The following is a 115,343-nucleotide window of genomic DNA, read 5'->3' as shown; positions in this document are numbered from 1 at the left end:
CGGGCCCGATTACTTGATCATGTAGATCGTGGCGAAGAGGCCGATCCAGACCACATCGACGAAGTGCCAGTAGTAGGACACGACGATGGCGGCGGTCGCCTGCTCGTGAGTGAACCTCTTGGCCGCGTAGGTGCGGCCGAGGACCAGCAGGAAGGCGATGAGTCCGCCCGTCACGTGCAGGCCGTGGAAGCCGGTGGTCAGGTAGAACACCGAGCCGTACGGGTCGGAGGAGAGCGAGAGCCCGTCCTTCTTGACCAGTTCGGTGTACTCGAAGATCTGACCACCGATGAAGATCGCACCCATCACGAACGTGACGGTGAACCACATCCGGAGCTTCTTCACGTCCCCGCGCTCGGCGGCGAACACGCCGAGCTGGCAGGTCAGGGAGGAGAGCACCAGGATCGTGGTGTTCGTCGCGGAGAACGGGAAGTTGAGATGGCCCGCCATCTCCTTCCAGTGATCCGGTCCGGTCACCGATCGCAGGGTGAAGTACATCGCGAAGAGGGCCGCGAAGAACATCAGCTCGGAACTCAGCCAGATGATGGTTCCGACGCTGGTGAGGTTCGGTCGATTGACCGACGGGTGCGCGTGCCCGGTTTCTACTGTCGTTGCTGTCGCCACGACCGACATTATGTCGGTCGCTTATCCCGCCCTCACCCCGGGGGGTGCCGTTCGGGGTGTCTGTGGGGTGTGTCCAGCCCGTATGGCCCATCGAAGCCCTGTCCGAACCGGTGTTGACGAGGTGTGTGAAGGAGTAGCATCCGCGCCATCGGTACCAGGAGTTGCCGACCAATGCGGTGCTTCTCAGATGCGTGGAGGAACAATGCAGCCGACCGCCACGGTGCTGGTCTACAGTGACGACTCCAACACCCGGGGGCAGGTGCGGCTGGCGACAGGCCGCAGACCGGCCTCCGACGTTCCCCAGGTCGAGTTCATCGAGTGCGCGACGCCCGCCGCGGTCCTGAAGGAGCTGGACAGGGGCGGCATCGACGTCTGTGTGCTGGACGGTGAGGCCGTTCCGATGGGCGGCATGGGAGTCTGCCGGCAGATCAAGGACGAGGTCTTCAACTGCCCGCCCGTCCTGGTGCTCATCGGGCGCCCCCAGGACGCCTGGCTCGCCACCTGGAGCCGCGCGGACGCCGCGGTGACGCTGCCGGTCGACCCGGTGGAGTTCGCCGCCTCGCTGGCCTCTCTCCTGCGCCGCAAGGCCCTGCTCGGCGCCTGAGCGCGCGGCGGGCGGTCCGCGGCGGCCGCGGGCCGTCCGGGGCCCGGCACGCCGTCTCCCGCGCCCCCGCGGGGGCGCGGGGCCGCGGCGCCGTCTCACACGGACTCGGGACGCAGGCGCGCCTTCTCGGCCACCGGCGGGCCGTCGGGGGTGCCGCCCATCAGGGCGCTGCCGTTGCGCCAGCTCGCCCAGGAGACGTTCCAGTCGCCGAACCCGTTGTCGAACGCCGCCATCTGGGCGCCGTTGGAGTTGACGACCTTCACGATGTCGCCCACCCGCACGTGGTTGAAGAACCACGCCGCGTTGCTGGTGCTCATGCCGGTGCAGCCGTGACTGACGTTGGCGTATCCCTGGGAGCCCACGGACCAGGGCGCCGCGTGGACGTACTCGCCGCTCCAGGTGACCCGGGTCGCGTAGTACACGGGCAGGTCGTAGGAGTCGGCGGAACCCTCGGCGATGCCGACGGTGGTACCGCGCATCCGTACGAGGTACTCCTTGCTGAGCACCACCTTGACGCCGTTGCGCGTCTCGAAGCCGGGCTTGCCGGTGGTGATGGGGATCTTGTTGATCACCGCGCCGTTCTTGTACACCGTCATGACGTGGGTGCCGGCGTCCGTGAGGGCGACGAACTGGTCGCCGATGGTGAGGGTCAGGGGCTTCGCGTCGCCGCCCCAGAGCCCGGCGCCGACCTTGACGCCCTTGAGGTTGCTGTGCGCCTGGATGGTGGCGTGGGCGGGCCAGTACTCCTTGGGGCGGAAGTGCAGGGTCTTGTCGTCCACCCAGTGCCAGCCGCCTTCCACGGCGGGCGTCGAGTCCACCCGCAGGGCCCGCTCGACGATCGTACGGGCGGCCTTGTCCTTGACGGGGGCGCTGAGTTGGGCGGTGACGGGCTGTCCGACGCCGTACTCGCCCGCGTCGGGCCCGAAGGTGACGCCGAGGGTCTTCTTGGCCTTGGGCGTGGTGGTGTCGAAGCCGATGGACTTGCGGCCCTGGGCGCCGTCCTCGTCCTCGGTGCTCACCTGCACCGTGTAGTGGGCGCCCGCGGCCAGCGCCGAGGTGCTGTGCCAGCGGGTGCCGTCGGCGGCCAGCTCGCCCGACACGTACCGGCCCGTCGCGTCCGTGGCCGTCACATCGGTGATGCGCTCGTCGTCATCCTTGACGGTGATTTCGAGCGGCTTGTCCGGGTCCACCTTGCTGCTGTCGCCTTCGACCGGACCGTTGAAGGAGATCAGGCCCGCCGCGTCGTACGGCTTGGCCGCCAGCGGATGACTGTTTGAGCCGCAGGCGGTCGTGGCCGCGCCGAAGGCAACCACCAGCGTGGCGCAGCTGACGACCGTGCGGATTCGCGGTGAGTGGTTCATGGCTTCACGCTATGAACGGCCGGCCGTGACGGCACGGCGGGTGGGCCGACCGGGGGACATCGGACGCGACACGCAGAGAACCCGGACCCTCCTGACGGAGTGTCCGGGTTCTCTGGTGTAAAGGGTGTCCCGCGTGTGGCGCGGGCCGCCGTGTCCTACTGGGTGCGGTTCGCGCCGTGGTAGAACTCGAAGACCCAGCCCCACAGGCCGATCAGGAGCAGCGGGGCCGAGAAGTACAGCAGCCACCAGCCGAAGATGACGCCCATGAACCCGAGCGCGCCACCGATACCGAGCGCGAGCGGCTGCCAGCTGTGCGGGGCGAAGAACCCCACCTCACCGGCCTCGTCCGCGACGTCGGCCTCCTTGTTGTCCTGCGCCAGCTGGTCGACCCGCCGGGCCGTGAAGGCCAGGTAGTAGCCGATCATGACGCTCAGGCCGAAGCCCAGGAAGAGCGCCGTGGTGCCGGCCGGCTCCTTCGACCACAGGCCGTACACGATGGCCATGATCAGGATGAAGAGCGCCAGCCAGAGGAACATCTTGCCTTGGACCTTCACTTGCCGGCCTCCTTGCCGCCGGCCAGCGCCGCCGAACCGTGACCGGCGTTCTCGAGCTGGTCGAGAGCGGCGATCTCCGGGTGGTGCAGGTCGAACGCCGGGGATTCACTGCGGATCCGCGGCAGGGTGAGGAAGTTGTGGCGCGGCGGCGGGCAGGAGGTCGCCCACTCGAGCGAACGGCCGTAACCCCACGGGTCGTCCACCTCGACCTTCTTGCCGTACTTGGCGGTCTTCCACACGTTGTAGAGGAACGGCAGGATCGACAGTCCGAGCAGGAACGAACAGATCGTCGAGAACGTGTTGAGGGCGGTGAAGCCGTCGGCCGCGAGGTAGTCGGCGTAACGACGCGGCATGCCCTCGGCACCCAGCCAGTGCTGGACGAGGAACGTGCCGTGGAAGCCCACGAACAGCGTCCAGAAGGTGATCTTGCCGAGCCGCTCGTCGAGCATCTTGCCCGTCATCTTCGGCCACCAGAAGTGGAAGCCGGAGAACATCGCGAACACCACGGTGCCGAACACGACGTAGTGGAAGTGCGCCACCACGAAGTACGAGTCGGAGACGTGGAAGTCCATCGGCGGCGAGGCCAGGATGACGCCCGTCAGACCGCCGAAGGTGAACGTGATGAGGAAGCCGGTGGCCCAGAGCATCGGTGTCTCGAAGGAGAGCGAGCCCTTCCACATCGTTCCGATCCAGTTGAAGAACTTCACGCCCGTCGGTACGGCGATGAGGAACGTCATGAAGGAGAAGAACGGGAGCAGTACGCCACCGGTGACGTACATGTGGTGCGCCCACACGGTCACGGACAGGCCGGCGATCGCGATGGTCGCGCCGATCAGGCCCATGTAACCGAACATCGGCTTGCGCGAGAACACCGGGATGACTTCGGAGATGATTCCGAAGAACGGCAGGGCGATGATGTACACCTCTGGATGGCCGAAGAACCAGAAGAGGTGTTGCCAGAGCAACGCTCCGCCATTTGCCGCATCGAATACGTGTGCCCCGAATTTTCGATCCGCCTCCAGGGCGAACAGGGCCGCCGCCAGGACGGGGAACGCGAGCAGCACCAGAACCGCGGTGAGCAGCACGTTCCACACGAAGATGGGCATCCGGAACATCGTCATGCCGGGAGCGCGCATGCAGATGATGGTGGTGATGAAGTTGACCGCGCCGAGGATCGTGCCGAAGCCGGAGAAGGCCAGACCCATGATCCACATGTCGGCGCCGACGCCGGGCGAGCGGACCGCGTCCGAGAGCGGCGAGTAGGCGAACCAGCCGAAGTCGGCCGCACCCTGCGGGGTGAGGAAGCCGCCCACGGCGATCATCGAGCCGAAGAGGTACAGCCAGTACGCGAACATGTTCAGCCGCGGGAACGCCACGTCGGGCGCGCCGATCTGAAGCGGCATGATCCAGTTCGTGAAGCCGGCGAACAGCGGCGTCGCGAACATCAGCAGCATGATCGTGCCGTGCATCGTGAACGCCTGGTTGAACTGCTCGTTCGACATGATCTGCAGACCGGGCCGCGCCAGCTCGGCGCGCATGAGCAGCGCCATGACGCCGCCGATGCAGAAGAACGCGAACGACGTGACCAGATACAGCGTGCCGATCGTCTTGTGGTCAGTGGTGGTGAGCCACTTGATCACGACGTTGCCCGGCTGCTTGCGCCGCACCGGCAGCTCGTTCTCGTACGAGTCGTCGGCGTCCGCGGCACCCTGGGGTTCGTTGAGGATGCTCACAGGTTGTTCGTCTCCCGGTTCTTCTCGTGGCCCGTCTGCTCAATGCCGGCCGGGACGTAACCGGTCTGTCCCTCTGCCGCGAGCTGCTTGAGGTGGGCCTCGTAGCGCTCGGGCGAGACGACCTTCACGTTGAAGAGCATCCGGGAGTGGTCGACGCCGCACAGTTCGGCGCACTTGCCCAGGAAGGTGCCCTCCTTGTTGGGGGTCACCTGGAAGGAGTTGGTGTGGCCCGGGATGACGTCCTGCTTCATGAGGAACGGCACCACCCAGAAGGAGTGGATGACGTCACGCGAAGTGAGGACGAAGCGGACCGTCTTGCCCTTGGGGAGCCAGAGGGTCGGACCGGGGTTGTTCGTCTGCGGGTTCCGCTCACCCGGGGTGCCGGTGTCGTAGACACCGCCGGCGTTCACCGGGAAGGCCTTCTTGAACCGGTCCGGAATGGCGTCCAGGTTCTTGTCGGTCTTCGCGTCACCGGTGACACCAGGGACGTTCTCGATGTAGTTGAAGCCCCAGCTCCACTGGTAGCCGACCACGTTGACCGTGAGGTCGGGCTTCTTGTCGAGGCTGAGGAGCTTCGTCTCGTCGCGGGCGGTGAAGTAGAACAGCACCGAGACGATGATGAGCGGGACCACCGTGTACAACGCCTCGATCGGCATGTTGTACCGGGTCTGCGGGGGAACTTCGACCTTGGTGCGGCTGCGCCGATGGAAGACGACGCTCCACAGGATCAGACCCCAGACCAGCACGCCCGTGGCGAGCGCGGCCGCCCACGAGCCCTGCCAGAGGGAGAGGATCCGCGGAGCCTCCTCCGTGACCGGGGTGGGCATACCAAGGCGGGGAAAGTCCTTGTATGTGCAACCGGTGGCGGTCGCCAGGACCAGGCCCGCAGTCATTGCCTGCAGCAGCTTCCGCCGCATCGGGCGCCGCGGCGAGCGGTCGGAGCCGTTGGGACTCACGTAGCGCCTTCCCGAGAGTCTCGCCCGCGCTGGTTGGCTACGGCCCTTCTCGCTGGTCGCTCGCCGCCCTGGCACACGGGCAGGGGTTTGGATGTTTATGCGGACCAAACCCTACTGGACGCTATTTGAGGTCGCGCGGGGAGGGTGCCCAACGCGCCGCCCGACTCCCCGAAGGAGTGTCGTTTCGTCTGACGGGTGCCTCCGAACCCCCCGGAATGCCCGACTCCGCCCGCCTTCTGACACCCCCTCCGGAGCGCGCGTTAGCGTGGTGGCGTGTCCTACTTCGACGCCGCGTCCGCGGCTCCGCTGCATCCCGTCGCCCGACAGGCCCTGCAGGCCTCGCTCGACGAGGGCTGGGCCGACCCGGCCCGGCTCTACCGCGAGGGACGGCGGGCCCGGCTCCTGCTCGACGCGGCCCGCGAGGCGGCCGCCGACGCGGTGGGCTGCCGCCCGGACGAACTGGTCTTCACCAGCTCCGGCACCCGGGCGGTGCACTCCGGCATCGAGGGCGCGCTGGCAGGCCGTCGGCGCGTCGGACGCCACCTGATCGTGTCAGCTGTCGAACATTCGGCCGTACTCCATTCGGCTGAGGTGCATGAGACGGCGGGCGGTACGACGACCCATGTCCCGGTCGACCGGGCGGGCGCGGTGTCCCCTTCCACGTACGCCGGCGCCCTGCGCCCCGACACCGCGCTCGCCTGTCTGCAGTCCGCCAACCACGAGGTGGGTACCGAACAGCCGGTGGCGGCGGTCGCGCAGGCGTGCCGGGCGGCGGGGGTGCCGCTGCTGGTGGACGCGGCGCAGTCGCTGGGCTGGGGACGGGTCGAGGGCGACTGGTCACTCCTGACGGCGAGTGCCCACAAGTGGGGCGGCCCTTCGGGGGTCGGACTTCTCGTCGTACGCAAGGGAGTGCGGTTCGCCCCCCAAGGGCCGCTGGACGAGCGGGAGTCGGGACGGGCGGCCGGCTTCGAGAACATCCCGGCCGTGGTGGCCGCGGCGGCCGCGCTGCGTGCCGTGCGCGCGCAGGCGGCCGTGGAGGCGGCGCGGCTGCGGGAACTGACGGACCGGATCCGGACGCGGGTCCCGGAGCTGGTGACGGACGTGGAGGTGGTCGGCGACCCGGCACGCCGGCTGCCGGGGATCGTCACCTTCTCCTGTCTCTACGTCGACGGGGAGTCGCTCCTGCACGAACTGGACCGGGCCGGCTTCTCGGTCTCCTCCGGTTCGTCGTGCACGAGCAGCACACTCACCCCCAGCCATGTCCTGAAGGCGATGGGCGTGCTGAGTGAGGGCAACGTCCGGGTGTCGCTGCCGCCGGGCACACCGTCGGAGGACGTCGACCGGTTCCTGTCGGTCCTTCCGGCCGCGGTCTCCGCGGTGCGCGAGAAGCTCGGCGCCCCGACCGCCCCCCGCACGGCGTCCGCCCCCTCGGGTGCGCTCGTCCTGGACGCCCTCGGCAAGCTCTGCCCGATCCCGGTCATCGAACTGGCCGGGGTCATCGGTGGCGTGCCGGTCGGCGGGACCGTCCGCGTCCTCGCGGACGACGAGGCGGCCCGCCTGGACATCCCGGCGTGGTGCGAGATGCGGGGTCAGGAGTACGTCGGGGAGGAACCGGCGGACCGGGGCGCGGTGTACGTGGTCCGCCGGGTGTCCTGACCCGACGCGGATCGGCGGGCCGGTCCTAGACCAGGTGGGCCCTGACCTCCATGGCCGCGTCGTCGCCGTACGCCTTGGTGAACCGGTCCATGAAGTGGGCGCGGCGCAGCTGGTACTCCTGGGTGCCGACCGTCTCGATCACCAGGGTGGCGAGCATGCAGCCGACCTGCGCGGCGCGCTCCAGGGAGACGCCCCAGGCGAGCCCGGACAGGAAGCCCGCGCGGAACGCGTCGCCGACACCCGTCGGGTCGGCCTTGCGCTCCTCGTCGGGGCAGCCGACCTCGACCGGGTCCTCGCCAACGCGCTCGATGCGCACACCGCGCGCGCCGAGGGTGGTGACCCGGTGACCGACCTTGGCGAGGATCTCGGCGTCGCTCCAGCCGGTCTTGGACTCGATGAGCCCCTTCTCGTACTCGTTCGAGAAGAGGTAGGTCGCCCCGTCCAGCAGTATCCGGATCTCGTCGCCGTTCATCCGGGCGATCTGCTGCGAGAAGTCGGCGGCGAAGGGGATCGCGCGGGACTTGCACTCCTCGGTGTGCCGCAGCATCGCCTCGGGGTCGTCCGCGCCGATGAGGACGAGGTCGAGTCCGTCGACCCGGTCCGCGACCGCCTTCAGCTCGATCAGCCGGGCCTCGCTCATCGCGCCCGTGTAGAAGGAGCCGATCTGGTTGTGGTCGGCGTCCGTGGTGCACACGAAGCGCGCGGTGTGCAGCACCTCGGAGATCCGTACGGAGCCGGTGTCGACGCCGTGGCGGTCGAGCCAGGCGCGGTATTCGTCGAAGTCGGAGCCCGCGGCCCCGACCAGGATCGGCCTGGTGCCCAGCTGACCCATACCGAAGGCGATGTTCGCGCCGACGCCGCCCCTGCGCACGTCGAGGTTGTCGACCAGGAAGGAGAGGGAGACCGTGTGCAACTGGTCCGCGACCAGCTGGTCGGCGAAACGGCCGGGGAAGGTCATGAGGTGGTCGGTGGCGATGGAGCCGGTGACTGCGATACGCACGGCGAGGACACGCTCCTGCGAAGGGAGAGGGTTGACAGTTCACGCTACCCGGTCGGCACCTGACCTCTGAAGCGGTCAAAACTACCCGATAGTAGGTCTTTCTTCGTAACGCTCCCGGTGCATACGGTTCCGTTATGACGAACCTCAAGGTCCACGGCTCCGCTCCGCTCGACCTCGAAGGCGACCTGGCGTCGTTGCGCGACGACTGTGCCAGGACCGCCCGGCACTGGGCGACGCCGGCCCCGGTCACCGTCCCGAGCGTGTCCCCGTCCCGCATCCACGGGGTACGCGTGCCTCCCGCCTCTGCCCGCCTGCTGGACGCCATGTCCGACTACGGCGACTGATCCCACGTCCCGCACGGCGCCCGCGTGCGCCGTGAGCGGGCGGCCGGACGGCGCCCGCAGGGAACCGTGCGCTCCCCCGCTGCGTCCCATCGCCGTCCCCCGTAAAGGGGACGCGGTGTACGACCCTTCAGCGCCCGCTCCGGGAGTTCCCCGACCGGGCCGGGCCGTCGCGGACAGCAGTGGAGCCGAAGGAGCGATGCGGTGAGCACCGAGCGACCCGACCACGAAGCGACCGACCCCGCCGAGGACGGTGCCGGGACGGCGAAGCCACGCCGTCGGCGTACCCCGGTGGCCGTCGCCTCGGTCGCGGCCGCCGTCCTGCTCGTCGGGGGCGGCGGGGCGTACATGGCCACGACCGCCTTCGACGGCGGCGGACACAGCGGCTCCGGGTCCCCCGGCGGTGACGGTACTCCCCCGCCGCTCGCCCTGGACGGTACGGCCGGGAGCGGCGGCACCGGTGGTGTCGCGCCGGGCGAACCCAACCCCTACGGGACGGTCTACCGCGCGGACGGCAAGCTGCCCGACGGCCCGGACTCCGCGCCCGTGTACGCGGCGAACGGCACGGTCACCGCCGCCGAGGTGACCCGCCTCGCGAAGGCACTGGGGCTCACCGGCACCCCGCGGCTGACCGGCGACACCTGGCAGGCGGGTCAGGGCGGGGACGGCTCCGGCCCGAGCCTCCAGGTGAGCCAACGGGCCCCCGGCACCTGGACGTTCAGCCGCTACGCGCCCGGCACCGACAACTGCAAGGGTGTCGTGTGCACCAGCGACCCCGGCTCGCCGAGCAGCCACGCGGTGGGTGAGGCCGCCGCGAAGAAGGCCGCCGCCCCGGTGCTGAAGGCGCTCGGCGAGGACGACGCGAAGCTCGACGCGAGCACGCTCATGGGCGCCGTACGGGTGGTTAACGCGGACCCCGTGATCGGCGGCCTGCCCACCCACGGCTGGACCACCGGCGTCCAGGTCGACAAGGAGGGCCGGGTGGTGGGCGGCAACGGCCTGCTGAAGGCGCCGGAGCGCGGAGACACGTACCCCGTCCTCAGCGCGCGCCGCACGCTGGACCTGATGAACGCCGCGGGGTCCGCCGCGGAGCCGGGCGGCGGGCGCAACGGGCCCGGCGGCTGCGCGAGCGCCGTGCCGCTGAAGGACCGGGACGAGACGCCGTGCGCCGCGTCGACCGCGCTGCCGCGGCAGGAGTCGGTGAACGTCGAGAAGGCCGCCTTCGGGCTGGCGTCGCACTTCGTGGACGGGCACCAGACGCTGGTGCCGTCCTGGCTGTTCGAGGTACGGCCGAAGGGGGCGACCGCCCGCGTCACCGTGACGCATCCGGCCGTCGACCCGAAGTACCTGGCCGCGCCGGAGACCCCGGGGGCGCCGAGCCCGCGGCCGACCGGTGAGCCGGCGTCCCGTGACGCCAGGGTGCAGGGGTACACCGCCGACGGCAGGGATCTGACGGTGAGCTTCACCGGCGGGGTGTGCGCCGACTACTCCGTCTCGGCACGCGAGAGCGGCGAGAAGGTGACGGTCGAGGTCACCGAGACCCCGTGGCAGGGCAAGGTCTGCATCATGATCGCCAGGGTCTACGAGAAGACGGTGCGTCTGGACGAGCCGCTCGGCGACCGGAAGGTCGTGGGGGCGGACGGCCGGGAGATCCGCGAGGGGAAGACACCGGGCGCCTCGACGGAGACACCGACGCGACCGAAGACGCCGAAGATACCGGCCACTCCGGCCACGCCCGGGTCGCCGCACACCCCGAATCCGCTGCTGCGGTAGGGAGGGCGGCCCGTGCGGGTGCGGGCACGGACACACGAAGGCGGCGTCCCCGTCACGGGGGACGCCGCCTTCGTACGTGTCCAGCAGCAGGCCGGGGTCCGGCGAAGGAGCCGGGGCCTAGCTGAAGGAGTCGCCGCAGGCGCAGGAGCCCGTCGCGTTCGGGTTGTCGATCGTGAAGCCCTGCTTCTCGATGGTGTCCACGAAGTCGATCGAGGCGCCGCCCAGGTACGGGGCGCTCATGCGGTCGGTGACGACCTTGACGCCGCCGAAGTCCTTGACGACATCGCCGTCGAGGGAGCGCTCGTCGAAGAAGAGCTGGTAGCGCAGGCCGGAGCAGCCGCCGGGCTGAACGGCGACACGCAGTGCCAGATCGTCGCGGCCTTCCTGGTCGAGCAGGGCCTTGACCTTGCCCGCGGCGGCGTCGGACAGCATGATGCCGTCGCTCACGGTGGTGGTCTCGTCCGATACGGACATCTGCTTCTCTCCCGGGTTGTTCGGAGACTGCTTGCCGACGATTGCAACCGCCGGGGCCGCGGATTCATTCCGGGCCGAGAGTCTGTCTGTGGGCTCTCTCCGTCTTCCCTCTCATGCTCGCACACGCACAACAACGCGCACAGCGGCCTGTGGACAACCTCAGGGATTCACATCACATGGACCCGGCGGGCATCGTCAACATGACGTGAAGCGGTTATGATAGATAGCGTCATTTAGACGAAAAGGCTTGTCCCGCATGCCCCGCCGAGTCGTTCGTGACCCGGCGAGCCGCAGAACAGAAAGGGTGCGTGTCGTGACCACCGCCCAGACCCAGGAGCTCGACGTACAGCCGACGCCCCTCGCCCTGCTGTTGCTCGGCCGTGAGGCCGACCCGAGGAGCGAGCGCGGCGTCGAGTGCCCCGGCGACCTGCCCTCGCCGTCCGACCCGGACCTGGTGGAACGCGCGCGGGCGGCGAAGGAGAAGCTCGGGGACAAGGTCTTCGTACTCGGCCACCACTACCAGCGCGACGAGGTCATCCAGTTCGCGGACGTGACCGGCGACTCCTTCAAGCTCGCCCGTGACGCGGCCGCGCGTCCCGGGGCCGAGTACATCGTCTTCTGCGGTGTGCACTTCATGGCGGAGTCCGCGGACATCCTCACCACCGACGACCAGAAGGTGGTCCTGCCCGACCTCGCCGCCGGCTGCTCCATGGCCGACATGGCCACGGCCGAGCAGGTCGCCGAGTGCTGGGACGTGCTGACCGAGGCCGGGGTGGCCGGACAGGTCGTACCCGTCTCGTACATGAACTCCTCCGCCGACATCAAGGCGTTCACCGGCAGACATGGCGGCACGATCTGCACGTCGTCCAACGCCCAGCGGGCCCTGGAGTGGGCCTTCGAGCAGGGCGAGAAGGTCCTCTTCCTCCCCGACCAGCACCTCGGCCGCAACACCGCCGTCCGTGACCTGGGGATGTCGCTGGAGGACTGTGTCCTCTACAACCCCCACAAGCCGAACGGCGGCCTGACCGCCGAGCAGCTGCGCGACGCGAAGATGATCCTGTGGCGCGGCCACTGCTCGGTGCACGGCCGCTTCAGCGTGGACTCGGTGAACGACGTGCGGGAGCGCATCCCGGGCGTCAACGTCCTCGTGCACCCCGAGTGCAAGCACGAGGTCGTCGCGGCCGCGGACTACGTCGGTTCCACGGAGTACATCATCAAGGCCCTGGAGGCGGCCCCGGCCGGCTCGAAGTGGGCGATCGGCACGGAGCTGAATCTCGTACGACGGCTCGCGAACCGATTCGCCCCCGAGGGCAAGGAGATCGTCTTCCTCGACAAGACGGTCTGCTTCTGCTCGACCATGAACCGCATCGACCTGCCCCACCTGGTGTGGACCCTGGAGTCGCTGGCCGAGGGCAACCTGGTCAACCGCATCGAGGTGGACCGGGAGACGGAACGGTACGCGAAGCTGGCGCTGGAGCGGATGCTGGCGCTGCCGTAACCGCGCCCACCCGGCCGCCCTTACGGCTCGGCGAAACGGCTCGGGCCCGTCCGACACCGTGGGTGTCGGACGGGCCCGAGCCGTTTCCGTGTCCCGGAGCCCCGGGCCGAGAGGCGCCGGCCCCTCGGCCCGTCAGGCACTCAGACCTGCGCCGGTTCCGGCTCCTCGTCCGCGACGGACGGCGCCTGCGGCGGGTTTCCGGCCTTCTTCGCCCGCTTCTGCGCCTTCTTCCCCGCCCGCCGCTCCTTGCGGAGTTCGAGCGTCGCGTAGAGCGTCGGGACCAGCAGGAGCGTCAGCAGGGTCGAGCTGATCAGGCCGCCGATGACGACCACCGCCAGCGGCTGGGCGATGAAGCCGCCCTCACCCGTGACACCGAGCGCCATGGGGAGCAGCGCGAAGATCGTCGCCAGCGCCGTCATCAGGATCGGGCGGAGACGGTGACGGCCGCCCTCCACCACGGCCTCGACCACTCCGTACCCCTGTCGGCGGTACTGGTTGATCAGGTCGATCAGCACGATCGCGTTCGTCACCACGATGCCGATGAGCATCAGCATGCCGATCATCGCCGGGACACCCATCGGGGTACCCGTGACGACCAGCAGGCCGATCGCGCCCGTCGCCGCGAACGGGATCGAGACGAGCAGGATCAGCGGCTGGACCAGGGAGCGGAAGGTCGCGACCAGCAGCATGAAGACGATCGCGATCGCCGCCAGCATCGCCAGGCCGAGGTTCTTGAACGCGTCGTCCTGGTTCTGCGAGACCCCGCCGATCTCGGCGGTCGCCCCGGCCGGCAGTTTCAGCGCGTTCAGCTTCGTGGTGAGGGCCGAGCTGACCGCGCCCGTGTTGTCCCCGGTCGGCTTCGCCGTGATCGTGGCGGCCCGCCGGCCGTCGATCCGGGTCATCGAGACCGGGCCGTCCACCAGCTTCACGTCCGCGATGTCACCGAGCTTCACCGCGCCGAGACGCAGGTCCCTGAGCCCGGCCAGCGACTCGGCCGGCTTCGCCGACCTGATGACGACGTCCCGCTCACTGCCGTCCAGGATCGCCTTGCCGCTGGTGGTGCCGCGCACCGCCTCGGTGACGGCGGCACCGAGCGTGGCGTCGTCGAACCCGGCGGCCGCCGCCTTGGAGTTGGCCTTGACCGAGATGCGCGGAACGCTCTGCGCCAGGTCGCTGGTCACGTCCGTGACGTCGTCGAGCTTCGCGACCTCGGCGCGCACCTGCTCCGCCGCCTCGCGCAGGGTGCCCGCGTCGGCCGCCTTCACGACCACGCTGAGGTCCTGGTTGCCGAACCCGTCGCCGGCCGCGACCGTCGTCGTACCGATGCCGGAGAGCTTGCCGAGTCCGTCCTCGATACGGTTCTGGACGTCGCCGGCGGACGCCGAGTCCTCCAGCATGACCTGGTACGAGGCCTGGTTGGTGTCCGTGCCGCCACCGAACGCGGCCAGGAAACCGGACGAGCCGACCGTGACCTGGTAGTCCTTGACGCCCTTGACGCCGTCGAGCATCCGCTCGACCTTCTTCGCCTGCGCGTCGGTCGCCGCCAGGCTGGCGCCCGGCTTCAGTTCCTGCTTGAGGGTGAGCACCTTCTGCTCGCCCTGGTCGAAGAAGTTCGTCTTCAGCAGCGGTGCCATGCCGAAGGTGCCGACCAGGACGACCGCCGCGATCGCCACGCTGGTCAGACGGCGGCGGGTGGCGAAGCGCAGGACGGGGACGTAGACGCGCTGCAGACGGCTGCGCGCCTCCTTCTCCTCGGCCGTGCGGCGTGCCTCCTCGGCGTCCGCCGGCATGTCCTTGGGGGGACGCAGGAACCAGTACGACAGAACCGGGACGACCGTCAGGGAGACGATCAGGGACGCCAGCAGCGCCGCCGTGACCGTCAGGCTGAAGGAGCCGAACAGCTCGCCCACCATGCCGCCGGTGAGACCGATGGGCAGGAAGACGGCGACCGTGGTGAGGGTCGAGGACGTGACCGCGCCCGCCACCTCGCGCACCGCCTTGAGGATGGCCTCCTCACGCTCCTCGCCGTACCCGAGGTGCCGCTTGATGTTCTCCAGGACGACGATCGAGTCGTCGACGACCCGGCCGATCGCGATGGTCAGCGCGCCGAGCGTGAGCATGTTGAGCGACAGGTCACGGGTCCAGAGCACGATCAGCGCCAGCACCACCGACAGCGGGATGGACACCGCGGTGACGAGCGTCGAGCGGACCGACGCGAGGAAGACCAGGATGACCAGGACCGCGAAGAGCAGGCCCAGCCCGCCCTCGGTGGTCAGACCCTTGATCGACTTGGACACGGCCGGGCCCTGGTCGCTGACGACGGTGATCGTCGACCCGGTGCCCAGGTCCTTGCGCATGCCGGGGAGCTTGTCCTTGACGGCGTCGGAGATGGCGACCGCGCTGCCGTCGTGGTCCATGGTGACGTTCACGGCGAGGCTCGGCCGGCCGTCCGTGCGGGTGAGGGAGTCGGCCTTCGACGGCTCCTGCTCGACCGTCGCGACGGAGGACAGCCGCACCGGCTTCTTGCCCTGGCCGCCGGTGACCATCAGGTCCTGGACCTGCCGCAGCGAGGTGAAGCCGCCGCCCACCTGCACGGTCCGGTTGTTGCCGCCCTCGTCGAAGGAGCCGGCCGGGACGGTCGCTCCGCCCGCCTGCAGTGCCTGCCCCAGAGCGGCCGGGGTGAGCCCGGCGGCCGCCATTTTGTCTTCGTCCGGCACCACGGTGACCTGGAGGTCCCGTACGCCGTCCACCGTCACCTGGCCGACGCCGTCGATGCTCCTGAGCACCGGCACGACCGTGCGGTCGAGCTGGTCGGACAGCGCCTGCTGGTCCTTGTCGGACGTGACGGCGAGCACCACGGTCGGGATGTCGTCCGTCGAACCCGCGACGACCTGCGGGTCGACGGCGTCCGGAAGCCGGACGCGGGCGCGGTTGACGGCCTGCTGGACGTCGGCGACGAGCTGCTTGGTGTTGTTGCCGTAGTCGAAGGACGCCCTGATCACGGCGTTGCCCTCGCTGGCGGTGGAGGTGACACCGGTGATGCCGTCGACGCCTTCGAGGGTGTCCTCGATGGGCTCGACGACCTGCTTCTCGACCACATCGGGAGACGCACCCTGGTACGGCGCGAGCACGGACACCATGGGCAGTTCGATGGTGGGCAGCAGCTGCTGCTTGAGCTGGGGGATCGCGATCGCTCCGAACGCGAGCGCGACGATCGACATCAGCCCGATGAGGGCCCGTTGCGCGAGGCTGAATCTGGACAGCCAGGACATGGGTGGGGGATCTCTTTTCCGTGGCGGGGGTGTGGGGCGTGGTCGGCTTCGACGGCAGGGGGACGGCGCGGGGTGGTGACGGCGGGCCGCCGGGACAGCGCGTACGTGCCCCGGCGGTCCGGCCGGTCCGGCCGGTGCGGCGGGGCACGCCGCACAGGTGAGCGCTCTCCTGCCACCCTGAGCCATCGGGCGGCGTCGATCCGTCGCCCCTGGGTCTATTTCCTTATGGGGAACCTACTGCGGGCGCAGTACGGCCCGGTGAAGTTCACTCCACCCTTGGACGTACCAGTCCCGACTCGTACGCGATGACGACGAGCTGTGCCCGGTCGCGGGCGCCGAGTTTGGCCATGGCCCGGTTGACATGCGTCTTCACCGTCAGCGGGCTGACCTCCAGCCGCTCGGCGATCTCGTCGTTGGAGTGGCCGCCCGCGACCTGGACGAGCACCTCGCGCTCACGCCCGGTGAGCGCGTTCAGGCGCTCCGCGCGGCCGGGGTCCCGCTCGTCGTCCGCGCCGTCGCCCTGGGCGAGGAACTTGGCGATCAGTCCCTTGGTGGCCGCCGGGGACAGCAGTGCCTCACCGCCCGCCGCGATCCGGATGGCGTTCAGCAGCTCGTCCGGCTCGGCGCCCTTGCCGAGGAACCCGGAGGCTCCGGCCCGCAGCGACTGGACCACGTACTCGTCGACCTCGAAGGTCGTCAGCATGACCACCCGTACCTGTGCGAGTCCTGGATCCGCGCTGATCAGCCGGGTGGCGGCGAGCCCGTCGGTCCCCGGCATCCGGATGTCCATGAGCACCACGTCGGCGCGCGCCTCCCGGGCGAGCCGTACCGCCTCGGCGCCGTCGGACGCCTCCCCCACGACCTCCATGTCGGGCTCCGAGTCGACGAGGACGCGGAACGCGCTGCGCAGCAGCGCCTGGTCGTCGGCGAGCAGGACACGGATGGTCATGCGGGGTCCCCCAGGGCAGGCGTGCGGGTCTTGACCGGAAGGATCGCATGGACGCGGAAGCCGCCTCCGTACCGGGGACCGGCCGAGCAGGTACCGCCGAGCGCGCCGACCCGCTCGCGCATGCCGAGCAGCCCGTGGCCGCCGCCCTCCTGCGGGCCGTCGCCTTGCCCGGGACCGTTGTCGAGGACGGTCACTTCCACGTTCGGGCCCACACGTACGACGCTGACCTCGGCCTTCGCGCCGGGGCCCGCGTGCTTCTGGACATTGGTGAGGGCTTCCTGGATGACTCGGTAGGCGGCGAGGTCGACCGCCGCGGGGAGGGTGGTGCCCTGGTCGGCGCGGGCCACTTCGACGGGGAGCCCCGCGTTGCGGAAGGTGTCGGCGAGTTCGTCGAGGCGGGCGAGACCGGGGGCGGGCTCGGTGGGGGCCTCGGGGTCGCCGGACTGGCGCAGCAGGCCCACGGTGGCGCGCAGCTCGTTGAGGGCGGAGCGGCTGGCCTCCCGTACGTGGGCCAGCGCCTCCTTGGCCTGGTCCGGGCGTTTGTCCATCACGTGGGCGGCGACTCCGGCCTGCACGTTGACGAGGGCGATGTGGTGGGCGACGACGTCGTGCAGATCACGGGCGATGCGCAGCCGTTCCTCGGCGACCCGGCGCCGGGCCTCCTCCTCGCGGGTGCGTTCCGCGCGTTCGGCGCGTTCACGGATGGCGTGCACGAAGGCACGGCGGCTGCGGACGGCGTCGCCCGCGGCGGCGGCCATGCCGGTCCAGGCGAAGATGCCGAGGTTCTCCTGCGCGTACCACGGCAGGGTGCCGGCGAGCATCGCGCAGGCGGTGAGCACGGTCATCGTGAGCAGCCCGACGCGCCAGGTGGTGGGGCGGTCCGTGGCCGACGCGACGGTGTACAGGGCGACGACGGCGGACATCACCACCGGGGCACGGGGGTCGCTCGCGACCAGTTCCACGACGGAGAGGGCGCCGGTCGCGGCGAGGACCGGGAGGGGCGCGCGGCGGCGGAACACCAGGGCCGCCGCGCCGAGCACCATCAGGGTGAGGCTGAGGACACTGGGGGTGCGGGCGCCCCAGCTCGCTCCGTGGCCGCCGTGCGGGTCCACGAAGGAGCCGGCCATCATGGTCACGAGTACGCCGGTCGCCAGGGCGGCGTCGAGGGCCATCGGGTGCGCGCGGAGTCTGCACTTCGTGCGCTCTAGGGTGCTCACTCCGTTCACGGTACGGGGACCTTGCAGGGGGCGGAACGGTTGCCCACGTACCCCGGGTTCTTCGGCTTCGTCGTGGCTGTCCGCCTTGGATCTCCGCCCCAGACCCCCGTCAAGGGGCCGCGCCCCCTGGACCCCCGCTCGCCCGAAGGGCTCGTCCTCACAGGCCGGACGGGCTGAAATACCCGCCCTGGGCGTCGGCTTTTCAGCACAGGCCCGCACCATCACCCCGTCCGGCGATTGAGGGCAAGGCCCGTAAGGCCGACCGGGGTTCTGGGGGCGGAGCCCGGGACGGATGGGTCGGGTAGGGGCGGCGGGGGCGAAGGAACCCTCAGCCGGGGATCAGACCGTCCCCGTCGAGCATGTCGCGGACCTCCGCGAGCGTGGCGTCCGGGGACGGGAGGATCAGCCCCGAGGGTTCCAGCGCGTCGTCGGGAAGCGGAGCGCCCAGACGGTGGACCGCGTCGAGAAGCGCGGCGAGGGTGCGCCGGAAGCCGGCCTCGTCACCGCCCTCCACCTCGGCGAGAAGCTCGTCGTCCAGCTTGTTCAGCTCGGTGAGGTGGCCGTCGTCCAGCCTCACCTGCCCCTCCCCCATGATCCGTACGATCATGTCGCCCTCCTAAGGCGTGGGACCCGGTCGGTCGCCGCTGCTGCTACTGCTTGTCGAAGCGCGGGGTGTCCTGCGGCTGGGACCCGGTCTGGCCCTGTCCCGTGCCGCCCTCGATCGCCTGCTGCGAGGAGCCGCCGGCCAGCTCGGCCTTCATGCGCTGCAGCTCCAGTTCCACATCCGTACCACCGGAGAGCCGGTCCAGCTCGCTCTGGATGTCGTCCTTGGCGAGCCCGGACTGGTCGTCGAGGGCGCCGGAGGCGAGCAGCTCGTCGATGGCACCCGCGCGGGCCTGCAGCTGCGCGGTCTTGTCCTCGGCGCGCTGGATGGCCATCCCGACGTCGCCCATCTCCTCGGAGATGCCGGAGAAGGCCTCGCCGATCCGGGTCTGCGCCTGGGCCGCGGTGTACGTGGCCTTGATGGTCTCCTTCTTGGTGCGGAAGGCGTCGACCTTGGCCTGCAGACGCTGGGCCGCGAGGGTGAGCTTCTCCTCCTCGCCCTGGAGGGTCTGGTGCTGCGTCTCCAGGTCCGTCACCTGCTGCTGGAGCGCGGCGCGGCGGGAGAGCGCCTCGCGGGCCAGGTCCTCCCGGCCGAGCGCGAGCGCCTTGCGGCCCTGGTCCTCCAGCTTGGTGGACTGGCCCTGGAGCTGGTTGAGCTGCAGTTCCAGCCGCTTGCGGGAGGTCGCGACGTCGGCGACGCCGCGGCGCACCTTCTGGAGCAGCTCCAGCTGCTTCTGGTACGAGTAATCGAGGGTTTCGCGCGGGTCCTCGGCCCGGTCAAGGGCCTTGTTCGCCTTCGCGCGGAAGATCATCCCCATACGCTTCATGACACCGCTCATGGGCTTCGCGCGCCCCCTTCTGACGGACTCCGGCTCCAGGTACTGCAACAGAACCCACAGTACGGGCCCTGCATCCATTACCGCACTGTTCGGGGACGGATGCGCTCATCCCCAAGGACGACTGCGTACGGTGCCGCTCCGGCGTAGGGAGTAGGTGGAACCCGGGGTGACCCCCTTGTCCCCTTCGCGTCCCCCCGCGAACAACGTCCCCTGTGTCCCCCTACAGACGCACGGCGTTGCCGGATCGTTCCCCACTCCGACGACGTCCATGCCGCCGCACCCCGTACCCTTGGGTTTTGTGTTCCGTAGCCGTGCCAAGGATGAGAAGGCCCCCGCCGACAAGGCGCAGGTGACCGACTCCAAGCAGACCCGTGACCCGCAGGCCCCCAAGGGCCGCCCCACGCCCAAGCGCAGTGAGGCCCAGACCCAGCGTCGCAGCGTCGCCCAGACGCCGTCGACGCGCAAGGAGGCCGCCAAGCGCCAGCGTGACGATCGCCGTGTCCAGCTGGAGAAGCAGCGCCAGGCCCTGGCCAGCGGCGACGAGCGCTATCTGCCCGCCCGTGACAAGGGGCAGGTGCGGAAGTTCGCGCGCGACTTCGTGGACTCGCGTTTCTGCATCGCAGAGTTCTTCCTGCCGATGGCCGTGGTCATTCTCGTCCTGAGCATGGTGCGGGTGGGCTCGCTGCAGAACATCGCGCTGCTGCTGTGGCTGGTCGTGATCGTCATGATCGTGGTCGACTCGATCGGCATCGCGATCCGGCTGAAGAAGCAGCTCACCACGCGCTTCCCGGACCTGCCCAAGAAGGGCGCGGTTCCCTACGCGCTGATGCGTACCCTCCAGATGCGTCGACTCCGGCTGCCGAAGCCGCAGGTCAAGCGCGGAGAGCGGCCCTGAGCGCGACATCCTTCTCCGGAGACGCGGCGGACGCCTGGCTGAGCAAGCTGGGCGCGCTGCGTGATGTCGTACGGCAGGAGCTGGTGGCCCGGCAGCTCGACGAGCAGATAGCCGCGCGGTTCCCGGTCGGGCAGCGGCTGCGGGTGCTCGACGTCGGGATGGGCCAGGGCACGCAGGCGCTGCGGCTGGCCCGCGCCGGGCATCAGGTGACCGGCCTGGAGCAGGACGGGCGGATGCTCTCCGTGGCCCGGCAGGCGCTGGCCGCCGAACCCGAGGGCATCCAGGGCCGGGTGCGCCTCATCGAGGGCGACGGCCGGGACACCGGGGTCCACTTCCTGCCCGGCAGTTTCGACGTGGTGCTGTGCCACGGCGTACTGATGTACGTCGAGGAGCCGGACCCGCTGGTCGCGGGCCTGGCGCGGATGCTGGCCCCGGGCGGACTGCTCTCGCTGCTGGTGCGCAACGCCGACGCGCTGGCCCTGCGGCCGGGGCTGGCCGGGGACTGGACGTCGGCACTGGCCGCGTTCGAGTCCGACGCGTACGTCAACCGGCTCGGGCTCGCCGTCCGCGCCGACCGGCTCGCCACGCTGACGTCGACGCTGGCGGGGATCGGGGCGCCGTTGCACGCGTGGTATGGCGTGCGGGTGTTCACGGACGGCGCGCCGGACGGGGCACCCGTCCCCGACGACGTGGAGAGTCTGCTGGCCGCGGAGGAGCGGGCCGGGCGGACCGACCCCTACCGTCAGGTGGCGGCGCTGCTGCACCTGTGCGGCGTACGGGGCTGAGGGCACGTACGGGGCTGAGGGCACGGACGGGCCGCCGGAGCCTTCCGGTGGCCCCGGCGACCTCTACCGGCCTACTCCGGCTCGGCGTGCAGGCTCATCGGCCCGTAGATCTGCGTGCTGTCCTCGAAGAGGAACACCTGGTCGGCGCCGCCCGCCAGGAGGTCCTTCCACACCTCGCCGATCCAGGACTCCGCGTCCCCCTGCGTGGTGAACTCCTCGGGCTCCACCGCGGGTTGGACCTCTGTCCCGTCGGACTTCTCGAACCGCCACGTCCATGCCGCCATGTACGCCTCCCAGGTATGAGCACACTGCACAGCGGGAGCCCGACAAGATCCGGCTCCCGTCCGAAGCCTAGCCGGGCGCGCAAGACCTGCGGGGACACGGAAAAATCATCCCCGTGGAACTGACTCTGCTCGGCACCGGCGCCCCTGAGGGCCTGCCCCGCCCCGCCTGCCCCTGCTCGTCCTGCGCGACCGCGCTCGGCGAGGACGCGCGGGCGGCCACCGCGCTGCTCGTGGACGGCACGCTGCTGCTCGATCTGACGCCCGGCGCGGCGTTCGCGGCCGCGCGCGCCGGGCACACGCTCGGCGGCGTACGGCAGGTGCTGCTCTCGCATCCGCACGACGGGCCCGCCGTCGAGGTGCCGGCGGGGCTGCCGCAGCCCGTGCGGGTTCCGGACGGCAGCGAGTTGACCCTGCTGACCGGGCACCGGGTGCGGGCGGTGCCGATGGACGCGCCGGGCACCGGGTACGCCGTGACCGGTCCGGACGGGCAGCGGCTGCTCTATCTGCCGCCGGGCGCGGCCCCCGCCGGACTCGACGACGACGGCGGCTCGTACGCCATGGTGGCCGCCGACGTGGTGGGGCGGCCGGACGCGCTGGCGAGGCTGCGGGCGGTGGGCGCCGTCGGGCCCACGACGGACGTGATCGCGGTGCACCTCGACCACGAGGTGCCGCCGGGCCCCGAGCTGCGGCGACGGCTCGCGGCGGCGGGCGCCCGCGCGGTGCCGGACGGGACGACGCTGGACGTCGGCGTGTACGAGGACGTACCGGACGTGCCGCGGCGCACCCTGGTGCTCGGCGGCGCGCGCTCCGGCAAGTCCGTCGAGGCCGAACGCCGGCTGGAGTCCTTCCCGAACGTGCTGTACGTGGCGACGGGCGGCACCCGGAGCGGGGACAACGAGTGGGCGTCCCGGGTGAGCGCGCACCGCGAGCGGCGCCCGGGCTCGTGGCGCACCACCGAGACCTGCGACCTGGTGCCGCTGCTGGCGGAGGAGGGGCCGCCGCTCCTCGTCGACTGCCTCTCGCTGTGGCTGACGGACGCGATGGACTCCGTGAACGCCTGGGACGACGCGGAGTGGGCCGGCGGCGGCGAACGCGCGCTGCGCGCCCGGGTCGAGGAGCTCACGGCCGCCGTCCGCGCCACCCGCCGCACGCTGGTCGCCGTCTCCAACGAGGTCGGGTCCGGAATCGTCCCGGCCACCGCTTCCGGGCGCCGCTACCGCGACGAACTCGGGCGTCTGAACGCGGGGTTCGGCGCGGAGTGCGAGCATCTGCTGCTGGTGGTGGCGGGGCAGGCGCTGTCCCTGCGGGGCTGATCGCGGTGCCGGCCCCGGCTCACGCCCGGCTGCGGGCGATGATCCGGTACGCGTTCGAGAAGCGGGTGCGCCGCAGGAGGGGCGCGAAGGCGTGGTCGAGGGCGGAGGCGGAGGCGAGCAGCGGGGCCGCCGCCGCGGTCAGGACGGTGTGCAGCCGGCGCCGCGTCGAGGTCGGCGGCGCCGGGCGCCAGGGGGCGTCGAGATCGGGCAGGACCCGCCCGAGGGCGAGCGCGAGGGCACCCGCGAGGTCGTACGGGATGTGCGGTTCGCGGCGGTCCGTCGTGACGATCTCGCAGCCCAGCGACTCCAGTTCGCCGAGCAGGTTGGGCAGCGGCATGAGGTGCAGGTGGCGCGGCTGCCCGTAGGACACCCACCACTTGCCCAGCAGCGCGCCGAACGCGCAGTCGGGGTCGGGGACTTCGACGAGGAGGTGTCCGCCGGGGCGCAGGGCCACCAGCGCGGCGCGCAGTTCCTCGCGCGGGTCGGGGGTGTGCTCCAGATGGTGGAACATGCTGACGACGTCGTAGCGGGCACGCAGCCGGGCGGTGATCCGGGGGTCGCCGAGCCGGCCGCGATGGGCCTCCTCGACCCGCCCGGCCGCCCTCGCCTTCTCGACGCGCCGGGTGGCGTCGAGCCCGTCGAAGGAGGTGTAGGGGTGGACCTCCTTGGCGGCGGCCGGGAAATATCCGTGCCCGGTGCCGACGTCGAGCCAGCTCTCCGGTTCGGCGTACGGCAGCAGCGCGCGGGCGGCGGCGCGGTGCCGGCCGCTGCTGCCGCGGGCGCCGAGCAGCCGGTCGGTGACGCTGTCGAGCGTCTCGTGGAAGTCCCGCTGGTAGAAGGCCAGGCCCTCCGCGGTGAGCCGCGGGTTCTGGAAGGCGTGGGCGCAGTCCCCGCACTCGTCGACGACGAACGTGCCGGGCTTGCGCTGGACGAGGTCCGGCGTACGCAGCCGGGTGCGCAGCCGGTTCGAGCCGCACCAGGGGCAGTCCTCCCGGCGCGGCTCGTGGAACCGGTCGGTGCCCCGGGCGAGTTCGGCCGCGTACGCGGCGCGGTGGTCGTCGGTCGGGGGCGGCGTGGGGGGCATGGGCGCTCCTGGGAGGGGCGGCGGGGCGACTGACCGGGCATACGACAATCCAATACAAAAGGTACGTAGCGGATGGCGTTCCGGGGCGCAGCGACGTGGCGCGGACGTGTTCGATCGCTGCCGGTACTGTTCGGCGAATGAGCTCGCTTAATCTCGACGACTTCACCGATCTGATCGAGCGCCCCGACGGAGGGGTGCGCCGCGACGCCGAGGCGCGCCGGGAGCGCCAGATCGTGCCGCCCGGGGCGCTGGGCCGCCTCGACGATCTCGGTGAGTGGCTGGCCGCGGCACAGGGCGCGGTGCCCGTGCGGCCGATCGAGCGTCCGCGCGTGGTGCTGTTCGCGGGGGATCACGGGATCGCCGGGCTCGGTGTGTCCGCGCGGCCCGCGGGTACCGCCGACCGGTTGGTGCGGGCGGTTCTGGAGGGCGCGAGCCCGGCCGCGGTGCTGGCACGCCGGCTCGGTGTCCCCGTCCGCGTGGTCGACATGGCGCTGGACTGCGACCCCGCCGAGCTGCCCGCCGAGGTCGTACGGCACCGGGTGCGGCGCGGCTCGGGGCGCATCGACGTCGAGGACGCGCTGACCGCGGAGGAGGCCGAGGCCGCGTTCCGCGCGGGTGTCGCCGTCGCCGACGAGGAGGCGGACTCCGGTACGGATCTGGTGGTGCTCGGCGATGTGAGCGTCGGCGGGACCACCGCGGCGGCCGTGCTGGTCGCGGCGCTGTGCGGGACCGACGCGTCCGTGGTCACCGGGCGGGGCGGGCAGGCCATCGACGACCTCGCGTGGATGCGCAAGTGCGCCGCCGTGCGGGACGCGCTGCGGCGGGCGCGGCCCGTGCTCGGGGATCAGCTGCAGCTGCTCGCGGTGGTCGGCGGGGCGGATCTCGCCGCGATGACCGGGTTCCTGCTGCAGAGCGCGGTGCGGAAGATGCCGGTCGTCCTCGACGGGATGGTCGCGGCCGCGTGCGCCCTCGTCGGCCAGCGGGTCGCCTTCCGGGCGCCGGACTGGTGGCTGGCCGGGCAGAAGAGCGGGGAGCCGGCCCAGGCGAAGGCACTGGACCGGATGGCGCTCGAACCGCTGCTCGACCACGGCGTCACGGTCGGCGAGGGCGCGGGCGCGCTGCTGGCCCTCCCCCTCGTCCAGGCCGCGGCCGCGCTGGCCGCGGAGATTCCGGTACGGCCCGAGCCCACCCCCGAGCCCGAGCTGGACCCCGAGCCCGAGCCCGAGCCCGTCGGCGAGGAGTGACCCTCAAGGGGCCCACAGGCCCCTCGACCGCCCACCCCTGAGGGGCACGGCGAACCACGCCGACAGCCCCGCCAGACCGTCGACCGAGCCAGGTCGCCCCACTGCTCCGCTCCACCCACAGGCACGGCGGGCCACGCCGACGACACCGTCGACCGGACAACTCCGCCCACCGGCAGCCCCCTCCAGGTGTACGGCGGGCCACGCCGACGGCCCCCACCGGCCGTCGGCCGAACGACCTCGCCCACCGACAGCCCACCCTCCAGGGGCACGGGGAACCGCGCGACCAGACCCCACGGCCACCAGCCGAACCACCCATCCCCCAGGCGAACGGCGGGCCACGCCGACGGCCCCCACCGGCCGTCGGCCGAACGACCTCGCCCACCGACAGCCCACCCTCCAGGGGCACGGGGAACCGCGCGACCAGACCCCACGGCCACCAGCCGAACCACCCATCCCCCAGGCGAACGGCGGGCCACGCCGACGGCCCCCACCGGCCGTCGGCCGAACCATCCCGCCGAACCACCCCACCCACCCCGCGACAACCCCCCGTACCGCCCTTCCCCCGCGCGGAGCACACCGCCCCATATCATCGCGCATTATGGGAGATGCCCGAATTGCCGCCGAGCGGGAGCGGACCCCGGCCCGTCAGGGCGAAGGGGACCGCGGGTCCACCGGGGCCTCGCGCAGAGCCGCCGGCTTCACCGTCTGGTACCTGCGAGCGGTCACGTTCATCAACTTCCTGAGCGCCGCGTGGGTGACGCTCGGCCAGGACGTGCGGCGCCACAACACCGAGAACCTCTTCACCCCGTACCTGCTGACGGCAGGATTCGCCTCGGGCGTGTTCACGATGTTCCTCGCCATCACCACACGCCGGCGCAAGCGGGCCGCGTGGATCCTCAACTTCGTACTCAGCGGCCTCTTCCTGCTGCTGTTCGCCGTCGCGATGGCGTTCCCGGAGATCCGCCGGTACACCCAGAACTGGATCTCGCTCGCGCTGACCGCGGCGTTCGTCGCGTCGCTCGTCGTGGGCCGCCGCGAGTTCTACGCGAAGGGCGACCGCTCGAACCCGAAGCTCGCCGCGGCCGTCGCCACCGGCGGTCTGCTTGTCTGCTCGCTGCTCGCCGCGCTGCTGGTGACGGTCACCAACAGCGCGCACGACGCGTCCCGTTCCACCTTCCCGGAACGCTGGCGCTACGGCACCCTGCGGCTCGTCTCGGTCGCCGCCAACGACTCCCGCTTCCACGGACTGCGGATCGCCAACTGGGTCAACGTCACCATCAACGTCCTCAGCACCCTGCTGGTCCTCGCCGTCTTCTACGCGGCCTTCCGTTCCCGCCGCGCCGTCGACCCGCTCACCGAGGACGACGAGAAGCGGCTGCGGGTCCTGCTCGACAAGAACGGCGACCGGGACTCGCTGGGCTACTTCGCGCTGCGCCGGGAGAAGAGCGTGGTCTGGTCGCCGACCGGCAAGGCCGCGGTGGCGTACCGGGTCGTCGGCGGGGTCTCACTGGCCTCCGGCGACCCCCTGGGCGATCCGGAGGCGTGGCCCGGCGCCATCGAGCCCTGGCTCGCCGAGGCCCGCGCGCACGGCTGGATCCCGGCGGTGATGGGCGCGAGCGAGGAGGCCGGGACCATCTACTCCCGGCACGGCCTCGACGCCCTGGAACTGGGCGACGAAGCCATCGTGGAGACCGCCGAGTTCACCCTCGAGGGACGCGCCATGCGCACCGTCCGGCAGGCCTACAACCGTGTCAGGCGAGCCGGGTACCGGGTGCGCATCCGCCGCCACGACGACATCCCGGCCGACGAGATGGCGTACCTCCTGGAGCGCGCCGACGACTGGCGGGACGGGGCCACCGAACGCGGATTCAGCATGGCCCTCGGACGGCTCGGCGACCCCGACGACGGACAGTGCGTGATGCTCGAATGCACGGACGGAAAAGGCGAGTTGAGGGCACTGCTGTCCTTCGTGCCCTGGGGCCCGCAGGGGCTCTCCCTCGACCTCATGCGGCGCGACCGCGACTCGGAGAACGGGCTGATGGAGTTCATGGTGATCGAACTCCTGCGCCGCGCCCGGGACATCGGCATCACCCAGGTCTCGCTCAACTTCGCCATGTTCCGTTCCGTCTTCGAGCGTGGCGCGCGACTGGGCGCGGGCCCGGTGCTGCGCCTGTGGCGCTCCCTGCTGAGTTTCTTCTCCCGCTGGTGGCAGATCGAGTCGCTCTACCGCGCCAACGCCAAGTACCGGCCGATCTGGGAGCCCCGGTTCCTGCTCTTCGAGAAGAGCGCGGACCTGCTGCGCATCGGTGTCGCGTCCGCCCGCGCGGAAGGGTTCCTGGAGGCTCCGGGGCTGCCGAAGTGGCTGCACCGCAAGCACCTCGAGTCGCATAGATGAACACACTCGCCCGCCTGGCCCGCGCGGAATGGGGACCGCTGTTCGTCACCGTGCGCAGGGCCCTGGAGGCAAGGCGCCTGCGCGCGATCCCCGTGACGCTCGGGGCCGTCCTCCTGACGGCTCTCCTCCAGTTCGCGCAGAACAGGTCCTGGGGCTACCGGCCCGTCCAGGACCTCGGCTCCGTCCGGGCCGACGTACCGCTCGGGCTCGCTCTGCTGCGCACTCCGCTGTCGCTCTTCGTACCGGCCCTCGACCTGCCGGTGTGGGGCGCGCTGATCCAGATCCTCGTGGTGTTCGGGATCGCCGAGATCTGCCTGGGCTGGTGGCGGATGCTCGTCATCGCGTACGCCGCCACCCTGGCCGGCACGCTCTACGCGCGTATCGCGGTCGCGCTCGGCCCGGACCACCCGCTGGGGCTGCCCGCGACGGACGCGCGGATCGTGGACACCGGGCCCTCCGCGGCCGTGGTCGGCCTCGCCGTCTTCGTGGCCTGGCGCTATCGCGCCTACGGGACGGCGGCGGTGGTGATCGCGGCGATGGCCGTCGAGGTGACGCTCAAGGGGAACCTGGCGGGCCGCGAGCACATCGCCGCGCTCGCCGCCGCCCTCGTGCTCTGCGGGATCTCCGCGCTGCGCCACCGCCGCCGTCGTCGCCGCCGGCGTCACCGGCGTCCGGGCGGCAGCCGCGCCGGAAGGGGATCCGGTTTCCCGCCGATCATGTCCTGAAGTCTGCGGCGCGGGCCCGCCCAGCGACGGTCGTGGTGGTAGGCGCGCAGCATCGACCTGGCCCGCGCACGCGGCCGCCGGCGGTAGAAGCGCCGGGCCCACGGCGAGGCGGGCCGGGCCAGCCGGACCGCTCCGATCAGGGCGAGGAACGGGACGATCACGCCGAAGATCGCCATCCGGGCCTTGCCCTTGCCGAGGGCGAGCAGGGCGAAGAGGAAGTTCACTGCGACGCTGAGGATGACGCCGCCGCGGTCCTGCACTTCCTCCTGGCTCAGGTCGTTGACGCCGAACGGCAGGAACCCCCCGAGCACGAGCCCGACCAGGGCCGCCGTGATCAGCACGACCTCGACACTCTTGCGGCCCTCCTCCGTCCAGTACACGTCGTCCAGGTGCAGGATCAGCGCGAACTCGTCCAGTACGAGCCCCGCGCCCATCCCGAACACCACGGCGAACACGGAGGCGCCGAAGCCCGGCCGGACGCTGGCCACCGCGCCGAAGCCGCCGATCACCGTCAGGACGACACCGGGGACCACGTGATGGATGTGCAGTCCGCCCGCCCTCACGTTGCCGAACGGCCCCTTGCCCGCGCGGATGAGCCGGACGACGACACGGGTGATCACAAAGGTCAGCACGAAGGAGCCGAGCGCCAGCAACAGCGGTAGTTTCCCCGGCTCGATGATGTTCCGGTGCAACCAATGACCCATATCCGGCACTTTATCCACGCGCTTTGTCCTCAGCCGCCGTACCCGCCCGCCGCCCTCCCGGGTAACCTGCGCCGATGTCCGCGACCCCTGTCTCCCACGGCCTGCGCTTCGCCTTCGGCACCCTGACCGTGCTCCCCGTCGGGGTGACCCGCTGGGACCGCGAGGCGGCGCGCGCCGGAATGCTGTGCGCCCCCGTGGCCGGAGTGGTCGTCGGGGCGGGCGCGGCCCTGGTGGGCGTGGCACTGCTCGCGATGGGCGCGGGTCCGCTGCTCGCCGCCGTCGCCACCGCCGCCGTACCGGCGGCGCTCACCCGAGGTCTCCACCTCGACGGGCTCGCCGACACGGCGGACGGCCTCGGCAGCGGCAGACCCGCGCCGGACGCACTGCGGATCATGAAGCAGTCCGACATCGGGCCGTTCGGCGTGATCACGCTGCTCCTCGTGCTGCTCGCCCAGGTGGCCGCGCTCTTCCAGGCCTACGAGTCCTCGTGGCAGCGGGGCGTACTCGCGGCCGTCGTCTCGGCGACGGCGGCCCGGCTCGCCCTCACCCTGGCCGCGCGGACCGGGGTGCCCCCGGCCCGCCCCGAAGGACTCGGCGCGGCGGTCGCGGGCACGGTACCGGTGCGCGGCGCCCTGCTGGTCGCCCTCGCGGTGACCGCAGCGGCGGCCGGCGCGGGCGCGCTGCTGGGGACGTACGACCTGGTCCGCGCCGCGGTCGCGGTGGTGGCCGCCTGCGCGGCGGCCGAACTGCTGCTGCGCCACTGCACGCGCCGCTTCGGCGGTGTCACGGGCGACGTCTTCGGCGGCCTCGCCGAGACGGCGGCGACCACGGCCCTGGTCGTCCTCTGCCTCGGCTGACCGGCGGTCACGGTGCCGCTCCCGGCGGGTCTTCACCGGTCACGGAGCCGAAGTCCCCGGCCGGCCCGGGGACTTGACCGAGGTCGTCGCGTGCCGCTCGCGGGGGCGGGAGCGGACAGGGGGCGCGTTTCGCCCGGCGGGCTCCAGGACGCGTGGGAACGCGCCCGTGGACGATCCCCCGCCTCCCCCGGCGCGGACGTCCGTCGCCGGCTCGCGGGGCCCGTCCGCCCCGGACGTGCCCGTCGCCGGCCGGTGGACGACCGGTGGGGCCGGTGCGGAGCCGCACGCGACGCACCGGCCGAAAGCCGCCACCCACGCACCGGATGACGGGGGCGCGGCAGCGTCGGGCGGCCACCGCGCCACGCAAGGGTGAACACCCCACGACGCGGGGGCGGTCTCCCCCGCGTAGGCTCTTGTCCATTGCCCTCCCGGCCCCACCGCAGGCACCTCTCCGCTGCCAGATCAAGGATCGATGCCGGGCCCGGTCGACCCACCCAGATCGGCCAATGAAACTCAATGGAAGCGAGAATTCACCACCGTGACTGCTCTGACTCTCAGCACCGCCGCAGCGTCCGGCCTGCGGGCCGACGCGATCGTCGTCGGTGTAGCCAAGGGCGCCAAGGGCCCGGTCCTCGCACCGGGCGCCGAGGCCGTGGACAAGGGGTATGACGGCGCGCTCGCCGGCATCCTGGAGACCCTCGGCGCGTCCGGCGGCGAGGGCGAGGTGACGAAGCTGCCCGCGCCGTCCGGCTTCAAGGCACCCGTCGTCGTGGCCGTCGGCCTGGGAGCGGTCCCCGACAAGGACGAGGCGTACGGCGCCGAGGCGCTGCGCCGCGCCGCCGGTGTCGCCGCCCGCGCGCTCGCCGGTGCCAAGAAGGCCGTCCTCGCCCTGCCGATCACGGACGCCGCCGACGTGGGCGCCCTCGCGGAGGGCGCGATGCTCGGCGCGTACGCCTTCGACGCGTACAAGGAGACCGGCAGGGCCGGCAGCGCCGCCAAGAACGGCAAGGCCCCGCTCGTCGAGGTCGCGCTGCTGGGCGGCAAGCCCCGCGACGCGGCGCACAAGGCGGCGCTCGCGCGCGCCACCGCCGTGGCCGAGGAGCTCAACCGCGCCCGCGACCTCATCAACACCCCGCCGAACGACCTCACCCCCGAGGCCTTCGCCGCCGTCGCCACCGCCGCCGGCAAGGAGCACGGCATCAAGGTGCAGGTGCTCGACGAGAAGGCGCTCGAAAAGGGCGGCTACGGCGGCATCCTGGGCGTCGGCGCGGGCTCGGCCGCCGCTCCCCGCCTGGTGAAGCTCTCGTACACCAGTTCCAAGGCGGCCAAGCACCTCGCCTTCGTCGGCAAGGGCATCACCTACGACTCGGGCGGCATCTCCCTCAAGCCCGCCGGGCACAACGAGACGATGAAGTGCGACATGAGCGGCGCGGCGGCGGTCTTCGCCGCCGTGGTCGCCGCCGCGCGTCTCGGCCTGGAGGTCAACGTCACCGGCTGGCTGGCCCTCGCCGAGAACATGCCGTCCGGTTCCGCCACCCGCCCCGGTGACGTGCTGCGCATGTACAGCGGCAAGACCGTCGAGGTCCTCAACACGGACGCCGAGGGCCGCCTCGTCCTCGCCGACGCGCTGTGGAAGGCGTCCGAGGAGAAGCCGGACGCGATCATCGACGTGGCCACGCTGACCGGCGCGATGGTGCTGGCCCTCGGCAGCCGCACCTTCGGCGTCATGGCCAACGACGACGCGTTCCGCGCCTCGATCGTGGAGGCCGCCGAGGAGGTCGGCGAGGAGTCCTGGCCGATGCCGCTGCCCGAGCACCTGCGCAAGGGCATGGACTCCCCCACCGCCGACATCGCGAACATGGGCGAGCGGATGGGCGGCGGCCTGGTCGCCGGTCTGTTCCTGAAGGAGTTCGTCGGCGAGGGCATCACGTGGGCGCACCTGGACATCGCCGGGCCCGCGTTCAACGAGTCCGGGCCGTTCGGCTACACGCCGAAGGGCGGTACGGGGTCGGCGGTGCGGACGCTGGTGCGTCTCGCCGAGCTGACCTCCGCGGGCGACCTCGGCTAGATCCGCTCCGCGGCCACGGGTGATCCGTGGCCGCTCGCGCAGGGCCCGCGCCCCTGCCGGGTGCTCCACGGCCCCGGGCGACGTGTCGCCCGGGGCCGTTTTGTCCGAAGGAAACAGGACAGTGGGACGTCTCACACACCGGCCCGGCGTCTCGAACGCCCCCGACAAGTGCGAAGATGGGTTCTCGGCAGGACAGGGCCCCCACCACAGGGCCGAAGAAGAGCGGCCGGACACCAGCCGCCGACCGGTCACTGGAGACCGGCGTGGCGCACATGCATGGAGGACGTGACGTGGCGAACGACGCCAGCACCGTTTTCGACCTAGTGATCCTCGGCGGTGGTAGCGGTGGTTACGCCGCGGCCCTGCGCGGAGCGCAGCTGGGCCTGGACGTCGCCCTGATCGAGAAGGACAAGGTCGGCGGTACCTGCCTGCACCGGGGGTGCATCCCCACCAAGGCCCTGCTGCACGCGGGCGAGATCGCCGACCAGGCCCGCGAGAGCGAGCAGTTCGGCGTGAAGGCCACCTTCGAGGGCATCGACGTCCCGGCCGTCCACAAGTACAAGGACGAGGTCATCACGGGCCTGTACAAGGGCCTGCAGGGACTCATCGCCTCCCGCAAGGTGACGTACATCGAGGGAGAGGGCCGCCTGTCCTCCCCCACCTCCGTCGACGTGGGCGGCCGACGTGTACAGGGCCGTCACGTCCTGCTGGCGACCGGCTCCGTGCCGAAGTCGCTGCCGGGCCTGGAGATCGACGGCAACCGCATCATCTCGTCCGACCACGCGCTGGTCCTGGACCGCGTCCCGCAGTCCGCGATCGTGCTCGGCGGCGGCGTCATCGGCGTCGAGTTCGCCTCCGCGTGGAAGTCCTTCGGTACGGACATCACGATCATCGAGGGCCTCAAGCACCTCGCCCCTCTCGAGGACGAGAACTCCTCCAAGCTTCTTGAGCGCGCGTTCCGCAAGCGTGGCATCAAGTTCAACCTGGGCACCTTCTTCTCGAAGGCCGAGTACACCCAGAACGGTGTCAAGGTCACCCTCGCCGACGGCAAGGAGTTCGAGGCCGAGGTCCTGCTCGTCGCCGTGGGCCGCGGCCCGGTCTCGGCCGGTCTCGGTTACGAGGAGCAGGGCGTCGCCATGGACCGCGGCTACGTCCTGGTCGACGAGTTCATGCGCACGAACGTGCCCACCATCTCCGCCGTCGGCGACCTGGTCCCGACGCTCCAGCTCGCGCACGTCGGCTTCGCCGAGGGCATCCTCGTCGCGGAGCGGCTCGCGGGTCTCAAGACCGTCCCGATCGACTACGACGGTGTGCCGCGGGTGACGTACTGCCACCCCGAGGTCGCCTCCGTGGGCATCACCGAGGCCAAGGCCAAGGAGATCTACGGCGCGGACAAGGTCGTCGCCCTGAAGTACAACCTCGCGGGCAACGGCAAGAGCAAGATCCTCAAGACCGCGGGCGAGATCAAGCTCGTCCAGGTCAAGGACGGTGCCGTGGTCGGCGTCCACATGGTCGGCGACCGCATGGGCGAGCAGGTCGGCGAAGCCCAGCTGATCTACAACTGGGAAGCGCTGCCCGCCGAGGTCGCCCAGCTCATCCACGCCCACCCGACGCAGAACGAGGCGCTCGGCGAGGCCCACCTGGCCCTCGCGGGCAAGCCGCTGCACTCGCACGACTGATACCGCCCCGGCTGTTTTCAGTCACCGCGTCGCCCTGGGCGCGACGACCACAGACTTCCGCACCTTCCCCAAGCTCTCGACTCCGCTCGAAGCAGGGGAGATCCCATCGTAAGGAGCAACAGAAACCATGCCGGTTTCCGTAACCCTTCCGGCGCTCGGTGAGAGCGTCACCGAGGGCACTGTCACCCGCTGGCTGAAGGCCGAGGGCGAGCGCGTCGAGGCCGACGAGCCGCTGCTGGAGGTGTCGACGGACAAGGTCGACACCGAGATCCCCTCTCCCGTCGCCGGCATCCTGGCGTCCATCAAGGTCGCCGAGGACGAGACCGTCGAGGTCGGCGCCGAGCTGGCCGTCATCGACGACGGCACGGGCGCGCCCGCCGCCGCCCCCGCTCCGGCCGCCGAGCCCGAGGCCGCCCCGGCCCCGGCCCCGGCCGCGCCGGCCCCCGCCGCCGAGGCCCCCGCGGCTCCGGCTCCCGCCGCCGCTGCCGCCCCCGCCGCTCCGGCCGGTGGCGCCTCCGGTACCGACGTCGTGCTGCCCGCGCTGGGCGAGTCGGTCACCGAGGGCACCGTCACCCGCTGGCTGAAGGAGGTCGGCGAGGAGGTCGCGGAGGACGAGCCGCTGCTCGAGGTCTCCACGGACAAGGTCGACACCGAGATCCCCGCGCCGGTCGCCGGCGTCCTGCTGGAGATCGTGGTCGGCGAGGACGAGACCGCCGAGGTCGGCGCCAAGCTCGCCGTCATCGGCGCCCGGGGCGCGGCTCCGGCCGCCGCTCCGGCCCCCGCGGCTCCCGCCGCTGCCGCTCCGGCCCCGGCCCCGGCCGCCCCCGCGGCTCCGGCTCCGGCCCCCGCGGCTCCGGCCCCGGCCGCGCCCGCCCCGGCCGCTCCGGCTCCGGCTCCGGCTCCGGCTCCGGTCCAGGCCGCCGCCCCGGTCGCGCCCGCCGCGCCCGCTCCGGCTCCCGCGCCGGCCGCGCCCGCCCCCGTCACCCCGGCCCCGGCACCCGCCGCGACCTCCGGTGACGACGGCGCCTACGTGACCCCGCTGGTGCGCAAGCTCGCCGCCGAGAACGGTGTCGACCTGGCCGCCGTCAAGGGCACCGGCGTCGGTGGCCGCATCCGCAAGCAGGACGTCGTCGCCGCCGCGGAGGCCGCCAAGGCCGCCGCCGCTGCCCCGGCGCCCGCCGCGGCCGCCGCCCCTGCCCCCGCCGCCAAGAAGGCCCCGGTCCTGGAGGTCTCCCCGCTCCGCGGCCAGACCGTCAAGATGCCCCGCATCCGCAAGGTCATCGGCGACAACATGGTGAAGGCCCTGCACGAGCAGGCCCAGCTGTCCTCGGTCGTCGAGGTCGACATCACCCGTCTGATGAAGCTCCGCGCGCAGGCGAAGGACTCCTTCGCGGCCCGCGAGGGCGTCAAGCTCTCCCCGATGCCGTTCTTCGTGAAGGCGGCGGCCCAGGCGCTGAAGGCCCACCCGGTCATCAACGCCCGGATCAACGAGGCAGACGGCACGATCACCTACTTCGACTCCGAGAACATCGGTATCGCGGTGGACTCGGAGAAGGGCCTGATGACCCCGGTCATCAAGGGTGCGGGCGACCTGAACATCGCCGGTATCTCGAAGGCGACCGCCGACCTGGCGGGCAAGGTCCGTGCCAACAAGATCACCCCGGACGAGCTGTCCGGCGCGACCTTCACCATCTCCAACACCGGCTCGCGCGGCGCGCTCTTCGACACGATCATCGTGCCGCCGAACCAGGTCGCGATCCTCGGCATCGGTGCCACGGTCAAGCGTCCGGCCGTCATCGAGACGGAGGAGGGCACGGTCATCGGCGTCCGTGACATGACGTACCTGACGCTCTCCTACGACCACCGTCTGGTGGACGGCGCCGACGCGGCCCGTTACCTGACCGCGGTCAAGGCGATCCTGGAGGCGGGCGAGTTCGAGGTCGAGCTCGGCCTGTAGTCCTACCCCGGCGCACGCGACGCCCCCGTCCGGAACCTTCCGGGCGGGGGCGTCGCGTGTGCGCCCACCGGGAGCCGCCGGAGACGGGCGCGCAGCCGCTGACAGCGTGTAAGTCTCGTCTCACCTGCGCGAAAGCGCCCCCGCGCGCCTCTCTCCGGCAGCGGTGCGGCCTTATTGTCTAAACGTCAAACGCCCTTGGGTCCCGCTCGTCGCCCGGTCACCACCCCTCAACGAGGCCCTTCGGGCCGCAGTATTGGATCCAGAGCCCACGCCGAAGGAGCCCTCATGACCGCGCCCGTCGTCCACTCGCTGCGCGAACAGATCCGCGAGCACATCGTGGAGGGGATCGTGAGCGGGCGCTGGAAGCCGGGCGAGCGGATCGTGGAGCGGCGGATCGCGACCGAGCTGGAGGTCAGCCAGACCCCGGTCCGGGAGGCGCTGCGGGAGCTGGAGTCCCTGCGGCTGATCGAGTCGGCGCCCAACAAGGGCGTGCGGGTGCGCAACCTGACGGCCGCCGACCTGGAGGAGAGCTACCCCGTACGGGCCGGTCTGGAGGCCATCGCGGCCGAGCTGGCGGCGGAGCGGCTCGCCCAGGACTGCTCGGCGCTGGAGCCGCACGTCACCGCGCTGTACGAGGCCGACCGGCTGTCGGACGGGACCGGCCAGGTCCGCCACACCGTCGCCTTCCACCGCGAGCTGGTGCGGGCCGCCGGGAACTCCGTCCTCCTGCACACCTGGGAGGGCCTGGGCATCGAGGTCTTCACGGCGCTGTCGATCCGCTGGCTGGGGACGGTCCAGCAGTCGTACGCGGAGGAGCACGAGGCCCTCGTGGCCGCTTTCCGGCGCCGGGACCCACTGATCGCGGAGCTGGTGAAGGCGCACGTCCTCGGCTGCGCGCCGCGGCCTTGACACAGCGGAGCGCGTCCATGCTCACCTGCGAGAATCCCGCGAATCCAAGGCACCCGGTGCCTGCCGCCAAGGCACCCCGTGCCGACTTTTCCCCGAGTAAGCGGTTTTCGGCCCGATTCCTTTGATCGATCATCGATCAGGGAGTTACAGTCATCAACGGGCTCACACCAGAGCCCTCGAGCCCTGTCCTGCCAAAGACCAAGGGCTACCCCGAACCCTTACCGACGAGGGACCCCCTTCGACTCCGGAAGGCGGCGCAATGACCGACCCCACCGCAATCCAGCCGAGCGAGCTCGACCAGCTCCCGGACCGCGACCCCGAGGAGACCGCCGAATGGCAGGCCTCACTGGACGCCGTCACCAAGGCGGCCGGGCCGCACCGTGCCGCGTACCTGATGCGCCGCACGCTGGAGCGCGCCGAGGGCAACGGCCTCGCGCTGCCCAAGCTGCTTGAGACCGACTACGTCAACACCATCCCCACCTCCGCCGAGCCCACCGTGGACGGCGACGAGGCGATGGAACGCCGGATCACCGCCTGGAACCGCTGGAACGCGGCCGCGATGGTGAGCAGGGGCGCGAAGCACGGCGTGGGCGGTCACATCGCCACCTTCGCCTCCGCGGCCTGGCTCTACGAGACCGGCTTCAACCACTTCTTCAAGGGCAAGGAGGCCGACGGGTCCGGCGACCAGCTCTACATCCAGGGCCACGCCTCCCCCGGCATCTACGCCCGCGCCTTCCTCGACGGCCGTCTCACCGAGACGCAGCTCGACAACTTCCGCCAGGAGGCGGGGGGCAACGGTCTGCCGTCCTACCCGCACCCGCGCCGGCTGCCCTGGCTCTGGGAGTTCCCGACGGTCTCGATGGGCCTCGGCCCGCTGTCGGCGATCTACCAGGCGCGCTTCAACCGCTATCTCACCAGCCGCGGCATCAAGGACGTCTCGCAGTCCCACGTGTGGGCGTTCCTCGGCGACGGCGAGATGGACGAGCCGGAGTCGACGGCCGCACTCGCCCTGGCCGCGCGTGAGGGCCTGGACAACCTGACCTTCGTCATCAACTGCAACCTGCAGCGCCTCGACGGCCCGGTCCGCGCGAACTTCAAGATCGTGCAGGAGCTGGAGGCCCAGTTCCGCGGCGCCGGCTGGAACGTCGTGAAGTCCCTGTGGGGCAACGCCTGGGACGAGCTGTTCCGGCTCGACACCACCGGCGCGCTGGTACGCCGGCTGCGCGAGGTACCCGACGCCCAGGTGCAGACGTACCAGACCCGCGACGCCGCCTACATCCGCCAGGACTTCTTCGGCGCCGACCCGGCGCTCGTCGAGATGGCGAAGCTGCTGAGCGACGACAAGATCACCGAGTGCTTCCACCTCTCCCGCGGTGGCCACGAGTCGCGCAAGGTGTACGCCGCCTACCGCGCCGCGCTGGCCCACAAGGGCGGGCCGACCGTGATCCTGGCCCAGACGGTCAAGGGCTTCACGCTCGGCACGGGCTTCGCGTCCAAGAACGCCAACCACCAGATGAAGAAGCTGTCCACGGACGAGTTCAAGCAGATGCGTGACCTGCTCGAACTGCCCATCTCCGACAGCCAGTTCGTCGACGGCGTGGTCCCCTACGGCCACCCGGGCGCCGACGCTCCCGAGGTCCGTTACCTCCAGGAGCGCCGCGCGGCCCTCGGCGGCCCGGCCCCCGCCCGCCGTACGCACCCGCTCGCCCCGCTGCCCGCCCCCGCCGACAAGGCCTTCGCGTCCTTCGACAAGGGCTCCGGCACGCAGAACGTGGCGACGACGATGGCCTTCGTCCGGCTGGTCAAGGACCTCGTCCGCGACAAGCAGAGCGGGAAGCGCTGGGTGCCGATCGTCCCCGACGAGGCGCGCACCTTCGGCATGGAGAGCCTCTTCCCCTCCCTCGGCATCTACTCGCCCAAGGGCCAGACGTACGAGCCGGTCGACCGCGACCAGCTCATGTACTACAAGGAGGCCAAGGACGGCCAGATCCTCAACGAGGGGATCACCGAGGCCGGCTCCATGGCGGACTTCATCGCCGCGTCCACCGCGTACGCCACGCACGGCGAGGCGATGATCCCCTTCTACATCTTCTACTCGATGTTCGGCTGGCAGCGCACCGCCGACCAGATGTGGCAGCTCGGCGACCAGCTCGGCCGCGGCTTCCTGGTCGGCGCCACCGCGGGCCGTACGACGCTGACGGGCGAGGGCCTCCAGCACGCCGACGGCCACTCCCCGGTCATCGCGGCGACGAACCCCGCGGCGCTCAGCTACGACCCGGCGTTCGCGTACGAGGTGGCGGCGATCGTCAAGGACGGTCTGCGCCGCATGTACGGCGAGAGCGCGCCGGGCGAGGACCCGAACGTCTTCTACTACCTGACGGTCTACAACGAGCCGATCCCGCAGCCCGCGAAGCCTGCCGGGCCCGGCGTCGACGAGGGCATCGTCAAGGGCCTGTACCGCTTCAACACGGCCGAGTCGGCGGGCCTGTCCCCGGCCGCCAACGCCGCGCGCGTCCAGCTGCTGGCCTCCGGCACGGCGATCCACTGGACCCTGGAGGCGCAGCGGCTGCTCGCCGAGGAGTGGGGTGTCGCCGCGGACGTGTGGTCCGCGACGTCCTGGACCGAGCTGCGGCGCGACGCGCTGGAGGCCGACGCGGCGCTGCTGCGCGGCGAGGAGCGGGTGCCGTTCGTCCGCCAGGCGCTGCACGGCGCCGAGGGCCCGGTGCTCGCGGTCTCCGACTACATGCGCCAGGTCCCGGACCAGATCGCGCAGTGGGTCGAGCAGGACTGGTCCTCGCTCGGTGCCGACGGCTTCGGCCTCTCGGACACCCGTGCGGCGGCCCGCCGCCACTTCGGCGTCGACGCGCAGTCGATCGTCGTCGCGGCGTTGGCACAGCTCGCCCGGCGCGGTGAGGTCAAGGCGTCCGCGGTGAAGGAAGCCCGGGAGCGTTACGGCCTGTAGGACCTGTGGTTCGTCCCGGCGAGGGGGGCACGGCGAGAGCCGTGTCCCCCTCGCCGTCGTCTTCGCCCGGCTCGCTGTCGGTGGCGCCCGGCATGATGAACGCATGCGTGCTGCCCGCCTGATCAAGATGGTGCTGCTCCTCCAGTCGCGGGCGTCGATGACCGCCGCCGAGCTGGCGCGGGAGCTGGAGGTGTCGGAGCGGACCGTCGCGCGGGACGCCCAGGCGCTCTCGGAGGCGGGGGTCCCGGTGTACGCGGACCGCGGCCGGGCCGGCGGCTACCGGCTGATCGGCGGCTACCGCACGCGGCTCACCGGCCTGGCGCGCGGCGAGGCGGAGGCGCTCTTCCTGAGCGGGGTGCCCGGGGCACTGCGCGAGATGGGTCTGGAGGACACGGCGTCCGCGGCCCGGCTGAAGGTCTCCGCGGCCCTGCTGCCCTCCCTGCGGGACGCCTCGCGGACGGCGGCGCAGCGCTTCCATCTGGACGCGCCCGCCTGGTTCAGCGAGCCCGCCGCGCCCGAGCTGCTGCCCACGGTCGCGGACGCGGTCTGGGACGACCGGCCGGTCGTCGCGCGTTACGGACGGGGCGGGGCGGAGGTGGAGCGGACGCTGGAGCCGTACGGACTCGTGCTGAAGGCGGGCGTCTGGTACCTGTGCGCGCGGGTCCCGGACGCGGGGACCTTCCGGGTGTACCGCATCGACCGGTTCACCGCGATCGGTCTCGGCGAGGAGCGGTTCCGGCGGGACGAGGGTTTCGACCTGCCCGGGTTCTGGGAGGAGCGGGCCGGGCAGTTCGCGCGGTCCATCCTGCGGGCCGAGGCCGTCGTACGGCTCTCCCCGGACGGCGTACGGCGGCTGCCGCACGCCGTCGGTCCCCCGGCGGCGAGCGCGGCCCTGGACGCGTGCGGTGCCCCCGACGACCGGGGGTGGGTGACCGCCACGCTCCCCGTCGAGTCCGAGGAGGTCGCCCATACGCAGCTCACCGGGCTCGGGTCCGAGGTGGAGGTGCTCTCCCCCGCGGCCCTGCGCGAACGCTTCGCCGCGGACGCGGCGCGACTGGCGGCGCTCTACGCCTGACGGGCACGCGAAAGCGGCCCGTACCTGCCGGTTCTACCGTCGGCATGTGCGCGCATAACAATCTGCGGCACTCCGCGTGCGTCACTCCCGTTGAGGCCCGATGCTTGACCCGTGATGGACGAGACGGAGTTCTGGGAGCTGGTGGACACGACCCGCGAGGCCGTCGAGGGCGACCCCGAGGACCACGCCGACCTGCTCGTCGAACGGCTCGTCCAGCGGGACCCGGACGTCGTGCTCGACTTCGCCCGTCACTTCGAGGCCCGCTACAACCGCGCGTACCGCTGGGATCTGTGGGGCGCGGCGTGGGTGCTGCTCGACGGGGCGAGCGACGACGCCTTCGACTTCTTCCGGTGCTGGCTGATCGGCCAGGGGCGGGAGGTCTTCGAGGGCGCGATGCACGACCCGGACGCCCTCGCCGAGCTGCTGGACGACTTCGACGAGGATCTCGACGGGGACGGCGAGGAGCTGGGGTACGCGGCGGACGAGGCGTACGAGCAGCTCACCGGGGTCGTCGCGCCGGACCTCGGGATTCCGCCCGCGTCGTCGGAGCCGGAGGGTACGCCGCTCGACTTCGAGAACGAAGGGGTGCTCGCCGAGCGGTATCCCAGGCTGTGGGAGCGGTTCAGGGGGTGAGGTGTGCGGGTGCTCCGGCCGCTCCGTACCCGCAGGCTCCGCCGCCGGACCCCCTTACCGGCCTGAACGGCCTCGTCCTCGAACGCGGGGCGGGCGGGAGACGGCGGGCGGGAACTTGTTCCCGGGGGCGGGGGGTACTGCGCGACCGCCCCCCGTCCAGCCGTACCCGAACCTCCCACCCGAACCACGCGCCCGATCCACGACGGCCCACGCCGGTGTTCAGCGCCGGCCCTGCAGGAGCGCGGCCCTGGCACGGATGGCCGGAAGGCGGGCGGTCAGCGCGGCGCCGGGACACGTGGTCATGAACCCGGCGTTGTGACCGGCCAGGGTGGGCAGCACCGCGGCGCTGCCCGCGGCATACCGGCTGAGGCTGTTGCTGGACACCAGCCGCACGGTGCCCCGCGGATCCACGTCCGCCAGCCCCAGTTTCCACGCGGCGAGCGCCGCGATCGACTCGGTCATCGCCGGTGGCACCACCGCCCCCGCCGTGAACGTGCCGATGGCCGCGATCCCCGCGGTCCGGTGGTTGAAGCCCTGGGTGTGGGCACCGGTGACGGCCCGGTCGACGCCGCCGGCGCGCCCCTCGTAGATCGTCCCGCACCGGTCGACGAGGAAGTTGTAGCCGATGTCGTCCCAGTTCCGGACGCCGGTCTGCCCCGCGTAGAGGTACCTGATGATGCGGGGCACGTCGGCGCAGTCGTAGGCGTTCGGCGAGTCGGTGTGGTGGACGAAGACCGCGACGACCCGGTCGTCGTAGCGCGGCGGGGGCTGGCTGTGCGCGGTCCGGGCTTCCAGCCAGCGCGATCGCGGCACGATGGCCGGCCGCACGGCCGTGTGGACGGCGGGCCGCACGGCGGCCGGAGGCGCGGCGGTACGGGAGCGGCCCACCACGCGCTCCACTCCCAGGGCGCACAGGACGAGCCCGAGCACGGCGAGCAGCCCGGAGACGCACCCGAGCACGATCAGCGTGGGGCGCGTCGCCCAACGGCCCGGTGCCGGCGGCCACACCGCCCGTAGCCCCCACCCGGACCGGCGCACCACCCACCACTCCCGCACCGTCCGGCGCGCCACCCACCACTCCCGCACCGTCCGGCGCACCGTGCACCAGCCCCGCACCGTCCGGCGCGCCACCCATCGACCCCACACGCGTCGGCGCGCCGCCCACCGGTCCCCCGCCGATCGACACACCGCCCACCGTTCCCCCGCCGGACGGCGCGTCGCCCACCGGTCCCGCAGCGGACGCCACACCACCCACAGGCCCCATACCGGGCGTCGCGGCAACCACCAGCGCAGCCACAGCCGAAGCCAGCCCAGCGCACGGCGAAGTCGCTCCTCGACCGGTTCGCGCGATGCCCCTCGCGTCCTCCACACGACACGCATGCCCTCACCCTCGCCCGGATCCCTCCGCGGCGCGATGTGCGCTGTGCCACCCGGTGGAACCATCCCCCTGGTCCGGAACGTTTTCACAGTTCCACGCACGCGTGGCCCTCTCCCGGGACCGCGCGCGCGTGGCTGATCACTGAGCCCGCCCCGCGCGTACTAAGGGGCCCGAGAGAAAGGCGGCTCCGTGGACCTGCTCGACATCCTGCTGATGCTGGTGATCCTGGCCTACGCGGCGTCCGGCTACCGGCGCGGCCTGGTCGCCGGCTGTGTCTCGCTGGCCGGGTTCGTGGGCGGCGCGGTCATCGGCGTGTGGGTGCTGCCCCGGGTGATGGACCTGGTGGCGGCGGGGACGTCCGCGGCTACGGTGACGGCGGTGCTGACGGTGCTGGTACCGGCCGTGGTGGGCCACGAGCTGGCGGGCCGGCTGGCGCTGAAGCTCCGCCGCGAGCTGGACCGGGGCCCGCTGAGGGTGGCGGACGGGATCGGCGGGGCCGCGGCGAACACGCTGGCCGTGCTGCTGGTGGCCTGGGTGGCGGCGAGCGTCCTGGGAGCCTCCTCGTCCACCCTGATCACCCAGTCGATCCGCGGTTCGGCCCTGCTCGGCGCGGTGCAGAACGCGATGCCGGACACCACGCCCACCTGGTTCTCACGGGCGACCTCGGCGCTCACGGAGGCGGGCTTCCCGCAGGTGTTCAACCCGTTCGAGAACGAGCCGACGGCGGGCGTCGCCAAGCCCTCCGGGGACAGCGTGACCGAGTCCGCGTCGACCGCCGCCAAGCTGAGCACGGTGAAGATCGAGGGCGCCGCGGGCAACCAGGGCCGGGAGGGCAGCGGGTTCGCGTACGCGGCGCAGCACGTGATGACCAACGCCCATGTGGTGGCGGGCATCGACAGCCCGACGGTGCGGGTGGGCGGCGTGGGCCGGGTGTACTCGGCCCGTGTGGTGCTGTTCGACCCGCACAAGGACGTCGCGGTCCTGTACGTACCCGGTCTCCGTGCACCGGTCCTCCGCTTCGACACCAGCGCCGCGCGCGGCGATTCGGCGGTCGTCGCGGGCTATCCGCAGGACGGCGGTCTCGACCTGCAGGCGGCGACGGTCGCGAACCAGATCAACGCGCGGGGCCAGAACATCTACAACACGGACAACGTCACCCGCGAGATCTACTCGATCCGTTCCACCGTCCGCCCCGGCAACTCCGGCGGGCCGCTCCTCACCACCGAGGGCAGGGTGTACGGGGTCGTCTTCGCCCGTTCGACCTCGGACGACGAGACGGGTTACGTCCTGACGGCGGACGAGGTCGGCGGCGACGCTCGGCGGGCGGCGCGTGCGACGGCGCCGGTGGACACGGGTGACCTGGTCACCTCGTAAGGGCCCAAGGCGGGCGAGCCGGGCAAGGCGGACAAGGTGGACCCGGCGGGCCGGGTCAGAGGGCGCGGCCCATGAACACGTCGTCGACATACCCGCCGTCGAGGAGGAACTCCTCGGGCAGGACGCCCTCCACCACGAACCCCTCCGACTCGTACAGCTTCCGCGCCGGGGTGTTGTGCCCGAGGACCCGCAGCGAGATCCGCCGGGCGCCCTGCCGCCGCGCCTCGTCCTGCACGGCCCGAAGCAGCGCCCGCCCGACGCCGGTGCCGCGGGCCGCTTCGGAGACGGCGAGTCCCTGGATCTGCCGGACGTGGGAGTTGCAGGCGAGAGAGGTCGGGTGACCGAGCCGGACGTAGCCGACCAGGACGCCGTCGAGTTCGGCGACCAGATGGTCGCGCGGCCCGAACCGTTCGTTGTAGAAGGGCTCGTACGGCGGCCGGGGGCGGGGCGTGACCGCGTGCAGCGTCGACCAGGTGGCGCGGTCGAGACGGCCGAGGTCGTCCTCGTCGTCCGGCGTGGCGAAGCGTATGTGCGGTACCGGCATGAGGATCACTGTACGGCGGCGTCACGGGGTTCCCGCCCGTCTTCTCACGCGTCACGGGGCAGGATGGGCGCATGAACGACTCATCGTCCGCTCCGGGTTCCCGCGTGGTGATCGCCGGCGCGTCCGGCCTGATCGGTTCGGCGCTGACGCGCTCCCTGACCGCCGACGGTCACGAGGTGGTCCGCCTGGTGCGGCGGGCCCCCCGTACCCGGGACGAGGTGCGGTGGGACCCCGAGGGGCGCGGGGTCGACGCGGGGGCGCTCGCCGGGTGCGCGGCGGTGGTGAACCTCGCGGGGGCGGGCGTCGCCTCGCGACGGTGGACGGAGTCGTACAAGCGGACGATCCGGGAGAGCCGGGTGCGCGGGACCACGGTGCTCGCCGAGGCGGTGGCGTCCCTCGACGAGCGGCCGTCCGTGTTCGTCAACGGGAGCGCCATCGGGTTCTACGGCGACACGGGCGAACGGGCGGTCGACGAGTCGGCGGAGGCCGGGGAGGGGTTCCTGCCCTCCGTGTGCGTGGCGTGGGAGGGGGCGACCGCTCCGGCCAGTGGGGCGGGGGTCCGTACCGTGCTCGCCCGTACGGGGCTGGTGGTGGCGCGGGAGGGCGGGGCGTGGGAGAGGCTGTTCCCCCTCTTCAAGGCCGGGCTCGGCGGGCGGATGGGGGACGGCCGTCAGTACTGGAGCTTCATCTCCGTGCACGACGAGGTGGCCGCCATCAGGCATCTCATCGACACGCCGTCGCTGTCCGGGCCGGTCAATCTGACCGCGCCTCAGCCGCTGACCAACCGTGAGATCACGGAGGCGATGGGGCGGGTGCTGCGGCGGCCCACGGTGCTGGCCGCTCCCGCGGGGGTGCTGCGGGTGGCCCTCGGGGGCATGTCCGGGGACATCCTGGGCAGTCAGCGGGTTCTGCCCACGCGCCTTCTCGAATCCGGCTTCCGGTTCACGTACCCGTCGATCGAGGAGACGCTCCGAGCGGCGCTGAGCTGACGGCCTTTTCTCGCCCCCGCCGCCCCTACCCGACCCATCCCGTACCTGGGGGCTGCCACCCCCAGAGCCCCGCATCGGCCTGAACGGCCTCGTCCTCGAACGCCGGACCGGCTGGAGGTGCCGGCCTGCGCCGGGCATGTGGGCCTCGGCGGGAGTTCTCGGGTGTGTGGCTGATGGTTCCGGCCGGGCGCATGTCTTTCATCCCGTCCGGCGTTCGAGGACGAGCCCTTCGGGCGATGGCGGGTGTCCAGGGGGCGGCAGCCCCTTGGCGGGGGTCCGGGGGCGGAGCCCCCACGGGGTGCACGGGCGGAGCTCCCAGGGGGTGCACGGGCGGAGCCCCCAGGGGGTACGGGGGCGCAGCGCCCGGGCGGGGTCCGGGGCGCAGCGCCCGGGGGCGGGACGGGTAGGGGCGGCGGGGGTGGAGGAAGCCGCCGAGCAGCGATCCGTATGCACCCCCATGCGACCGTGCACACCCGACGCGCGACTCCCCCACGCCGTCCACCCCCCTACTCTCGACCCGAACTCGGGTATTCCCAGGGCATGTTGGGGGCATGACGTCCCCACCGGCCGCGCAACCTCGAGGAGGGGCATGTGCTAGAGCCCGTATGTCAAGCGGACGTGGACGTCGTCATCGTCGGGGCCGGAGCCGCGGGGCTCGCGGCCGCGCAACACCTGACCAGGGCGGGGCTCACCACCGTGGTCCTGGAGGCCGCCCCCACCGTGGGCGGCCGCATGTCGACGGAGAAGGTGGACGGATTCCGGCTCGATCGCATCGGCCGGCTGCTGTCCACGTCGTACCCGGAACTGCGCCGCACCCCCGGCCTGGACGGCCTGACCCTGCGCTCGTTCTCCCCGGGCGTCCTGCTGCACAGCGACGGCCGCCACCACCGCGCCGGCGCCCTCACCCCCCGGAGCGCGAGGGGCGCATTCACCGCAGCGCGCGCCCTCGCAAGCGCCCCCCGGCTCCCCCGGTCCGGCACCCGGAACGCCTCCCGTCCCTCACGGAGCCAGAGCGGGGTCCCCCGGCCCGGCCCGCTGGGCGGTCCTCTCGACCAGACCCGCCTCACCGCCGCCCTCGCCCGCCTCGCGGCCACCCCGCCGGAGCGTCTCCTGACCCGCCCGGAGCTTCCCGCCGCGCGGGCGCTCGCCGCCCGGGGACTGCCGCCCCGTACGGTCGACGGCTTCCTGCGCCCCCTGCTGGCCGCGCTCCTGTGCGATCCGGGTCTCATCGCCTCCAGCCGCGCCGCCGACCTGGCCCTGCACTCGTTCGCGTCGGGCCGGCTCTGTCTGCCGGAGGGCGGCGCGGACACCCTGCCGGAGCTGCTCGCGGCCTCGCTCCCCCCGGGCACCGTCCGCACCGGCGTCCAGGTCACCGCGGTCTCCACGACCACCGTGACGACGCGCGACCACGGCCGGCTCACCTGCCGCGCCATCCTGCTGGCCACCGGGGCCCGCGACGCCGCCCGGCTGCTGCCCGGCCTGCGCGTCCCGGTCTTCCACCCGGTGACGGTCCTGCACCACACCACGGACGAACCGCCGCTCGCCGAGCCCGCCCTGCTCCTGGACGCCGACCGCGGCGGCCCGGTGGCGCACACGGCGGTGGTGAGCCAGGTCGACCCGAGCCGCGCCCCGGCCGGGCGCGTCCTGATCTCCTCGACGGTGCTGGGCGTCCCGCCGTCCGCCGCCCAGCTGGACGCGGCGGTCCGCGCCCAGCTGGCCCGCCTGTACGGGACGCCGACGAGCCGCTGGGAACTCCTCGCGGTCCATCACACCCCCGACGCCGTCCCGGCGATGCCCCCGCCGCACGACCTGCGCCGCCCGGTACGCCTCCTGGCGGGCCTGTACGTGTGCGGGGACCACCGCGACACCGGCACGCTCCAGGGCGCCCTCCACTCGGGCCGCAGGGCCGCCCAGGCCCTGCTCGCGGACCTGGGCGCCCGTCCGGCCGCGGCCGAGGAGCCACTGGAGGCGGCGGCCTGACCTCCGGTCACCCGAGCGCGGCCACCCGGTCCCGGTAGCCGCGCACGGGAGCGGCGTCCCGGTACGGTTCGAGCCGGCGCTCGAAGTCCCGTACGTACTCCACGGCCCGTACCGACCGCATCTCCGCCGCCTGCCCCGCCGCCTCCGCGCCCAGCAGGCAGGCCTGGTCGAGCTCCCCGAGCCCGAGCCGCGCGGTGGCGAGCACCACCCGGCAGAAGAGCCGGCTGCGCGCGTACCCCGGCGCCCGCAGCTGCAGCGAGCGCTCGGCGTGCTGCGCCGCGGCCCGGTACTGCTGCAGATCGCGGTGGCAGTGCCCGAACTCGTCGGCGAGCTGGGCCTCGTCGAAGAACCGCGCCCAGTGCGGCGCGTCGTCCCCGGGCCGGGCGGTCTCCAGCGCCCGCTCGGCGCGCACCAGGGACGCCGTGCAGGCCCGCACCTCCCCGAGCACCCCGTGCCCGCGCGCCTCGACGGAGTGCAGCAGGGCCTGCACGACGGGCGGCGCGGACGAGCCGACGCCCTGCTGGGCGACCCGGGCGAGCTGCACGGCCTCGCGCCCGTGGCCGAGGTAGACCGCCTGCCGGCTCATGGTCACCAGCACGTAGGAGCCGTACGCCCGGTCCCCGGCCGCCTGCGACAGCCGCAGCGCCTGCACGAAGTAGCGCTGCGCGAGCCCGTGCGCGGCGATGTCGTACGAGGTCCAGCCGGCCAGCCGGGTGAGGTCGGCCGCGGCGGCGAACAGGCGCCGCCCGGTCTGCTCGCCGTAGACGCCGCGCAGCATCGGCTCGGCCTCGTGCTCCAGATAGCGCACCAGCGCCTGCCGGGCGTGGCCGCCGCCGTAGGCGTGGTCGAGGGCGCGGAACAGCTCGCCGACCGAGCGCAGCGCGGCGATGTCTCCGCCGGTGACCCGCTGGCCGGGGCCGCGCTCGGTCTGGTTGCGCCGGCGGGCCGGTGGCTCCCCCGCTTCGAGCGGCGCCGGGAACCTGGGGGCGGCGGGGCGTACCTGGGCGGGGATCCGCGCGCCGATCTGGTCGCCGCGGCCGACCCGGTCGTCGGCCCGGCCGATCAGCCAGTCCCGGCTGGGGACGACGAGTCCCGCCGGGGTGAAGGCGATCTTGCGCAGCTCCGCGTGGCTGCCGGAGTCCTTGCGCCACAGCCCGCTGACGATGTCGACGGCCTCCTCGGGGCTCGCGGCGAACTCCAGGCCCGCGTAGACGGGGGCGCAGGCGTCGAGCCCCAGGTCCTGCGCCGTGAGCCGTCGTCCGAGGCGGCGGGTGAACACCTCGGCGATGAGCGCGGGGGTCGTGCCCCTGGGCTGCTGCCCGCGCAGCCACCGGGTCACCGATGTCTTGTCATATCTGAGATCAAGTCCGTGTTCGAGGCCGAGCTGGTCCACGCGACGGGCGAGACCGGCGTTGGAGAACCCCGCTTCTGCGATGAGCGCGGCGAGCTGGCGGTTGGGAGTGCGCTGCGCGGGTCGTTCCGTCATCTGCGGTGCGGTCTCCTGCCTTTCGGGCGCCGTTGTGCGCCCGGATTGCCTGTGAGCAGCCCTTATGGCCTCCTGAACGGCGCGAATGTAGCTGAGCGTGAGCACCCGATCACACCTTTCGGCATATATTCATCCGATCGTGTGAGGATTGGCCTCCCGGCTGACGTGCGCGGCGCGGACGTACAGTGGCGTGGGCGCGTTACGTACCTGACGAAAGGTTCTTTCGCGTACCGGACAACGGTTCCGCGGATGGGCCGGACCGTGGTCGTGGACTTCTAGGGAGGCGCTTGCCGTGAGTGAGCTGCGGTTCGTCCGCATGGGATTCGGTACCGGGGCCGTGGAGTACCAGGAGGCGTGGGACGAGCAGCGCCGGGTGCACGCCGCCCGCTTCCTGGACGAGATCCCCGACACCTGTCTGCTCCTGGAGCACCCGCCGGTCTACACGGCGGGCCGGCGCACGGCCGACAACGAGCGCCCGCTCGACGGCACCCCCGTCGTCGACGTGGACCGCGGCGGCAAGATCACCTGGCACGGCCCGGGGCAGCTCGTGGGCTACCCCATCCAGAAGCTTCCCCGCCCCGTGGACGTGGTGGCGCACCTGCGGCGCCTGGAGGAGGCGATGATCCGGGTCTGCGCGGAGTTCGGCGTCGAGACCAGCCGGGTGGAGGGCCGGGCGGGCGTCTGGGTCCTCGGCGACCCGGTCGACGGGCGACCCACCGGCGGCCTCTCCCTCGACTTCGACCCGCGCCTCGCGGACGAGGAGTTCGACCCGCGGCTGAACGGACCGCAGTACGCGCCCTCCAACGCCGGCCAGCGGCGCGAGGACCGCAAGATCTGCGCCATGGGCATCAGGGTCGCCAAGGGCGTCACCATGCACGGGTTCGCCCTGAACGTGAATCCCGACACCTCGTCCTTCGACAAGATCATCCCGTGTGGCATCCGGGACGCGGGCGTGACGTCGCTGGCGTACGAACTGGGCCGCGAGCTCACCATCGACGAGGTGCTGCCCGTCGTGGAGAAGCACCTGGGGGACGTGCTCGGGAACGCGGACCTCAGGCCGCGCGAGGTGGAGCGGGCGTCCGCCTGACGCCTCCCTGCGGGGAGCACTCCGGGAAACACCCCGGGGAGCGAACCGGAGAACACCGCAGGGCACGGGAACGCTCCGGAGCGCGGGGAACACCGCGACCGGCCCCGGGAATGCACCCCCGCTCCCCAAGGTTGCCCACCCCGGGGAGCAAGCACCGCACGGGCGTACCCTGGTGTACGCCGAAGAATCGAAGCTACAGGGAGCCGATGTGTCCGCAGTCGCACCCGACGGACGCAAGATGCTGCGCCTGGAGGTCCGGAACGCCCAGACCCCCATCGAGCGCAAGCCCGAGTGGATCAAGACCCGGGCGAAAATGGGCCCCGAGTACACGAAGATGCAGAGCCTCGTGAAGAGCGAGGGGCTGCACACGGTCTGCCAGGAGGCGGGCTGCCCCAACATCTACGAATGCTGGGAGGACCGGGAGGCCACGTTCCTGATCGGTGGGGACCAGTGCACCCGGCGCTGCGACTTCTGCCAGATCGACACGGGCAAGCCGGAGGCCCTCGACCGTGACGAGCCCCGCCGCGTGGGCGAGTCCGTGGTCACCATGGACCTGAACTACGCCACCATCACCGGCGTCGCCCGCGACGACCTGGAGGACGGCGGCGCGTGGCTGTACGCGGAGACCGTCCGCCAGATCCACGCCCAGACCGCCGACCGCGCGGAGGGCCGCACCAAGGTCGAGCTGCTCGCCCCCGACTTCAACGCGGAGCCCGCCCAGCTCGCCGAGGTCTTCTCCTCGCGGCCGGAGGTCTTCGCCCACAACGTGGAGACGGTCCCCCGGATCTTCAAGCGCATCCGCCCGGGCTTCCGCTACGAGCGCTCGCTGAAGGTCATCACGGAGGCCCGGGACTACGGTCTGGTCACGAAATCGAACCTGATCCTCGGCATGGGCGAGACCCGCGAGGAGGTCGGTGAGGCGCTGCGGCAGCTGCACGAGGCGGGCTGCGAGCTGGTGACCATCACCCAGTACCTGCGGCCGTCCGTGCGCCACCACCCCGTGGAGCGCTGGGTCAAGCCGCACGAGTTCGTGGAACTGAAGGAGGAGGCGGAGCAGATCGGCTTCTCCGGCGTCATGTCGGGCCCCCTGGTCCGCTCCTCGTACCGCGCCGGCCGGCTGTACCGGATGGCCGTCGAGAAGCGCGGCGCCTACGTCGCCTCGCAGGCCGTCTGACCGACGCGCGGGACCCCCGGACGGAGCAGTCGGGGGAAACCGGTTCGACCCGAGCGGTGGCACTCAGTGCCACCGCTCGCGTGTGAGTCGGCGCACAAGCAACTACCGCCCGGTAGTGGCCTATTCGGCACCCTTGCGTCCGTCCCCGCAGTTGGGGACCCCCGTCAGGACCGCGTCAGGCTCGAGACCTGCTGCATCAAGGCTTCATTGGTGTTTGACCGGTCGGTCACGCCCTGGTAACACCAATCAGAGACCCTGGTCTTACGCCACGTACCGCCCCGTCCCTGAAGCCACCACCCCGAGGGGGGACCTCCCATCATGCAGGCCGCGCCCGTACGCGCCACCGCGATCCCGTCGTTCACCGATGCACTCCGTGCCGTCGAGTCGCTGCTCATGAGCAGTGGCCAGCGCACCGCCCGCCGCAATGCCTGGACCTCCGTCCTGGAGGACCGCCGTCGCGCCAAGGACCGGGTCGAGGCGCAGCGCGTGCTGGAGTCCGTGGCGGGACGTCCGTAGCCACCGCACGCCCCGCCGTGCGCCCCGCCACGGGCGCCGCCGCCGTCCGCCCGGACACTGCCGTCGTCGGGCCTTGCCGGGCCACGTAGACTTCGTGGCATGGCGAGGAAGGAACCTGCAGCGGACGCTGCGAACCCCGGGCGACTCAAGCAGATCGTCCTGACCTACAAGATGACTCGCAAGGCCGACTCCAAGATCGGTCTTGTACTCGCGGCAGTCGGAATCGTCACCCTCGGTGTCTTCCTCGCGATCGGCTTCCTGATCGGCCACCCGGTCTATCTGGGCATTCTCGGCCTCCTGCTCGCCTTCCTCGCGTCGGCGATCGTCTTCGGGCGCAGGGCCGAGCGGGCCGCGTTCGGACAGATGGAGGGCCAGCCGGGCGCAGCCGCGGCCGTACTGGACAACATCGGGCGGGGCTGGACCACCACCCCGGCGGTGGCGATGAACCGCAGCCAGGACGTGGTGCACCGCGCGGTCGGCAAGGCCGGCATCGTGCTGGTGGCCGAGGGCAACCCGAACCGGGTGAAGAGCCTGCTGGCGGCCGAGAAGAAGAAGATGGCGCGGATCGTCGCGGACGTACCGGTGCACGACGTGCTGGTGGGTACCGGCGAGGGCCAGGTGGGGCTCAAGAAGCTCCGCACCACGATGCTGAAGTTCCCCCGCGTGCTGACCGGCCCGCAGGTGACCGCCACCAACGACCGGCTGCGGGCGATGGGCGACCTGATGAGCAACATGCCGCTGCCGAAGGGTCCGATGCCCAAGGGCATGCGGATGCCGCGCGGCGGTCCGAAGACCCGCTGACACCCCTCCTACGTGCGTACGGCGAAGGGGGCGACCGGAGAGATCCGGTCGCCCCCTTCGCCGCGTCCGGACGGAGGCCGCGCGCGGGTCCGCCGGTCACGTCGGCCCGTCGCACGGGAGTCCCTCGCGACAGGGGCGCGTCATAGCGGAGTCCGTCGTACCGGGGCCCGCCGTACCGAAGTCCGTCGTACCAGGGGCCGCCGTACCAGGGCCCGCCGTGCCGGAGTCCGTCGTACCAGGGCCCGCCGTACCGAAGTCCGTCGTGCCGGGGCGCCGAGCCCCCAGCCCCCCTCGCGTCGGGATGCCGTACCGAGGTCCGTCATGGCGCAGTCCGTCACAGCGGGGCCTTTGCCGTCCGGGGACGCCGAGCCCCGTGCTCCTCGTGTCGGGACCCCGCGTCGGGACCCCGTGCCGGGGTCCGTCGTACCGGCACGCCGTGCCTCGGCAAGGGCGTCGCGGCACGGCGCGAGGCGGGTGCCGAGGTGCTAGACGCGGACCTCGACGGTCCGTGCGAGGCGGTCGTGCAGACCCCGGCCGTCGCGGTCCCAGATCAGGGCGGGGACGGCGACGCACAGCAGAGCGGTGCGCAGCAGGGCGCGCAGCGGGTTCAGCCGCCCGCCGCCCTCGGGCACGATCCGCAGGCCGAACAGCCGCTTGCCCGGGGTGGAGCCGACGGTGCCGACCGTCAGGACGCCGAGGGCGAAGAAGACGAGCAGCGCCCAGTTCCCGGTCGCCTGGCCGTAGCCGTCGGTGAGCAGCCCGTATGCGATCAACATGCACAGGGCCCAGTCGACGACGAGTGCGCCGAGCCGGCGTCCCGGACGGGCGATGGAGCCGGGCCCGTGCTCCGGCAGACCGAGCTGCTCGCCCCGGAATCCGAGTGCGGCGCCGGAGTCCTCCATGGCCGCCCGGGGTCCGGAGAGCCACGATCCGATTGCTTGCCTGTTGTCCACCCGTCCAAGGTACTGCGCCCGTTTTGCCATGCGGACACGAGGGGCCCGGGCAGCCCCGGTCGGTTAACTTGGGCGAAACAAATGGGTCACGCTGGAGAAATCCCCCGTCCCTATGGTCGGCCCCAGCGTGTGCCACCGCACTGGCCGCACGAACGAACTACCACCCCGGTCCACAGTGGGCGGGAGTAGGAGGAGCTGGATGTTCCAGAACGCCGACGAGGCCAAGAAGTTCATCGCGGACGAGGACGTCAAGTTCGTCGACGTACGGTTCTGCGACCTGCCGGGTGTGATGCAGCACTTCACGATCCCGGCCGAGGCCTTCGACCCGGCCGAGGAGCTCGCGTTCGACGGCTCCTCGATCCGCGGCTTCCAGGCCATCCACGAGTCCGACATGGCGCTCCGCGCCGACCTGTCCACCGCGCGCGTCGACCCCTTCCGCCGCGACAAGACGGTCAACATCAACTTCTTCATCCACGACCCGATCACGGGTGAGCAGTACTCCCGTGACCCGCGCAACGTGGCGAAGAAGGCCGAGGCCTACCTCGCCTCGACCGGCATCGCCGACACCGCGTACTTCGGCCCCGAGGCCGAGTTCTACGTCTTCGACAGCGTGCGCTTCGACACCAAGTCGAACGAGGCGTTCTACCACATCGACTCCGAGGCCGGCGCCTGGAACACCGGTGCGGCGGAGAACAACCGCGGCTACAAGGTCCGCTACAAGGGCGGTTACTTCCCCACCCCGCCGGTCGACCACTTCGCCGACCTGCGTGCCGAGATCTCCCTGGAGCTGGCCAAGTCCGGCCTCCAGGTCGAGCGCCAGCACCACGAGGTGGGCACCGCCGGCCAGGCCGAGATCAACTACAAGTTCAACACGCTGCTCGCCGCCGCCGACGACCTCCAGCTCTTCAAGTACATCGTGAAGAACGTCGCCTGGCGCAACGGCAAGACCGCGACCTTCATGCCGAAGCCGATCTTCGGTGACAACGGTTCGGGCATGCACGTGCACCAGTCGCTGTGGGCCGGCGGCGACCCGCTGTTCTACGACGAGGCGGGCTACGCGGGCCTCTCGGACACCGCCCGCTACTACATCGGCGGCATCCTCAAGCACGCCCCCTCCCTGCTCGCCTTCACCAACCCGACGGTGAACTCGTACCACCGCCTGGTCCCCGGCTTCGAGGCCCCGGTCAACCTGGTCTACTCGCAGCGCAACCGCTCCGCGGCCATGCGCATCCCGATCACGGGCTCGAACCCGAAGGCCAAGCGCGTCGAGTTCCGCGCGCCCGACTCCTCCGGCAACCCGTACCTCGCCTTCTCGGCGCTGCTGCTCGCGGGCCTCGACGGCATCAAGAACAAGGTCGAGCCGGCCGAGCCGATCGACAAGGACCTGTACGAGCTGGCCCCCGAGGAGCACGCGGGTGTCGCCCAGGTCCCGACCTCGCTCCCGGCCGTCCTCGACCGTCTCGAGGCCGACCACGAGTTCCTGCTCGCGGGTGACGTCTTCACGTCCGACCTGATCGAGACGTGGATCGACTACAAGCGCACGAACGAGATCGCGCCCCTGCAGCTGCGTCCGCACCCGCACGAGTTCGAGCTGTACTACGACGTGTGAGCCGACCCGGTTTCCGTACGGAGCCCCGTCACCGCCCTCGGGTGGTGACGGGGCTCCGTCGTGGTGCGCGGCGCGGGAGTCGTGGTGCCCGGCGCGTGGACCGTGGCGCACGGCGCATGTCGTCGTGTGCGGGGCATGTCGTCGTGTGCGGGGCATGTCGTCGTGTGCGGGGCATGTCGTTGTGTGCGGGGCATAAGGAGGTGACGTCCGGCAGGGCTGTTCTTTGCCTCCCGCGGGGCCGTTCGGCACCGGTTCTTGGGCGGGCACGGGCGCACAATGGAAAGCGGGACGAGTGCCGGAGTGCGTGAGTGCCCGCAGTGCCTGAGTTCGGGGTGATGCAGAATGCAGAGCCGGTTCCGGAGCGATCGGCGCCTGACCGTGCGGATGACGGTCACGCTGTTCCTGCTCGGATTGCTGTACGTGGCCTTCGTCGCCGCGTTGATCGTGTTGCTGAAGTCCTGGGTGCTGGTCGTGGTCGTCGCCGCCGCACTGCTCGGCGCCCAGTACTGGTTCTCGGACCGCATCGCCCTGTACGCGATGCACGGACGGATCGTGGAGCCGCAGGAGCATCCCCGCCTGCACGGGGTCGTGGACCGGCTGTGCGCCGTCGCCGACATGCCGAAGCCGCTCGTCGCCGTCTCCGACCTGGAGATGCCGAACGCCTTCGCGACCGGGCGGAACGCCGACCACGCGGTGCTGTGCGTGACCACCGGGCTGCTGCGCCGGCTGGAGCCCGACGAGCTGGAGGGCGTCCTCGCGCACGAGCTGTCGCACGTCGCCCACAAGGATGTCGCCGTGATCACCGTGGCCTCGTTCCTCGGGGTGATCGCCGGGCTGATCGTACGGTTCGCCTTCTACTCGCAGCTCTTCGGCGGGCGCGGGCGCAAGGACCAGAACACCGTGGCGATCTTCATGGCCGTGATGGCCGTCTCCGCGGCCGTGTACGCGATCAGCTTCCTGCTCATCCGAGCCCTGTCCCGGTACCGCGAGCTGGCCGCCGACCGCTCCGCCGCGCTGCTCACCGGCCGCCCCTCGGCGCTCGCGTCGGCGCTGACGAAGGTCTCCGGGGACATCGCGCGGATCCCGACGAAGGACCTGCGGACGGCGCAGGCCTTCAACGCCTTCTACTTCACGCCCGCCCTCGGCGCCGGGCCCGGCCTCGCCAAGCTCTTCTCGACCCACCCGAGCCTCGAACAGCGCCTCGAACAACTGGGCCGTATCTCGACCGAGTTGGGCGAGGCGGCGACCCCCGACAACGCCACCTGACCCGTCCCTCGAAAGGCAGCCGTCCGCATGGGGTTCCTGGACATCCTGCTCGGGCGAACCAAAGCCGTCGCACCCGATCTCGACCGGCTCTTCGGGCTGCCGTCGGCCGCCGTGACCCTCCAGGCCGCCGCCGGGTTCACCCCGACCGGCACGGGCGCGGTGTGCTTCGCGTCCGTCGAGGGCGCGGCCTTCGCCGACGCCCACCGCGAGGTGCGGGAACTACTGGAGGCGGATACGGACCGAGCGGAGTCCTCCTCGTCCGGTGAGCCCGGCGCGGGGCCACCGGTGGAGGTGACGCGGGACGAGTACGGGTACTCGTGGCTGGTCTCGCGGCGCGCGCCGGACGACCTGCCCGCGCTGGTGAGTGATCTGCACGCGGTCAACAGCACGCTGGAGGGCAGCGGTTTCGGGCCTCAACTGCTGTGCTCGGTGGTGGCTTTCGAGGAGACCGGGGAGCCCGGGCCGGCCAGGCGGCGGCTCGGGCTCGTCTATCTGTACAAGCGCGGCACCTTCTACCCGTTCGCGCCGTCGGCCGATGGCGGCGGGCGACGCGACAACGCGCTCGAACTGCGGATCAAGGCCGCGCTCGCCGACGACCTGCGCGTCGAACAGGACCTCGGCCGGTGGTTCCCCGTCTGGGGCGCCCCGGGTCTGTGACGCCCTCCCGGGGCCGTCCGCGGCCTCAGATTCCGGGTGCCGCCCTGACCACCCCGGCCGCCACCGCCGAGTCCAGCGCCGCGTGGTCCCGCGCGTTCTGGTCCGCGTAGCGCAGGGCGAAGTCGGCGACGGCATGCTCGAAGGTCTCCGCGCCGCCCAGGTACGCGGCGATGGCGACCCGGTCGCCGGAGCGCGCGTGCGCGCGGGCCAGCGCGGTGCCGCACAACCGGGCGTAGGCCACCAGTTCGTCCGGGGTCATGCCGGCGACGTTCGCGGAGCCCTTCATGTCACGCAGCTGTCGCCAGTAGAAGGCGCGGCCCTGCGGTCCGGTCATCCAGCCGAGGAAGATGTCGCTCGCCGACTGCAGCAGCCGCTGCCCGGCGACGACCCGGTGCCCGGGATGGACGTAGGGACCGCCGGGCAGATGCTCCTCCAGTACGGATCTGGTGGCTTCCTTGATCTGCAGGAACAGCGGGTCGTCCGTGTCCCGTCCGGTGAGCAGCACGATGAAGCAGCGGGTGCCGACACTGCCGACGCCGACGACCTTGCGAGCCGCGTCGGCGAAGCGGTAGCGGTCCAGCAGGAGGCGGCGCTCCTCGGCGAGGGTGGAGCGGTAGTCGCTGAAGATCTTGCGCAGGGCCGCCATGTCGGAGGCGCCGGCGGGTTCCAGCAGCGGCGGGTCGCGCACGATGCGCCGGCGTCCGTCGACGGTCTCGGTGAGTTTGCCCAGGGCGTGCAGGCTGGTGCGGCGGCGGGCGCGGGTGAGGCTCGACTCGGCGCGTCGTCGCCGGCCGGCGGAGCGGACGAGCGGGATCAGCCGGTCGGCGTCGATGCGCTCGTACCAGACGGCCAGTTCGCCCCGGTCCGCGAGCCGTCGTATCCCCTTGCGGTACCCGGCCGCGGCGGCCTCGGCCGCGCGGCGCACGCGGGTCTCGGCGTACCCGTTCTCACGGCCGGCCACCGCGACGCTGGCCGCGAGCCGTTTGACGTCCCACTCGAAGGGGCCCGGATGGGTCTCGTCGAAGTCGTTCAGGTCGAAGTGCAGGGCGCGTTCCGGTGAGGCGAACAGGCCGAAGTTGAGGAGGTGGGCGTCACCGCACAGCTGGACCGTGAGCCCGGTGTGGGGCTGGGAGGCGAGGTCGGCGGCCATCACGGCGGCGGCCCCGCGCAGGAACGCGAACGGCGAGGCGGTCATCCGCCCGTATCTGATCGGCAGGAGTTCCTGCAGCCGGTCCCTGCCCTGCCGTTCCAGGACGGCGACGGGGTCGGAGCGGTCGACGCCGGGGATCCAGGCGGCGTGCGAGGAGCGGGGGGCACGCTTGCGGGCCGCGCGACCGTGGGCGGCACGGGCCGCGGGGGTGGCCGTGGCGCCGGTCGGGGCCACGGCCGTCAGGTCCGCACGGCGCGGGCGACGTCGCCGCTGACGGCTCCGGAGAGGGTACGGGTGCTGCGGGCCGTGGCGTCCGTCGAGCCGCCCGCCGGAACGTCCTTCACCATGACGGCGACCGTGTCGAGGACCTTGCCGCCCTCGTCGCGGAAGTCGACCTGGACGATGTACGTCCGGGTCGTGGAGGTGGGATTGAACGCGGTGATCTCGACGGTGGACCGGCCGTCGGATCCGGTGCGCACCTGGCCGCCGGTGCGCACCTCGCTCTTGGCGTTCAGGCCGTCCCTGAACTCGTCGAACCGCCGGCCCGCCTCGGCGGTGGCGGAGGCGAGGGAGTTGCCGGTGCCGGAGGTGCCGGAGCCCAGGACATCGCTCGCCACCGACGCGAGGGAGGCGGCCGCGGAGGCGGCCTGGGAGGCGGTGGTCACGGGATTGCCCTCGCCCGTGCACCCGGTGAGGCAGAACGCGCCCAGCAGCACGACACCGGCCGACCCCAGCACCGCCCCACGGACACCGAGCCCTCGGCCGGCGAGCCCTCCGCCGGCGGCGGCTCGTACGGCGGTCCCGCGTACGGCGGCTTCACGTACGGCGGTCCCGCGTACGGCGGCTTCACGTACCGCGGCTTCACGTACCGCGGCTTCACGTACCGCGGCTTCACGTACCGCGGCTTCACGTACGGCGGTCCCGCGTACGGCGGCTTCACGTACGGCGGTTCGTCGCTCCCGCAGCGCCGGCAGCCCCCGTGCCACTCGTGCCCCCCGCATCCCCCACGTCCCGCATGTCCCGTGCGCCCCCCGCGTCCCGCGTACCCCCAGTGCCCCGCGCGCCCCCCGTACTCGTTGTGTCCGAAGCCCTCGTATCCCGTTCCTCGCCATCTCGTCTCCCGGCGTTCCGCTGCGGATTCCCTGCCTCGCGTTCCCCACAGTCAAGGTCCTGAACAGGGCCTACGCATGCCGGATGCGGCAGTCGGGTGAGACGCGAGAGGATGCGGGACCGACGGCTACGAGGTGGAGGCGGCGTGGGCGAGCAGGGGCGGCACATCGGGGTGGCGGAGCGGCGGGCCAGGCTCGCGCTGCGGCACCGGCTCGCGGGGCCGCAGCGCGCGGCGGACGCCGAGGAGGTCGCCGGGTCGCTGGTCGCGCTGCACGGGACCGATCCGGCGACGGTGTACATGGCGGTGGGCGCGCGCCTCGCGGAGGCCGGGCGGACGGTGGAGGAGCTCGACCGGGCGCTGTACGGGGAGCGGACCCTGGTGCGGATGCACGGCATGCGGCACACCGTGTTCGTGTTCCCCACCGAACTGGCCGCCGTGGTGCACGCCTCGACCGGCCTGACGATCGCGGCCAAGGCGCGGGCCGGACTGGTCAAGGAAATGACCACCGGCAGTGACGGGCGGCTGACCGGGGAGTGGCTCATGGAGGTCGAGGCTTCCGTGCTCGCCGCGCTGGCCCGGCGCGGACAGGCCACCGTGAACGAACTCACGGGCGACGAACCGCGGTTGAAGGAACAGTTCATCTACGGCGCGGGCCGGAGCTACGAGAGCGCGCAATCCGTGTCCTCGCGGCTGATGCGGGTGCTCGGCGTCGAGGGACGGGTCGTGCGGGGGCGTCCGCTCGGCTCCTGGACCTCGACGCAGTTCCGCTGGGCCGTCGCCCCGCCGTACCCCGAACTGCCGGCCGGTGAGGCCCAGCGCGAGCTGCTGCGCCGCTGGCTCACGGTCTGCGGGCCCGCTTCGGAGGCGGACCTCAAGTGGTGGACGGGCTGGAAGGTGACGGACGTACGGCGGGCGCTGGGGGCGATCGGGGCGGAGGCCGTGTCGCTCGACGGCGGGGTGACCGGGTACGTCGTCGCCGGCGACGCCGGTCCGGTCGGCGAGCCCGGCGCTCCGTGGGCCGCGCTGCTGCCCGGACTCGACCCGACGGCCATGGGATGGCAGGAGCGGGACTGGTATCTGGCGCCCTCGCTGCGGCCCGCGCTGTTCGACCGCAGCGGGAATGTCGGGCCGACCGTGTGGTGGGACGGGCGGGTGGTCGGCGGCTGGGCCCAGCGGGCTGACGGTGAGGTGGTGTGGCGGGTGCTGAAGCCGGAGGGGGTGGGGCGGGAGGGGATCGCGGCGATCGAGGCGGAGGCGGAGCGTCTACGGGACTGGGTGGGGCCGGCCCGCGTCACCCCGCGCTTCCGCACCCCGCTGGAACGCGAACTCGCCACTCCGTGAACGCCGGCGGGTTCTCCCGCCGCCCCTACCCTCCCCAAGCTCTCGGCTTCGCTCGAGCAGGGGGACCCCCATCATCCGTACCTGGGGGCTCGGCCCCCAGACCCCCGTCCGGCGCTTGAGGGCCTTGTCCTCAAGCGCCGGACGGGCTGATGGCGCGGGCCCGCACCTCCAGCCCGTCCGGCGTTCGAGGACGAGCCCTTCGGGCGATAGCGGGGTCCAGGCGGCGCAGCCTCTCCGCGGGGGTCCGGAGGCGGAGCCCCCGGCAGACGGCGGAGCGAGGGACGTCGGTGCCGGGCACGACGGACCCGGCACCGGACATCCCCCCGCGCTCAGCGCGCGTACCGCATCAGCGCCCGCACCATGTGACACGTCGTGTCCGACGGAGGATGCACCCCGATGGTCACGGCAGTGCTGCGTATCTTCTCGTTGCGGGCCTGGTTCGGGACGTACACACCGGAGTCGAGCAGAGCGATCGCGAGACGCATCGCCTTGAGCCGACGGTTGTGCGTGACGTACCACTCGCGGGGACGCCCCGGCGGCAGCGGGCGCTTCTCCACGGGCTCGTACGGCAGGTCCATCAGGACCGCCCTCTTCGACGTGGACTGGGTGGGCAGCGGCTTCAGTGCGGCAGCGGGCACAGGCATCCTCCTGTCGCGGTCGGGACGCCGCCGGACCTCCCGGCGACCCCCTCGAACACTGCTCCCAGTTTACCGCCCGCCACTGACATCAGGCGAGAGCGGATCGTCCGGCGAATGCCCAGGTGGAGACCAGAATTGACGTCGCGTCACACTAGTTTCCAACGGTGCGCATGTGACGGCAGAAAATCGAACAGAGTCATCGATGTACCGTGTGCTTCATGGAGATCTGGATCAACCCGGCCTGTTCGAAATGCCGCGGCGCCATCGCTCTGCTCGACGAGGAGGGCGCGGACTACACCGTCCGCCGCTACCTGGAGGACGTACCGACACGGGAGGAGATCCGGTCCGTACTGGAGCGGCTCGGCCTCGAACCGTGGGACATCACCCGCACGCAGGAGGACGTCGCCAAGGAGCTCGGTGTGAAGTCGTGGGCCCGGGACGACGGTTCACGGGAACGGTGGATCACGGCGCTGTCCGAACACCCGAAGCTGATCCAGCGGCCGATCATCACCGCGGACGACGGCGCCGCCGTCGTGGCCCGCACCGACGAGGCGGTACGCGAGGCCCTGTCCCGCCGGCCGCCACCCCGCCCCGCCGACGGCCGCCCGGCCCCGCCCTCCTCAACTCCTGCGTGACACAGGTCACTTCAGTCTCTTGCGTGACCTGTTGAGCGGTCCCGTTCGGTATCTCGTACATAGCGGCATACGGATCGCATCCGGCCGCCCGTGGCGGCGGCCGGGGACAGGAGGCGCTCATGTCGCGCAGGAGAACTCTCAGTCCCAAGAAGAAGCTCGCACTGCTGGTCAGTGCCGCGGCCGTGGCGGGAGGCGGCGCCTTCGTCATGGCGACCACCTCCAACGCGGCCCCGGTGCAGAACGCGTCGAACTCGACGGTCTGCCAGGGGCTGGCCACCGCGCTGGGCAACAACCAGACGTTCATCGACGGGCAGCGGGCCAACCCCGACGCCCAGTCGCAGGCCCGGATCGCCAACCGCGACGCGGTCATCGCCCAGATCAAGGTCCAGCAGGCGGCGTCGAACTGCAAGGTCGGGGAGTCGGCTCAGGGCCCCCAGGCCGCACAGCCGGCGAAGCCCGCGAAGCCCGCGCCGGCCCAGCAGCAGACGACCGCGCCCGCGCAGCAGACCACCCCACCCGCGCAGGGAGCGGGTGGCGGCGCGGCCACCGGCCGTCAGGTCTGTGCCGGCTCGACCGTCACCCTCTCCGGCGAGGGCGGCGCACCGGCCGCGTCCAGCAACCAGTTCCCCGCCGGGACGAAGCTCAAGGTCACGAACCTGGACAACAACAAGTCCACCACCGTGCAGGTCACGTCGGTCTCCGGCAGCTGCGCGCTGCTGAACAACGCCGCGTTCGAACAGGTCCGCGAGCCGGGCAAGTTCCTGATCCGCCGGGCCCTGATCGAGAAGGTGGGGTGAGGACCGACGCCTGACGACCGGGGAACTCCGCGCGCCGGGAGGTGATTTCGGCCGGCGCGGGCCATGAGTCCTGCTGTTCGCGGCCACGAGCAGCAGGACCGGCACCGCCGGGAGCGCCCCGCGCCCCGGCGTCCCCACGCGGGTCCGTGGCCTCCCCACGCGGGTCCGTGACCCCGCGACGAGCGTCCGTGACCGGGGAGCCGTCCGCGGGCCGCGGCTCCGGCGCACGGGCCGTACGCGCGCAAACCCATCGCATACGAGCCGCCGCGGCCGCCCCGGGCGGATCACGCCGGGCGGAGCACAGGTCTCCCGGCCCTCGCGAACGGGCCCCTGGCAGCGGTCGCGCATCGCTCTCGGCGAGTGAACCGCAGCACAGAGACACCAGGTAACACGGGGTTCACGCTCGGGCAATGATCGGGAAATCGCCTGTTGACAGGCTGTCGGACATACGCGGCGTTCCGGTGCCGCAGCGCCGCAGCACCCGCAGTGCGCCTAGAGACCCACCCGAAGGATGTGGCCCGTGACCTTCAAGGCTGAGTACATCTGGATCGACGGCACCGAGCCGACGGCCAAGCTCCGTTCGAAGACGAAGATACTGGCCGACGACGCCAAGGGTGCCGAGCTGCCGATCTGGGGCTTCGACGGGTCGTCCACGAACCAGGCTCAGGGTCACGCCTCGGACCGTGTACTCCAGCCGGTCGCCAGCTACCCGGACCCGATCCGCGGCGGGGACCACGTCCTCGTCATGTGCGAGGTCCTGAACATCGACATGACGCCGCACGAGTCCAACACCCGTGCCGCGCTGGCCGAGGTCGCGGAGCGGTTCGCCGCGCAGGAGCCGGTCTTCGGCATCGAGCAGGAGTACACCTTCTTCGACGGGGAGCGCCCGCTCGGCTTCCCCGCCGGCGGCTTCCCGGCTCCGCAGGGCGGCTACTACTGCGGTGTCGGCGCCGACGAGATCTTCGGCCGTGACATCGTCGAGGCGCACCTGGAGAACTGTCTGCGGGCGGGTCTGGGGATCTCCGGCATCAACGCCGAGGTCATGCCCGGCCAGTGGGAGTTCCAGGTCGGCCCGCTCGCCCCGCTGGAGGTCTCCGACCAGCTGTGGGTGGCCCGCTGGCTGCTCTACCGCACCGCCGAGGACTTCGCCGTCTCCGCCACCCTCGACCCCAAGCCGGTCAAGGGCGACTGGAACGGAGCGGGCGCGCACACCAACTTCTCCACCAAGGCGATGCGCGAGGGTTACGACGCGATCATCACCGCGTGCGAGTCGCTGGGCGAGGGTTCGAAGCCGCTCGACCACGTCAAGAACTACGGCGCCGGCATCGACGACCGCCTGACCGGTCTGCACGAGACCGCTCCGTGGAACGAGTACTCGTACGGCGTCTCCGACCGCGGCGCCTCGGTCCGTATCCCGTGGCAGGTCGAGAAGGACGGCAAGGGGTACATCGAGGACCGCCGTCCGAACGCCAACGTCGACCCGTACGTCGTGACGCGCCTGATCGTCGACACCTGCTGCGCCGCCCTGGACAAGGCCGGCCAGGTCTGATCCACCGCTTTCCCGCGAAGGGGCGCCCACCGTGTCGGTGGGCGCCCCTTCGGCGTGCCGCGCCCCCTCAGCGGCGCGGTGCGGGGGCGGCGGGAAGCCGGCGGCGGCCTGGCGCGCGGACCGGGGGCGACGGGCCCGCACCCGGCTTCGCGCGGACGGCTCGTCCGGCCTTTGAACCAGGACTCCTGCCGGGCCCCGGCTTCTGCTTCAATGGAGACATGGCCAGCCACCAGAAGTACGCCGCGACGGGTCGCCACGACCTGGAGCCCTTCTGGCCTTCCCGTCAGCATCACGACTTCGACCGGGTGTGTTGCCGCGCGACGAACGCGCCGGCCCTCTAAAGCCGTACACCCCGGCCTTCGGCCAGCGCGCACGACGTACGTCCTCGACGGCCCCGACCACGAACTCGCGGTCGTCGACCCTCCCGACGAACTCCTCGCGCGAAAGAGCTGACCTCTCATGGCGAACACACGTTCCTTCACCTCCGTCGCGACCTCCCCGTCCCCGGCCCCGCCCGCGACCGGCGCGGGACGGCACCGGCTGCGTGCCGTCGACCGGGACGATGTGGTGAACGTCGCGGACTTCCTGCCGCCCGGCGCCACCTGGCTGCCCGCGCCCCCGCACACGCTGCCGGTGCTGCCGGGCCGGCCGCCGATGGTCGGCTACCTGGTCCTCGTACCGGCCGACCAGCAGCCCCTGCTGCCGCTCGCCGTCGCCCCGGACGGGGCCGCGGCGGCCGTCTCCGCCGGGGACGACCCGCTCGTCCGTATCGACTCCGTGCGGCGCACCGCCGAGGTCGACGGGCGGACACTCGACCTCACCTACCTGGAGTTCGAGCTGCTCGCGCACCTCGTCGCGCACCCGCACCGGGTGCACACCCGGGACCAGTTGGTCACCACCGTCTGGGGCTACGGGCACGTGGGCGACGGGCGGACCGTCGACGTGCACGTGGCGCGGCTGCGGCGCAAGCTCGGGGCGCAGCACCGGCAGACGATCCAGACGGTGCGCCGGGTCGGCTACAAGTACGCGCCCCCGACCGGCCGCTGATCAGCCGCTGATCAGCCCCTCCGGCGGGCGCGGTGCCCCCGCGCGGATCTTCTGTCAGCAGATTCCCGTGCCGTCCGGCGGTCCGTCCGTGCAGAGTCGTCCGCATGAGACTTCTGGTGCTGGGTGGTACGGAGTTCGCGGGGCGGGCCGTGGCGGAGGCGGCGGTGCGACGTGGCTGGGAGGTGACCGTCCTCCACCGGGGACGGCACGAACCTCTGGCCGGGGTGCGGTCGTTGCTGGGTGACCGCACCGCTCCCGACGGGCTCGCCGCGCTCACCGGCGCCGCCGCCGAAGGTGACTGGGACGTCGTCGTCGACACCTGGTCGGCGGCGCCGCGGGCCGTCCTCGACGCGGCGCGGCTGCTGGCGGACCGGGCCGCGCGCCATGTGTACGTGTCGAGCTGCTCGGTCTACGCGTGGGCTCCGCCCGCCGGGTACACCGAGGACGCGCCGCTCGTGACCGGGGCCTCCGAGGACGCCGATGGGACGGACTACGCGCGGGACAAGCTGGGCGGTGAGCTGGCCGCCGTCTCCGCGTTCGGCGCGCGGCGTTCGCTGCTCGTGCGGTCCGGGCTGATCCTCGGGCCGCACGAGAACATCGGCCGCCTGCCGTGGTGGCTGAACCGGATCGCGCGGGGCGGGCCGGTGCCGGCGCCCGGACCCCGGGACCTTCCCCTCCAGTACGTCGATGTCCGTGACCTCGCCGAGTGGATCCTCGGGGCGGTGGAGCGGGGAGCGAGCGGGCCCCACAACCTGACGAGTCCCCGGGGTCACGCGACGATGGGCGAGCTGCTCGACGCGTGTGTCCGGGTCACGGGGAGCGGGGCGGAACTGCGGTGGATCGACCCGGAGGTGATTCTGGACGCCGGGGTCGAGCCGTGGACGCAGCTGCCGGTGTGGGTACCGCCGGGCAGTGACATGCACGATGCGCTGCACGGCGCGGATGTCTCACGGGCGGTGGCGGCCGGGCTCCGGTGCCGGGACGTCTCGGAGACGGTCGCCGACACGTGGGCGTGGCTGCGGACGCTCGGCGGTACCGCGCCGCGGCGCCCGGGCCGGCCGCCGGTCGGGCTGCCCCCGGAGGCGGAGGCCGGACTGCTCTCGCGGTGATCCGGCTGCCGTGCCGGCGCACCGTGAACGAACCTCCAGACAGCCCTCTGAATATTGTTCAAACATAATTTCGGAGATCAACTCACGGAAAATCGTGGGCTTCTGAGGTCATTGTGCCGGAAATGGCCTCACCAACTTCTAAGATTTTCAAGGGTTTCTGAACGCCTCACGCGTCACCTGCGTATGAATGGGAGCCGCTTCACTCCTGTCGGGCGCCTCGCTGCCCCGCAAGGAAGTCAGAGGAGTTCCATGGGACGCAACACACGAAAACGACGTTCGCCGCTGGCTGTTCGCGCGGTGGCCGCATCGGCGGCTCTCGCGATCGGTGGGGGCGGATTGATCTGGGCGAATTTCTACGCCTCGGCGCACGAGACCAACTCGAGCCCGAACACCACGAAGGCCGCCGCCACCCAGGTGGCCACGATCACCTGTCCTGACGTCGGTCAGAAACTGACCGCCGTGCCGAACGCCGCGCGTTCCGCCGTCGCCACCGAGCTGGCGACGCTCGACAAGCAGATCACCGAGGCGTACGCCCGTCTGGCCTCGACCCGCCAGGCCCAGGCCAAGGACGCGAACTTCGTCCAGAACGCGATCCTCGGACCGCTCAAGGAGAAGCGCGGCGCCGTCATCAGCCGGATCAAGATCGACTTCAAGCGGGCGGGCGCCACCGCCCCCGGCATGCTGGACGGTCTCGCCACCTGCACCGCGACCACCGCGGACCAGGCCCAGACCACGGCCGGCGGCCAGAACAACGGCCAGGGCCAGAACAACAACGGCGGTCAGGCCACCGCGGCCCCGAGCCCCTCGGCATCCGCCTCCGCCCCCGCGGGCAACGGCGGTCAGGCCGGCAACGGCGGTCAGGCCGGCAACGGACCCCTCGCCGCCGACTTCGTGGACATCACGAAGGTCAAGCCGAACGTCGCCGCGAAGGCGCGGACCCGGGCCGGCGGTTCGACGGGCACGTTCACCACGTCCTGCGGCGTGAACGCGAACAAGAAGTTCAACACCGACAACGTCATCGTGGCACCCGGTGTCACCAACGGCGCGCACCACCTGCACGACTACGTCGGCAACCAGTCGAACGACGCGTTCGCCAACAACGACACGTTCGCCGCGGCCAAGACCACCTGCGCCAACCAGGGCGACAAGTCGACGTACTACTGGCCGGTCGTGCGTATCCAGAACGGTACGCAGGACTTCGACCAGAACAACGACGGCGGTGGCAAGGAAGGGAACGTCGGCCAGATCCAGCAGGTCAGGCAGGCGCAGATCAAGTTCGTCGGCAACGCGAAGAGCCAGGTCGTCGCGATGCCGAAGTTCCTGCGCATCATCACGGGTGACGCGAAGACCACGACCAACGGTCTCGCGAACGCCAACGCCCACTGGTCCTGCACCGGTTTCGAGAACAAGGTGCAGCTCACGCAGCAGTACCCGATCTGCCCGCGCGGCAGCACCGTGGTACGCACCTTCGCTTTCCAGAGCTGCTGGGACGGGGTGAACATCGACAGCGCGAACCACCGCACGCACGTGGCCTTCGCGGACGCCCAGGGCAACTGCGCCAATGGCTTCAAGGCCATTCCGCAGCTGACGATGCGCCTCGTCTACGGCTTCCGGGCACCGACCCTGCAGAACGGGCAGATCAAGAATGCCTTCGCGGTGGACGGATTCCCCGAGCAGCTGCACAAGGCGGCCACCGACCACGACGACTTCATCAACGTCTTCGACGACAACCTGATGAACAAGATGGTCAACTGCATCAACAAGGGCCAGCGTTGTAAGTGACCCCCATGAGGAAGCCGGTGACGGGATTCTCCCGTCACCGGCTTTCTTGTGTCCTCACGTCCCCGGCCCGACGGGCCCGGGAAGGCTTCGCGCGGTCAGCCGCTCTGCTCGTGACCGGCGTGCGCGCCGTGCGAGGTCCCCTCCTCCAGTGTCCCGCCGAGACGGCCGCGCAGGGACGTGACCGTCTTCTGGTCGCCGACGGCCACCCACTTGGCGCCCACGAGGTACGAACCTCCGTAGTCCTTCGCACCGTTGAGCCACTCGCGCTGACCCCGGTCGGTGGCGAAGGTCGCCAGGATGAACTTGCCGGCGTCGACCTTGCAGACCCCCTGGCGGATCTCGTCCGCGTCGGTCTGGATGTCCGGACGGCACCTCACCTCGGCCGCCAGATCCTCCAGGCTGCCGGTCGCCGTGGCCGGCACCCGCTCCGCCGTGCCGCCCTTGGTCCCGCCGTCGCCCGACCCGCCGCAGCCGGTCAGCGCCAACAGCGCCACGGCGGCTCCCGCGGCGAGTTTCTCCCGTGTCAACCTCATACGTTCCTCCGGTACCGTCGGCGCCCGCGCCATGGAGAGCCCCGGCGAGGGCCCTGGTCTTCGATACGGCTCCGAGGCGCTCAGCACTCAATCGGCCACCGCGGGGTGCGGGGAAGCCGATGCCGCCGCCAGCACACGTATGCGAAAGTGTGCCGCGTGAACGAAGACTGGGAAGAGCGTACGGCGGCGGCCTGGGCCACTTTCGACGACTACGGGGAAGAGGACGCGGCGGACTTCCGGGCGGTGATCGACGCGCTCGTCGCCGAGCTGCCGGCGGACAGTCCCGTCGGCCCCTTCGAGCGGGCCTGCGCGTGGGACTCGACGGGCCACTCGGACCGGGCCGTGCCGCTGTACCGGGAGGCACTGTCCCGCGGACTCGACGGCTACCGGGGACGCCGCACCCGGATCCAACTCGCCAGCTCCCTGCGGAACATCGGGCAGGCCGAGGAGGGCGTCAAGCTCCTCACGCCCGAACTCGTCGCTCCGTCGGACGAGTTGGACGACGCCGTACGCGCGTGCCTCGCGCTGTGCCTGGCCGACCTGGGCCGCGAACGCGAGGGCCTGGCGCTGGTGATCGGCGCCCTCGCGCCCCATCTGCCCCGCTACCAGCGGTCGATGGCCAACTACGCGCGACTGCTCGTCGAGCCCGAGGGCTGAGTCCGCCGGGCGGAGGTGACCATCCACCGATTCGCTCGTTCTGCTGAACGTGCAGTCACAGGATGTAGCCCCGCGCCCCACAGCCTCCGCCGGACCGGTCGTCGACGTCGCCCAGGCCGAGGCCGCGCTCGTCGAGCACTACCCGCGGCTCGTCCGGCTCGCCTATCTGGTGCTGCCGCCGAGCCTCGGCCGCAACCGGCGGGTGCTGACCGCGCACGCCCTGACCCAGCGAGCGCTGCCCCGGCGCCGCACGCCGTCGTCCGTGATCCCGGCCCAGGCCACCGGCCGCGACGGCGACCCGGGCTACGCCTTCGTACGGCTCACGGTCGTGCGCACGGCACTGGAGGCCGGCCTGCCGCTGCGGCGCGCCGCGTGGCCCAAGCGGTCCCAGCTGCCGCCACTGCTGCCCCAGGTGTGGGGCCTGCGGCTCTTCCCGCGCTCGGGCGGCGCCGACGAACTCGCCCTGGACCAGAGGCTGTCCGCGCTGTCCGCGGCGGCCCGCGCCGCCTATGTGCTGCGCGGGCTGGAGAAGCTGGCCGACGCCGATGTGCGCAGGGTGCTCAAGGCGGCGGGAGTCGGTGATCCGCGTGCGGCCCTCGCGGAGGCCGACAGGGTAGAGGCCCGGGACCCGCTGCTCCACTCCCCCGAGTTCGACCCCTGCGCGCTGCACGCCCGGCCCACCGACCTGATGCGCCGCAGGCAGCACATGAAGGCCGCGCTCGCCGCCGCGGCGGCGGTGGCGGTCTGCGGTGCGCTGCTCGCCCTGCCCGGCGACGGCTGGGGACCCGAGGGCCCCGCGGCCCCCTCGTACGCGCAGAACCCGGCCGCCGTGGCCGCGCTGGACCCCGGCAGGGTGACCCGGGTCTCCCCGGCGGCCTGGCGGACGTCCGCGCGCACGGACCTCTCCGTGTGGCCCGCGCGCGGAAACCTCGCCGGGGACAGCGCGCTGCTGCGCCGCGCCCTCGCCGTCTGGGCCCGCCCCGGCGGATCCGTGCAGGTCTCGGCGACCCCCGGCACACCGGCGGGCGCCCCGCCGGGACCGCCCCAGCTGCTGTACGCCGGTGACGTCGACCAGGCCCGCGTGGTGCTGTTCTACGACGGGCTGCGCATCGCCCGGTACGCCGAGCCGCGCGACGGCACCGGCGGGGCGGCCCTCGACTTCGCGCGGGTCGACGGGGCGCGGGGGGCCGAGGCGAGCGCCGTCGTCCTGGACCGCGCCGACGGCAACGTCCGCTATCTGACCGCTCCCTGGGTGACCGGGGCCGCCCAGCGCGACCTGATGAAGCCGGCCGCGACCCCGACCGCCCTCACCCTGTCGGCCGACGGAGCCACCTCCCCGCTGGCGGGTCCCGCCCGGACGGGCGCGTGCGCGTCGTGGAACGCGCTGCAGCTGACCGACGCCGGCGGCAGCCGCCTGATGACCGACCTCGGCGAGCTGACCCCGGCCCATCTGACCTCCGGAGCGCCCTCGGCGCCGCACGAGGCCACCGGCGCCGCGGCGCTGGCGAACTGGGCGCCGTTCGCCTGCTCGCTGACCGCCATGCGCTCCGAGGGCGTGCGGTCCGTGAACGCCTGGCAGTACGCGCGCCAGCCGCTGCCGGACGCGAGCGGGGAAGCGGCGTGGGTGTGCACGCGGGCCGACACCTGGCGGGGCGACGGCACCCGCGTCCTGGCCCAGTTCCACACCCCGGGAGGTACGTACGGGGCGGTCGCCGCGAAGGCCGAGAACTCGCCCGCGTGCGGCGCGCGCGACTCCCATGTGCTGGCGGGCGTGCTGTGGAAGTCGGGCACGGGCGGCTGGTATCTGCTCGCGGCCGGCAGCAAGGACACCACCACGGTCACCGCGACCGGTGGGGTGACCGGATCCGCGAAGGGTCCGCTGCTCGCCGTACGGACGGGTCAGGGGGCCCAGGCCGGGCTGCGGGGGAACCTGGCGGACGGCAGGTCGGTCACCGGGCTGCGCTGAGGGCCGTCCCGTGATCCCCGAGGGGCGGCCGGGCACCGCGAGGCGGGCGTCACCTCCACGACCGCCCTAGTTGACGTTCGTGTCAACAAGTGCCCGCAGAGGGGTTCTCCGTCGCGCTACCCGTCAGTACATTGACGCCATGTCTGACAAGAACGCCCGACCGTACGGGCCGGTCGCATCGGAGCGGACCCCGCTCAAGGCGCGGAAGGTGTCGTTCTCCTGGGAGGACACACCCCTGCACTGGATACCGGGAGACCCGTTCGCCACGCACACGATCAACGTGCTGCACCTGCTGCTGCCCGCCGGTGAACGCTGGTTCGTCCACGTCTACCGGCAGGTGCTGCCCCACATCAGGGACGAGCGGCTGCGCGAGGACGTGATCGGGTTCATCGGCCAGGAGGCGATGCACTCCCAGGCCCACGACGAGGTCCTCCCCCACCTCAGGGAACTCGGGCTCGACCCCACGCCCTACACCGCGCAGGTCGACTGGCTCTTCGAGAAGCTGCTCGGCGACCGCACCCTTCCCCCGGGCCGGGCCCGCCGCTGGTGGCTGATGGAGCGGGTCGCGATCATCGCGGCGATCGAGCACTACACGTCCTTCCTCGGCGACTGGGTACTGAACGCCGAGGAGCTGGACCGGCGCGGCGCCGATCCGACCATGCTCGACCTGCTGCGCTGGCACGGCGCGGAGGAGGTCGAGCACCGCTCGGTCGCCTTCGACCTGTTCATGCACGTCGACGGGGGCTACCGGCGACGCGTGCGGACCTGGGCCACCGCCTTCACCGCGCTCGTCTTCCTGTGGCAGCGCGGGGCCCGGTTCTTCATGGACAACGACCCGACCCCTGCGGCGGGCCGGGCGAGCTTCAAGGACTTCTACCTCGGCGGACAACAGGGTGTGCTGCCGTCGACCGGGGACCTGCTCAAGTCCGTCCCGCGCTACCTCAGCCGGTCCTACCATCCCTCCCAGGAGGCCTCCACCGCGCAGGCCATCGCCTATCTGGCCACCTCCCCCGCCGCGACAGCGGCGGCCACCGCCACCGCGGAGCGGAACACGTGACGCCCGGCCTGCGGACCGTCGCGGCCGTCGCGGGCACGGCTCTGCTCGTCCGGCGTGCGCTGCGCCGCCGGATCGGGGCCTCGCCGCTGTGGCCGCTGCCCGCCCTGGAGGAGCCGGTCTCCGGCCGCCCGCGCTCCCGGGCCCTGCGGCTGACGGTCACCGGACACGAGCGGATCGCCGACGGAGTCGTACGACTGCGCCTGGAGGGGCACGCCCTGCCGCGCTGGGAACCCGGCGCCCACCTCGAACTGGTGCTGCCCTCCGGGCTCGTACGGCAGTACTCACTGTGCGGCGACCCCGCGGACACCTCCTCGTACACCGTCGCTGCGCGGCTGGCCGCAAACGGGCGGGGCGGCTCGCGCGAGGTCCACGAACGGCTGCGGGAGGGCATGACGGTCGAGGTGCGCGGACCGCGCAACCGGTTCCCGCTCGCCCAGGCGCCCGGGTACGTCTTCGTCGCGGGCGGCATCGGGATCACGCCCCTCCTGCCGATGCTGCGTGCGGTCCGCGACCGCACGGACTGGCGGCTGTTGTACTGCGGGCGGACCCGGGCGTCGATGCCCTTCCTGGCGGAGATCGAGAGGCTGGACCCGGCGCGGGTCACCGTCGTGGCCGAGGACGTGGACGGGCGTCCGGACCTCGACACCCTGCTCAGGGACCTGCCCGAGGGAACCGCGGTCCACTGCTGCGGGCCGGAGGGGCTGATGGCGGCGGTCGGCGAGCGGTTGCCGCAGGGGGCCACGCTGCACCTGGAACGCTTCGCCCCGCGCACCCCCGCGGCGGGTGACGGCGACAGCGCCTTCGAGGTCGAACTGCGCCGCAGCGCACGGACCGTGACCGTGCCGGCCGACTCCACGCTGCTCGCCGCCGTACGGGCCGAACTGCCCGACACCCTCTACTCCTGCGAGCGGGGCTTCTGCGGAACCTGCCAACAACGCGTCCTGGAGGGCGAGATCGACCACCGGGACGAACTGCTCACGGACACGGAGCGTGGCGACTCCATGCTCATCTGTGTGTCGCGGGCGCACGGTGACCGCCTCGTGCTGGACATGTGAACGACCATGGTCGGTCCGGCCCGTTCCGGGCCGGATCCGATCGGTAAGGTGTTCGCATGACAACCGGGGTACGCCGCAGGATGGGTGTCGAGGAGCGGCGGCAGCAGCTGATCGGCGTCGCCCTCGAACTGTTCAGCCGACGCTCGCCCGACGAGGTCTCCATCGACGAGATAGCCTCGGCGGCCGGCATCTCGCGGCCTTTGGTCTACCACTACTTCCCCGGCAAACTCAGCCTGTACGAAGCCGCGTTGCAGCGCGCCGCGGACGATCTCGCGAGTCGGTTCGTGGAACCGCGGGAGGGGCCGCTGGGCGCGCGGCTGCTGCGGGTCATGCGCCGCTTCTTCGACTTCGTGGACGACCACGGGCCCGGTTTCTCGGCGTTGATGCGCGGCGGGCCCGCGGTCGGCTCCTCGAAGACCAACGCGCTCGTCGACGCCGTGCGGCAGGCCGCGTATGTCCAGATCCTGGCGCACCTCAAGGTCGAGAACGCGCCCGCCCGGCTGGAGCTGGTGGTCCGCTCGTGGATCTCGCTGGTCGAATCGACGGCACTGATCTGGCTGGACGGCCGGCGGATCCCGCGCGGCGAGCTGGAGGTGCAGCTCGTGCACGACTTCGCGGCGCTGGCCGCGGTGAGCGCCGCGCGCGACGAGGAACTGGGCGCGCTGCTGCGCGGTGCGCTCCAGGGCGAGCCGGGCGACGGGCCGTTCACCGACCTCGCCGTACGGCTCATCGCGCTGGCCGCGCCCCCGAAGGCGTGACCGCGGGCCCGGTGCCGGCCTACTGCTCGGACTTGCGGTACGACGGGTCGAGATCCCGGACCTCGGCGGAGGCGTGCAGCACGACACCGTCGACGGGCTCGACGTACTTGCGCACCAGCTCCAGCACCGACTCGGTGAGCCGGACCTTGGTCTCCTCGCTGCGGCCGGCGAGCAGGGCGAGCGTGACGTGCACGACGGCGTGTCCGTCCGCCTCCGCTCCCACCACGTTGTCCCCGGTCGGCCGGAACCGCGTCTTGCACGCCTCGATCCGCGCGGCCGCCGTCTCGACCACCACCGGGTGCAGCGCGAGCGCGAATCCGCGCCGGTCGAAGGAGTCGTCGAGCGCGTCGGAGTAGTCGACGGTGATCTGCGGCATGGGCACTCCCGTTCTAGGTCAACGCACTCACCTTAGGGCCTGACCTGCCCCGGCCTGAGCTGGAGCGCCAGCATCGCGACGTCGTCCTCCCGGTCCCGCCCGAAGCGGTCCAGGAGCATGTCGCACAGGGGGCGCACCCCGGGCGGGGCGTCGGCGACGGCCACGCGCAGGCGTTCCATGGAGATCGCGAGGTCCGTGCCACGGGTCTCGATCAGGCCGTCGGTGACCACCAGGAGCCGGTCCGAGGGCTCCAGGAACAGCTCGGTGGGCGTCGGCCGGTTCACCGCGAGGCCGAGGCCCAGCAGCGGTCCGTGGGCCTTGGCGTAGTCGGCGCCGCCCGAACCCCGTACGACCAGTGGCGGGATGTGGCCCGCGTTGGCGATGCGTACCCGCCCGGTGTCCGGCTCGACCAGCATCAGGCAGACGGTCGCGGTGACCTCGGGGTGGTAGCGCTGGAGCATCCGGTCGAGGCGCTCGGCGAGGACGGCCGGGTCGCTGTCCTCGACGCAGTAGGCGCGCAGGGCGTGCCGGATCTCGACCATCACGGTGGCCGCGTCCAGCGAGTGGCCGACGACATCGCCGACCGCGGCGAGGACACCGTCGTCGGTGCGCAGGGCCGCGTAGAAGTCGCCGCCGATCTCGGCCTGCTGGGACGCGGGTTCGTAGCGCACCGCGATGTCGACACCGGGCAGGTCGGGCAGCTTGTCCGGCTGGGGCAGGAAGCTGCGCTGCAGGGTGAGGGCGACATGGCGCTCGACCTCGTACATCAGCAGCGGCTCGGCGGCGAGTGCGGTGGCCTGGGCGAGCCGGGCCACCCCGGCCTCGTCGGCGGGGCTCTGGGGGCGCGAGTCGCGTACGGGCGTCGCCAGGCACACCGGTGCCTTGCCGCCCTGGGCCAGCACCAGCCGGGCGTCGTCCTCGACGCCGGGCCGGAAGAACCCGGCGGGCCACAGCGGTGCGTGGACGACGGTGCGGTGCACGACGGCCCGGCCCGCCCCGAGCCTGGCGATCAGCTGGGCCACGGCGTCGTGCGCGCCGCGGCCGGGCAGCGCGAGGTCGATCCGCTTCGGGGACATGCCGCGGTACAGCTCGCCCTCCGGGCCGAGGACGAACACGACGGCCGGCAGGCCGGTGAGCCGGGCGGTGCCCTCGGCGGCCGCGTCGACGAGTTCGTCGAGGCTGCGCGCGGCCTGGACGGTGACGATGGTCTCGGAGAGCAGCGTCAGCCGTCGTATCAGGGCCTGGTCCTCCGCGCGCAGCCGGGCCGCGCGCACCGCGGCCCGTACGACCGAGTGGATCTCCTCCGGGTCGGCCGGCACCGTCAGACAGGCCTCGGCGCCGGAGTCCAGGCTGCGGCGGCGGTCGTCGCGGGCCGCGCCGGCGGCCGAGAGGTGCACCACGGGCAGCGTGGCCAGGACCTGATGTGCCTTGAGCCGGCGGCAGAGTTCGAAGCCGTTCATGTCCGGCAGCCGCACGTCGACGAGAAGCACGTCCGGCAGGGTGCCCTCGCGCAGCCGGACGCCGAGTTCGCGCAGCGCGTCCGCGGCGGTGGCGACGGGAACGACCTCGTGACCGGCGCCGCGCAGCAGCGCGCTCACGGCGAGCCGGTCGGCCGCCACGTCGTCGACGACCAGCGCGGTGGTCGTGCCGTTCCTTCTGCTGTTGCCGTCCAACTGAGAGCCTCGGGCACGCCGGTGGGGCGGACCGGGTTCCCGGTCCGCCCCACCAAGGTAATGCCCTTGTCAGGGGGTCCGGGAGAAGACGGCCACAGTCCGTGCCGGAACGGTGAAGGTTCCCGTGTCCTTCGTGTACGCGGCGGACTTGACGACGGGGTCGGCGCCCGCCCGTTGCACCGGGTGAAGCGCGTAGCGCGTCCCGGACAGCGAGCCGATCCGCTGTTCCTGGCGCTGGGGCGTCGCGTTGAGGACGACGACGAGGTCGCCGAGCTTCATCGTGATCACCCCGGGCGTCTCGTCCTTGCCGGACAGCGGGAAGGAGAGCTTCGACTGCACCTGGCCGGCCGTGGCGAGCGAGAAGACGCTCTCGGTGGTTCGGATCCGCAGCAGGTCCTGGTACGCGGCCGAGCTGCCCTGGATCTGTCCGCACCCGACCTTGACGGTGCTCAACAGAGGTGTGGCGTAGGGCCACTTGGACTGGTTGTCGGCCGCCATCGGCAGACCGCGCCCGAATCCGTTGCCGTCCCGGCAGTCCCAGTGGACGGCGTTGAACCAGTCCCCGCTGTCGAAGGAGTTGCGGTCGAGGGACTTGGAGCGCAGCAGGTCGGAGCCGGCCTGGGAGAGGGACGGGCCCTGCGAGAGGGTGGCCGTCGCCATGGCGAGCACCTGCATGCGCGCCCGGTCGTCCGCGCTCGTGGTGGCCGGCAGTTTGTAGGCGAGCGCGTCGTACAGGGACTCGTTGTCGTGCGCGTCGGCGTACGCGAGGGCGTCACCGGGCGCGGCCGCGTAACCCGCGGGCTGGCCGTTGTAGTCGATCTCGGAGCCCTCGACCTCCTTGCCGTCGGTGCCGGTGAAGCGGTACGCCGCCAGGTCGCCGGTCAGGCCGACCTTGATCAGGTCCTGGTAGTGCAGCAGGCGGGCCTTCTGCTCGGCCGTGGTGCCGTTGGCGGTCGAGGAGTTGGGGTCGGTGTAGAGGCCCGAGGCGAAGCCCTGGACGCCGGGGTCGGAGTCGAAGGGGCTGCCGCCGCGGACGGCGTCACGGGCGCGGTCGGAGAAGGTCGCGATGCCCGTCCCCGCCATGTTCTTCTGGGTCGCCTGGACGAACCGGGCGTCGTCGGCGACCTCGCCGAAGTTCCAGCCCTCGCCGTACAGGATGATCTTCTTGCCGTCGACGCCGTCCTTCGCGGGGGTCAGCCCGTCGAGGGCCTTCCTGACCGCGAGGATGTTGGCCTTGGGCTGGTGTCCCATGAGGTCGAAGCGGAAGCCGTCGACCTTGTACTCCTTGGCCCAGGTGACGATGGAGTCGACGACCAGCTTGCCCATCATGGCGTTCTCGGTGGCCGTGTTGGCGCAGCAGGTGGAGTTGGCGACGCTGCCGTCGGCGAGGAGCCGCTGGTAGTAGCCGGGGACGACCTGGTCGAGGACGCTGGTGTCGGCCTGGCCGCTGGCGGCGGTGTGGTTGTAGACCACGTCCATGACGACGCGCAGGCCGTCCTCGTTCAGCGACTTGACCATCCTGCGGAACTCGACCGTGCGGCCGGTGCCGTCGGGGTCGGTGGCGTAGGAGCCCTCGGGGACCGTGTAGTGATAGGGGTCGTAGCCCCAGTTGTAGGCGTCCTTGGCGGCGGTCTTGGCCACGCACTCCTGCTGCTTGTCGGAGTCGGCGGCGTAGGAGGCGAGGTCGCAGTCGGTGCTCTGCTGGTCCGCCTTCTTCTCGGGGACGGTGGCGATGTCGAACGCGGGCAGCAGGTGCACGTACGACGTGCCGGACTTCGCCAGCTGCTTCAGGTGCTTGGAGCCGTCGCTGTTCTTGTCGGTGAAGGCGAGGTAGGTGCCCTGGTCCTTCGCGGGGACGGTCTTGTCGGCCACCGAGAAGTCACGGACGTGCAGTTCCTGGATCTGCGCGTCCCGCAGCGGTACGGCCCTGGGCTTCTTCAGCGAGGACCAGCCGGACGGGGCGAGGGACTTGGCGTCGAGGTCGACGACCAGGCTCCGCTCCGAGTTCGCGGTCAGGGCGACCGAGTAGGGGTCGGTCACCTTGTTGGTGACGATCTTCCGCACGCTCGGCGCCCACACCTTGACGACGTAGCGGTAGGGCTTGTTCGTCCAGGACTTCTTTCCGGTGACGGACCAGACGCCGGTGGCTCCGTCGCGCTTCATGGCGACGGTGGAGCCGTCGAGGTCGAGGCTCACCGCCTGCGCGGTCGGGGCCCACACCGAGAGGGTGGGGACACCGTCGTGGAAGACGGGCCCGAGGTGCGCCTTCGTGGCGTCGTACAGGTCGTCGAGGGCGCCGGCGATCTGCACGCCGGTGGCCGCGAGCACGGCGCCGTTGGCGGCCCGCTGCGAGGCGACGAGCTGGCCACCGAGCGCGGAGCGCGCCCGGGCGCGGTCGCGCGGGTCGACGGACCAGGCGGTGTACGCCTTCAGATAGGGGAACTTGGCCTTCTGGGCGTCGGTGAGGGTGGTCTTCCCCAGCCGCAGCCAGCGTTCGTCGTCGCTGGTCAGCCCGCCGTCCTTGACCGCGATCGAGCCGTCGTGGGAGGAGAGGAGCTGGGTGGAGACGGCGGCGTCGGAGCCGTTCCAGGCGACCGTGTTCCGGTCGATCCAGACGGCCTTGGAGGTGGTCAGGTCGAGCGCGGCCGCGCTGCCCTTGGGCTGCGGCAGCAGGTACTTCTCCTGGCCGTCCAGCAACCACACCTCGTGGCCGTTCGCCGTGAGGTCGAGCGACTGGTCGGTGGGCAGGTCCTTGGCGTCGCCCTTGTGGATGATGTAGCTAAGGCTGGTCGCGCCCTCGGCGAGCGGCACCTCGTAGACGGCTCCGTAGGCGTCGGTGCGCACCGGCTCCAGGGGCTTCGTCCAGTCCGTGGGCGTCGCGGCCCCGGTCCACACGTGCAGGCCCCAGCCGGTGTAGTCGCCGTCGGCGCGGTGGTAGTGGACGACCGCCTTGGTCTTGTCCTGGGCGGGCAGGTCGGGCTGCTCGGCGAGGACGGTGTCCTTGCCCTGTTCGACCCAGACCTCGCCGGTCCTGGTGACGTCGATCGTGCGGTCGCTCGCGACGTCCTTGTTGCCGTCCTTGTCGATGACCAGGAAGCCCACGCTGGAGGCGCCCGGCTTCAGCTTCACGTAGGCGAAGGCGCCGTAGGCGTCCCGGCCGACGAAGTCGTGCCCGGCAGGCCAGGTGGTGGCCTCGCCGTCGGCGATGTCGCCCCAGGCGTACAGGCGCCAGTCGGTGTAGTCGCCGTCGGTGCGCTTGTAGTGGACGACCGCGTAGTCGCGCGAGGAGGCCGTCGGGACCTCCGGGGCGGGCGCGGTGCCGGTGGTGGACTCGGCCGTCGCGCTCGCCGTGTGTCCGGCCGAGTCGACGACGACGGCCTTGTAGCGCAGCGCGGTACCGGCCGGTACGTCCTTGCCGATGACCTGGGTGACCTTGTACGGGGCGTGGTCGGCGGAGCCGAGGGTGTGCCAGGCGCCGTTGCCGGTCTGGGCGGCGAAGACGACCCGGTCGAGCTGACCGCCGGTGACGTCCGCCGACGGTTCGACGGTGCCGGTGGCGCCCGCGGCCGGAGCCTTCAGGGTCAGCGTCGGCCTGGTCGCGGGGGCGGCGAGCCGGCCCGCGGCCTTGAGGACGATCGCCGATCCGGCCGGAACCGTGACGGTGAGCTTCTTGTCCGCGTCGCTGGTCGCCGAGTCCGACGTCCCGTACAGGGCGCGGAAGGTCATGATCGCCGAACCGGTCGCGAACGTGGCCGACTTCGCCTCGTCGGCGTTGTTCACGGCGACGACGTACTCGGTGCCGGTCCTCGCGTCGGTGCGGGAGAAGGCGTACACGCCGGCGCCGTCCGCGGCGTAGCGCTCCGTCTGGACGCCGTCGGTCAGGGCCGGGTTGTCCTTGCGCAGCTTGGACAGGGCGCCGATCGTCTTGTAGAGCGGCGCCTTCGTGTCGTAGGCGTCGCTCGCGGCCGTACGGTCGGTGCCGATCTCGTCGTCGTCGAGGTAGTCGGCGATCTTGGAGGCGAACATCGGCTGGCGGGCGTCCTTGTCGCCGCCGGAGCCGGTGAAGCCCTGTTCGTCGCCGTAGTAGACGACGGGGTTGCCGCGGCTGAGGAACATCAGCTCGTTGGCGAGCCTGTCCTTCTTCAGCAGCTGGGCGTCGGTCGCCTTGGGGTTGTCCTGGTCCAGGAAGTACCCGATGCGGCCCATGTCGTGGTTGCCGAGGAAGGTGACCTGCTCGTAGGCGTTGGCCTTGTCGGTCGTGTACTTGTAGTCGTCCGCGAACAGGGACGAGAGCTTCCGCGCGCTGCCGCCCTGCGAGGCGTACGAGCGGGCCGCGTCCTGGAACGGGAAGTCGAGGGTGGCGTCGAGCCGGCCCTGGGTGACGTACGGCGAGGTGATCGACGTGTCGGCGGAGTAGACCTCGCCGAACATGAAGAAGTTCTTGCGCCCGTGCCGGGCCGCGTACGCGTCGAGGGCGGTGGCCCACTGCGTCCAGAACTCCATGTTCACGTGCTTCACGGTGTCGATCCGGAAGCCGTCGATGCCGAAGTCCCTGACCCACTTCTCGTAGATCTTCTCCATCCCGCTGACGACCTCGGGACGTTCGGTCCACAGGTCGTCGAGGCCGGAGAAGTCGCCGTAGGTGGCGGACTCGCCCGCGTAGGTGGAGTCACCGCGGTTGGAGTACATCGTGGTGTCGTTGAGCCACGAGGGGACCTTGACGCCCTTCTTCGCGGCGCGGACCGTCGGCGTCCGGGGGAAGGAGCCGTTGTCCACCGACGGGAAGCCCTTGGCGCCGTCCGCGTAGTCCGCGTCGTCGAACGGCTTGCCGTCCTTCGTCAGGTACGGGAAGGCGCCCTTGGAGAGGTAGTCGTAGGACTTCTCCTTGTAGTCGACGACATCGGCGGTGTGGTTGGTGATGACGTCGAAGAAGACCTTCATGCCCTTGGCGTGGGCCTTGGAGATCAGCGTCTCCAGGTCCTTGTCGGTGCCGAAGTGCGGGTCGACCTTGGTGAAGTCGGTGATCCAGTAGCCGTGGTAGCCGGCCGAGGCGTCCTTGCCGGTGCCCTGGACGGGCTGGTTCTTGAAGATCGGCGCCATCCAGATGGCGGTGGTGCCGAGCCCCTTGATGTAGTCGAGCCGCTTCGTCAGGCCCTTGAGGTCGCCGCCCTGGTAGAAGCCCTTGTCGGTGGGGTCATAACCGGTGGACAGCCTCGAACCGGTCAGTCCGCCCTCGTCGTTGGACGTGTCGCCGTTGGCGAAACGATCCGGCATCACGAAGTAGAACTGGTCACGGGTTGAGTCGTGCCGGGACGGCTCGGCGGCGAGCTTCGCGTCCGACGGCGGTGCGGGCGGGGTCTGGGCCCGCGCCACAAGGGGTTGCGCAAGCGATACGGCCAGTGCGGCGGCGAGGACGGCTGCGCGCAGCCTGGGGCGGCTGAAGCGACTCGCCGGCCCTCTCGGTATCAGGTCCACAGTCGTGAACTCCTAGCGATTACGGCGTACTCGGGTCCGACCCCGCGCAGCGTTTCGGCCACGATGCCGAACGCCCGCGTGACCGTATCGCTCACGCAAGGTTTGCAGCAAGAGTCTTGCAACATGCGGAAAGGGGTTTCAGCAGCTGGACTTGCCCGCGTAGAGCGCAAGTGCCGTGTTGGCGCCCAGCGTCGCCGTGAACTGACCCGAACTGTTCACCGTGATGCTCGTGTTGTTCTGGACGTTGCAGTACGTTCCCGCCGCGAGGGAGGTGCTGTAGGTCCGGCTCAGCGAGGAGGTCTCGTGGTTGATGGCCACGAAGCCCTTGCCGCCCCGGCCGAAAGCGATGGCGTCGTTGCCGTTGTCCCACCAGTTGGAAAGGGCTTGCCCCCGGGTGGCGTTGCGGAAGGCGACCATCGACTTGATCTCGGGCCAGGCGTGCTGGCACTTCCAGCCGTCCTGCCAGCAGGCGTTGACGGTACCCCCGTTGGGCGGACCGGCGTCCGCGTTCGACCACTCGTAGCCTGAGTTGATGTCCGGGGCGCCGTACGGGTAGGCGAGCATGAAGACGTTGGCGAGCGTGTAGTTCGCCCCGTCCTTGTAGTTGAGCGTCGAGCCGTTGCGTTCGGTGTCGTGGTTGTCGACGAAGACGGCCGCGACGGAGCTGCTCATGTAACCCCAGCCCTCGCCGTAGTTCTTCAGGTAGGCGAGGTTCTCGTTGTTGAAGACCCGCTTGAGGTCGTAGGCGTAGCGGAACTCCTGGACGTCGCCGTTGCCGGTGTACTCGGTGGGCTGGACCGCCTCGCCGGCGCCGTAGATGACCTCCTGCTTCCAGTACGCGGACGGGTTGCTCAGCCGGGACTTGATGTTCGCGAGGTCGGCCGCCGGAATGTGCTTGGCCGCGTCGATACGGAAGCCGTCGACGCCGTATCCGAGCAGCGTGTTCAGATAGCCGGCGATGGTCTTGCGGACGTACTCCTCACCGGTGTCCAGGTCGGCGAGACCGACGAGTTCGCAGTTCTGGACGTTGGCCCGGTTGGTGTAGTCGCTGATGCTGGCGGTGCAGTCGTCCATGTCGTACGAGGAGTACAGGCCGGGGTAGTCGTACTTCGTGTACGACGAACCGCCGGTGCCGGTGCCGGAACCGGCGGACATGTGGTTGATCACCGTGTCCGTCACGACCTTCACGCCGGCCGCGTGGCAGGTGGTGACCATGTTCTTGAAGGCGGTGGCGTCGCCGAGCCGGCCGGCGATCCGGTAGCTGACGGGCTGGTACGAGGTCCACCACTGCGAGCCCTGTATGTGCTCGGCGGGCGGGGACACCTGGACGTAGCCGTAGCCGGCCGGGCCCAGCGTGTTGGTGCACTCCTTGGCGACGGAGTCGAATTTCCACTCGAACAGGACGGCGGTGACGTCCTTGGTGCCGGGCGGGGAGGCCTGGGCGGTGCCGGTGGGCAGGACCACCGAGGCCGCCATGCCCGCGGCGAGCGCGAGCGCGGTGGCAAGAGTTCTCTTGGCCATGTCATCTCCTGCACGTCGTTGTGCGGTGGGGGTGTGCGGGTGCCCGGGGCTCCGGGGGGACAAGTGGGGGGGCCCTGGAAGGAAGTTGCCCAGTGAATCAGTCGGGCGTGTGCGGGAACGTATCTCTTGCCGCCAAGTTTCAGCAAGATGTCGTAAGGGATTTCAGCGCGTAAAAAAGCGGTGCCCCGGTCCAGGAGGACCGGGGCACCGCTCAGCCGTCGTGGCGGGAGGGTCAGGCTGCCCACCACACGGTCGTGTCGGCGGGCAGCGTCGCCTCGCCGTCCCGTGACAGGGTCACCTCGCCGCTCGCGACGAGCACCCTGCCGTACGCCGGGACGGTCACGGACTCGCTCCCGGTGTTCGCGGTGCAGACGAACGCGCCCCGGCGGAGGGCGAGCACGCCGTCGGGCGCGTCCAGCCAGTCGACGGTGTCGCCCGCCCCGAGGTCGGACCGCTCGCGCCGCACGGCGAGCGCGTCGCGGTACAGCTCCAGCGTGGAGCCCGCCACGCCGGTCTGCGCCTCGATGCTCAGCTCCGCCCACTCGGCGGGCTGCGGCAGCCAGCTGCCGCCGCTGCCGAAGCCGTAGCTGGAACCCGCCCGGGTCCACGGGATCGGCACCCGGCAGCCGTCGCGGAAGCCGTCCTGGCCGGCACCCCGGAAGTAGGCGGGGTCCTGGCGCACCTCGTCGGGCAGGTCGACGACGTCGGGCAGGCCGAGCTCCTCGCCCTGGTAGAGGTAGGCGGAGCCGGGCAGCGCCAGCATCAGCAGGGTCGCCGCGCGGGCCCGGCGCAGCCCGAGCTCCCGGTCGCCCGCGGTGCGGATCTGGGTGCCGAGACCGGGCTGGTTGGCGAACCGGGTGGCGTGCCGGGTCACGTCGTGGTTCGACAGCACCCAGGTCGAGGGGGCGCCGACCGGACGCATCGCGTCGAGGGTCCGGTCGATCACCGAACGCAGCTCCGCCGCGTCCCAGTGGGTGCCCAGGTACTGGAAGTTGAAGGCCTGGTGCAGCTCGTCGGGGCGGACGTAGTTCGCGGTGCGCTCGATCGTCGGGGTCCACGCCTCCGCGACGAAGATCCGCTCACCGGAGTACTCGTCGAGGATGGTGCGCCACTGCCGGTAGACCTCGTGCACGCCGTCCTGGTCGAAGAACGGCATGACATCGTTGCCCAGCAGCTTCAGCTGGTCGTGGTCGCCGAGGTCCGGCAGGCCCTCCGCCTTCACCAGTCCGTGCGCGACGTCGATCCGGAAGCCGTCGACGCCCATGTCGAGCCAGAACCGCAGGATCGAGCGGAACTCGTCGCCGACGGCCGGGTGTTCCCAGTTGAAGTCGGGCTGTTCGGGCGCGAAGAGGTGCAGGTACCACTCGCCGGGAGTGCCGTCCGGCTCGGTGACGCGGGTCCAGGCCGGGCCGCCGAAGATGGACTCCCAGTCGTTGGGCGGGAGTTCGCCGTCCGCGCCCTTGCCGGGGCGGAAGTGGTAGCGGTCCCGCAGGTCGGAGCCGGGGCCCTCGCGCAGCGCGCGCTTGAACCACTCGTGCTGGTCGGAGGAGTGGTTGGGCACCAGGTCGACGATGATCCGCAGGCCGAGACCGTGGGCGTCACGGATGAGGGCGTCGGCGTCGAGGAGACTGCCGAACATGGGGTCGACGGCCCGGTAGTCCGCCACGTCGTATCCGGCGTCGGCCTGCGGCGAGGCGTAGAAGGGGCTGAGCCACACGGCGTCCACACCGAGGTCGCGCAGGTAGGGCAGTCGGGAACGTACGCCCTCCAGGTCGCCCATGCCGTCGCCGTTGCTGTCGGCGAAGCTGCGCGGATAGACCTGGTAGATCACCGCGTCGCGCCACCAGTCGCGGCGGGTGGCGACGGTGGCGAGGGCGGAGTTCGGGGCCTGGTCGGCGGAGTGCTGGCTCATGGCGTCCTTGATGCGGTGGGGGTCCCCCGCTCGGGCGAGGCCGAGGGTGGGAGAGGAGTTCGAGGTGGGGTCTCCCCCGCGTCCGGGCGGGCCGGGGCTCGGGGAGGGAGGTGCGTCGTCGGGGTGGCGGAACGAGGCGGCCGCGGTGCCGGCGGGGTCGGATGGACACCGCGGCCGCCACCCGCGCGCGGCGAGCGCGCGGGAGCCTGGGGGCTTCCGGGCGGATCAGCCCTTCGTTCCGCCGGCGGTGAGACCGGTGACGAGGTTCTTCTGCACGAGGTAGAAGAACGCCGAGACGGGTATCGCGATCAGCACCGCCGTGGCGGCCATCAGGTTGCGCTGCGCGTCGTGCTCGCTGACGAAACTCTGCAGGCCCACCGCGAAGGTGTACTTCGAGTCGTCGAGCATGAACGTGGAGGCGAACGCGACCTCACCGAAGGCGGTGATGAAGTTGTAGAAGGCGGCGACCGCGAGGCCCGGCTTGGCGAGCGGCAGGATCAGCCGGAAGAAGGTGCCGAAGGGGCTCAGCCCGTCGACGCGTCCGGCCTCGTCGATCTCGAACGGGATGGTGTCGAAGTAGCCCTTGAGCAGCCAGGCGCTGTAGGGCACCGCCGTCGAGCAGTAGACGAGGACGAGACCGACGTAGCTGTCGATGAGCTGGAGGTCCGAGAGGATCTCGTACATCGGCACGATGAGTACGGCGATCGGGAACATCTGGGTGACCAGGAGGACCCACATGAACTTCCGGTAGCCGGGGAAGCGCATGCGGGACACCGCGTAGCCGGTGGTCGCCGCGACCAGCACACCGATGACCGTGGTCCCGAGCGAGACGATGAGCGAACTCTTCATCCACTCGAAGAAGTTCGTGTGCTGGAGCACGAAGGTGTAGTTGTCGAACGTCATCTTGTCCCAGATGCGTCCGGGGTGGAGGTAGTCGTCCTTGTCCGGGCCGAGGGACAGGAAGACCAGCCAGGCGATCGGGAACAGCGCGATCAGGCTCGCGACGATCAGGATGCCGTGCGAGGTGAGCGAGCCGAGGAGCCCGCGCCGGCCGCGTCCGCGGGGCCTGGCGGACGGCTTTGTGCCGGTGGGGACCTGGTCGGCCGGAGACGTCCGAAGGGTGGTGGTACTCATGGAGACTCCCGCCTCAGATCGCGAGCTGCTGGTCATTGCGGTTCAGCCAGCGGCGGTAGAAGGAGGTGAAGACGATCAGGATGGCCAGCAGCAGCATGCCGTAGGCCGCCGACTGCGCGAAGTCGCGCGGCTGTTGGCCGAAGCCGAGGTAGTAGGCCCAGGTGACGAGGATCTGCGCGTCCGGGGCGGTGTTGCCGAACAGCAGGAAGATCACGGCGAACTGGTTGAACGTCCAGATGATGCCGAGCAGGACGACGGTGGAGCTGACCGACCTGAGGCCCGGCAGGGTGACGAAGCGGAACCGCTGCCAGGCGTTCGCGCCGTCCATCTCCGCGGCCTCGTACAGCGTGGCGTCGATGGACTGCAGGCCGCCGAGGAGCGAGACCATCATGAAGGGCACACCGCACCAGGTGTTGACCATGATCGCCGCGAACCGCTGCCAGAAGGTGTCCTCCAGCCACAGCGGCGACGGCAGGTGCACCGCGTCGAGCATGGTGTTGATGACGCCGCCGTCCGCGAGCATGAAGCGCCAGCCGAAGACGGTGACGAACGTCGGCACGGCCCAGGGCAGCACCAGGAGCAGCCGGTAGAAGGTGCGGCCGCGCATCTTCTGGTTGAGCAGCAGGGCGAGGCCGAGGCCGATGCAGTAGTGGAGGGCGACACAGAGCGCCGTCCACACGATGGTCCAGATGAAGTGCGACCAGAAGCGGTCGTACGACGTCGGGCCCCACAGGATGTCCTTGTAGTTGTCGAAGCCGATGAACTTGTACGTGGCGTCGATGTGGTTGACGCCGATCGTGCGGGCGGAGTTGAGGCTGTTGGCGTCCGTGAGCGTCAGGTAGAGGCCCCGCACCAGCGGATACAGCACCAGTCCGCCGAGCACGACGACCACCGGGGCGATCATCGCGTACGCGTACCAGTACTTCTGGTACCCGCGCTTGAGACGCTGGAACGGACCGGGGCGTGACCCGCGGTCACCGACACGCTTTCCGGTCGCTCGGTCGATGGCGACTGTCATGGTTCGACACCTTCTGGAAGATCAGGGTTGGGGCCGTGCTCACGCCGGTGGCCGTCGGATCCCCTCCCGTCCCCCGTCGCCCGGGAGGGGATCCGACGGCCACACGGACTCACTTGCTGAAGTCCGGGACCAGCTTGGCGATCGCCAGTTCGACGTTGTTCAGGCCCTTGTCCAGGGACTCCTTGCCACCCGCGATCTTCGGCAGCTCGGTGTCGAGCGGGCCCCACAGCGAGCTGTACTCGGGCAGCGCGGGCCGCGGCTGGGCGGCGGCGAGCACCGTCTGGTAGCCGGCGATGCCCGGGTCGGCCTTGACCGCGCTGGTGTAGGCGTCGTCACGGGTGGGCAGCGTGGAGTTCTTGAGCGCGATCGTCGACTGCGAGGCGGCCGAGGTCATGAACTTCACGAACTTCAGCGACGCCGCCTGGTGGGCCTTGTCGGACCCGGCGTAGACGGAGAGGTTGTGGCCGCCGGTCGGGGCGCCCGCCTTGCCGGTGGAGCCGGCCGGGACGGTGGCGATCCCGAGGTTGGCCTTGTCGGTGAAGGCCGAGCCCTTGTAGAAGTTCGTGATCTCCCAGGGGCCCTGGACGATCGAGGCGACCTTGCCGTTGACGAACGCGTCCTGGATGTGGGCGTAGGCGTCGGCGGTGGTGTCGGCCTTGTGCAGTCCCTTGCCGGAGAACAGGCCCTGCCAGGTCCCGTACGCCTTCTGCGCGGCGGCCGAGTTCACGGTGATCTTCTTCGCGGAGGCGTCGACGGTGTCGGTGCCCTCGCCGTAGAGGAACGACTGCGCGTAGTAGGCCTGGGTCGAGCCCCAGTAGCCGTCGACGCCCGTCTTCTGCTTGATCGTGGCGGCGGCCTTCTTCAGGTCGTCCCAGGTCTTGGGGGCTTCGGTGATGCCCGCCTTCTTGTACAGCGCCTTGTTGTAGACGAGCGCGAGGGTGTCGGTCACCAGCGGGACACCGTACGTCTTGCCGTCGTACTTGGCCTGCTCGATCAGGCTCGGCTGGAACTTGGCCTGGTCCGCGAGGGCCTCGGTGCCGTCCAGCGGCAGGAAGTAGCCCTTCTTGGCGAAGGCCGGGGTCCAGCCGACCTCGGAGCGCAGGATGTCCGGGGCGCCGGAGGCGCCGGCGGCCGTGTCGAACTTGTTCTGCGCCTGGTCGAAGGGGACGTTGACGTACTTGACCTTGATGTCCGGATTGGCCTTCTCGAACTGCTGGGCCAGTGCCTTGTACGTCGGCGCCTCATTGGTGGCGTTGGAGGTGTCCCACCAGGTGATGGTGGTGGGGCCGTCCGACTTGTCGCTGCCGCTGTCACTGCCGCCGCAGGCCGTCGCCGCGAGGGCGAGGGACGCCACCAGCGCGGTGGCCGCTATGCCACGCCGCATGAGATCTCCTTGAGGGTGAAAGCCCGAGTGGGTGGGGAAGCGGTCCCGCCCGCTCCCCTTGCCGACTTGCCGACTGCGCCGTTGCGTCCGCCGGGCGACGTGAACGTAACAGCGTTGTAAGCGGCGCGAAAGACCTTGCAGCAAAAAAGTGCAAGGACTGCCGAGAGTTACCCGCCCGTGACCCGTAGGCGATGGTACGGAAACCCTTGTCCGAGGCCGCTCAGCGGGCAGCGGAGCCCCTGTGCAAGACTCTGCAAGCTCTTGCCATACCCGACCGGTACGGGGATCATCGGCCCGTCAGCGCCTTGCAGGAGCCACCCCTTCCCGCGGCGCACGCCCGCGACGCCGAGCCGACCAGAACACGAGGGAGCGCGATGACGCAGCAGCCCGGAGCGGGCCGATCAACCGCCCGCACACGGCGTCTGGTTGGTGGGCAGGGCGAGAACCGGCAGGTACAGTCCCATCCCGTGACCACACGGCTTGCCGACATCGCAGCCCAGGCGGGGGTCAGTGAGGCGACTGTCAGCCGCGTCCTGAACGGGAAGCCGGGCGTCGCCGCGACCACCCGCCAGTCCGTCCTGGCCGCGCTCGACGTACTGGGCTACGAGCGCCCCGTCCGGCTGCGGCAGCGCAGCGAGGGCCTGGTGGGCCTGATCACCCCCGAGCTGGAGAACCCGATATTCCCCGCGCTGGCGCAGGTCATCGGGCAGGCGCTGACCCGCCAGGGGTACACCCCGGTCCTCGCGACCCAGACACCGGGCGGCTCGACCGAGGACGAGCTGACGGAGATGCTCGTCGACCGGGGAGTCGCCGGCATCATCTTCGTCTCCGGGCTGCACGCGGACACCTCGGCGGACATGCAGCGCTACGAGCAGCTGCGCGCCCAGGGGGTCCCCTTCGTCCTGGTCGACGGGTTCTCGCCGAAGGTGCAGGCGCCGTTCATCTCGCCCGACGACCGCGCGGCGATGGACCTGGCGGTCACGCACCTCGTCTCGCTCGGGCACACCCACATCGGGCTCGCCCTGGGTCCGAAGCGGTTCGTGCCCGTGCAGCGCAAGATCGAGGGTTTCGTGCGCACGATGCAGGAACAGTTGGGGCTCGCTCCCGCCGACGTCGAGGAGCGACTGGTCCAGCACTCGCTGTACACCCTGGAGGGCGGGCAGGCCGCGGCCGCCGCGCTCATCGAACGGGACTGCACGGCGGTCGTCTGCGCCAGCGACATGATGGCCCTCGGGGCGATACGGGCGGCGCGCGGGCGCGGTCTGGACGTACCGAAGGACATATCCGTCGTGGGCTTCGACGACTCGCCGCTGATCGCCTTCACCGACCCGCCCCTGACGACGATCCGCAAGCCGGTGCCGGCCATGGGGCAGGCGGCGGTACGGACGCTGCTGGAGGAGATCGGGGGGACTCCGGCACCGCACAGCGAGTTCGTGTTCATGCCGGAACTGGTGGTGCGCGGGTCGACCGCTTCGGCCCCTGGGGACCGGAATCGTCCCTGAGGGCTGTCCCGTGATCCCCGACGGGCGCACGACGACAGCCACGGCACCTCGCCGCGTCGTCGGGGTCGCCCGGACACACCCGGTACGAGGACGACCCTCCGCCTCGCGACGCACGGCGTCCGACGCCGCGCGCTGATCCACCGGCGATCACGGGACAGCCCTCGGGGGGATTCCCTACGCCGCGCGTAGTGGTCCGCCCGGTGCAGAACGTGCGGCCAGGACCCGACCAGGGGATGATCGGTCGCGGAACGCTTTTCTGGCAGACTTTGTGCCTATGGGTGAGACGACCGTGACGACACTGGAAGGCCAGGACCGGGCCGCTCCACGCCCCGTCGCAAGGGACCGTGCGGGGAAGGGCTTCCTGCACCGTCTGCGGACTCCGCGTCGCCCCCGTTTCTGGTTCGAGATCCTGCTCATCGCGGCGAGTTACTGGACGTACTCGCTGATCCGCAACGCCGTGCCCGAGCAGAGGGGCAAGGCGCTGCGCAACGCCGACTGGATCTGGCGCATGGAGCACCACCTCGGAATCGCGGTCGAGCAGTCGGTCAACCATGCCGTCAACTCGGCGACATGGCTGATCATCGGCATGAACTACTACTACGCGACGCTGCACTTCGTGGTGACCCTGGGCGTCCTGGTGTGGCTCTACCACAGCCATCCCGGCCGCTACGCCGCCGCGCGCCTGGCCCTGTTCGCCACGACGGCGGTGGCCCTGGTCGGCTACTACTTCCTCCCGCTCGCCCCGCCGCGCCTGATGAACGGCGGCCATTTCGTGGACACGGTCGTCGTCCACCACACCTGGGGCTCGATGGCCTCCGGCGACCTCAAGCACATGTCGAACCAGTACGCCGCGATGCCGTCGATGCACATCGGCTGGTCCCTGTGGTGCGGCCTGACGATCTTCGCCCTGGCCTCGGCGCCGTGGGCCCGCATCCTGGGCCTCCTCTACCCGGCGGCCACCCTGCTGGTCATCGTCTCCACCGCCAACCACTTCTGGCTCGACGCGGTGGGCGGCATGCTCTGCCTGGCCTTCGGCTTCACGGTGGCCCGCCTCTGGTACGGCGCCCTGCCCCACACGCTGCCCCGCTGGGTACCCGGCACGCGAGGAGCACAGATGCTCCCCTTGAAGGCCTGACACACCCCGGTCCCACCACCCGCCCGCGGCAGCCCACACCCGCACCGGCGCCCCGCACCGCTGCCCGCACCCGGCGACGCACGGGAGGGGCCGTGCCGGTACGTCGCAGCCCGTCGCTCACGCCCGGATCGAGCAGCGGCTCCCGTGCCCGGCCCACGTCTGATCCAACGGCGCCGGGCTCGACGTACCGGCACGGCCCCGCCCCACCACAGCCCGCACCGCGCCCCGCACGGCACAGGCACAGGCACAGGCACAGGCGACGGGACTCGCACCAGCACAGGCAACGGGACCGGCACCGGAACTCGCACCGGCAACGGAACCCGCACCGGCACCGAGTCTCACGCCCCGTAGAACAACTCGTCCACGACGGCCCGCGCCCGCCGAGTGGTCCGCCGGTAGTCGTCGAGCATGTCGCCCACATGACCGGGCCCGTACCCCAAGTAACGCCCCACGGCAGCCAGCTCCCGCCCGTCGGACGGAAACGTGTCCCCGGCCCGCCCCCGCACCAGCATCACGGCGTTGCGCACCCGCGTAGCCAGCACCCACGCCTCGTCGAGGATCGCCGCGTCCTCCCCCGACACCAGCTCCGCCGCACACGCGGCCGCCAGCGCCTCCCGCGTCCGCGTGGTCCGCAGCCCCGGTTCGTCCCACCCGTGCCGCAGCTGGAACAACTGGACCGTCCACTCCACGTCGGACAGCCCGCCCCGCCCCAGTTTGCTGTGCAGCGTCGGATCCGCCCCGCGAGGCATCCGCTCCGACTCCATCCGCGCCTTCAGCCGCCGTATCTCCCGCACGGCGTCCTCGCCCAGCCCCTCCGCCGGATACCGCAGCGGATCGACGAGCTCGATGAACCGGCGCCCCAGGTCCTCGTCCCCGGCCACGAACTCGGCCCGCAGCAGCGCCTGCGACTCCCACACCAGCGACCACCGCCGGTAGTACGCCTCGTACGACTTCAGCGACCGTACGAGCGGCCCGGACTTCCCCTCGGGCCGCAGATCCGCGTCGATCAGCAGCGGCGGATCCGCGCTGGACACCTGGAGCAGCCGCCGCATCTCGGAGACCACGGCGTTGGCGGCCCGGGACGCCTCGTGCTCGTCCACGCCCTCCCGGGGCTCGTGCACGAACAGTACGTCCGCGTCGGACCCGTAGCCGAGCTCGTGCCCCCCGAACCGTCCCATCGCGATCACCGCGAACCGGGTGGGCAGGGTGTCCCCCCATCCGTCGCGCACCACGGCCCGCAGGGTCCCCGCGAGCGTCGCCGCGGTCAGGTCGGACACCGCGCCGCCGACCTGGTCGACGAGGGCGCCCTGGTCGGCGACGACGGGCGTCTCCTCGGTGCCGTAGGAGGCGACGATGTCGGCCGCGGCGGTGCGGAACAGCTCCCGCCGCCGCACCCCGCGCGCGGCGGTGACCGCCTGTTCGCCCCCCGCGGCCCGTCCCACCGCCGCGAGCACCTCCTGTTCCAGGTGCGCCCGGGCGCGCGGCTCCAGCCCGCCGCCGTCGCCGTCACCGAGCAGCGCGACCGCCTCCGGGGCGCGCATGAGCAGGTCGGGGGCGAGGCGCCCCGCGGACAGCACCCGCGCGAGGTTCTCGGCGGCCGCCCCTTCGTCCCTCAACAGCCGTAGGTACCAGGGGGTCTTGCCGAGCGCGTCCGACACCTTGCGGAAGTTGAGCAGGCCGGCGTCGGGTTCGGCGGAGTCCGCGAACCATCCCAACAGCACGGGCAGCAGGGTCCGTTGAATGGCGGCTTTGCGTGAGACGCCGGAGGCCAGCGCCTCCAGGTGGCGCAGCGCGGCGGCCGGGTCGGCGTATCCGAGCGCGACGAGCCGCTCCCGGGCCGCGTCCGCGCTCAGCCGGGCCTCGCCGGTGGCGAGTTGGGCGACGGCGTCGAGCAGCGGCCGGTAGAAGAGCTTCTCGTGCAGCCGTCGCACCACGGCCCGGTGCCGTTTCCATTCACGCTTCAGCTCGGCGACCGGGTCGACGCGCAGTCCCAACGACCGCCCGATGCGCCGCAGGTCGGCGCTGTCCTCCGGCACCAGGTGGGTCCGCCGCAGCCGGAACAGCTGTATGCGGTGCTCCATCAGTCTCAGGAACCGGTACGAGTCGTCGAGCTGGACGGCGTCGGCGCGCCCCACGTATCCGCCCGCGGCGAGTGCCTTCAGGGCGTCGAGCGTGGTGCCGCTGCGCAGCGAGGAGTCGGCCCGGCCGTGCACCAACTGCAGGAGCTGTACGGCGAATTCGACGTCCCTCAGCCCTCCGGGTCCGAGCTTCAGCTCCCGGTCGACCTCGGCCACGGGGATGTTCTCGACGACGCGGCGCCGCATCTTCTGCACGTCGGGGACGAAGTTCTCGCGCTCGGCGGCGTGCCAGACGAGCGGCGCGAGCGTGGCCACGTACTCCGCGCCGAGGTCCAGGTCCCCGGCCACCGGCCGTGCCTTGAGCAGCGCCTGGAACTCCCAGGTCTTGGCCCACCGCTGGTAGTAGGCGAGATGGCTGCTGAGCGTGCGGACCAGCGGCCCGTTGCGTCCCTCGGGCCGCAGGTTGGCGTCGACGGGCCAGATGCTGCCCTCGACGGTCGTCTCGGAGCAGATCCGCATCATGTGGGCGGCGAGCCGGGTGGCGGCCTGGATCGCCTTGCCCTCGTCGGCGCCGCCGACCGCCTCCGCCACGAAGATCACGTCGACGTCGGAGACGTAGTTGAGCTCGTGTCCGCCGCACTTGCCCATCGCGACGACGGCGAGCCGGCACAGCGCGGCGTCCGCGGGCGCGGCGTCGCACGCGATGGTGAGGGCCGCGCGCAGGGTGGCGGTGGCGAGGTCGGCGAGTTCGGCCGCGGTCTGGGCGAGGTCGGTGGTGCCGCACACGTCGCGCGCGGCGATGGACAGCAGACAGCGCCGGTAGGCGACGCGCAGCGAGACGGGGTCGTCCGCCTCCGCGAGGCCGCGCTCGAACTCCGTCACTCCGGGATGCAGGTCCTGCGGCTCGTAGGTGACGAGTTCCCGCCAGTCCCCCGGATGGCGGGCGAGGTGGTCGGCGAGGGCGGCGGAGGCGCCGAGGACGCCGAGGAGCCGGTCCCGCAGCGGCTTGGCGGCGACCAGTGTGTCGAGGAGTTCGCGCTCGGCCGTGTGGCCGCCCTGCGCCTCGACGAGCCGGACCAGTCCGAGCAGCGCGAGATCCGGGTCGGCGGTCGTCCCGAGCGCTTCGAGGAGTACCGGATCGGCTTTTATGGGGGCGAGCTGCTCGCTCTCCAGGAGCCTCTCGGCCGCCGATGGATCGGTGAAGCCGTGCCGCAGCAGCCGTGTGAAAGTACTGCTTCTGCGTCCCGGCGCCGTCATCCTCGGCCTCCCTCGGATCGAAGTCGCACCACCGGTCCGGTCAGCGTCGCACAGCCGGTCCCGATCAAGGTCGTACGAGGCCGAGCCTAACCGGAGAGGCGTGCGGAAGCGCCGGGGCGTGCGAGGACTCCTCCCGGGCGGGACCGTGTCGGCGCGGATGGGGAGCGTGTGGAGGAGAGCCCATGCCGGCCACACCGCCGAGGACCGATGCCGACGCCCGCCACGGCAGCGCGGGTGCGGTCACGACTCCGTGGCCGGCGGCCGTGGAAAGGGGACCGGCGAGCGCGCCGAGGGGGCGGCGGGACCCGAGGGAGCACGGAGGAGGGCCTGAAGAGGCGCTGAAGAGGCGCTCCAGGGTCACTGAAGGGGTACCGCGGGTGCGGGTGGCACTGAAGCGGGCAGTTCACCAGGTCTTCACCCCCCGGGCCGGGTGCCGTGAGACAGGCGAGTGATGGCGTGTACATGCTCTGTTCGCACTGTCATCGTCACCATCGCCTCTCCCCCACCGGAGGTCTGAAGTGTCCGGCACAACCGTGTACCGCCGCCGCCGTGCCGTCGTGGCGTCCGCCCTCGCCTTCACCGCGGCCGCCGTGGGGCTGTGGACCGGGCTCGGCGGTTCCACCACCGCCCATGCCGCGGCCGGGGTCCCGACCCCGGACCACGTGGTCGTCGTGGTCTTCGAGAACCACGCGTACAGCCAGGTGATCGGCTCCTCCAGCGCCCCGTACATCAACTCGCTCAGGACCGGGGGCGCCAACCTCTCCCAGTCCTACGCCGAGACGCACCCGAGCCAGCCCAACTACTACGCCCTGTTCTCCGGCTCCACCCAGGGCGTCACGGACGACAGCTGCGTCAGGCCCGGCTTCTCCTCCGCGCCGAACCTCGCCTCCGAGCTGATCGCCGCCGGCAGGACCTGGGCGAGCTACAACGAGACACTGCCCAGCCAGGGCTCCACGACGTGCAGCAGCGGCAAGTACGCGCAGAAGCACAACCCGTGGTTCGGCTTCGGCAACGTACCGACGTCGAGCGCGAAGACCTTCGCGCAGTTCCCGGCCGACTACACGACGCTGCCGCAGGTCTCCTTCGTCGTCCCGAACCTGTGCAGCGACATGCACGACTGCTCGGTGTCCTCCGGGGACACCTGGCTGAAGAACAACCTGGGCGCCTACGCCACCTGGGCCAAGACCCACAACAGCCTGCTCGTCGTCACCTTCGACGAGGACAACCGGCTCAGCGGGAACAAGATCCCCACGGTGCTCTACGGCCAGCAGGTGACGGCCGGTTCCTCGTCCACCACCACCTACAACCACTACGACCTGCTGCGCACCCTGGAGGACATGCACGGCCTGCCGCACGCCGGCAACGCCGCCTCCGGCAAGGACATCACCGGCATCTGGACCTCCTGAGATGTACGTGGCGGACAGCCGCGCCGGTACGCGTGCGGCGTCCGCGGAAGGCGCCGTCCGGCCCCGTGCCGGGCGGCGCCGCGCCGCGGTCGCGCCCACGGTGCTGGCGCTCGGCACGGTCAGTCTGATCACCGATGTCTCGTCCGAGATGGTCACCGCGGTGCTCCCGCTGTACCTGGTGGCGGGCCTCGGCCTGTCCCCGCTCGGTTTCGGCCTCCTGGACGGCGTCTACAACGGCTTCTCGGCGCTCGTCAGACTGCTCGGGGGCCACCTCGCCGACCGCGGCGGCGGCCGCCACAAGTGGGTCGCGGGCTTCGGCTACGGGCTCTCGGCGGCCTGCAAACCCCTGCTCCTGCTGGCGCACTCGCTCACCCCGATCGGCCTCGTCTTGGCCGCCGACCGCACCGGCAAGGGCCTGCGCACCGCCCCGCGCGACGCGCTGATCTCCCTGTCGAGCACCCCCGCGACGCGTGGGCGCGCCTTCGGCGTGCACCGGGCCATGGACACGGCGGGCGCGCTGCTCGGCCCACTGGTCGCCTTCCTGATCCTGCGGGCGACGGTGGACGGCTACGACGCGGTGTTCACGGTGAGCTTCTGCGTGGCGGTGGTGGGAGTACTGGTGCTGGTGCTGTTCGTGCCGGGGGACACCCGCACGAAGGCCGCCGCACAAACCACGGAGGCGACCTCCTCCACGGGGCCCGGGGGCTCCACGCGGTCCGGGCCGCCGCCGGCCGGGGAGAGGCCCGCGCGCACGACCCCGCCCCCCACCCTCCGCGCCGCCCTGTCCCTGCTCGCCACTCCGGCCGTACGCCGGATCACCCTGTGCGCCCTCCTGCTGGGCCTCGCGACGGTCAGCGACGCCTTCGTCTTCCTGCTCCTCCAGCGGCGCCTGGGCGTACCGGACCGCTGGTTCGCACTGCTCCCCCTCGGAACGGCGGCCGCGTTCCTCCTCCTCGCCGTGCCGCTGGGCCGCCTCGCCGACCGGATCGGCAGCCGGCGGCTGTTCCTCGCCGGCCACGGCGCCCTGCTGCTCGTGTACGCCCTGCTGCTCTCGGCGTGGCACGGGACGGCGCTGCCGTACGTGGTCCTGCTCCTGCACGGCGGCTTCTACGCGGCCACGGACGGCGTCCTGATGGCCGCGGCCTCGGAGAGCGTGCCGGAGGAGCTGCGCTCGTCCGGACTGGCCCTCGTCCAGACCGGTCAGGCACTGGCCCGTTTCGTCTGCTCGCTCGGCTTCGGCGCCGCCTGGACGGCCTGGGGCGACCGTACGGCGCTCACCGTGTCGGCCGTGCTGCTCACGGTCGGGGTCCTGGTCGCGCTCGCCCTGCGCCCCACCGCTTCGGAAGGCCCCGCATGACCCTCCGTACCCGTCTTTTGGTGCTGGTCTCTGCCCTTGTCGTGCTGGCGGGCGTCGGCACGGCGTCCGTCCTGCACGCCTCGGCCCGCGCCGATCGGCGTGACCACGCCGTACCGGGTGGCCCGCAGATCACCGCGGGACCGGTGGCACTCGGCACGCGGGGCCGCATGATCTTCCGCAACATGGCGTGGGGCCCGCACCGCGACGAGCTGACGTCGGTCCCGGCGTCGGACCCGTCGGGCCCGAGGACGGCCTCGAAGGTGAAGTGCCTGCGCTTCTACGCGGCCGGGGGTACGGGGGTCTGTCTGCAGTCGCTGCACGGACCGGTCCAGGACACCTACCGGGCCGTCGTCCTCGACTCCCGCCTCCACGCGACGGCCCGTTACGACGTCCCCGGCATCCCGTCCCGCGCCCGTGTCTCCCCCAGCGGCCGCTACGTCACCTGGACGGCGTTCGTGGGCGGCGACTCGTACGCGGGTACGAACTTCTCGACCCGGGCGGCGGTCGTCGACACCCGCACGGGACGGCTGACCCCGTCCCTGGAGGCGTTCCGCGTCGTGAAGGACGGCAGGACCCATCACGCGGCGGACGTCAACTTCTGGGGCGTCACCTTCGCCGCCGACGACCGCACGTTCTACGCGACGCTCGCCACCCACGGCACGACGTACCTGGTCCGGGGCGACCTGCGCGCCCGCACCCTGACCACCCTCCACCCGAACGTCGAGTGCCCGTCGCTCTCCCCCGACGGCACGCGCGTCGCCTACAAGAAGCGGGTGAAGGGCCTGCCGAAGGACGCGCCCTGGCACCTCTACGTCCTGGACCTCCGCACCTTGCGCGAAACCCCCGTCGCCGAGCCCCGCAGCGTCGACGACCAGGCCGTCTGGCGCGACGACCACACCCTGGTCTACGCCCTTCCCGGCGACTACGGAGCCGACCTCTACACGGTCCCGTCCGACGGCACGGGACAGCCGCGGCGCATCAGCACCGCGGCGGTGTCCCCCGCGTACGTCACCCCGTCACCGGCCCGAACGCGGAACCCCCCACCGACCACCGCCGGCCGCTCCCCGAGGTGACGCGCCTGTCGGCGCCGCGGGCTCCGCGGGCGGCGGGGGCGGGGGCGGGGAATCCTGGCAGGGACCTCGCCAGCCAGAGAGCGTCTCTCCCGCCTTCGCGCTTGCTGCTGCTCGCACACGGCGTTGGGGCCGTCGCAGGCGGAGGCAACGCGACGGCCTGCCTTGCCGTACCGCACATGCCCGCAGCGCGCTCCCCCACAACCGGCCGGCGGAGCGCATGGCCGTATCCCTCTACACGTGAACCAAGATGCCAGAAACGACACCGCCATCTGTGTACCTTCCGTAGGGTAACCGGCCGTGACGTCGTATGAGCGGTGGTCCCTGATTGCTTCGTTCGGCTCCCTGTTCGTCAGCGTCGTTGCCTTCGGCGCGGTGGCGTGGCAGCTCCTCATGCTGTCCCGCAGTACAGACCAGGACCACGACAGACGTCGCAAGCAAGCGACCATGGAGTACCTCACGGCCAACATGGATCGACGGAAGGCCCTGTTCGACGAGGGCATACCGCACGAGCGGGATCACGGGGCCATTACGACCCTGGTCGGTCTCTCGCTGTCCGGCGACGACCGAGCCACGAAGCTGGTCGCGTCCTACCTCACCACGTTCAACTTCCTTGCCGTCGGTGCGCAGACGGACGCCTTCGACCGACATGTCATCGACGAAGCATGGGGCGGCCTCATCATCTCCGTCTGGAACAACTACCGGCCCTGGGTCGAGGAGCAGCGGCGCCGGCACAGTGAGCCCCGCGTGTGGGAGAACCTGGAGTGGCTGGCCGGCAAGATGACGCCGCGTCGGAACATCGTTCCTGACGGCGACGCGGGAAATTTGCCCCCACAGGGACAGCCGGTGCAGTAGGGAGATTCCGAACCTGGGCACCGCTCGTCCTAGGCACCACCAAGACGTTCCGGCTCCGGAGTCTCGTCCACGAAGCCGTGTTCAGTCCTGTCCGTTGACCGCTGCGCGAGCCAACCCGACACCCGCGGGCCTCCGTTGATCGCTCCCCCGTCGAGGACCGTACGGACGTGCTCAAAGCCCTGGCGGAGGTAGTACGCCTGCAGGTCCGTGTTTGTCGTCCACGCATCGAGCCGGAGCCACTTGGCCCCGGCTCGATGGGCCCGGTCTGCGGCCCAATCGAGCAGTCGGCCACCGATGTTCTGCCCACCGTGCGTCCGTGCGACGGAGAGCTTGTTGATGAACACGGACGGCTCAGAGAGTTCTCGCTCTGTCCAGAGGCCCGCTTCGGCGTCAGGAGTCACGGTGATGGTCGCTGCCGTCACCGAACCGTCCAGGACCATGAAGACAGTGCCGTCCTCGATGGTCTCCAGCAGCTTGGCCGCCGGGTACGGGAGCTGCCACTGGTCAGTTCCAAGACCCGAGAGCCACGCCGCGGCCTCCGACCGGAAGGCCAGCAGCTTGGGCAGGTCGCTCGGTCGGGCGGGGACGATTCTCACCGGGGCTCGTTCTCACTTCGGGCGGACAGGTCGCCGATGTCATGGTTCATCCGGTTCAAGTCGCCCCGGAACGTCGTGCTGGCGCACCGAACGGTACTGGAAGCCCGCGCTCGTCGTCGCGGGCGTCATCGCCGACCCTGAACCAGGTGAGCGCTTCCAGGCAGCGCGAGAGAACGGCATGCACGCGCTGAGGCACTTCTACGCGTCGGTGCTCCTCGACGCCGGCGAGAACGTCAGAGCGTTGAGCACCTACCTGGGGCACACGGACCCTGGCTTCACGCTCCTGGTGTACACACACCTGCTGCCGAGCGGCGAGGGCCGCGCCCGGAGGGCCGTGGACAGCATGTACGAGGACCGCGTTTCCGGGGCGGACGGCCCACCGACGGCCCAGGGGTGGTGAGGACAGCCGCGGGGCCCGTGGTCATCGACCGCGAGCCCCGCGTACTGCTTCCCAAAAAGTGCCGCTGACCTGCCCTTACAGCACGGGCAGGTTCTTCCGCAGCTCGAACGCCGTGACCTCGCTGCGGTACTCCTCCCACTCCGCCTTCTTGTTGCGGAGGAAGAAGTCGAAGACGTGCTCGCCGAGGGTCTCGGCGACCAGTTCGCTGCGCTGCATGAGCGCGAGGGCCTCGCCGAGGTTCTGGGGCAGGGGCTCGATGCCCATCGCGCGGCGCTCGGCGTCGGAGAGGGCCCAGACGTCGTCGTCCGCGCCCGGCGGGAGCTCGTAGCCCTCCTCGATGCCCTTGAGACCGGCGGCGAGCAGGAGGGCGTAGGCCAGGTACGGATTGGCGCCCGAGTCGATGGAGCGGACCTCCACCCGCGCGGAGCCGGTCTTGCCGGGCTTGTACATCGGCACGCGGACGAGGGCGGAGCGGTTGTTGTGGCCCCAGCAGATGTACGAGGGGGCCTCACCGCCGGCGCCCGCGGTGCGCTCCGAGCCGCCCCAGATGCGCTTGTAGGAGTTGACCCACTGGTTGGTGACGGCCGAGATCTCCGCGGCGTGCTTGAGCAGGCCCGCGATGAAGGAGCGGCCGACCTTGGAGAGCTGGTATTCCGAGCCGGACTCGTAGAAGGCGTTGCGGTCGCCCTCGAAGAGCGAGAGGTGGGTGTGCATTCCGGAGCCGGGGTGCTCGGAGAAGGGCTTGGGCATGAACGTCGCCTGCACGCCCTGCTCCAGCGCCACCTGCTTCATGACCAGGCGGAAGGTCATGATGTTGTCCGCCGTCGAGAGGGCGTCGGCGTAGCGGAGGTCGATCTCCTGCTGGCCGGGCGCGCCCTCGTGGTGGGAGAACTCGACCGAGATGCCCATCGACTCCAGCATGGTGATCGCCTGGCGGCGGAAGTCCATGCCCACGTTCTGGGGGGTGTGGTCGAAGTAGCCGGAGTTGTCGGCGGGGGTGGGCCGGGAGCCGTCCAGCGGGCGGTCCTTCAGCAGGAAGAACTCGATCTCCGGGTGGGTGTAGAAGGTGAAGCCCAGGTCGGAGGTCTTCGCGAGGGCGCGCTTGAGGACGTAGCGCGGGTCGGCGAAGGACGGGGAGCCGTCCGGCATGAGGATGTCGCAGAACATGCGTGCCGTGCCGGGGGCCTCCGCGCGCCACGGCAGCACCTGGAACGTCGACGGGTCGGGCTTGGCGATCATGTCGGACTCGTAGACGCGGGCGAAGCCCTCGATCGCCGAGCCGTCGAAGCCGATGCCCTCGTCGAAGGCCTGTTCCAGTTCGGCCGGGGCGACGGCCACCGACTTGAGGAAGCCCAGCACGTCCGTGAACCACAGCCGTACGAACCGGATGTCCCGCTCCTCCAGTGTCCGGAGCACGAACTCCTGCTGCTTGTCCATCTTCCGCTTCCACCCATCCTTGCTGGTCAGGCCGCCTGCTCCCACGCCTCGAAGACGGTCGGGGCACCTGAGCATCCCACCACAACACCATTTCGTGCGCGTTGCCGACCATGATCGGCCCGCCGACCACGGCGTGAATGCCTCGCATACGGAAGGTGTCCCGCTCTGTTGCCCATACTGCCTGCTCACCCGCCTCCTTGTAACGCCCGGCGTCCACGCTCTCCGTAACGCCCGGCCTCGTGCTCCCCGCGTGCCATTTAAACTTGCATCTGAGATGCAAGTTTTATTACCGTGGCGAGCAGACGAGGGAGCCGCGACCGCGACCCTCCGCCTCCGTCCTGGCCCTTGAGGAGTTCCGATGCTGTCCGAGCAGTCCACCGCCACCGTGCGCGCCACCCTCCCCGCGGTCCGCGCGGCCATCGGCGAGATCGCCGCGCGTTTCTACGAGGGGCTGTTCGCCGCCCACCCGGAGCTGCTGCGCGATCTCTTCAACCGCGGCAACCAGGCCTCGGGCGTCCAGCGTCAGGCACTGGCGGGATCGATCGCCGCCTTCGCCGGCCACCTCGTCGAGCGGCCGGACGAGCGCCCCGACGTCATGCTGAGCCGCATCGCCCACAAGCACGCCTCGCTGGGGATCGCCCCCGAGCAGTACCCGATCGTGCACGAACACCTCTTCGCGGCCATCGCCGAGGTCCTCGGCGACGCGGTCACCCCCGAGGTCGCGGCCGCCTGGGACGAGGTCTACTGGCTGATGGCGAACGCGCTGATCGCCCTGGAGAAGCGGCTGTACGCCCAGCACGAGGCCGGTTCCTCGGGCTGGCGGACGTGGGAGGTCGTGGGCCGCGACGAGGAGACCGCCGACGTCGCCGCCTTCCGGATGCGCCCGGCCGACGGCGGGCCGCTGCCGGACTTCCGGGCGGGCCAGTACGTCTCGGTACGCGTGACGCTGCCGGACGGCGCCCGCCAGATACGCCAGTACAGCCTCGCCGGCGCCCCGGGCTCCCCGGAGCGCCGGATCGGCGTCAAACGGGTGCGTGACGAAGGAAGCCCCGACGGCGAGGTCTCGAACCACCTGCACACCCACGTGGGTGTCGGCGGCACCCTGGAGGTCTCGGCCCCGTACGGCGACCTGGTGCTCGACGACACCGACGCGCCCGTACTGCTGGCCTCCGCGGGCATCGGCGTCACCCCGATGATCGCCATGCTGGAACAGCTCGCGCTCACCGGACACCGTGCCCCGGTCACGGTCGTGCACGCCGACCGCTCCCCCGCCGACCATGCCCTGCGCGCCGACCACGAGGCCTACGCGGACAAGCTCGCCGACTCGGCGGTCCACTTCTGGTACGAGCGGGACGCCGAGGGGGCCGGCCGGTCCGGCCGCGCGGACCTCTCCTCGGTGCCGGTCGCGTCGGGCACCCGGGCCTACCTGTGCGGCCCGCTCCCCTTCATGCGGGCGGTCCGCGCCCAGCTCCTCGGCAAGGGCGTCGCCGCCGCCGACATCCACTACGAGGTGTTCGGACCCGACCTCTGGCTCGCACAGGACTGAGCACGGAACCCCGGGCACGGGACCGGGCGGGACGGAGCACACGGCCGGGCGGAGCGGAGCACACGGCCGGGGGGTGGAGAGGGCCGGGCACGGGACCGAACAGCGCGCCGGGAAACCCGCCGGTCACCGGTCCCGTACCGGGGGCCTCAGGGCCGGCTGGAGATTCCCAGCAGCAGAGGGCCGGTCGGTGCCGCGACCATGTCCCCCACCGTCAGCGGGTCCAGCGAGGCGAAGAAGGCCTCCTGGGCCCGCCGCAGCGCCCCCCGCAGCCGGCACGCGGAGTGCAGCGGGCAGGGCGAGGCGCCCTCGCAGTCGACCACGTCACCGTCGCCCTCGAAGGTCCGCACGAGGGCGCCGACCGAGGCCGTACGGCCCGCCTCGGTGAGCGTGAGGCCGCCGCCCCGGCCCCGGCGGGCCGCGAGCAGACCGAGGTGCTGGAGCTCGGCGACGACCTTCGCGGCATGCGTGTAGGGGACGTCCATGTCCGCCGCGACCTCCCGGGTCGTGGGCGTCGAGTCCCCCGCGACGGCGAGCCGCATCAGCACCCGCAGGGCCAGGTCGGTGGAGCGCAGCAGCCTCATGTCCACCAGCGTAAATAATGTGCATCCGAGGTTCAAATTATCTGCGCGGGGTGCGCCGAATCACCGGCGGCGCTGTCCGGGAGCGCGCAGCTTCGGACATTCCGCGCTCTGACGGCCTTCGGGGCACCCTCTCCCCACTACGATCAGCGGACCCGACCGTCCCATCCCCATAAGGACTCGCCATGGGTTCCGCCAAGAACACCACCTCCGCGCAGCGCAAGGCGCGCATAGAAGAGATGCGCAAGGCCGAGCGTTCCCGGGAGCGTCGTACCCGGATCCTCACGATCACGGCCAGTGCGGTCGTCGTCGTCGGTCTCGTGGTCGGCGGTGTCGTCCTGGTCAGGTCGCAGTCCGACAAGAGCGACACCTCGGCGAGCGACTCCAAGGGCGGCGGCTCGGGGCACTTCGTCGCGGGCAAGGACGGCGTGCGGACGTGGTCGGGGAAGCTGACCCGCAACCACGTCACCAAGACCGTGAAGTACCCGATGGAGCCCCCGGTCGGCGGTGACCACAACCAGGTGTGGATGAACTGCAACGGCGACGTGTACACCAAGCAGGTCAACAACATGAACGCCGTGCACTCGCTGGAGCACGGCGCGGTGTGGGTGACGTACAACAGCAAGGCCCCGGACGCCGACGTGAAGGCGCTCTCTGAGAAGGTCAAGAAGACCCCGTACACCCTGATGAGCCCCGTCGAGGACCAGAAGGACCCGATCATGCTCAGCGCCTGGGGCAAGCAGCGCACGGTGACGAGCGCGAGCGACCCGGCCGTCAACACGTTCTTCTCCGAGTTCGTCCAGGGCAAGCAGACGCCCGAGCCGGGCGCCGCCTGCACCAACGGCCTGTCGCAGTGAGTCAGATGCGGCAGGCGGGCTGGATCGCGGGCACCACGGCGGCGGTGCTGGTCGCCGCCGGCGCCATCACGTACGCGGTCGCGGAGAGCGACGGCCCGGGGAGCGGGACGCCCGCTGCGGACTCCGCGGACGCGGGGTTCGCGCGGGACATGGCGGTCCATCACCAGCAGGCCGTCGAGATGTCGTACCTCGTGCGCGACCGTACGGATGACGACGAGGTACGGCGCCTCGCGTACGACATCGCGCAGACGCAGGCCAACCAGCGCGGCATGCTGCTCGGCTGGCTCGACCTGTGGGACCTGCCGAAGGTGTCCGCGGACCCGCCCATGACCTGGATGGGCATGGGCGACATGGCATCCGGCAAGGACGGCGCGCTGATGCCGGGCATGGCGACCAACACCGAGCTGAAGAAGCTGGACACGCTGAAGGGCAAGCAGGCCGAGATCCTCTACCTGCAGTTGATGACCGACCATCACAAGGGCGGCATCCACATGGCCGAGGGCTGTGTCCGGAAGTGCACGGTCGGCGTGGAGAAGAAGCTCGCGCAGGGCATGGTCGACGCGCAGCAGTCCGAGATCAGGCTGATGGCCGACCTGTTGAAGGCGCGCGGCGCCAAGGCGCGCGACTGAGCGCTGTCCCGTAGGCGGGGAACCCCTTCACACGAAGTCGAGGGATATCCCTATGACTACGGAAGGGGCCCTCTCCAAAACGGCTCAAACGACCTTCAATCACGTCCACTTGGCGTTTCCTTGGCCTTCTCATTCCCCTGGCATGAACGGTTCATCGCGAGAGTGACCCCAGCGTGATCCATTCCGTGTGCCTTCTGTTCGGCGCACGGTCTCGCACATCACGGACGACCGCACATGCGACGAACCGCATCGCAGGGGGTTTTATGAGATCCAATCGCGCTGCAGTACGCGCCGGAGTGAGCATGGCAGCGGCGCTGCCGATGCTCGCCGGCGCGCTGGCGCTCGGCATACCCGCGGCCCACGCCGCGACCGGCCCGAGCCGGCACACCCTCGCGGGCACCAAGCCCGCGTGGGCCACGCCGAAGGCGGACAAGGGGGCCACGTCCGACGCCTCCCAGGTTTCCGCCCGGGTCTACTTCGCGGGCCGCGACGCCGCCGGCCTTGCCGCGTATGCCAAGGCCGTCGCCGACCCGGCGTCTGCCTCGTACGGGAAGTACCTCACCGCCGAGCAGACGCAGGCCCGCTTCGGCGCCACCAAGGCACAGGTCGCCGAGGTGACCTCGTGGCTGAAGTCGGCCGGCCTGAAGGTCACCGGCACCACGCAGCACTACGTCTCCGTCACCGGTGACGTCGCCGCCGCCGAGAAGGCGTTCGGCACCCAGCTGCACAACTACGCCAAGGGCAAGAAGACCTACCGGGCTCCGGCCGGGTCGGCCTCCGTCCCGGCCGCCCTGAACGGTGCCGTCCTGACCGTCACCGGCCTGGACAACGCCCCGCACAAGGCGACGCACAGCGACACCCTGCCGCCTCCGGACGCGGTGTTCCGCAACGCCGGGCCGTTCTCCTCGTACTACGGCTCGAACACCGCGAGCACGCTGCCGAACGCGTACGGCAAGAAGATCCCGTACGCGGTGCAGGGATACACCGGCAAGCAGCTGCGCGCCGCCTACGGTGCGGGCAAGCGCACCGGCAAGGGTGTCCGCGTCGCCATCACCGACGCGTACGCCTCGCCGACCATCGCGTACGACGCGGCGAAGTACGCCAAGAACCACGGTGACGCGAAGTACTCCACCAGTCAGCTGCGTCAGGTGCTGCCCGGCACCTACACGAAGACCGAGGAGTGCGGCGCGGCCGGCTGGTACGGCGAGGAGACCCTCGACGTCCAGGCCGTGCACGCCGTCGCGCCCGGGGCGAGCATCACGTACGTGGGTGCCGCCTCCTGCTACGACGACGACCTGCTGGACTCGCTCAGCAAGATCGTCGACGGGCACCTGGCCGACATCGTCTCCAACTCGTGGGGCGACATCGAGGCCAACCAGACCCCGGACCTCGCCGCGGCCTACGACCAGGTCTTCCAGTTCGGCGCGGTCGAGGGCATCGGCTTCTACTTCTCCTCCGGTGACAACGGCGACGAGGTCGCCAACACCGGTACGAAGCAGGTCGACACCCCGGCCAACTCGGCCTGGGTGACGGCGGTCGGCGGTACCTCGCTGGCGGTCGGCAAGGGTGACAAGTACCAGTTCGAGACCGGCTGGGGCACCGAGAAGGCCGCCCTCGCGGCCGACGGCAAGAGCTGGACCGGCTTCCCGGGCGCGTTCACCTCGGGCGCGGGCGGCGGCACCAGCAAGACCGTGGCGCAGCCCTTCTACCAGAAGGGTGTCGTGCCCGGCGCGCTCGCCAAGGCCAACGGCTCGACGGCCATGCGCACCGTGCCTGACATCGCGGCGGTCGCCGACCCCAACACCGGTTTCAAGGTCGGCCAGACGCAGACCTTCCCGGACGGGTCGCAGCAGTACAGCGAGTACCGGATCGGCGGCACCTCGCTCGCCGCGCCGGTGATCGCGGCCGTCCAGGCCCTGGCCCAGGAGGCGCGCGGCGGCAAGGCGATCGGTTTCGCCAACCCGTCGATCTACGCGAAGTACGGCTCCAAGGCGTACCACGACGTGACGGACACCCCCACGGGCTCCGAACTCGCCGTGGCGCGCGTGGACTTCGCCAACGCGTTCGACGCGTCGGAGGGTCTGCTGACCTCCGTGCGCAGCCTCGGCAAGGACAGCTCGCTGTCGGCCGTGAAGGGCTACGACGACGTGACCGGTGTGGGTTCCCCCGCCCCGGGCTACGTCAGCTCGTTCAGCCGTCACTGACCGGCGTTCACGGACGATGCGCCCGCCTCCCCAGTGGAGGCGGGCGCATCGTCGCGTCCGGCCGCGTCCGGTGCTCTCCGCATCCGGCGTCCGCCCGGCGTCCCCCGCGGAAGGTGGGCCGCCACACGCCCCGGGCCCCCATCGCGTCGCTCTGACGATTACACTGGGCGGGTGCCTTCTCTGAACTTCCGGTCGCTCTATCAGCACGGCTTCGCGCGCGTCGCCGCCTGCACGGGCCACACCGTCATCGCGGACCCGCTCGCCAACGCCGAGGCGGTCCTGCGCCAGGCGCGCAGGTGCGCCGGGGAGGGTGTCGCCGTCGCCGTCTTCCCGGAGATGGGACTGTGCGGCTACTCGATCGAGGACCTGCTGCTCCAGGACGCGCTGCTCGACCAGGTCGAGGAGGCGCTCCGGACCGTGGTGGCGGGGTCGGCGCAGCTCCTGCCGGTCCTGGTCGTGGGCGCCCCGCTGCGCCACCGCAACCGGGTCTACAACTGCGCGGTGATCGTGCACCGCGGCCGGGTCCTCGGTGTCGTACCCAAGTCGTACCCGCCCAACTACCGGGAGTTCTACGAGCGTCGGCAGATCGCCGCGGGCGACGACGAGCGCGGCGGCACGATCCGGGTCGACGGGGAGTCCGTGCCGTTCGGTGTGGACCTGCTGTTCGCCGCGGACGACGTCCCGGGCCTGGTGCTGCACGCGGAGATCTGCGAGGACATGTGGGTGCCGGTGCCCCCGAGCGCCGAGGCGGCCCTGGCGGGCGCCACCGTCCTCGCCAACCTCTCCGGCAGTCCGATCACCGTCGGCCGGGCGGAGGACCGCAAGCTGATGTGCCGCTCGGCGTCGTCCCGCTGCATCGCCGCGTACGTCTACGCGGCGGCCGGCCTGGGCGAGTCGACCACCGACCTGTCCTGGGACGGACAGACCATGATCTACGAGAACGGGACGCTGCTGGCCGAGTCCGACCGCTTCCCGCTCGACGACCAGTTCGCCGTCGCGGACGTCGACCTCGACCTGCTGCGGCAGGAGCGGCTGCGGACCGGCAGCTTCGACGACAACCGGCGCACCCACACCCCCCGCACCGCCGATTTCCGGACGGTGGCGTTCCGGCTCGACCCGCCGGCCGGTGACCTGGGCCTGCGGCGTCGCGTCGAGCGCTTCCCGTTCGTGCCCGCGGACCCCGACCGGCTGGCCCTGGACTGCTACGAGGCGTACAACATCCAGGTCGCGGGGCTCCAGCAGCGGCTCGCGGCGATCGGTGGCCCGAAGGTGGTCATCGGGGTGTCCGGCGGTCTCGACTCCACGCACGCGCTGATCGTCGCGGCCCGCGCGATGGACCGGGCGGGCCGCCCGCGCGGCGACATCCTCGCCTTCACCCTGCCCGGCTTCGCCACCAGCGACCACACCAAGGGCAACGCGCACGAGCTGATGCGCTCCCTCGGCGTCACCGCGGCCGAGCTGGACATCACGCCGACCGCCCGGCTGATGCTGAAGGAGATGGAGCATCCCTTCGCGTCCGGCGAGCCCCTGTACGACGTCACCTTCGAGAACGTGCAGGCCGGACTGCGCACCGACTACCTGTTCCGGCTCGCCAACCAGCGCGGCGGCATCGTGCTCGGGACCGGCGACCTGTCGGAGCTGGCGCTCGGCTGGTCCACGTACGGCGTGGGCGACCAGATGAGTCACTACAACGTCAACTCGGGTGTGCCGAAGACCCTGATCCAGCATCTGATCCGCTGGGTCATCGGAAGCCGTCAGTTCGGCGAGGACACCGACCGGACGCTCGCCGCGATCCTCGACACGGAGATCAGCCCGGAGCTGGTCCCGGGCGAGGAGATGCAGTCGACCGAGTCGAAGATCGGCCCGTACGCGCTGCACGACTTCACGCTCTTCCACGTGCTGCGCTACGGGTTCAGGCCGTCGAAGATCGCCTTCCTCGCCTGGCACGCGTGGCACGACCCGGACGCGGGCGCCTGGCCGCCCGGCTTCCCCGAGGCCGAGCGGGTCGCGTACGACCTGCCGGAGATCCGGCGCTGGCTGGAGGTGTTCTGCCGCCGCTTCTTCGGGTTCGCGCAGTTCAAGCGCTCGGCGATGCCGAACGGGCCGAAGGTGTCGGCGGGCGGTTCGCTCTCGCCGCGCGGCGACTGGCGCGCTCCGTCCGACAGTTCGGCCCGCACCTGGCTGCGTGACCTGGCCCGTTTCGACCCGCCTCGGACGGAGGGCTGACCGTTCAGCGGCGCAGTGCCTCCGGCCGGTCGGGGACGTGAGCGGCGACCAGACGGCCGGGGGTGACCGCCCGGACGGTCACGCGGCGCCGGTCGACCGTGTACGCCGTCCCGGCGACGGCCAGGCCGAGCACCGCGAGGGCGGCTCCGGCGAGCGCCGGGGAGGTGGCGCCGAAGCCCGCCGCCAGGGCGAGCCCGCCGATCCACGCGCCGCCCGCGTTGGCGAGGTTGAACGCGGCCTGGTTGGCGGACGAGGCCAGCGACGGGGCCGCGGACGCCTTCTCCATCACCATCAGCTGGAGCGGCGAACCGGTCACGAAGGCGGCCGTGCCGAGCAGGGTGACGGCGAGCGCGGCACTCCACTGCGCCGCCATCATGAGGGGGAAGAGCGCCAGCACCGCGACCAGGGACGTGAGACCGCCGAAGAGCGTGCCGCGCAGGGACTGGTCCGCCAGGCGTCCGCCCACCAGGTTGCCCACCGTCGCGCCGACCCCGAACAGCGCGAGCAGCAGCGTCACGCTGGACTCGGTGTACCCGGCGGACTCGGTGAGCATCGGCGTGACGTAGCTGTACGCGGAGAACAGCGCGCCGAAACCGGCGACCGTGGTCCCCAACGCCAGCCAGACGGGGAGGGACCGCAGGGCCGCGAGTTCGCCGCGCAGGCCTCCGGTGGTGGCGTGGGTGTGGTCGTGGGGGATGAGCAGCGCCAGCGAGGCGATGGCCGCCAGACCGATCACGCCGACCCCGAGGAAGGTGGCCCGCCAGCCGAAGTGCTGGCCGATGAGCGTGGCGACCGGCACGCCCGCGATGTTCGCGACGGTCAGCCCGAGGAACATCAGCGAGACGGACCGCGCCTTGCGCTCGGGCGCGACGAGGCCGGTGGCGACGACGGCGCCGACACCGAAGAAGGCGCCGTGCGGCAGACCGCTGAGGAAGCGGGCGGCGAGCAGCCAGTGCTGGTCGGGGGCGAGGGCCGAGAGCACGTTGCCCGCGACGAAGAGGACCATGAGGCCGATCAGGACCTTGCGGCGGGGCATCCGGGCGGTGGCCGCCGCCAGCAGCGGGGCGCCGATCACCACGCCGAGCGCGTACGCCGAGACCAGGTGTCCCGCGGCGGGGATGGATATGTGGAGGTCGTCCGCGACGTCGGGCAGCAGGCCCATCATCACGAACTCGGTGGTGCCGATGCCGAAGGCGCCCACGGCGAGGGCGAGCAGGGCCAGGGGCATGAAGGGGCCTTTCGAGGAGCGGAGGGGCGGTGCGGGGCGTGCCGGGGGACGGGACGGCGGGCGGGGCGGGCGGACGGGACGGGGCCGCCCGAGGCCGGGGGCCGTTCCGCACGCACGGAGGCGCCCGTGCACACCGATGTGCACGGGCTTCGTAAGTTCAGCTATGGAACAAACTCTCGCAGGCCCAGTATTCCAGGAGGTTAAGACCCGGTTGCCGCGACCTTCACGCGGGCGGCGATCGGAAGATGGTCACTGGTGGTCCCGGGCAGCGTCCAGGAGGTGACCGGCTCGACACCCTTGACCATGATCTGGTCGATCCGGGCCATCGGGAACGACGCCGGCCAGCTGAACCCGAAGCCGCTGCCCGCCGCGCCCTGCGTGGAGCGCATCTGCGAGGTGACGCCGTTCAGCGCGCGGTCGTTCATCGTGCCGTTGAGGTCGCCGAGCAGGACGACCCGCTTCAGCGGCTCGTCGGCGATCGCCTCGCCCAGCGCGTCGGCGCTGCGGTCGCGCTGGCGGGCGGTGAACCCGGCCTCCATCTTCACCCGTACCGAGGGCAGGTGGGCGACGTACACGGCGACGCTGCCCTCCGGTGTCGCCACCGTCGCCCGCATCGCCCGCGTCCAGCCCAGCTTGATGTCCACGGGCCGCGTCCTGGTCAGCGGGTACTTGCTCCACAACCCGACGGTGCCCTGCACCGAGTGGTACCTGTACGTGGCGGCCAGCGCCTTCTCGTACGTCGGGACCGCCGTGGCCGTCAGTTCCTCCAGGGCCACCACGTCGGCGCCGGAGGCGGCCACGTCGCGTGCGGTGCCGGACGGGTCGGGGTTCTCCGCGTTGACGTTGTGCGTGGCGACGGTGAGGTCGCCACCGCTGCCGGTCCTGTCGACGAGCAGTCCGCCGAAGAGGTTCAGCCAGACGACCGAGGGCACCAGCACGGCGATCAGGGCGCTCGCGGACTTCCGTACCAGCGCGAGGACCACCAGGACCGGGACGAACAGGCCCAGCCACGGCAGGAACGTCTCGGTGAGGCTGCCGAGGTTGCCGATCCGGTTCGGGATCTGCGCGTGCAGCACCATCACCAGCGCGAGGAGCAGCGCGAGCGCCGCGAGGATCAGGCCTCGGCGCCAGATGCCGCGGTCGGCGCGCCATCTGTCCAGCAGGCGCCGAAGCCGGGGTCCTCGGTGCTCGGACCCCGAGTCGCCGTTGCCCGTCTCCGTCACATACGCCTGCGCCATACCGTCGCCTCACAACCTGCCGTGCACACCGTCAGTCCCGCGGATACGACCCTAGGGGATGAACGGTGCCGTTCCTGCCGTCCCATGACGGCCGTACGGGCACGAGGACGAACAACTCGGGGTCCGGAGTTCCGGATCGGGGGCGGAGCGCGGCCTCTGTGACGAAACGCGCACATTCGGCCCACCCGTTCGACCGGATGAGCCAATGCCGAACGGGTGGACTAACGTCCGGGCGGACGGAGCCCCGCGAGTACCGTGTCGACGATCTGCGCCGCGAGGTCCTCGGGGAGTTCGGCGTCCGGACGCATCACGGCGCGCACCAGCATGGGTCCGACAAAGAGGTCGTTGATGACCTCTATGTCCACGTCGTCACGGAGTTCGCCGTCGCGCTGTCCTCGGCGCAGCACCTCGAAGGTGGTCCGGCGCCGCGGTTCGATGACGGTCGCCTGGTAGGCCGCCCAGATCTTCGGGCTGGTCTTGATCTGGGCGTAGACGTTGTGCAGGAGCGCGGAGGAGCGGCTGGCCAGACCCCGCCGGCGCAGCGGTTCCAGAAGGGCGATCAGATCGTCGCGCATCGAGGTGCCCGGGAGTTCGGCGTCCGGGGGTTCGGTGGCGCGCATGACGTCGACGAAGAGTTCCTCCTTGCCGCTCCAGCGGCGGTAGATGGTCGCCTTGCCGACGCCGGCGGTACGGGCCAGACGTTCGATGGAGATGTCCGCGAGCGGGACGCCGTCCTCCAGGAGTTTGATCGCGCCCTCGATGATGGAGCGTTCCACGGCCTCGCTGCGGGGTCGTCCCCGGGGGGAACCCTCGTGTCCGGCCCGGCTGTCGGCGAGGCTCACGTGTCGCTCCGTTCCTTCGTCGTGCCTGGGTGGTTCTTCCCGTGTACGGCGTGTACGGCGTGTAAGGCCTGTGGGGGCACCCGGTGCCGACGCCAGGTGCCGACGCAACGTGGTGCCCCCGCCGCGTACTTCCGTCAGTGCTCCGCGGTCACCAACTCCGTCCGGTCCTCGTCCTTTTGCGGGGCGGGCGGGCGGCCCGGCAGGAACACGGCCACGACGACGGCGCCCACGATCGCGACCCCCGCGCCGCACAGGGCGGTCACGTGCATGGCGTGCAGGAACGCGTCGTTGGCCGGGGTGACGAGGGCGTCGCCCCTGGGGCCGAGCTTGGCCGCGACGCCGAGGGTGGCCTCGATGGACTCGCCCGCGGTGTGGCGCAGGCCGGGCGGCAGGAGCGAGAGCTTGTCCTCGATGCCGTTGCGGTAGGCCGAGGAGAGGACCGAACCGAGGACCGCGATGCCGAGGGCGCCGCCGACCTGACGGAAGACGTTGCTGAGGGCGGAGGCGGAGCCGGCCTTCTCGCGCGGCAGGGCCTGCATTATGACGACGCTCGTCGGGGTCATGATGTGCGCCATACCGGTGCCCATCAGGAAGAAGATGACCTCGAGGAGCCAGATCGGGGTGTCCGCCTTCAGCGTCGCGAACGCGCCGAGCATCGCGGCGAGCAGCAGCAGGCCCCCCGTGCAGGTGGCCCGGTTGCCGATGCGGTCGACGACGAGGCGGGCGCGCGGCGCGAAGATGAGCTGGGCGGCGGCGAGCGGCAGCATCAGCACGCCGGTCTTCAGCGGTGAGTAGCCGCGCACGCTCTGGGTGTAGAAGACGGAGAAGAAGGTCACGCCCATCAGCGCGAAGAAGACCAGCGCGATGGCGGCGATGGCGGCCGAGAAGACCTTGTTCTTGAAGTAGGTGACGTCGATGGAGGGATGGTCGCTGCGCTTCTCGTAGACGACGAAGGCGACGAGGACGGCGACTCCGGCCCCGATGGTGGCGAGGACCGTCGCGTCGGTGAAGGAGGCCAGCTGGCCTCCCTTGATGATGCCGTAGACGAGCAGCACGAGCCCGATGACGGACAGGACGACACCGACCAGGTCGACGCGGCCGGGGTTCGGGTCGCGGGAGTCGGGGACCAGCCAGAACATCAGGCCGAGCGCGAGGACCACGATCGGCACGTTGATCAGGAAGACCGAGCCCCACCAGAAGTGGGCGAGCAGCACGCCGCCGGTGATCGGGCCGATGGCGATGGCGAGGCCGACGCCGCCGGCCCAGATGCCGATGGCCTTCGGCTGCTCCTCGCGCTCGAAGACGTTCATGAGGACGGCGAGGGTGGCGGGCATCACGAAGGCGGCGCCGAAACCCATGACGGCACGGAAGACGATGAGCTGGACGGGCGAGCCGGACTCCGCCGCCAGTGCCGAGCCCACTCCGAAGACGGCCAGGCCGGAGAGCAGGACCTTCTTGCGGCCGAGCCGGTCGCCGAGGAGGCCCGCGGTGAAGAGCAGCCCGGCGAAGACGAGCGTGTAGGCGTTGATGGCCCACTCCAGCTCGCTCTGCGTGGCGCCGAGTCCGGTGGGTGCCGGGGTGGAGATCGTCTTGATCGCGACGTTGAGGATCGAGTTGTCCAGGACCACGATCAACAGGCTGAGCATGAGCACGCCGAGAATGGCCCAGCGGCGCCGGTGCACCGCTTCGGGCACACGCCGTTCGGCGGGGGCAGCGGGAGTTGTCATGGGCAGGAGCCTAACGAAATTCGATACGGAACCGTATCGTATCGTAAATCCTTTGCAGAGACCTTACGAAGTGACCGGCGTGGTCCGCCGGACGGGGTGCGCGGTTCACCCCGACGGGTGAACCGACGGACCGTCCGGCGGGCGGGCCACCGGCGGCCGGCCCGAGTCCGCCCGGGGACCCCGACCCCTGGAAAGCCGCCCGCGAACACCGGTCCACGGAGGACGAATCAGCGGAAAGACGGATACCCGGGGCGGAGGATGAGACGCGTGTCGCTCGACCCGGTCTGGCCCCCGATGGCACGAGGTGCCACCATGGAGGGGATCCGGGGACGCCGTCAGGGCGCCTCGAGATGACAGAAGGAGCCGTTGCGATGACGCAGCTCTCGGCTGCCCCGAAGCAGCCCGCGGACGGTGCGCGGGCCACCACCGACAGCGGCAGGGCGCTGTACGGAGGCAAGAGCACCCGCCGCATCACGGTCCGCGACATCACCGCGGCCAAGGAGCGCGGCGAGAAGTGGCCCATGCTCACCGCCTACGACGCGATGACCGCGTCCGTCTTCGACGAGTCCGGCATCCCGGTGATGCTCGTCGGCGACTCGGCCGGCAACTGCCACCTCGGGTACGAGACGACCGTGCCCGTCACCCTCGACGAGATGACGATGC

At 71.4% G+C, this 115,343-nt stretch carries 93 protein-coding genes and 1 pseudogene (1 of these 94 only partly in view); 55 read left to right on the top strand and 39 right to left on the bottom strand.

Translation table 11 applies throughout. The features are described from left to right. Nucleotides 1-9: 9 nt before the first annotated feature. Complete coding sequence (gene ctaE / locus GFH48_RS28760) at nucleotides 10-630, bottom strand: aa3-type cytochrome oxidase subunit III (RefSeq protein WP_148013626.1); 621 nt, start codon at nucleotides 628-630, stop codon at nucleotides 10-12. 193 nt (nucleotides 631-823) lie between these two features. On the opposite strand from ctaE, the gene GFH48_RS28755 reads away from it, so the two are divergent. Further along, complete coding sequence (locus GFH48_RS28755) at nucleotides 824-1,225, top strand: response regulator (RefSeq protein ID WP_153291013.1); 402 nt, start codon at nucleotides 824-826, stop codon at nucleotides 1,223-1,225. A gap of 95 nt (nucleotides 1,226-1,320) precedes the next feature. Here GFH48_RS28755 and GFH48_RS28750 read toward each other — a convergent pair whose 3' ends face one another. The 4 genes from GFH48_RS28750 to ctaC all read right to left on the bottom strand — a co-directional run bounded on the left by GFH48_RS28750 (nucleotide 1,321) and on the right by ctaC (nucleotide 5,829). Then, nucleotides 1,321-2,586, bottom strand: coding sequence for a L,D-transpeptidase (locus GFH48_RS28750; RefSeq protein ID WP_153291012.1), 1,266 nt, complete (start codon nucleotides 2,584-2,586; stop codon nucleotides 1,321-1,323). A gap of 155 nt (nucleotides 2,587-2,741) precedes the next feature. Beyond that, on the bottom strand, nucleotides 2,742-3,140 hold the full coding sequence (locus GFH48_RS28745) for a cytochrome c oxidase subunit 4 (RefSeq protein ID WP_153291011.1): 399 nt from the start codon (nucleotides 3,138-3,140) through the stop codon (nucleotides 2,742-2,744). Beyond that, on the bottom strand, nucleotides 3,137-4,873 hold the full coding sequence (gene ctaD, locus GFH48_RS28740; RefSeq protein WP_153291010.1) for an aa3-type cytochrome oxidase subunit I: 1,737 nt from the start codon (nucleotides 4,871-4,873) through the stop codon (nucleotides 3,137-3,139). Before ctaD ends, GFH48_RS28745 begins: the two co-directional genes overlap by 4 nt. Continuing rightward, nucleotides 4,870-5,829 (bottom strand): aa3-type cytochrome oxidase subunit II, encoded by a 960-nt coding sequence (gene ctaC / locus GFH48_RS28735; protein ID WP_153291009.1) that lies wholly within the window; start codon nucleotides 5,827-5,829, stop codon nucleotides 4,870-4,872. Before ctaC ends, ctaD begins: the two co-directional genes overlap by 4 nt. A gap of 273 nt (nucleotides 5,830-6,102) precedes the next feature. On the opposite strand from ctaC, the gene GFH48_RS28730 reads away from it, so the two are divergent. Next, a complete protein-coding gene (locus tag GFH48_RS28730) occupies nucleotides 6,103-7,485 on the top strand; it encodes a cysteine desulfurase/sulfurtransferase TusA family protein (RefSeq protein WP_153291008.1) in 1,383 nt (460 codons plus the stop codon). Nucleotides 7,486-7,510: 25 nt separating this feature from the next. Here GFH48_RS28730 and GFH48_RS28725 read toward each other — a convergent pair whose 3' ends face one another. Beyond that, entirely contained in the window at nucleotides 7,511-8,485 is a 975-nt protein-coding gene (locus tag GFH48_RS28725; RefSeq protein ID WP_153291007.1) for a carbohydrate kinase family protein, read from the bottom strand. A 134-nt stretch (nucleotides 8,486-8,619) separates the two neighbouring features. On the opposite strand from GFH48_RS28725, the gene GFH48_RS28720 reads away from it, so the two are divergent. Next, on the top strand, nucleotides 8,620-8,829 hold the full coding sequence (locus tag GFH48_RS28720) for a hypothetical protein (RefSeq protein WP_153291006.1): 210 nt from the start codon (nucleotides 8,620-8,622) through the stop codon (nucleotides 8,827-8,829). 201 nt (nucleotides 8,830-9,030) lie between these two features. Further along, nucleotides 9,031-10,599 (top strand): hypothetical protein, encoded by a 1,569-nt coding sequence (locus tag GFH48_RS28715; RefSeq protein ID WP_228121012.1) that lies wholly within the window; start codon nucleotides 9,031-9,033, stop codon nucleotides 10,597-10,599. A gap of 117 nt (nucleotides 10,600-10,716) precedes the next feature. Here GFH48_RS28715 and GFH48_RS28710 read toward each other — a convergent pair whose 3' ends face one another. Beyond that, nucleotides 10,717-11,073 carry a HesB/IscA family protein gene (locus GFH48_RS28710; protein ID WP_148013634.1) on the bottom strand — a complete coding sequence of 119 codons (357 nt, stop codon included), beginning with the start codon at nucleotides 11,071-11,073 and terminating at the stop codon, nucleotides 10,717-10,719. Between the two features lie 313 nt (nucleotides 11,074-11,386). Between GFH48_RS28710 and nadA the strand changes: the two genes are divergently transcribed. Then, nucleotides 11,387-12,571 carry a quinolinate synthase NadA gene (gene nadA / locus GFH48_RS28700; RefSeq protein ID WP_153291004.1) on the top strand — a complete coding sequence of 395 codons (1,185 nt, stop codon included), beginning with the start codon at nucleotides 11,387-11,389 and terminating at the stop codon, nucleotides 12,569-12,571. A gap of 140 nt (nucleotides 12,572-12,711) precedes the next feature. On the opposite strand, the gene GFH48_RS28695 is transcribed toward nadA, so the two are convergent. From GFH48_RS28695 to GFH48_RS28675, 5 genes are all read right to left on the bottom strand, one after another. Beyond that, complete coding sequence (locus GFH48_RS28695) at nucleotides 12,712-15,843, bottom strand: efflux RND transporter permease subunit (protein ID WP_153291003.1); 3,132 nt, start codon at nucleotides 15,841-15,843, stop codon at nucleotides 12,712-12,714. Between the two features lie 265 nt (nucleotides 15,844-16,108). Then, nucleotides 16,109-16,792 carry a response regulator gene (locus GFH48_RS28690; RefSeq protein WP_153291002.1) on the bottom strand — a complete coding sequence of 228 codons (684 nt, stop codon included), beginning with the start codon at nucleotides 16,790-16,792 and terminating at the stop codon, nucleotides 16,109-16,111. Then, nucleotides 16,789-18,009, bottom strand: coding sequence for a sensor histidine kinase (locus tag GFH48_RS28685; protein WP_194280707.1), 1,221 nt, complete (start codon nucleotides 18,007-18,009; stop codon nucleotides 16,789-16,791). Before GFH48_RS28685 ends, GFH48_RS28690 begins: the two co-directional genes overlap by 4 nt. 328 nt (nucleotides 18,010-18,337) lie before the next feature. Continuing rightward, on the bottom strand, nucleotides 18,338-18,616 hold the full coding sequence (gene pspAA / locus GFH48_RS28680; protein ID WP_153291000.1) for a PspA-associated protein PspAA: 279 nt from the start codon (nucleotides 18,614-18,616) through the stop codon (nucleotides 18,338-18,340). A 43-nt stretch (nucleotides 18,617-18,659) separates the two neighbouring features. Then, on the bottom strand, nucleotides 18,660-19,451 hold the full coding sequence (locus GFH48_RS28675; protein ID WP_153290999.1) for a PspA/IM30 family protein: 792 nt from the start codon (nucleotides 19,449-19,451) through the stop codon (nucleotides 18,660-18,662). A gap of 268 nt (nucleotides 19,452-19,719) precedes the next feature. Here GFH48_RS28675 and GFH48_RS28670 point away from each other — a divergent pair, with 268 nt between their 5' ends. Together GFH48_RS28670 and GFH48_RS28665 are read left to right on the top strand one after the other, a co-directional pair. Then, nucleotides 19,720-20,346 carry a DUF3043 domain-containing protein gene (locus GFH48_RS28670; protein ID WP_153293161.1) on the top strand — a complete coding sequence of 209 codons (627 nt, stop codon included), beginning with the start codon at nucleotides 19,720-19,722 and terminating at the stop codon, nucleotides 20,344-20,346. Between the two features lie 83 nt (nucleotides 20,347-20,429). Next, a complete protein-coding gene (locus GFH48_RS28665) occupies nucleotides 20,430-21,131 on the top strand; it encodes a class I SAM-dependent methyltransferase (RefSeq protein WP_153290998.1) in 702 nt (233 codons plus the stop codon). Nucleotides 21,132-21,202: 71 nt separating this feature from the next. Here the strand turns inward: GFH48_RS28665 and GFH48_RS28660 are convergent, their stop codons facing one another. Next, entirely contained in the window at nucleotides 21,203-21,415 is a 213-nt protein-coding gene (locus tag GFH48_RS28660) for a hypothetical protein (RefSeq protein ID WP_148013643.1), read from the bottom strand. A gap of 113 nt (nucleotides 21,416-21,528) precedes the next feature. Between GFH48_RS28660 and GFH48_RS28655 the strand changes: the two genes are divergently transcribed. After that, on the top strand, nucleotides 21,529-22,728 hold the full coding sequence (locus GFH48_RS28655) for a bifunctional adenosylcobinamide kinase/adenosylcobinamide-phosphate guanylyltransferase (RefSeq protein WP_153290997.1): 1,200 nt from the start codon (nucleotides 21,529-21,531) through the stop codon (nucleotides 22,726-22,728). A gap of 19 nt (nucleotides 22,729-22,747) precedes the next feature. Here GFH48_RS28655 and GFH48_RS28650 read toward each other — a convergent pair whose 3' ends face one another. Continuing rightward, nucleotides 22,748-23,812 carry a class I SAM-dependent methyltransferase gene (locus tag GFH48_RS28650; RefSeq protein ID WP_153290996.1) on the bottom strand — a complete coding sequence of 355 codons (1,065 nt, stop codon included), beginning with the start codon at nucleotides 23,810-23,812 and terminating at the stop codon, nucleotides 22,748-22,750. A 137-nt stretch (nucleotides 23,813-23,949) separates the two neighbouring features. Here GFH48_RS28650 and cobT point away from each other — a divergent pair, with 137 nt between their 5' ends. From cobT to GFH48_RS28635, 3 genes are all read left to right on the top strand, one after another. Then, entirely contained in the window at nucleotides 23,950-25,056 is a 1,107-nt protein-coding gene (gene cobT / locus GFH48_RS28645) for a nicotinate-nucleotide--dimethylbenzimidazole phosphoribosyltransferase (protein ID WP_153290995.1), read from the top strand. Between the two features lie 598 nt (nucleotides 25,057-25,654). Continuing rightward, entirely contained in the window at nucleotides 25,655-27,451 is a 1,797-nt protein-coding gene (locus GFH48_RS28640) for a phosphatidylglycerol lysyltransferase domain-containing protein (RefSeq protein ID WP_153290994.1), read from the top strand. After that, on the top strand, nucleotides 27,448-28,176 hold the full coding sequence (locus GFH48_RS28635) for a hypothetical protein (RefSeq protein WP_153290993.1): 729 nt from the start codon (nucleotides 27,448-27,450) through the stop codon (nucleotides 28,174-28,176). The genes GFH48_RS28640 and GFH48_RS28635 overlap by 4 nt, the downstream gene beginning before the upstream one ends. Here the strand turns inward: GFH48_RS28635 and GFH48_RS28630 are convergent. Next, nucleotides 28,113-28,880: a hypothetical protein gene (locus tag GFH48_RS28630; RefSeq protein WP_153290992.1), complete on the bottom strand. Its 768-nt coding sequence runs from the start codon at nucleotides 28,878-28,880 to the stop codon at nucleotides 28,113-28,115. The two genes, GFH48_RS28635 and GFH48_RS28630, sit on opposite strands and share 64 nt — an antisense overlap. Nucleotides 28,881-28,954: 74 nt before the next feature. Between GFH48_RS28630 and GFH48_RS28625 the strand changes: the two genes are divergently transcribed. The 8 genes from GFH48_RS28625 to GFH48_RS28590 all read left to right on the top strand — a co-directional run bounded on the left by GFH48_RS28625 (nucleotide 28,955) and on the right by GFH48_RS28590 (nucleotide 41,020). Beyond that, nucleotides 28,955-29,737 (top strand): adenosylcobinamide-GDP ribazoletransferase, encoded by a 783-nt coding sequence (locus GFH48_RS28625; RefSeq protein ID WP_153290991.1) that lies wholly within the window; start codon nucleotides 28,955-28,957, stop codon nucleotides 29,735-29,737. A 538-nt stretch (nucleotides 29,738-30,275) separates the two neighbouring features. After that, on the top strand, nucleotides 30,276-31,805 hold the full coding sequence (locus GFH48_RS28620; RefSeq protein ID WP_153290990.1) for a leucyl aminopeptidase: 1,530 nt from the start codon (nucleotides 30,276-30,278) through the stop codon (nucleotides 31,803-31,805). A 290-nt stretch (nucleotides 31,806-32,095) separates the two neighbouring features. Beyond that, the gene (gene lpdA / locus GFH48_RS28615; RefSeq protein ID WP_153290989.1) at nucleotides 32,096-33,484 is read left to right on the top strand and encodes a dihydrolipoyl dehydrogenase; all 1,389 of its coding nucleotides are present in this window, start codon (nucleotides 32,096-32,098) and stop codon (nucleotides 33,482-33,484) included. A 127-nt stretch (nucleotides 33,485-33,611) separates the two neighbouring features. Beyond that, the gene (gene sucB, locus GFH48_RS28610; protein WP_153290988.1) at nucleotides 33,612-35,441 is read left to right on the top strand and encodes a 2-oxoglutarate dehydrogenase, E2 component, dihydrolipoamide succinyltransferase; all 1,830 of its coding nucleotides are present in this window, start codon (nucleotides 33,612-33,614) and stop codon (nucleotides 35,439-35,441) included. A gap of 285 nt (nucleotides 35,442-35,726) precedes the next feature. Continuing rightward, entirely contained in the window at nucleotides 35,727-36,350 is a 624-nt protein-coding gene (locus GFH48_RS28605) for a GntR family transcriptional regulator (RefSeq protein ID WP_148013651.1), read from the top strand. Between the two features lie 259 nt (nucleotides 36,351-36,609). Beyond that, complete coding sequence (gene aceE, locus GFH48_RS28600; RefSeq protein WP_153290987.1) at nucleotides 36,610-39,312, top strand: pyruvate dehydrogenase (acetyl-transferring), homodimeric type; 2,703 nt, start codon at nucleotides 36,610-36,612, stop codon at nucleotides 39,310-39,312. Nucleotides 39,313-39,415: 103 nt separating this feature from the next. Further along, nucleotides 39,416-40,387 carry a helix-turn-helix transcriptional regulator gene (locus tag GFH48_RS28595; RefSeq protein ID WP_153290986.1) on the top strand — a complete coding sequence of 324 codons (972 nt, stop codon included), beginning with the start codon at nucleotides 39,416-39,418 and terminating at the stop codon, nucleotides 40,385-40,387. A 114-nt stretch (nucleotides 40,388-40,501) separates the two neighbouring features. Next, nucleotides 40,502-41,020, top strand: coding sequence for a DUF4240 domain-containing protein (locus tag GFH48_RS28590; protein ID WP_153293160.1), 519 nt, complete (start codon nucleotides 40,502-40,504; stop codon nucleotides 41,018-41,020). A gap of 219 nt (nucleotides 41,021-41,239) precedes the next feature. Here GFH48_RS28590 and GFH48_RS39430 read toward each other — a convergent pair whose 3' ends face one another. Further along, nucleotides 41,240-41,983 (bottom strand): peptidoglycan recognition protein family protein, encoded by a 744-nt coding sequence (locus GFH48_RS39430; RefSeq protein WP_228121418.1) that lies wholly within the window; start codon nucleotides 41,981-41,983, stop codon nucleotides 41,240-41,242. Nucleotides 41,984-42,587: 604 nt separating this feature from the next. Between GFH48_RS39430 and GFH48_RS28580 the strand changes: the two genes are divergently transcribed. Further along, nucleotides 42,588-43,772: a MarP family serine protease gene (locus GFH48_RS28580; RefSeq protein ID WP_153290984.1), complete on the top strand. Its 1,185-nt coding sequence runs from the start codon at nucleotides 42,588-42,590 to the stop codon at nucleotides 43,770-43,772. Between the two features lie 55 nt (nucleotides 43,773-43,827). Here GFH48_RS28580 and GFH48_RS28575 read toward each other — a convergent pair whose 3' ends face one another. Next, nucleotides 43,828-44,316 (bottom strand): GNAT family N-acetyltransferase, encoded by a 489-nt coding sequence (locus GFH48_RS28575; protein ID WP_194280706.1) that lies wholly within the window; start codon nucleotides 44,314-44,316, stop codon nucleotides 43,828-43,830. A 71-nt stretch (nucleotides 44,317-44,387) separates the two neighbouring features. Between GFH48_RS28575 and GFH48_RS28570 the strand changes: the two genes are divergently transcribed. Then, on the top strand, nucleotides 44,388-45,305 hold the full coding sequence (locus tag GFH48_RS28570; protein WP_153290982.1) for a TIGR01777 family oxidoreductase: 918 nt from the start codon (nucleotides 44,388-44,390) through the stop codon (nucleotides 45,303-45,305). A gap of 591 nt (nucleotides 45,306-45,896) precedes the next feature. Beyond that, complete coding sequence (locus tag GFH48_RS28565; RefSeq protein ID WP_153290981.1) at nucleotides 45,897-47,285, top strand: NAD(P)/FAD-dependent oxidoreductase; 1,389 nt, start codon at nucleotides 45,897-45,899, stop codon at nucleotides 47,283-47,285. A gap of 7 nt (nucleotides 47,286-47,292) precedes the next feature. Here GFH48_RS28565 and GFH48_RS28560 read toward each other — a convergent pair whose 3' ends face one another. Beyond that, the gene (locus GFH48_RS28560) at nucleotides 47,293-48,771 is read right to left on the bottom strand and encodes a regulator (RefSeq protein WP_153290980.1); all 1,479 of its coding nucleotides are present in this window, start codon (nucleotides 48,769-48,771) and stop codon (nucleotides 47,293-47,295) included. Between the two features lie 292 nt (nucleotides 48,772-49,063). Here GFH48_RS28560 and lipB point away from each other — a divergent pair, with 292 nt between their 5' ends. The 4 genes from lipB (at nucleotide 49,064) to GFH48_RS28540 (ending at nucleotide 52,349) form a co-directional block, all read left to right on the top strand. Then, nucleotides 49,064-49,858: a lipoyl(octanoyl) transferase LipB gene (gene lipB, locus GFH48_RS28555; protein ID WP_153290979.1), complete on the top strand. Its 795-nt coding sequence runs from the start codon at nucleotides 49,064-49,066 to the stop codon at nucleotides 49,856-49,858. Nucleotides 49,859-50,066: 208 nt separating this feature from the next. After that, a complete protein-coding gene (gene lipA / locus GFH48_RS28550; protein WP_148013660.1) occupies nucleotides 50,067-51,032 on the top strand; it encodes a lipoyl synthase in 966 nt (321 codons plus the stop codon). 318 nt (nucleotides 51,033-51,350) lie between these two features. Beyond that, nucleotides 51,351-51,548, top strand: a complete 198-nt coding sequence (locus GFH48_RS28545) for an SCO2195 family GlnR-regulated protein (RefSeq protein ID WP_153290978.1) — start codon at nucleotides 51,351-51,353, stop codon at nucleotides 51,546-51,548. A 99-nt stretch (nucleotides 51,549-51,647) separates the two neighbouring features. After that, complete coding sequence (locus GFH48_RS28540) at nucleotides 51,648-52,349, top strand: DUF4191 domain-containing protein (RefSeq protein ID WP_153290977.1); 702 nt, start codon at nucleotides 51,648-51,650, stop codon at nucleotides 52,347-52,349. A gap of 485 nt (nucleotides 52,350-52,834) precedes the next feature. On the opposite strand, the gene GFH48_RS28535 is transcribed toward GFH48_RS28540, so the two are convergent. Beyond that, entirely contained in the window at nucleotides 52,835-53,302 is a 468-nt protein-coding gene (locus GFH48_RS28535) for an RDD family protein (RefSeq protein WP_153290976.1), read from the bottom strand. A gap of 199 nt (nucleotides 53,303-53,501) precedes the next feature. Here GFH48_RS28535 and glnA (GFH48_RS28530) point away from each other — a divergent pair, with 199 nt between their 5' ends. The 3 genes from glnA (GFH48_RS28530) to pspAB all read left to right on the top strand — a co-directional run bounded on the left by glnA (GFH48_RS28530) (nucleotide 53,502) and on the right by pspAB (nucleotide 56,834). Then, complete coding sequence (gene glnA, locus GFH48_RS28530; protein ID WP_153290975.1) at nucleotides 53,502-54,911, top strand: type I glutamate--ammonia ligase; 1,410 nt, start codon at nucleotides 53,502-53,504, stop codon at nucleotides 54,909-54,911. A 342-nt stretch (nucleotides 54,912-55,253) separates the two neighbouring features. Then, nucleotides 55,254-56,177, top strand: coding sequence for a zinc metalloprotease HtpX (gene htpX, locus GFH48_RS28525; protein WP_153290974.1), 924 nt, complete (start codon nucleotides 55,254-55,256; stop codon nucleotides 56,175-56,177). 27 nt (nucleotides 56,178-56,204) lie between these two features. Continuing rightward, nucleotides 56,205-56,834 carry a PspA-associated protein PspAB gene (gene pspAB / locus GFH48_RS28520; RefSeq protein WP_153290973.1) on the top strand — a complete coding sequence of 210 codons (630 nt, stop codon included), beginning with the start codon at nucleotides 56,205-56,207 and terminating at the stop codon, nucleotides 56,832-56,834. A gap of 25 nt (nucleotides 56,835-56,859) precedes the next feature. Here pspAB and GFH48_RS28515 read toward each other — a convergent pair whose 3' ends face one another. Together GFH48_RS28515 and GFH48_RS28510 are read right to left on the bottom strand one after the other, a co-directional pair. Further along, entirely contained in the window at nucleotides 56,860-58,218 is a 1,359-nt protein-coding gene (locus GFH48_RS28515) for a DUF2252 domain-containing protein (protein WP_153290972.1), read from the bottom strand. A gap of 5 nt (nucleotides 58,219-58,223) precedes the next feature. Beyond that, nucleotides 58,224-58,970 (bottom strand): hypothetical protein, encoded by a 747-nt coding sequence (locus GFH48_RS28510; protein WP_194280705.1) that lies wholly within the window; start codon nucleotides 58,968-58,970, stop codon nucleotides 58,224-58,226. Between the two features lie 236 nt (nucleotides 58,971-59,206). Between GFH48_RS28510 and GFH48_RS28505 the strand changes: the two genes are divergently transcribed. Then, on the top strand, nucleotides 59,207-60,436 hold the full coding sequence (locus tag GFH48_RS28505) for a winged helix DNA-binding domain-containing protein (protein WP_407698672.1): 1,230 nt from the start codon (nucleotides 59,207-59,209) through the stop codon (nucleotides 60,434-60,436). A 329-nt stretch (nucleotides 60,437-60,765) separates the two neighbouring features. Here the strand turns inward: GFH48_RS28505 and GFH48_RS28500 are convergent, their stop codons facing one another. Continuing rightward, on the bottom strand, nucleotides 60,766-61,074 hold the full coding sequence (locus tag GFH48_RS28500) for a hypothetical protein (RefSeq protein WP_153290970.1): 309 nt from the start codon (nucleotides 61,072-61,074) through the stop codon (nucleotides 60,766-60,768). 218 nt (nucleotides 61,075-61,292) lie between these two features. Here GFH48_RS28500 and GFH48_RS28495 point away from each other — a divergent pair, with 218 nt between their 5' ends. The 7 genes from GFH48_RS28495 (at nucleotide 61,293) to GFH48_RS28470 (ending at nucleotide 67,993) form a co-directional block, all read left to right on the top strand. Continuing rightward, on the top strand, nucleotides 61,293-61,709 hold the full coding sequence (locus GFH48_RS28495; RefSeq protein WP_153290969.1) for an arsenate reductase family protein: 417 nt from the start codon (nucleotides 61,293-61,295) through the stop codon (nucleotides 61,707-61,709). Nucleotides 61,710-61,828: 119 nt separating this feature from the next. Then, nucleotides 61,829-62,506 carry an RlpA-like double-psi beta-barrel domain-containing protein gene (locus GFH48_RS28490; RefSeq protein ID WP_153290968.1) on the top strand — a complete coding sequence of 226 codons (678 nt, stop codon included), beginning with the start codon at nucleotides 61,829-61,831 and terminating at the stop codon, nucleotides 62,504-62,506. Nucleotides 62,507-63,026: 520 nt separating this feature from the next. Further along, complete coding sequence (gene glnII / locus GFH48_RS28485; RefSeq protein WP_153290967.1) at nucleotides 63,027-64,055, top strand: glutamine synthetase; 1,029 nt, start codon at nucleotides 63,027-63,029, stop codon at nucleotides 64,053-64,055. A 218-nt stretch (nucleotides 64,056-64,273) separates the two neighbouring features. Then, nucleotides 64,274-64,396 (top strand): hypothetical protein, encoded by a 123-nt coding sequence (locus tag GFH48_RS39785; protein ID WP_265590202.1) that lies wholly within the window; start codon nucleotides 64,274-64,276, stop codon nucleotides 64,394-64,396. Nucleotides 64,397-64,514: 118 nt separating this feature from the next. Next, the gene (locus GFH48_RS28480) at nucleotides 64,515-65,102 is read left to right on the top strand and encodes a winged helix-turn-helix domain-containing protein (RefSeq protein ID WP_153290966.1); all 588 of its coding nucleotides are present in this window, start codon (nucleotides 64,515-64,517) and stop codon (nucleotides 65,100-65,102) included. 104 nt (nucleotides 65,103-65,206) lie between these two features. After that, entirely contained in the window at nucleotides 65,207-66,211 is a 1,005-nt protein-coding gene (locus tag GFH48_RS28475; RefSeq protein WP_153290965.1) for an NAD-dependent epimerase/dehydratase family protein, read from the top strand. Nucleotides 66,212-66,460: 249 nt separating this feature from the next. After that, nucleotides 66,461-67,993, top strand: coding sequence for a DUF1996 domain-containing protein (locus GFH48_RS28470; protein WP_153290964.1), 1,533 nt, complete (start codon nucleotides 66,461-66,463; stop codon nucleotides 67,991-67,993). Between the two features lie 95 nt (nucleotides 67,994-68,088). Here the strand turns inward: GFH48_RS28470 and GFH48_RS28465 are convergent, their stop codons facing one another. Continuing rightward, nucleotides 68,089-68,526 carry a hypothetical protein gene (locus GFH48_RS28465; protein ID WP_153290963.1) on the bottom strand — a complete coding sequence of 146 codons (438 nt, stop codon included), beginning with the start codon at nucleotides 68,524-68,526 and terminating at the stop codon, nucleotides 68,089-68,091. Between the two features lie 156 nt (nucleotides 68,527-68,682). Between GFH48_RS28465 and GFH48_RS28460 the strand changes: the two genes are divergently transcribed. The 5 genes from GFH48_RS28460 (at nucleotide 68,683) to GFH48_RS28440 (ending at nucleotide 74,019) form a co-directional block, all read left to right on the top strand. Next, nucleotides 68,683-69,183, top strand: coding sequence for a tetratricopeptide repeat protein (locus tag GFH48_RS28460; protein ID WP_153290962.1), 501 nt, complete (start codon nucleotides 68,683-68,685; stop codon nucleotides 69,181-69,183). Between the two features lie 49 nt (nucleotides 69,184-69,232). Continuing rightward, nucleotides 69,233-71,149, top strand: a complete 1,917-nt coding sequence (locus GFH48_RS28455) for a hypothetical protein (protein WP_153290961.1) — start codon at nucleotides 69,233-69,235, stop codon at nucleotides 71,147-71,149. A gap of 139 nt (nucleotides 71,150-71,288) precedes the next feature. After that, a complete protein-coding gene (locus tag GFH48_RS28450; RefSeq protein ID WP_153290960.1) occupies nucleotides 71,289-72,206 on the top strand; it encodes a metal-dependent hydrolase in 918 nt (305 codons plus the stop codon). Further along, on the top strand, nucleotides 72,203-73,261 hold the full coding sequence (locus GFH48_RS28445; protein ID WP_153290959.1) for a PDR/VanB family oxidoreductase: 1,059 nt from the start codon (nucleotides 72,203-72,205) through the stop codon (nucleotides 73,259-73,261). Before GFH48_RS28450 ends, GFH48_RS28445 begins: the two co-directional genes overlap by 4 nt. Before the next feature lie 56 nt (nucleotides 73,262-73,317). Continuing rightward, nucleotides 73,318-74,019, top strand: coding sequence for a TetR/AcrR family transcriptional regulator (locus tag GFH48_RS28440; RefSeq protein WP_153290958.1), 702 nt, complete (start codon nucleotides 73,318-73,320; stop codon nucleotides 74,017-74,019). A gap of 19 nt (nucleotides 74,020-74,038) precedes the next feature. Here GFH48_RS28440 and GFH48_RS28435 read toward each other — a convergent pair whose 3' ends face one another. From GFH48_RS28435 to GFH48_RS28400, 8 genes are all read right to left on the bottom strand, one after another. After that, nucleotides 74,039-74,395 (bottom strand): 5-carboxymethyl-2-hydroxymuconate Delta-isomerase, encoded by a 357-nt coding sequence (locus GFH48_RS28435; protein WP_153290957.1) that lies wholly within the window; start codon nucleotides 74,393-74,395, stop codon nucleotides 74,039-74,041. A gap of 32 nt (nucleotides 74,396-74,427) precedes the next feature. Beyond that, nucleotides 74,428-76,068 carry a fused response regulator/phosphatase gene (locus GFH48_RS28430; RefSeq protein WP_153290956.1) on the bottom strand — a complete coding sequence of 547 codons (1,641 nt, stop codon included), beginning with the start codon at nucleotides 76,066-76,068 and terminating at the stop codon, nucleotides 74,428-74,430. Between the two features lie 69 nt (nucleotides 76,069-76,137). After that, nucleotides 76,138-81,537: a pullulanase-type alpha-1,6-glucosidase gene (pulA, locus tag GFH48_RS28425; protein ID WP_407698725.1), complete on the bottom strand. Its 5,400-nt coding sequence runs from the start codon at nucleotides 81,535-81,537 to the stop codon at nucleotides 76,138-76,140. Nucleotides 81,538-81,681: 144 nt separating this feature from the next. Continuing rightward, nucleotides 81,682-83,064 carry an alpha-amylase gene (locus GFH48_RS28420; RefSeq protein WP_153290954.1) on the bottom strand — a complete coding sequence of 461 codons (1,383 nt, stop codon included), beginning with the start codon at nucleotides 83,062-83,064 and terminating at the stop codon, nucleotides 81,682-81,684. 232 nt (nucleotides 83,065-83,296) lie between these two features. Then, complete coding sequence (locus GFH48_RS28415; protein WP_153290953.1) at nucleotides 83,297-84,976, bottom strand: glycoside hydrolase family 13 protein; 1,680 nt, start codon at nucleotides 84,974-84,976, stop codon at nucleotides 83,297-83,299. 225 nt (nucleotides 84,977-85,201) lie between these two features. Continuing rightward, entirely contained in the window at nucleotides 85,202-86,110 is a 909-nt protein-coding gene (locus GFH48_RS28410; RefSeq protein ID WP_153290952.1) for a sugar ABC transporter permease, read from the bottom strand. A gap of 13 nt (nucleotides 86,111-86,123) precedes the next feature. Beyond that, nucleotides 86,124-87,128, bottom strand: coding sequence for a carbohydrate ABC transporter permease (locus GFH48_RS28405; protein ID WP_153290951.1), 1,005 nt, complete (start codon nucleotides 87,126-87,128; stop codon nucleotides 86,124-86,126). A gap of 109 nt (nucleotides 87,129-87,237) precedes the next feature. Next, a complete protein-coding gene (locus GFH48_RS28400) occupies nucleotides 87,238-88,512 on the bottom strand; it encodes an extracellular solute-binding protein (protein ID WP_153290950.1) in 1,275 nt (424 codons plus the stop codon). Nucleotides 88,513-88,979: 467 nt separating this feature from the next. Here GFH48_RS28400 and GFH48_RS28395 point away from each other — a divergent pair, with 467 nt between their 5' ends. After that, nucleotides 88,980-90,014, top strand: coding sequence for a LacI family DNA-binding transcriptional regulator (locus GFH48_RS28395; RefSeq protein ID WP_153290949.1), 1,035 nt, complete (start codon nucleotides 88,980-88,982; stop codon nucleotides 90,012-90,014). Nucleotides 90,015-90,288: 274 nt separating this feature from the next. Further along, the gene (locus GFH48_RS28390) at nucleotides 90,289-91,149 is read left to right on the top strand and encodes a phosphatase PAP2 family protein (protein WP_153290948.1); all 861 of its coding nucleotides are present in this window, start codon (nucleotides 90,289-90,291) and stop codon (nucleotides 91,147-91,149) included. Between the two features lie 338 nt (nucleotides 91,150-91,487). Here the strand turns inward: GFH48_RS28390 and GFH48_RS28385 are convergent, their stop codons facing one another. Then, nucleotides 91,488-94,484 carry a bifunctional [glutamine synthetase] adenylyltransferase/[glutamine synthetase]-adenylyl-L-tyrosine phosphorylase gene (locus GFH48_RS28385; RefSeq protein ID WP_153290947.1) on the bottom strand — a complete coding sequence of 999 codons (2,997 nt, stop codon included), beginning with the start codon at nucleotides 94,482-94,484 and terminating at the stop codon, nucleotides 91,488-91,490. A 518-nt stretch (nucleotides 94,485-95,002) separates the two neighbouring features. On the opposite strand from GFH48_RS28385, the gene GFH48_RS28380 reads away from it, so the two are divergent. The 4 genes from GFH48_RS28380 to GFH48_RS28365 all read left to right on the top strand — a co-directional run bounded on the left by GFH48_RS28380 (nucleotide 95,003) and on the right by GFH48_RS28365 (nucleotide 99,172). After that, entirely contained in the window at nucleotides 95,003-95,890 is an 888-nt protein-coding gene (locus GFH48_RS28380) for an alkaline phosphatase family protein (RefSeq protein ID WP_153290946.1), read from the top strand. Nucleotide 95,891: 1 nt separating this feature from the next. After that, entirely contained in the window at nucleotides 95,892-97,247 is a 1,356-nt protein-coding gene (locus GFH48_RS28375) for an MFS transporter (protein WP_194280703.1), read from the top strand. Further along, on the top strand, nucleotides 97,244-98,320 hold the full coding sequence (locus tag GFH48_RS28370) for a TolB family protein (protein WP_228121010.1): 1,077 nt from the start codon (nucleotides 97,244-97,246) through the stop codon (nucleotides 98,318-98,320). The genes GFH48_RS28375 and GFH48_RS28370 overlap by 4 nt, the downstream gene beginning before the upstream one ends. 297 nt (nucleotides 98,321-98,617) lie before the next feature. Further along, nucleotides 98,618-99,172: a DUF4760 domain-containing protein gene (locus GFH48_RS28365; RefSeq protein WP_153290945.1), complete on the top strand. Its 555-nt coding sequence runs from the start codon at nucleotides 98,618-98,620 to the stop codon at nucleotides 99,170-99,172. Between the two features lie 29 nt (nucleotides 99,173-99,201). On the opposite strand, the gene GFH48_RS28360 is transcribed toward GFH48_RS28365, so the two are convergent. Continuing rightward, nucleotides 99,202-99,768, bottom strand: coding sequence for a GNAT family N-acetyltransferase (locus GFH48_RS28360; protein ID WP_153290944.1), 567 nt, complete (start codon nucleotides 99,766-99,768; stop codon nucleotides 99,202-99,204). Nucleotides 99,769-99,859: 91 nt separating this feature from the next. Between GFH48_RS28360 and GFH48_RS38680 the strand changes: the two are divergent. Beyond that, a pseudogene (locus GFH48_RS38680) lies at nucleotides 99,860-100,168 on the top strand (site-specific integrase); the annotation flags it as partial. 75 nt (nucleotides 100,169-100,243) lie between these two features. On the opposite strand, the gene glnA (GFH48_RS28350) reads toward GFH48_RS38680, so the two are convergent. Next, nucleotides 100,244-101,605 carry a type I glutamate--ammonia ligase gene (gene glnA / locus GFH48_RS28350; RefSeq protein ID WP_153290942.1) on the bottom strand — a complete coding sequence of 454 codons (1,362 nt, stop codon included), beginning with the start codon at nucleotides 101,603-101,605 and terminating at the stop codon, nucleotides 100,244-100,246. 358 nt (nucleotides 101,606-101,963) lie between these two features. Here glnA (GFH48_RS28350) and GFH48_RS28345 point away from each other — a divergent pair, with 358 nt between their 5' ends. Next, nucleotides 101,964-103,151, top strand: a complete 1,188-nt coding sequence (locus GFH48_RS28345) for a globin domain-containing protein (RefSeq protein WP_153290941.1) — start codon at nucleotides 101,964-101,966, stop codon at nucleotides 103,149-103,151. A 146-nt stretch (nucleotides 103,152-103,297) separates the two neighbouring features. Here GFH48_RS28345 and GFH48_RS28340 read toward each other — a convergent pair whose 3' ends face one another. After that, a complete protein-coding gene (locus GFH48_RS28340; protein WP_153290940.1) occupies nucleotides 103,298-103,732 on the bottom strand; it encodes an RrF2 family transcriptional regulator in 435 nt (144 codons plus the stop codon). A gap of 182 nt (nucleotides 103,733-103,914) precedes the next feature. Here GFH48_RS28340 and GFH48_RS28335 point away from each other — a divergent pair, with 182 nt between their 5' ends. The 4 genes from GFH48_RS28335 (at nucleotide 103,915) to GFH48_RS28320 (ending at nucleotide 109,645) form a co-directional block, all read left to right on the top strand. Continuing rightward, complete coding sequence (locus GFH48_RS28335) at nucleotides 103,915-104,586, top strand: DUF3105 domain-containing protein (RefSeq protein WP_153290939.1); 672 nt, start codon at nucleotides 103,915-103,917, stop codon at nucleotides 104,584-104,586. 5 nt (nucleotides 104,587-104,591) lie between these two features. After that, nucleotides 104,592-105,215, top strand: a complete 624-nt coding sequence (locus GFH48_RS28330) for a DUF305 domain-containing protein (protein WP_153293157.1) — start codon at nucleotides 104,592-104,594, stop codon at nucleotides 105,213-105,215. A gap of 263 nt (nucleotides 105,216-105,478) precedes the next feature. Then, nucleotides 105,479-107,419 carry a S53 family peptidase gene (locus GFH48_RS28325; protein ID WP_153290938.1) on the top strand — a complete coding sequence of 647 codons (1,941 nt, stop codon included), beginning with the start codon at nucleotides 105,479-105,481 and terminating at the stop codon, nucleotides 107,417-107,419. A gap of 180 nt (nucleotides 107,420-107,599) precedes the next feature. Further along, the gene (locus GFH48_RS28320) at nucleotides 107,600-109,645 is read left to right on the top strand and encodes an NAD(+) synthase (RefSeq protein ID WP_153293156.1); all 2,046 of its coding nucleotides are present in this window, start codon (nucleotides 107,600-107,602) and stop codon (nucleotides 109,643-109,645) included. A gap of 4 nt (nucleotides 109,646-109,649) precedes the next feature. Here the strand turns inward: GFH48_RS28320 and GFH48_RS28315 are convergent, their stop codons facing one another. The 4 genes from GFH48_RS28315 to GFH48_RS28300 all read right to left on the bottom strand — a co-directional run bounded on the left by GFH48_RS28315 (nucleotide 109,650) and on the right by GFH48_RS28300 (nucleotide 114,680). Then, on the bottom strand, nucleotides 109,650-110,873 hold the full coding sequence (locus GFH48_RS28315) for an MFS transporter (protein WP_153290937.1): 1,224 nt from the start codon (nucleotides 110,871-110,873) through the stop codon (nucleotides 109,650-109,652). Nucleotides 110,874-111,073: 200 nt separating this feature from the next. Beyond that, nucleotides 111,074-112,111 carry an endonuclease/exonuclease/phosphatase family protein gene (locus GFH48_RS28310; protein ID WP_153290936.1) on the bottom strand — a complete coding sequence of 346 codons (1,038 nt, stop codon included), beginning with the start codon at nucleotides 112,109-112,111 and terminating at the stop codon, nucleotides 111,074-111,076. A 221-nt stretch (nucleotides 112,112-112,332) separates the two neighbouring features. Then, complete coding sequence (locus GFH48_RS28305; RefSeq protein ID WP_153290935.1) at nucleotides 112,333-112,953, bottom strand: TetR/AcrR family transcriptional regulator; 621 nt, start codon at nucleotides 112,951-112,953, stop codon at nucleotides 112,333-112,335. A 134-nt stretch (nucleotides 112,954-113,087) separates the two neighbouring features. Then, complete coding sequence (locus GFH48_RS28300; RefSeq protein ID WP_153290934.1) at nucleotides 113,088-114,680, bottom strand: MFS transporter; 1,593 nt, start codon at nucleotides 114,678-114,680, stop codon at nucleotides 113,088-113,090. Between the two features lie 371 nt (nucleotides 114,681-115,051). Here GFH48_RS28300 and panB point away from each other — a divergent pair, with 371 nt between their 5' ends. Beyond that, nucleotides 115,052-115,343 carry the start of a 3-methyl-2-oxobutanoate hydroxymethyltransferase gene (panB, locus tag GFH48_RS28295; protein WP_153290933.1) on the top strand. It continues 596 nt past the right edge of the window, so only the first 292 of its 888 coding nucleotides appear in the window; it begins with the start codon at nucleotides 115,052-115,054; its stop codon lies off the right edge, out of view.

The organism is Streptomyces fagopyri (genome assembly GCF_009498275.1).
Classification (GTDB): domain Bacteria; phylum Actinomycetota; class Actinomycetes; order Streptomycetales; family Streptomycetaceae; genus Streptomyces; species Streptomyces fagopyri.
This window is presented reverse-complemented; position numbering and strand designations above follow the sequence as displayed.

Bases quoted from the DNA above. Each gene is read 5' to 3' on its own strand.
- ctaE (WP_148013626.1), bottom strand. From the start codon at position 630: ATGTCGGTCGTGGCGACAGCAACGACAGTAGAAACCGGGCACGCGCAC.
- GFH48_RS28755 (WP_153291013.1), top strand. From the start codon at position 824: ATGCAGCCGACCGCCACGGTGCTGGTCTACAGTGACGACTCCAACACC.
- GFH48_RS28750 (WP_153291012.1), bottom strand. From the start codon at position 2,586: ATGAACCACTCACCGCGAATCCGCACGGTCGTCAGCTGCGCCACGCTG.
- GFH48_RS28720 (WP_153291006.1), top strand. From the start codon at position 8,620: ATGACGAACCTCAAGGTCCACGGCTCCGCTCCGCTCGACCTCGAAGGC.
- GFH48_RS28710 (WP_148013634.1), bottom strand. From the start codon at position 11,073: ATGTCCGTATCGGACGAGACCACCACCGTGAGCGACGGCATCATGCTG.
- GFH48_RS28695 (WP_153291003.1), bottom strand. From the start codon at position 15,843: ATGTCCTGGCTGTCCAGATTCAGCCTCGCGCAACGGGCCCTCATCGGG.
- GFH48_RS28690 (WP_153291002.1), bottom strand. From the start codon at position 16,792: ATGACCATCCGTGTCCTGCTCGCCGACGACCAGGCGCTGCTGCGCAGC.
- pspAA (WP_153291000.1), bottom strand. From the start codon at position 18,616: ATGATCGTACGGATCATGGGGGAGGGGCAGGTGAGGCTGGACGACGGC.
- GFH48_RS28675 (WP_153290999.1), bottom strand. From the start codon at position 19,451: ATGAGCGGTGTCATGAAGCGTATGGGGATGATCTTCCGCGCGAAGGCG.
- GFH48_RS28670 (WP_153293161.1), top strand. From the start codon at position 19,720: ATGCCGCCGCACCCCGTACCCTTGGGTTTTGTGTTCCGTAGCCGTGCC.
- GFH48_RS28660 (WP_148013643.1), bottom strand. From the start codon at position 21,415: ATGGCGGCATGGACGTGGCGGTTCGAGAAGTCCGACGGGACAGAGGTC.
- GFH48_RS28650 (WP_153290996.1), bottom strand. From the start codon at position 23,812: ATGCCCCCCACGCCGCCCCCGACCGACGACCACCGCGCCGCGTACGCG.
- cobT (WP_153290995.1), top strand. From the start codon at position 23,950: ATGAGCTCGCTTAATCTCGACGACTTCACCGATCTGATCGAGCGCCCC.
- GFH48_RS28640 (WP_153290994.1), top strand. From the start codon at position 25,655: ATGGGAGATGCCCGAATTGCCGCCGAGCGGGAGCGGACCCCGGCCCGT.
- GFH48_RS28635 (WP_153290993.1), top strand. From the start codon at position 27,448: ATGAACACACTCGCCCGCCTGGCCCGCGCGGAATGGGGACCGCTGTTC.
- GFH48_RS28630 (WP_153290992.1), bottom strand. From the start codon at position 28,880: ATGGGTCATTGGTTGCACCGGAACATCATCGAGCCGGGGAAACTACCG.
- GFH48_RS28625 (WP_153290991.1), top strand. From the start codon at position 28,955: ATGTCCGCGACCCCTGTCTCCCACGGCCTGCGCTTCGCCTTCGGCACC.
- sucB (WP_153290988.1), top strand. From the start codon at position 33,612: ATGCCGGTTTCCGTAACCCTTCCGGCGCTCGGTGAGAGCGTCACCGAG.
- GFH48_RS28605 (WP_148013651.1), top strand. From the start codon at position 35,727: ATGACCGCGCCCGTCGTCCACTCGCTGCGCGAACAGATCCGCGAGCAC.
- aceE (WP_153290987.1), top strand. From the start codon at position 36,610: ATGACCGACCCCACCGCAATCCAGCCGAGCGAGCTCGACCAGCTCCCG.
- GFH48_RS28595 (WP_153290986.1), top strand. From the start codon at position 39,416: ATGCGTGCTGCCCGCCTGATCAAGATGGTGCTGCTCCTCCAGTCGCGG.
- GFH48_RS28590 (WP_153293160.1), top strand. From the start codon at position 40,502: ATGGACGAGACGGAGTTCTGGGAGCTGGTGGACACGACCCGCGAGGCC.
- GFH48_RS28575 (WP_194280706.1), bottom strand. From the start codon at position 44,316: ATGCCGGTACCGCACATACGCTTCGCCACGCCGGACGACGAGGACGAC.
- GFH48_RS28570 (WP_153290982.1), top strand. From the start codon at position 44,388: ATGAACGACTCATCGTCCGCTCCGGGTTCCCGCGTGGTGATCGCCGGC.
- GFH48_RS28560 (WP_153290980.1), bottom strand. From the start codon at position 48,771: ATGACGGAACGACCCGCGCAGCGCACTCCCAACCGCCAGCTCGCCGCG.
- GFH48_RS28545 (WP_153290978.1), top strand. From the start codon at position 51,351: ATGCAGGCCGCGCCCGTACGCGCCACCGCGATCCCGTCGTTCACCGAT.
- GFH48_RS28540 (WP_153290977.1), top strand. From the start codon at position 51,648: ATGGCGAGGAAGGAACCTGCAGCGGACGCTGCGAACCCCGGGCGACTC.
- glnA (WP_153290975.1), top strand. From the start codon at position 53,502: ATGTTCCAGAACGCCGACGAGGCCAAGAAGTTCATCGCGGACGAGGAC.
- htpX (WP_153290974.1), top strand. From the start codon at position 55,254: ATGCAGAGCCGGTTCCGGAGCGATCGGCGCCTGACCGTGCGGATGACG.
- pspAB (WP_153290973.1), top strand. From the start codon at position 56,205: ATGGGGTTCCTGGACATCCTGCTCGGGCGAACCAAAGCCGTCGCACCC.
- GFH48_RS28505 (WP_407698672.1), top strand. From the start codon at position 59,207: ATGCGGGACCGACGGCTACGAGGTGGAGGCGGCGTGGGCGAGCAGGGG.
- GFH48_RS28495 (WP_153290969.1), top strand. From the start codon at position 61,293: ATGGAGATCTGGATCAACCCGGCCTGTTCGAAATGCCGCGGCGCCATC.
- GFH48_RS28490 (WP_153290968.1), top strand. From the start codon at position 61,829: ATGTCGCGCAGGAGAACTCTCAGTCCCAAGAAGAAGCTCGCACTGCTG.
- GFH48_RS39785 (WP_265590202.1), top strand. From the start codon at position 64,274: ATGGCCAGCCACCAGAAGTACGCCGCGACGGGTCGCCACGACCTGGAG.
- GFH48_RS28480 (WP_153290966.1), top strand. From the start codon at position 64,515: ATGGCGAACACACGTTCCTTCACCTCCGTCGCGACCTCCCCGTCCCCG.
- GFH48_RS28475 (WP_153290965.1), top strand. From the start codon at position 65,207: ATGAGACTTCTGGTGCTGGGTGGTACGGAGTTCGCGGGGCGGGCCGTG.
- GFH48_RS28470 (WP_153290964.1), top strand. From the start codon at position 66,461: ATGGGACGCAACACACGAAAACGACGTTCGCCGCTGGCTGTTCGCGCG.
- GFH48_RS28465 (WP_153290963.1), bottom strand. From the start codon at position 68,526: ATGAGGTTGACACGGGAGAAACTCGCCGCGGGAGCCGCCGTGGCGCTG.
- GFH48_RS28450 (WP_153290960.1), top strand. From the start codon at position 71,289: ATGTCTGACAAGAACGCCCGACCGTACGGGCCGGTCGCATCGGAGCGG.
- GFH48_RS28440 (WP_153290958.1), top strand. From the start codon at position 73,318: ATGACAACCGGGGTACGCCGCAGGATGGGTGTCGAGGAGCGGCGGCAG.
- GFH48_RS28435 (WP_153290957.1), bottom strand. From the start codon at position 74,395: ATGCCGCAGATCACCGTCGACTACTCCGACGCGCTCGACGACTCCTTC.
- GFH48_RS28420 (WP_153290954.1), bottom strand. From the start codon at position 83,064: ATGGCCAAGAGAACTCTTGCCACCGCGCTCGCGCTCGCCGCGGGCATG.
- GFH48_RS28415 (WP_153290953.1), bottom strand. From the start codon at position 84,976: ATGAGCCAGCACTCCGCCGACCAGGCCCCGAACTCCGCCCTCGCCACC.
- GFH48_RS28410 (WP_153290952.1), bottom strand. From the start codon at position 86,110: ATGAGTACCACCACCCTTCGGACGTCTCCGGCCGACCAGGTCCCCACC.
- GFH48_RS28405 (WP_153290951.1), bottom strand. From the start codon at position 87,128: ATGACAGTCGCCATCGACCGAGCGACCGGAAAGCGTGTCGGTGACCGC.
- GFH48_RS28400 (WP_153290950.1), bottom strand. From the start codon at position 88,512: ATGCGGCGTGGCATAGCGGCCACCGCGCTGGTGGCGTCCCTCGCCCTC.
- GFH48_RS28390 (WP_153290948.1), top strand. From the start codon at position 90,289: ATGGGTGAGACGACCGTGACGACACTGGAAGGCCAGGACCGGGCCGCT.
- GFH48_RS28385 (WP_153290947.1), bottom strand. From the start codon at position 94,484: ATGACGGCGCCGGGACGCAGAAGCAGTACTTTCACACGGCTGCTGCGG.
- GFH48_RS28375 (WP_194280703.1), top strand. From the start codon at position 95,892: ATGTACGTGGCGGACAGCCGCGCCGGTACGCGTGCGGCGTCCGCGGAA.
- GFH48_RS28370 (WP_228121010.1), top strand. From the start codon at position 97,244: ATGACCCTCCGTACCCGTCTTTTGGTGCTGGTCTCTGCCCTTGTCGTG.
- glnA (WP_153290942.1), bottom strand. From the start codon at position 101,605: ATGGACAAGCAGCAGGAGTTCGTGCTCCGGACACTGGAGGAGCGGGAC.
- GFH48_RS28345 (WP_153290941.1), top strand. From the start codon at position 101,964: ATGCTGTCCGAGCAGTCCACCGCCACCGTGCGCGCCACCCTCCCCGCG.
- GFH48_RS28340 (WP_153290940.1), bottom strand. From the start codon at position 103,732: ATGAGGCTGCTGCGCTCCACCGACCTGGCCCTGCGGGTGCTGATGCGG.
- GFH48_RS28335 (WP_153290939.1), top strand. From the start codon at position 103,915: ATGGGTTCCGCCAAGAACACCACCTCCGCGCAGCGCAAGGCGCGCATA.
- GFH48_RS28330 (WP_153293157.1), top strand. From the start codon at position 104,592: ATGCGGCAGGCGGGCTGGATCGCGGGCACCACGGCGGCGGTGCTGGTC.
- GFH48_RS28325 (WP_153290938.1), top strand. From the start codon at position 105,479: ATGAGATCCAATCGCGCTGCAGTACGCGCCGGAGTGAGCATGGCAGCG.
- GFH48_RS28315 (WP_153290937.1), bottom strand. From the start codon at position 110,873: ATGCCCCTGGCCCTGCTCGCCCTCGCCGTGGGCGCCTTCGGCATCGGC.
- GFH48_RS28310 (WP_153290936.1), bottom strand. From the start codon at position 112,111: ATGGCGCAGGCGTATGTGACGGAGACGGGCAACGGCGACTCGGGGTCC.
- GFH48_RS28300 (WP_153290934.1), bottom strand. From the start codon at position 114,680: ATGACAACTCCCGCTGCCCCCGCCGAACGGCGTGTGCCCGAAGCGGTG.